This is a genomic window from Streptomyces sp. NPDC014006 (genome assembly GCF_043088925.1).
GTDB lineage: Bacteria > Actinomycetota > Actinomycetes > Streptomycetales > Streptomycetaceae > Streptomyces.
On record NZ_JBICAJ010000008.1, the window covers coordinates 223396 to 337059 of the forward strand.

Here is a 113664-nt window from a genome sequence, read left to right on the forward strand (position 1 = left end):
TCTCGTCGAGGAGCGCGTAGCTCTTCTCGGAGACGACCGGCTTGAGCAGCACGTCACGGGGGTCCGTGAAGGACTTGCTCAGCGGGGTCTCGACGGTGTTCTTGCCCTCGGCGGCGTGACGACGCGCCTTGGCGACGCGCGCGGCCTTGGCGGCCTTGGCCGCCTTCGAGGCGATAGCGGGGTGACGGATAGCCATCAGGCCTCGCTCCCTTCGGTGTCATTGGCCTTCGGGCCGGACACGAAGGACTCGAACGCGGACTGGGTGAAGACCACGTCGTCCGAGACGAGAACGTCGTACGTGTTCAGCTGGCCCGGCTCCAGGATGTGGACCTGGGGCAGGTTGCGGGCGGACAGCCACGCGGCCTCGTCGGAGCGCTCGGCGACCAGGAGCAGGTTCTTGCGCTCCGAGATCTTGCCGAACAGGCTCTTCGCGGCCTTCGTGGAGACCGCACCCTCGACCACGCCGGAGACGACGTGGATGCGGTTGTGACGCGCCCGGTCGGTGAGGGCGTGGCGCAGGGCCGCGGCCTTCATCTTCTTCGGGGTCCGCTGCGAGTAGTCACGCGGCACGGGACCGTGCACGACGCCACCACCGGCGAACTGCGGCGCGCGGGTCGAACCCTGGCGGGCGCGACCGGTGCCCTTCTGGCGGTACGGCTTCTTGCCACCGCCGCGGACCTCGCCACGCGTCTTGGTCTTGTGGGTGCCCTGGCGGGCAGCGGCCAGCTGCGCGACGACGACCTGGTGGATCAGCGGGATGCTGATCTTTTCCACGTCGAAGATCTCCGCGGGGAGCTCGACGGAACCGGCCTTGTCGCCCGCCGGCGAAAGGATGTCAACAGTGCTCATCGGTTACCTCAGGCCCCCTTGGCCGCGGTGCGGACCAGGACGAGGCCGCCGTTCGGACCGGGAACCGCGCCCTTGATGAGCAGCAGACCCTTCTCCGCGTCAACGGCGTGGACGGTCAGGTTCTGGGTGGTGACCCGCTCGTTGCCCATACGACCCGCCATGCGCAGGCCCTTGAACACACGGCCCGGGGTGGCGCAGCCACCGATGGAACCGGGCGAGCGGTGCTTGCGCTGGGTGCCGTGACCGGCGCCGAGGCCACCGAAGTTGTGGCGCTTCATGACACCGGCGAAGCCCTTGCCCTTGCTCTTGCCGGTGACGTCGACCTTCACGCCGGCCTCGAACACCTCAGCGGTGATCTCCTGGCCGAGGGTGTACTCGGAGGCGTCGGCCGTCCGGATCTCGACGAGGTGGCGACGGGGGGTGACGTCGGCCTTGGCGAAGTGACCCTTGAGGGGCTTGTTCACCTTGCGCGGGTCAATCTCGCCGAAGGCGATCTGGACCGACTCGTAGCCGTCGACGTCGTTGGTACGGACCTGGGTGACGACGTTGGGGCCGGCCTTGACGACGGTGACCGGAACAACACGGTTGTTCTCGTCCCACACCTGCGTCATGCCGAGCTTCTCGCCCAGGATGCCCTTGATCTGCTTAGCCATTCTCAGCCCACCAGCCTCAGAGCTTGATCTCGATGTCGACACCGGCCGGGAGGTCGAGTCGCATCAGAGAGTCAACGGTCTTGGGGGTCGGGTCGAGGATGTCGATCAGGCGCTTGTGCGTGCGCATCTCGAAGTGCTCGCGCGAGTCCTTGTACTTGTGCGGCGACTTGATGACGCAGTACACGTTCTTCTCAGTGGGCAGCGGCACCGGGCCCGCGACCGACGCACCAGTGCGCGTCACCGTCTCGACGATCTTCTTCGCCGAAGAGTCGATGACCTCGTGGTCGTAGGCCTTGAGCCGGATGCGGATCTTCTGTCCCGCCATGGCTACTCAGTAGTCCTGTCTCTCTACAGCTCTGGAACCTGGTGTCCCTTCGACTCTGTCCGACCCACGCGGTCGGGCGTGTCGCACTCCCGCTGACACAGATGTCCCTTGTTCGAACATCCCTTGCCTGGGGAAGAGGTTCACCGGGTGCCTGGCCAGTGCCGCACCACACTTCCCGGAAGATTCCCGTACGTCCGCCCCAGCGCTGCCCGAGGGCAGTTAGGGCGACGAGTACTGTGGGACTCGCTTCCGGTCCTCCCGGCGGGAGGCGCGCAGCATCAACACTCGACCGAGCAACTCCGACAGTCTGCCATATGGGGCAGGCCGGACGCCAATCGAGCGGAAGAGATTACCCCGGGGGTGACGCAGGTCAAACCCGGGGCGCCCGCCACCCTCAGTCCCGAGTGGCGTAGGTCACGAAATCCGCCCACGCGCTCTCCGTGAGCGCGAGCCGGGGACCGGCGGTGTGCTTGGAGTCACGCACGTGCACGGCGCCGGGAGCGTGGGCGACCTCGACGCAGGAGTTGCCGTCGGTACCACTGCTGTAGCTGCTCTTGAACCAAGCCAGCCCGGAGGCGTCACCGGCAGCGGTCTTGCGGATCATGTTTCTCCCAGCAGTTGCTCGATGAAGGCCAGTGACTCCCGAGGGGAGAGTGCCTGCGCCCGGATGGTGCCATATCGCAGCTCAAGGATGCGAAGCTGCTTCGGATCAGTGATCGGCCGCCCGTTGAATGCACCATCGGACCGGCCGACCGCCGTACCGTCCGGGAACTTCAGCAACTCGATCTTGCCGTCCAGACCGGGGTGGGCCTCGGTGTTCGTCGGCATGACCTGGAGGGTGACATTGCGCAACTGCCCCGCCTCCAGCAGATGTTCGAGCTGCCGTCGCCAGACCATTGTGCCCCCAACAGGTCGGCGTAGTGGGGTCTCTTCCATGACGAAGTGGACGGAGGGGGCCACGTCCCGCTCGAAGATCGACTGCCGGGCCAGGCGAGCGGCCACCATGCGCTCCACGTCGTCCGGCCGGTACGGCGGCTGCGCCGCCTCGAACAGAGCCCGCGCATGGTCGGATGTCTGCAACAGACCGTGGACGCTGTTGCACTCATACACCCCGATCTCCACCGCCTGCGCTTCCAGCTTCGCCAGCTCCCGCACCCGCTTCGGGTAGCGGACCTTCTTCACGTCCTCCCACGTCGCCGCGATGAGCCCGCCGGCGTTCAGCACCTGGTCGGCCGCGACCAGGTAGTCCTGGCGGGGAATCCGCTTCCCGGACTCGATCTTGTAGACCATGTCCTCGCTGTAGCCGATGAGCCTGCCGAACTCGGCGGCCCGCAGCCCGGCCGCCTCCCGGCGCAGTTTCAGCTGCCGCCCGACCGTGGCGATGACGGCCACGCCCCACTCGTCGTCCGGGTCCACTTCCCAACCCGGCTCGTCCGCCTCGCTCTTGAGCCGTACCGCCCCGCCGTCCACGGACATCCGCGCCCCTCCGCCGTCCCGTTGCCGCGCCGTACGTCGGCGCCCTACCCCTGGCAACGGTGCCGACAGCCAAGACAGCACCGGACAAGCGCCGGACAGTGACCGTACGCAACCGCACTGTCACTCTCCACGGTAGGCAGAAGCCGCCACGCTGAGTGACGTGAATCAGGACATCGCCGCCTCCGGCACCGAACTCGCCCACGCCGTCCCCCACTTCAGCGTGCTGCTGTCGTCCACCGCGCGTGGCGCCCGCCTGGCCCGGCTGCTCGCCGACACGCAACTGCGCCGCTGGGGGCTGCCGACCGAGCCCGCGAACCACCTCGTGGCCGAGCTGGCGGCCAACGCTGCCACCCACGGCCGCGTCCCCGGGCGCAACTTCCGGCTGACGCTGTACGTGGTCGGCGGCACCCTGCGCATCGAGGTGACGGACACGCGGGGTGAGCGTCTGCCGGAGGTGCGGCGCCTGGAGGAGAGTGCCGAGTCCGGGCGGGGGCTGCTCCTCGTCGAGGCGCTCGCGGACCGGTGGGGTGTGCGGGAGGAACGCTTCCCGCGCAAGACCGTCTGGGCGGAGATCGGGACGGGGAGCACCGCATCGCGACCGGTCACGTTCCGGTGAGCGGCGCCCCGGCCCAGCGCGTGGTCAATGCTTAAAGAACCCAGTGGAAAGTACCGGCCCAACCCGGCCCCACCCCGCCGACTACCCTGCGGATCCCCGTCACCCGCACGAGTGGTCTTCCTCAACCGGGCTGGATTTCCGCCCAGTTCGAAGGCATATGCTCGCCGCGACCACAACCGAAGACATGCGACGGCCCCCGGCCGGGACGGGCATCCCGATCGAGGGCCTGACCACCGAGGAAGAGAGAACCTTCCCGATGGGTACCGAGCACTTTAGCGCGCCGCCGTGCGCCCAGCCGCTGAATCAGCGCGGCATCACCCACATCAACACCCCGCACACCGCCTGCTTCACGGTCATCGGCAACCACCTCGCCCAGCACCGCGAGCTGTCGCTCACCGCGATCGGTATCGCCACCCACATCCAGTCGCTGCCCGCCGGCGCCCCCGTCGGCATCAAAACGCTCGCCGCCCGCTTCCCGGAGGGCGAGACCCGTATCGCCGCCGCCCTGCGCGAACTGGAGGCCCACGGCTACCTGGCGCGCATCCGCCAGAAGCTCCCGAACGGCCGGATCATCACGCACACGGTGTCGTACAACCAGCCCGCCACCGACGCGACGCCTCGCCCCGAGACACCGCCGCCGCCACCACCGCGGGCACCCGCTCCCCCGCCGCCTCCGGCACCGGCACCGGTCCCCGAGCCCGCGCCCGAGGCACCGGCGCGGCCCGGGTCACCTCCGCTCCCCGAGCCGCAGGGCCTTGACCTGGACCGTCACCGTGCGGCCACGGCCGTCCTGGCCACGCTCCACCACCGCGACCCCCGCCTGCTGCTCTCCGAACGCGCCGTCCACCGCCTCGCCCCGGCCGTCGCCGCCTGGCTCGAACGTGGCGTACGGCCCGAAGCCGTACGCCACGCCCTGACCGCCAACCTGCCACGCGAGCCTTTGCGCAACCCGGCGGCCCTGCTCGCCCACCGCCTGACCGAGCTGCTCCCTCCTCCCGCGCCTCCCGAACCGCCGGCCGCCGGGTACCGCCCCGCCGGACGCCTGCCCCTGCACAGCTGTGAGGGGTGCGAACGCGCGATTCGCACCCCTCACCCAGGCACCTACTGCCGCGACTGCCGGGAAGGCCACCCCGGCAGCCGGTCAGCGGCGTGATCACATCACTTCGTGAAGTACCCCGTGATGTCGGCGATCAGGTCGACCGAGCCCCACTGGTTGTAGAAGTCCACCTTGCCGTTCACGACCGGGACGATCACCAGGTTCGGAATCGTCAGGCCCGACGTGAAGTTCAGGTTCGACGCCGATGTACGGGCCGTACCGTCCGGGTAGACCGAGACGAAACTCGATGACGTCGGGTTCGTCGCCGTCACGTTCAGGACCACCGCCGTCACACCGGACGACGGCACCCCCTGGACGCCGGCCACCGGCAGCGACACCACACCCTGCGGACCCACCGGGGCCTTCGGGACACCGACGCCGTACCGCGTGTCCATCAGCCGCAGCGGGCCCAGGTTGATGTGAGAGGCGCCCTCGGTGCCGGAGGTGAAGTAGCCGGTGATGTCGGCGATCAGGTCGACCGAGCCCCACTGGTTGTAGAAGTCCACCTTGCCGTTGACCACCGGGACGATCACCAGGTTCGGGATCGTCTGGCGGGCGGTGAAGTTCAGGTTCGACGCCGACGTGCGCGCCGTACCGTCCGGGTAGACCGAGACGAAACTCGACGACGTCGGGTTCGTCGCCGTCACGTTCAGGACCACCGCCGTCACACCGGACGACGGCACCCCCTGAACGCCGGCCACCGGCAGCGACACCACACCCTGCGGACTCACCGGGGCCTTCGGGACACCGACGCCGTACCGCGTGTCCATCAGCCGCAGCGGGCCGTGGCTGACGTGGGTCGAGCCGCTGGTGTCCGTGGCGTAGTAGCCGGTGACGTCGGCGATCAGGTCGACCGAGCCCGCGTGGTTGTGGAACCGCACCTTGCCGTCGATCACCGGCACGGTCACCAGGTTCGGGATGGTCTTCCCGGCGGTGAAGTTGAGGTTCGACGCGGACGTGCGGTCGGTGCCGTTCGGGTAGACGGACACATAGCCGGCCGACGTGGGGTTGGTGGCCGTCACGTTCAGGACGACCGCGCCGACGCCGGTGGACGGCACCACGCTGTTGCCGGTGACGTCGAGCACCACCTCACCGCCGGGACCGACCTTGGCCTTCGGCACGCCCGTGCCGTACCGAGTGTCCATCAGGCGGGTCGGGGTGACCGGCTTGAAGGTCTTCGGGCCCGGCACGGTCACGGTGACCGGCGCCGAGGCCGTCACCTTGCCGGAGGTGTGGGTGGCGCGGACGGCCACCGTGTGGTCGCCGTAGCCGGTCAGGGTCAGCGACGCGCTGCGGACATGACCCCAGCTCCAGGTCGCGACCTGGCCGTCGACCAGTACCTCGAACTTGTAGATCAGGGCGTTCTGCGTGCTCGTGGACCAGTTGACCGTGGCCGGGCCGGGCGTCTGGTAGCCGCTGCCGGCCTTCGTGGCCTGGCCGCCCACCGAGCTGATCGCCAGGTCCTGGACCGTGCCGCTCGCGTAGCCGCGGATCGTGCCGAGCTGCCCGTAGAGCAGGCTGCCGGGGCACTCGGTGGCGTAGGCGTCACGGTGCCCGGAGACGGTGGCGAACGTGTAGTCCTGGCCCTGCGTGTACGACGTGCCGAAGTAGTTCTTCTGCGTGGCACCGGCGTTCAGCAGCGTCGTACCGGACGGGTCGACGCCGTACTGACCGAGCTTGTACGCGATGAGCCGCGAGGCGGAGACCAGGGACGCGTCCGAGGCGCTCGTCCGGTTGTGGTCGCCGAGGAAGGCCACGCTCGTCGACTGGGAGTTCCAGCCGTAGGTGTGGGCCCCGTACACCGGCTGGTCGATACCGCCCTTGCGGCCCTCGAAGAGGGTGCCGCACTTGTCGACCAGGAAGTTGTAGCCGATGTCCTTCCAGCCGCTCGTCTTCACGTGGTACGTGTAGATGGCCCGGATGATCGCGGCGGACTCGGAGCAGTCGTAGGGGTTGGCGTCCGCGGTGTGGTGCACGAACGCGGCCTTGATCGTGTTGCCGTTCGGCAGGTACTCCGGCGCTTCGGGGCTGATGCTCTCGTCCGCGCCCCACCCGGCCCGCGAGACGATCGTCGGCTGCGGGGCCGTGGAGGCCGGGCCGGGCGTCGTCGGAGGCGTGGTGTCCTGCGCGAAGGCCGCGGGCTCCGCGGCCAGATCACCCGAGGTCCCGCCCGCCGTGGCCGTGCCCGGGTCGACCAGGTCCAGCCGCAGACCGGCCGGGAGCTTGCCGTTGCGGGCGCCGTCGGTGACGCGGACCTCGGCGCCGTCGGAGGCGTCCATCCACACCGGCTCGGTGGAGCCGCGCGCGCCGGACCGGTTGCCGTCGAGCAGCGCCGGGTACGGCGTCAGGTTCTGCCACGCGGTCCACTCGCCGGTCTCGGCGTCGCGGGCGCGCGCCTGGATCGTGCCCTGGATCTTCGCCCGCGGGTCCGTCCAGGAGACGCCCATGAGGGCGAAACGGTCGGTGTCCCGCTTCGACAGGACCGCCTCGCCATGGCCCTGGTCGCGCAGCGCGAGCAGGTGGACGGCGGTCCGGACCGGGCCGTCCGCCTTCCCCCGCGCGCTGTAGACGCTCGGTCGGCGCCCCTGATCGTCCCCGTTCCCGAAGACCGCTCCGCTCGCGATGCTCTGGATACCCACGAGCGCGGCGATACCGAGGACGGCTCCGACGGCCGTGCGCCGCGCCCGGGCGACGGTGGTGCGACGTGCTCGACGTCCCGATCTCAAGTTGTTCCCACCCCAACGGGCCCTGCGGGGCCCTTTGATGAACATGCAACGAATAAGTGGCGGCATGCTACAGGGCGCATGAGAGCGCTTTCGACGCGGGCACACAAAAACGAGGGGCCCGTACGACCGAAGTCGTACGGGCCCCTCGCGGAGCTCGCAGCTGAGCTACCGGGTCACAGAACCCTCAAGCAAGCGGAGCTTACTTGTTGATCTTGGTGACCTGGCCGGCGCCGACGGTCCGGCCACCCTCACGGATGGCGAACTTCAGGCCCTCCTCCATGGCGACCGGCTGGATCAGCTCGACCTTCATGTCGGTGTTGTCGCCCGGCATGACCATCTCGGTGCCCTCGGGGAGGGTCACGACGCCGGTCACGTCCGTGGTACGGAAGTAGAACTGCGGGCGGTAGTTGTTGAAGAACGGGGTGTGACGGCCACCCTCGTCCTTCGACAGGATGTAGGCCGTGGCCTCGAACTCGGTGTGCGGGGTGACCGAGCCCGGCTTGATGATGACCTGGCCGCGCTCGACGTCCTCGCGCTTGATGCCACGAAGCAGCAGACCGACGTTCTCACCGGCCTGACCCTCGTCGAGCAGCTTGCGGAACATCTCGATACCGGTGACCGTGGTGGTGGTCTTCTCGGTCTTGATGCCGATGATGTCGACGGTCTCGTTGACCTTCAGGACACCACGCTCGATACGGCCGGTGACGACCGTACCGCGACCGGTGATCGTGAAGACGTCCTCGATCGGCATGAGGAACGGCTTGTCGACGTCGCGCTCCGGCTCCGGGATGGACTCGTCGACGGCCTTCATCAGGTCGAGGACGGTCTTGGTCCACTCGGGGTCGCCCTCGAGCGCCTTCAGCGCGGAGACCTTGACGACCGGCAGGTCGTCGCCCGGGAACTCGTACTCGGAGAGGAGCTCACGCACCTCGAGCTCGACGAGCTCCAGGATCTCCTCGTCGTCCACCATGTCGGCCTTGTTCAGGGCGACGACGATGTACGGCACACCGACCTGGCGGGCCAGGAGCACGTGCTCCTTGGTCTGCGGCATCGGACCGTCGGTCGCGGCGACCACGAGGATCGCGCCGTCCATCTGGGCGGCACCGGTGATCATGTTCTTGATGTAGTCCGCGTGACCCGGGCAGTCGACGTGGGCGTAGTGACGCGCCTCGGTCTGGTACTCGACGTGCGCGATGGAGATGGTGATACCGCGCTGACGCTCCTCGGGCGCCTTGTCGATGTTGTCGAACGCGGTGGCCTCGTTCAGGTCCGGGTACGCGTCGTGCAGCACCTTGGTAATGGCGGCCGTGAGGGTCGTCTTACCGTGGTCGATGTGACCGATGGTGCCGATGTTGACGTGCGGCTTAGTCCGCTCGAACTTCGCCTTCGCCACTGGGGTCCTCCTGGGAGTGGTTCTGGTACGCCTTACTTCATCGGCGCCAGGTGATCTTTGCTGTTAAGTCCCGGAACCCGGGGCAAACACCCACAATCGTGTGCGTTTGCCCCGCGAGGCTCCGGAGTCAAGCCTACGGCGTGTGAACGCGGTGCGTTACTCGCCCTTGGCCTTCGCGATGATCTCCTCGGCGACGTTCCGGGGAACCTCGGCGTAGGAGTCGAACTGCATCGAGTAGCTTGCGCGCCCCGACGTCTTGCTGCGGAGGTCGCCGACGTAGCCGAACATCTCCGACAGGGGCACGAGGCCCTTCACGACACGGGCACCCGCCCGCTCCTCCATGGCCTGGATCTGACCACGGCGGGAGTTGATGTCGCCGATGACCTCACCCATGTAGTCCTCGGGCGTGGTGACCTCGACGGCCATCATCGGCTCGAGCAGCACGGGGCTGGCCTTGCGCGCGGCCTCCTTGAAGGCCTGCGAACCGGCGATCTTGAACGCGAGCTCGGAGGAGTCGACCTCGTGGTAGGCACCGTCGTGGAGGATGACACGGACACCGGTCATCTCGTAGCCGGCGAGGATGCCGAACTGCATGGCCTCCTGCGCACCGGCGTCCACCGAAGGGATGTACTCCTTCGGGATACGGCCACCGGTCACCTTGTTCACGAACTCGTACGAGACGTCGCCGCCCTCGAGGGGCTCGATGCCGATCTGCACCTTCGCGAACTGACCGGTACCACCGGTCTGCTTCTTGTGGGTGTAGTCGACGCGCTCGACGGCCTTGCGGATCGTCTCGCGGTAGGCCACCTGCGGCTTGCCGACGTTGGCCTCGACCTTGAACTCGCGCTTCATGCGGTCGACGAGGACCTCGAGGTGAAGCTCGCCCATACCGCCGATGACGGTCTGGCCGGTCTCCTCGTTGGTGTGCACCTGGAAGGAGGGGTCCTCCTCCGCGAGACGCTGGATGGCGACACCCAGCTTCTCCTGGTCACCCTTGGACTTGGGCTCGATCGCGACCTCGATGACCGGCGCCGGGAAGTCCATGGACTCCAGGATCACCGGGTTCTTCTCGTCGCAGAGCGTCTCACCGGTGGTGGTCTGCTTCAGGCCCATGACGGCGACGATGTCGCCGGCGCCCACCGCATCGATCTCCTCACGCTTGTTGGCGTGCATGCGGTAGATCTTGCCGATGCGCTCCTTCTTGCCCTTGACGGAGTTCAGCACCGAGGTGCCGGACTCCAGGCGGCCCGAGTAGACCCGGACGAAGGTGAGCTTGCCCAGGTGCGGGTCGCTCATGATCTTGAACGCGAGCGCCGACAGCGGCTCGTCCTCGGACGGCTTGCGCTTGATGACCGTCTCGGCGTCCTTGACGTCGTGGCCCTCGATGGCCTCGATGTCGACCGGGGACGGCAGGTAGCGCACGACCGCGTCGAGCAGGGGCTGGACGCCCTTGTTCTTGAACGCGGTACCGCAGAACACCGGGGTGACGGTGGTGCCGGTGCCCTTGCCGGACGCGATGGTGATACGACGGATCGCGGCGTACAGCTGCTCCTCGGTGGGCTCCTGGCCCTCCAGGTACAGCTCCATGATCTCTTCGTCGTTCTCGGCCACGGCCTCGATCAGCTTGCCGCGGTACTCCTCGGCAGCCTCGGTGTGCGTGGCCGGGATGTCGACGACGTCGTACATCTCGCCCTTGGTGGCCTCGGCGGACCAGACGAGCGCCTTCATGCGGACCAGGTCCACGACGCCCTGGAAGTCGGCCTCGGCACCGATCGGGAGCTGCATGACGATCGGCTGCGCGCCCAGGCGGTCCGAGATCATGTCCACACAGCGGTGGAACTCGGCGCCCGTGCGGTCGAGCTTGTTGACGAAGCAGATACGCGGAACGCCGTAGCGGTCCGCCTGACGCCACACCGTCTCGGACTGCGGCTCAACGCCGGCGACACCGTCGAACACCGTCACGGCACCGTCGAGCACGCGCAGCGAGCGCTCCACCTCGACGGTGAAGTCGACGTGACCGGGGGTGTCGATGATGTTGATGGTGTGGTCGACGTCTTCCAGCGGCCAGTGGCAGGTGGTGGCAGCAGAGGTGATCGTGATGCCACGCTCCTGCTCCTGCTCCATCCAGTCCATGGTGGCAGCGCCGTCGTGGACCTCACCGATCTTGTAAGACACACCGGTGTAGAACAGGATCCGCTCGGTGGTGGTCGTCTTGCCCGCGTCGATGTGGGCCATGATCCCGATGTTGCGGACCTTGGCCAGGTCAAGTGAAGTGGTAGCCATAAGGCTTCAGTCTTCTCTCGGTCTCGATGTGGGTAGCGACTACCAGCGGTAGTGCGCGAAGGCCTTGTTGGACTCGGCCATCTTGTGCGTGTCCTCGCGCTTCTTCACAGCGGCACCGAGGCCGTTGGAGGCGTCGAGAAGCTCGTTGAGCAGACGCTCGGTCATGGTCTTCTCGCGACGGGCGCGGGAGTAACCGACCAGCCAGCGCAGCGCGAGCGTGTTGGCACGACCGGGCTTGACCTCGATCGGAACCTGGTACGTCGCACCACCGACACGGCGGGACTTGACCTCGAGGGTCGGCTTGATGTTCTCCAGCGCGCGCTTCAGCGTGATGATCGGGTCGTTGCCCGTCTTCTCACGCAGACCCTCCATGGCGCCGTAGACGATGCGCTCGGCGGTGGAGCGCTTGCCGTTCAGCAGCACCTTGTTGATCAGGGAGGTCACCAGAGGAGAACCGTAGACCGGGTCGATGATGACCGGGCGCTTCGGGGCGGGGCCCTTACGAGGCATTCTTACTTCTCCTTCTTGGCGCCGTAACGGCTGCGAGCCTGCTTGCGGTTCTTGACACCCTGGGTGTCGAGCGAGCCGCGGATGATCTTGTAGCGAACACCCGGCAGGTCCTTCACACGGCCGCCGCGCACGAGCACGATGGAGTGCTCCTGCAGGTTGTGTCCCTCACCCGGAATGTAGGCCGTGACCTCGATGCCGCTGGTCAGACGCACACGCGCGACCTTACGGAGGGCCGAGTTCGGCTTCTTCGGGGTGGTCGTGAACACACGCGTGCAGACGCCACGACGCTGAGGGGAACCCTCGAGTGCGGGCGTCTTGTTCTTCTCGACCTTGTCCTGCCGGCCCTTCCGGACCAGCTGCTGGATCGTAGGCACTACTTCTCCGGTTTCTGTGTGCCGAATGGTGAAGCTAACCTGGAACGTCGCCGACCCACGCGGTCGGGTGTGTCGAATCGTGCGGGCCCCTGCCGGAGTGGCAGAAAGAGACGCAGATCGCGGTGGCCGAAGATGGCTCCTATGCGGTTGAAGGCACGCAGGAGAGCCAAGGCACACCCCAGGCACAAGGTCTGAGCGTACCTACCTCAAACGCTACGGTCAAAACAAATGGGCCCCGCCCACAGCGACACGCGCCACATGTCAAGCCCGCCGAGCCCACGTGATCTACGAATCGGCGGCCGCTGTCCGCTTCGAACACTTTTCTCACGCCCTTGCGCCGGGGTCGTTGGCCGCAGAGTGGCCGGGGTCATCCGACCGCGAGGGACACGGCCGTCAGCAGGAGCAGTACGAGTGCCCAGCCGGCCGTGGCCAACCACCCGAGCACCAGACCCGTCAGGGCCAGCCCCTCCCCCAGCTCACCCGTCCGGCGGATCTCGGACCGTGCCGTGTGGCCCAGGACGATCGCCGGAATGCCGGTGAGCCCGAAGGTGGGCACACACAGCAGCCCGCACACGGCGGCCCCCACCGCCTTCCCGTTCGTCCGCGGCCGGGACACCGGCCCGAACGCCGGCGGTGCGAGGGCAGCGGGCACAGAGGGCGGTACGGGGCCCTGCGGCAGGTCGGCGACGAGGGAGGCCAGCTGCCCCACCGTACGGGCCGCATACGCCCGCGCGACCCGCTCCTCGAACTCCTCACGCTCCATGCGCCCCTCGCCGAATCCGGCCCGCAGCACATCGACGGCCCGCTCCCGGTCGGCGTGCGAGGCGAGCATCACGCCCCAGCCCTGCTGCCCGGGCTGCCAGGGCTGCCACGGATACGGCGACTGCGACACGAGCACCTCCCCGAAGCGCCGGCGTCCCTCCATGATGCGCCGAACCGGCGCGTGCGGCACCGGCACAACGCCGAAGGGCGGCCACCCGCACGGGGTGACCGCCCTTCAGTGGACGTACGCCTTACTGGTTGTACGGACCGTAGTCGTAGTCCTCCAGCGGAACCGCCTGGCCGGAGCCGGTGCCGAACGGCGAGTAGTCGATGTCGTCGTAGCCGACGGCCGAGTACATCGCGGCCTTGGCCTCCTCGGTCGGCTCGACCCGGATGTTGCGGTAGCGGGACAGACCCGTACCGGCCGGGATGAGCTTACCGATGATGACGTTCTCCTTGAGGCCGATGAGGCTGTCGGACTTGGCGTTGATCGCCGCATCCGTCAGGACTCGGGTCGTCTCCTGGAAGGAGGCGGCCGACAGCCAGGACTCCGTCGCCAGCGAGGCCTTGGTGATACCCATCAGCTGCGGACGACCGGAGGCCGGGTGACCGCCCTCCTGGACCACACGACGGTTCTCGGTCTCGAACTTCGAGCGCTCGACCAGCTCGCCGGGCAGGAGCTCGGCGTCGCCGGACTCGATGATCGTCACGCGGCGCAGCATCTGCCGGATGATGATCTCGATGTGCTTGTCGTGGATCGACACACCCTGCGAGTTGTACACCTTCTGGACCTCGCCGACCAGGTGGACCTGGACGGCACGCTGACCCAGGATGCGCAGCACGTCGTGCGGGTTGGTGGCACCCACGGTGAGCTTCTGGCCCACCTCGACGTGCTCGCCCTCGCTGACCAGGAGACGGGCACGCTTCGAGATCGGGTAGGCCGTCTCGTCGCTGCCGTCGTCCGGCGTGATGACGATCTTCTTGGTCTTCTCGGTCTCCTCGATCCGCACGCGGCCGGAGGCCTCGGAGATCGGGGCGACACCCTTCGGGGTACGGGCCTCGAAGAGCTCGACGACACGCGGCAGACCCTGGGTGATGTCGTCACCGGCCACACCACCGGTGTGGAAGGTACGCATCGTCAGCTGGGTACCGGGCTCACCGATGGACTGGGCGGCGATGATGCCGACCGCCTCACCGATGTCGACCAGCTTGCCGGTGGCCAGCGAACGGCCGTAGCACATGGCGCAGGTACCGACCGCGGACTCACAGGTCAGGACCGAACGGGTCTTGACCTCCTCGATGCCGCGGGAGACCAGCTCGTCGATCAGGACGTCACCGAGGTCGGTGCCGGCCGGGGCCAGGACCTGACCGTCGACCACGATGTCCTCGGCGAGGCAGCGCGCGTACACGCTGGTCTCGACGTCCTCCGCCTTGATGAGCGTGCCCTCGGCGTCACGCTCGGCGATCCGCAGCTTGAGACCACGCTCGGTGCCGCAGTCCTCCTCGCGGATGATGACGTCCTGGGAGACGTCGACCAGACGACGGGTGAGGTAACCCGAGTCGGCGGTACGCAGAGCGGTGTCCGCCAGACCCTTACGGGCACCGTGCGTGGAGATGAAGTACTCCAGCACGGACAGACCCTCACGGAAGGACGCCTTGATGGGACGCGGGATCGTCTCGTTCTTGGCGTTCGACACCAGACCACGCATACCGGCAATCTGACGCATCTGCATCATGTTGCCTCGTGCACCCGAGTTCACCATCATGAAGATCGGGTTGGTCTTCGGGAAGTTCTCGTTCATCGCCTCGGCGACCTCGTTGGTCGCGTTGGTCCAGATGCCGATCAGTTCCTGGGTGCGCTCGTCCTTGGTGATCAGACCACGCTCGTACTGGCGCTGGACCTTCTCGTCCGCGGCCTCCCAGCGGGCGACGATCTCCTTCTTCGCCTCGGGAACGACGACGTCGGAGATGGCCACGGTGACGCCGGAACGGGTCGCCCAGTAGAAGCCCGCCGCCTTCAGGTTGTCGAGCGTCGCCGCCACGATGACCTTCGGGTAGCGCTCGGCCAGGTCGTTGACGATCTGGGAGAGCTGCTTCTTGCCGACCTCGTAGTCGGCGAACGGGTAGTCCTCGGGCAGCAGCTCGTTGAAGAGCGCACGGCCCAGCGTGGTCTTCAGCGTGAAGCTGTCACCCTGCTGCCACTCCGGCTCGCCCTCCTCGCGCACCGGCGGCACCCAGCCACGCGGCGGGATGGTGCCCACCGGGAAGCGGATGTCGACCGGGGTCTGCAGGGACAGCTCACCGGCGTCGAACGCCATGATCGCCTCGGCGACGGACGCGAACGCGCGGCCCTCACCCTTGGGGTTGCGGCCCTCGGCGTCGGTGGTGAGGAAGAACAGACCGAGGACCATGTCCTGGGTCGGCATCGTCACCGGACGGCCGTCGGCCGGCTTGAGGATGTTGTTCGAGGACAGCATCAGGATGCGGGCCTCGGCCTGCGCCTCCGCGGACAGCGGCAGGTGCACGGCCATCTGGTCACCGTCGAAGTCCGCGTTGAACGCGGTGCAGACGAGCGGGTGGATCTGGATGGCCTTGCCCTCGACCAGCTGCGGCTCGAAGGCCTGGATGCCGAGGCGGTGCAGGGTGGGAGCACGGTTCAGCAGAACCGGGTGCTCGGCGATGACCTCTTCGAGGACGTCGTACACGACCGTGCGGCCGCGCTCCACCATGCGCTTGGCGCTCTTGATGTTCTGCGCGTGGTTCAGGTCGACCAGGCGCTTCATCACGAACGGCTTGAACAGCTCCAGCGCCATCGCCTTCGGCAGACCGCACTGGTGCAGCTTCAGCTGCGGACCGACGACGATCACGGAACGCGCCGAGTAGTCGACACGCTTACCGAGCAGGTTCTGACGGAAACGACCCTGCTTGCCCTTCAGCATGTCGCTGAGGGACTTCAGCGGGCGGTTACCCGGACCGGTCACCGGCCGGCCGCGACGACCGTTGTCGAAGAGGGCGTCAACAGCCTCCTGAAGCATGCGCTTCTCGTTGTTGACGATGATCTCCGGAGCGCCCAGGTCGAGCAGGCGCTTCAGACGGTTGTTGCGGTTGATGACACGGCGGTACAGGTCGTTCAGGTCGGAGGTCGCGAAGCGGCCACCGTCCAGCTGCACCATCGGACGCAGGTCCGGCGGGATGACCGGGACGCAGTCCAGGACCATGCCCTTGGGGCTGTTGGACGTCTGCAGGAACGCGGAGACGACCTTCAGACGCTTGAGCGCACGGGTCTTCTTCTGGCCCTTGCCGGTCCGGATGATCTCGCGGAGGCGCTCGGCCTCCTCCTCCAGGTCGAAGGACTCCAGGCGCTTCTGCAGCGCCGCGGCACCCATCGAGCCGTCGAAGTACGTGCCGAAGCGGTCACGCAGCTCGCGGTAGAGCAGCTCGTCGCCCTCGAGGTCCTGGACCTTGAGGTTCTTGAACCGGTTCCACACCTCGTCGAGGCGGTCGATCTCGCGCTGCGCACGGTCGCGCAGCTGCTTCATCTCGCGCTCGGCACCCTCGCGCACCTTGCGGCGCACGTCGGCCTTGGCGCCCTCGGCCTCCAGCTCGGCCAGGTCGGTCTCGAGCTTCTTGGCGCGGGCCTCGAGGTCGGCGTCGCGGCGCTGCTCGATCTGCTGGCGCTCGACGGAGACGTGGGCCTCCAGCGAGGGCAGGTCGCGCTGGCGGCGCTCCTCGTCGACGTACGTGATCATGTACGCCGCGAAGTAGATGACCTTCTCCAGGTCCTTCGGGGCGAGGTCCAGCAGGTAACCCAGGCGCGACGGGACGCCCTTGAAGTACCAGATGTGCGTGACGGGCGCGGCCAGCTCGATGTGGCCCATCCGCTCGCGGCGCACCTTGGCACGCGTCACCTCGACGCCGCAGCGCTCACAGATGATGCCCTTGAAGCGAACGCGCTTGTACTTGCCGCAGTAGCACTCCCAGTCCCGGGTCGGACCGAAGATCTTCTCGCAGAAGAGTCCGTCCTTTTCGGGCTTGAGGGTGCGGTAGTTGATGGTCTCGGGCTTCTTGACCTCGCCGTGGCTCCACTGACGGATGTCGTCAGCGGTGGCCAGACCGATCCGGAGCTCATCGAAGAAGTTGACGTCGAGCACTATGCGTCAATCCCTCTCAGGGTTGTAAGTCTGTGGTCTGAAACGGGGGCCTGGGGGTCGGCGGGGCCCTGTGGGTGGGGGCCCCGCCGGACTCCCGTCAGACCTCTTCGACGCTGCTCGGCTCGCGCCGGGACAGGTCGATACCGAGCTCCTCCGCAGCGCGGAAGACGTCCTCGTCGGTGTCGCGCATCTCGATGGACATGCCGTCCGAGGACAGCACCTCCACGTTGAGGCACAGGGACTGCATTTCCTTGATGAGCACCTTGAAGGACTCGGGAATGCCGGGCTCAGGGATGTTCTCGCCCTTGACGATGGCCTCGTAGACCTTCACGCGGCCGGTGACGTCGTCGGACTTGATGGTCAGCAGCTCCTGGAGGGCGTACGCGGCGCCGTAGGCCTCGAGGGCCCACACCTCCATCTCACCGAAGCGCTGGCCACCGAACTGGGCCTTACCACCCAGCGGCTGCTGGGTGATCATCGAGTACGGACCGGTCGACCGGGCGTGCAGCTTGTCGTCGACCAGGTGGTGCAGCTTGAGGATGTACATGTAGCCGACCGAGATCGGCTCCGGGAACGGCTCGCCGGAGCGGCCGTCGTACAGTCGCGCCTTGCCGGACGGGAGCACCATGCGCTCGCCGTCGCGGTTCGGGATGGTGTGCTGCAGCAGACCCGCCAGCTCGTCCTCACGGGCACCGTCGAACACCGGGGTGGCGACGTTGGTGCCGGGGGCGACCTTGTCGGCGCCGATCACCTGGAGGCGCTGCGCCCACTCGTCGGCGAGGCCGGAGACGTCCCAGCCGCGGCTGGCGAGCCAGCCGAGGTGGATCTCCAGGACCTGTCCCGGGTTCATTCGGGACGGCACACCCAGCGGGTTGAGGATGATGTCGACCGGGGTGCCGTCCTCCAGGAACGGCATGTCCTCGATCGGCAGGATCTTGGAGATGACACCCTTGTTGCCGTGACGGCCGGCGAGCTTGTCACCGTCGGTGATCTTGCGCTTCTGCGCGACGTAGACGCGGACCAGCTGGTTCACGCCCGGCGGCAGCTCGTCGCCCTCTTCGCGGTCGAAGACGCGGACGCCGATGACCTTGCCGATCTCGCCGTGCGGCACCTTCAGCGAGGTGTCGCGCACCTCGCGCGCCTTCTCACCGAAGATCGCGCGGAGCAGACGCTCCTCCGGGGTCAGCTCGGTCTCACCCTTGGGCGTGACCTTGCCGACGAGGATGTCGCCGGCGACGACCTCGGCACCGATACGGATGATGCCGCGCTCGTCGAGGTCGGCGAGGACCTCCTCGGAGACGTTCGGGATGTCCCGGGTGATCTCCTCGGGGCCGAGCTTGGTGTCACGGGCGTCGACCTCGTGCTCCTCGATGTGGATCGAGGAGAGGACGTCGTCCTGCACGAGGCGCTGCGACAGGATGATCGCGTCCTCGTAGTTGTGACCCTCCCACGGCATGAACGCCACGAGCAGGTTCTTGCCCAGCGCCATCTCGCCGTTCTGGGTGGCCGGGCCGTCGGCGAGCACCTGGCCCGTGATGACGCGGTCGCCCTCGTTGACGATGACCTTCTGGTTGACCGAGGTGCCCTGGTTGGAGCGGGCGAACTTGGCCAGGCGGTACGTGATGTACGTGCCGTCGTCGTTGGCGGTGGTGATGTAGTCCGCGGAGACCTCCTGGACCACACCGGCCTTCTCGGCCTTGACGACGTCGCCGGCGTCGACGGCGGAGCGGTACTCCATGCCGGTACCGACGAGCGGGGCCTCCGACTTAATCAGCGGAACGGCCTGGCGCATCATGTTCGCGCCCATGAGGGCACGGTTGGCGTCGTCGTGCTCGAGGAAGGGGATCATGGCCGTCGCGACCGACACCATCTGGCGCGGCGAGACGTCCATGTAGTCCACGTCCTCGGGGCCGACGTAGTCGACCTCGCCGCCCTTGCGGCGGACGAGCACGCGGGCCTCGGCGAAGCGCAGGTCGTCGTTGAGCGTGGCGTTGGCCTGCGCGATGACGAAGCGGTCCTCCTCGTCGGCGGTCAGGTAGTCCACCTCGTCGGTGACCTGGCCGTCGATGACCTTGCGGTACGGGGTCTCGACGAAACCGAACGCGTTGACCCGGCCGTAGGAGGCGAGCGAGCCGATCAGACCGATGTTCGGGCCTTCAGGCGTCTCGATCGGGCACATGCGGCCGTAGTGCGACGGGTGCACGTCACGGACCTCGAAGCCGGCCCGCTCACGGGAGAGACCACCCGGGCCAAGAGCCGACAGACGGCGCTTGTGGGTGAGACCCGACAGCGGGTTGTTCTGGTCCATGAACTGCGACAGCTGGCTGGTGCCGAAGAACTCCTTGATGGAGGCGACGACCGGCCGGATGTTGATCAGGGTCTGCGGCGTGATCGCCTCGACGTCCTGGGTGGTCATCCGCTCACGGACGACGCGCTCCATACGGGCCAGACCCGTGCGGACCTGGTTCTGGATGAGCTCGCCGACGCTGCGCAGACGACGGTTGCCGAAGTGGTCGATGTCGTCGGTCTCGACGACGACCGGCTGGCCGTTGTCACCGACCGTCTCGGTCTCGCCGGCGTGCAGCTTCACCAGGTACTTGATCGTCGCGATGATGTCCTCGACGGTCAGGATCCCGGCGTCCAGCGGGGCGTCCGCGCCCAGCTTCTTGTTGACCTTGTAGCGGCCGACCTTGGCCAGGTCGTAGCGCTTGGGGTTGAAGTAGAGGTTCTCGAGCAGCGTCTGCGCGGCCTCACGCGTGGGGGGCTCGCCCGGACGCAGCTTGCGGTAGATGTCGAGCAGCGCGTCGTCCTGGCCCTGGGTGTGGTCCTTCTCCAGGGTGGCGCGCATGGACTCGTACTCGCCGAACTCCTCGAGGATCTGCTCGGTGGTCCAGCCGAGGGCCTTGAGGAGGACGGTCACGGACTGCTTGCGCTTGCGGTCGATACGGACACCGACCATGTCGCGCTTGTCGATCTCCATCTCCAGCCAGGCACCCCGGGACGGGATGATCTTGGCGGAGAAGATGTCCTTGTCGGACGTCTTGTCGATGGAGGAGTCGAAGTAGACGCCGGGGGAACGCACCAGCTGGGACACCACGACACGCTCGGTGCCGTTGATGACGAAGGTGCCCTTGTTCGTCATGAGCGGGAAGTCGCCCATGAAGACGGTCTGGGACTTGATCTCGCCGGTCTCGTTGTTGGTGAACTCGGCGGTGACGAAGAGGGGGGCCGCGTACGTGAAGTCGCGGTCCTTGCACTCGTCGATGGAGTTCTTCGGCGGCTCGAAGCGGTGGTCGCGGAAGGTCAGCGACATCGACCCGCTGAAGTCCTCGATCGGGGAGATCTCCTCGAAGATCTCCTCCAGACCGGACTTGGTGGGGACATCCTGACCGTTCTCGAGGGCCTCCTCGACGCGAGCCTTCCACGCGTCGTTGCCGAGCAGCCAGTCGAAGCTCTCGGTTTGCAGCGCGAGAAGGTTCGGAACCTCGAGGGGCTCCTTGATCTTTGCAAAGGAGATGCGCAGCGGGGCGGTGCTGGCAGCGTTGTTCGTATTCGCGGTCGAGGCGTTGCGCGAGGCGGCCAAGAGGGGGTCCTTCCGAGGGCTCGGACTCACTACGCGCGTACCGTCCCCTCTCCCGCGCACAAAGACAGAGGTCCCAGGTCAGAGACGATCTGTCGGTCAGTGCTCGAGTGAGGGCAGACCCCTGGTGACGGGCAGGGGGCAGCTAACAGGCAGCGCAAAGGGTCAGTGTAGCCACTTGGCACACTGATGTCCAGTCCCGCATTTCGGAGACCTCACTCTTCCAAACGCCTGCGGCATACCTGCCTTCAACGCACGTTGATACTGCCCTCTTCGCCGTCGATCCATGCCTCGGATTGGATCCTTGTGACGACGCGTCCTGAGAATTGCGCGCTGCGTGCGGTTCGTCAAGGCCCCCCTTGCACGAACCGGGGCGACCGAGACACGGCGAAGATCACCTTACCCCTCACGAACACAGGTGCAAGGCAGCCCGGGCCGTCCCCCGGGGAACGCCGAAGGGCGACCACCCGGATGGATGATCGCCCTTCGGTGCGTTCGCGTTACAGCCCCAGGGAAGACGTTTTCACGACCTGGGCCCTGGAGGCCGTTCAGACGGTCGCGAAGGTCTTACTTGACCTCGACGGAGGCGCCGGCGCCCTCGAGGGCCTCCTTGGCCTTGTCGGCGGCGTCCTTGGCGACCTTCTCGAGAACGGGCTTCGGGGCGCCGTCCACGAGGTCCTTGGCCTCCTTCAGACCCAGGGAGGTCAGCTCACGCACGACCTTGATGACCTGGATCTTCTTGTCGCCGGCGCCGGTGAGGACGACGTCGAACTCGTCCTTCTCCTCGACGGCCTCGGCCGGGGCGCCGGGGGCACCCGGGGCGGCAACGGCGACGGCCGCGGCGGCGGTGACGTCGAACTTCTCCTCGAAGGCCTTCACGAACTCGGAGAGCTCGATGAGGGTCATCTCCTCGAACTGCGCGAGCAGGTCGTCCTGAGAGAGCTTCGCCATGATGGCGTCCTTCCACTAATTCGGCAGGTGCCGGATGTACGGGGTGAGGCGGGCGTACGTTGGCCCGCTGGCGACACGCGCCGCGCTCAGGCGGCGAGCGTCAGAAAGCGAGCCGAATTACTCGGCACCGCCCTGCTCTGCCTGCTTGGCGCGCAGCGCGTCCACGGTGCGGACGAGCTTCGACGGCAGCGCCTGGAAGAGCTGAGCAGCCTGGGACTGCTTGCCCTTGAAGGCACCGGCCAGCTTGGAGAGCAGAACCTCGCGGGACTCGAGGTCCGCAAGCTTCTTGATCTCGTCGGCGGAGAGGGCCTTGCCCTCGAGCACACCGCCCTTGATGACGAGATTCGGGTTGTCCTTGGCGAAGTCACGGAGACCCTTCGCCGACTCCACCGGGTCACCGGTGATGAAGGCGACGGCCGTCGGACCAGCGAACTGGTCGTCCAGCGTCGTGATCCCGGCCTCGTTGGCCGCAATCTTGGTCAGCGTGTTCTTCACCACGGCGTACTGGGCGTTCTCACCGAGCGAGCGGCGCAGCGTCTTGAGCTGCGCCACGGTGAGACCGCGGTACTCGGTCAGCACGGCGGCGTTCGAGTTGCGGAACTTGTCCGTCAGCTCGGCAACCGCGGCAGCCTTGTCGGGCCTCGCCATAGAGCCTCGGCCTCCTTCCGGGTGATTCGGACCGCGCGGACCCGAAGGAGGACTGGGGAAAACGAAACGCCCCGGCGCAGGCGCACGGGGCGGACTCGACCGGCAGCACACGCATGTGAACACACACATGCTCCGGGAGTTCTTCCACAGTCACCTGCGCGGGTCGCCCGCATTTTCAGCGGATCCTTCGGCCACCGGCCCCTTTGTTGGGGCACGGCAACGACCAGCGGTCTTTGGCTTCGTTAGGAGAGTACGGGAACGGGTCGCCTTCGAGCAAATCCGCCCGTACGGGTCAGCCCTCGGCGCCCTTCATCATCTCCTCGAGATCGGCGACGTCCTTCGCCGGCGGGGCGACGACGGTCACCGGCTTGTTGACGTCGAGGAAGGTGATGGTCATGTCCAGCGGGCCCTTGTCGGCGTCGCCGCGCATGCGGAACTGCCTGGTGTGCTGCTCACCGTCGATCCACAGGTCCATGGTGAACTTGTCGACGCCGAGCTTGTCGTACTGGTCGATGCTCTTCTCCCGCTTCTCGCGGGTGGCCTGGTCCTTGCCGTTCAGGGACGCCTTGAGGTCGGCGAGGGTGACCGTGCCGGCGTAGTGGGTGGTCCTCACTCCCTCGACGGTCTCGGTGCCGACCTTCTTCACGTCCTTGGAGCCGTCGAGGAAGGTGGAGTCGGCCGCCGGGTTCTTGCGGGCCTGTCCCGCCCCCATCTGGTCCCCACCCTGTCCGTCGTCGGCCCCGGACATGTCGAACTTGATCCAGCTCTTGCCGTCCATCTCCTTGGCGGCCTCGGCGCCCCCGCCCAGATACAGCGCCTTGCCGACGAGCCGGATCTCCATCTCGCCGGAATCGGTCCCGCCCTCGACCGTCATCTTCATGCTCATGGCGAGCGGCTTCACGCTCATCGCGGCCTCGCCGCGCACCTTGCCCTGCTCCGGAACGGTGCCGCTCATGCGATAGCGGAAGGAGGTGATGGCGTCGGCGTTCTCCGCGGCTTTCGCCACGGCGGCCGCCGGAGACATCTCCGGGGACTGCGCGTCGCCCTTTGCGCAGCCGACGGCCCCGGCGAGCAGCACCGCGGCCACAGAGGCAGCGGGTAAGACAGAGGACTTCTTCATGGCTTCCCCCCACGACAGACACAGCTGCCACACGGCAGCCCTGCGAGAGTAGCGGTAAGGGGCAGGTAGGACACCGGGTTTTCTCATGGCCCCGTGGTGCCCATGAGCTGAGCGAAGTCCTCGGTGTCGGCCGCCGGGGGCCGCTGTACGGCGACGTGGACGCCGTAGTCGCCGTAGGTGGCCGTCTGGGTCATCAGGCCGCTCGTCATCGCGGCCTTCTCGGTCTTCTTGACGATCAGGTCGTGGTCGTCGACCCACAGGTCGATGTGCTCGCTGCGCACGCCGGCGTCGGTGAGCTGCTTCTTCAGGGACTCCTCGGCGAGGGACGCGACGTCGACCGTGCCCGTGTAGTGCCGGGTGCGGCGGCCGGCGACGGTCTCCTCGCCGGCGGCGCGGGCGTCACCGGACGCCAGCAGCAGCTTCACGGGCGGCACGGGAGCGGTGTTGCGCAGCTGGTCGCGCAGATAGCTGCCGGAGTCGCCGGGCAGGCCGGCGAGGTCGTCGTAGTCGTAGCGGATCCAGTGCCGGCCGCCGATGCGACGGGCGAACTCGGCGCCCACGCGTGCGTAGTACGCGTCGGGCAGCAGACGCGCCTGCATGGTGGTGCTGCCGAGCGCCCGCAGCGGTTCGGCGAGGCTGCCGCCGGTGTAGGTGATGGTGAGCGTGCCGGTGGACTCGCCCGCCCAGTCCAGGGTGCCCTCGCTGCGGGTGGACAGCAGGCCGGCCATGACGGTGGTGGAGCTGATCCGGGCGGAACCGGCCCGGGTGGTGGCCTGCTCGACGGCGTGCAGCGCGGCCGCGATACGCGCGTCCAGGCTGGGCGACGCAGTGGGGCGCGGCCGGCTGTCCCCGCCGCCGCAGGCCGTCAAGGCGGTCAGTACGACCGTCAACAGGACCGGCAGGACCCCACGTCCGATGCTCCTCATCCGTTTTCCCCCTCGGCTCCCCCGCGATCTTCACGCTACCCGGCGGGGACTGCTTCGGGAACGGAACGGGCCCCGCCCCCTGCGAGCAGGGTGCGGGGCCCGGAACCGACTTCGGTGAGCGTCAGGCTCAGACCGCGGCCGGGTCCTCCTCGACGAGGAGGTTGCGGGTGCGGTTCGGGTCGACCGGAATGCCGGGGCCCATGGTGGTGCTGAGCGCGGCCTTCTTGATGTAGCGACCCTTGGCGGCGGACGGCTTCAGACGGAGGATCTCCTCCAGGGCCGCGCCGTAGTTCTCCACCAGCTTGGTGTCGTCGAAGGACGCCTTGCCGATGATGAAGTGCAGGTTCGCGTGCTTGTCGACACGGAACTCGATCTTGCCGCCCTTGATGTCGGTGACGGCCTTGGTCACGTCGGGGGTGACGGTGCCGGTCTTCGGGTTCGGCATCAGACCACGCGGACCGAGCACGCGGCCGAGGCGGCCGACCTTGCCCATGAGGTCCGGGGTGGCGACGACGGCGTCGAAGTCCAGACGGCCCTTCGCGACCTCGTCGATCAGTTCGTCGGAGCCGACGATGTCGGCGCCCGCGGCCTCCGCGGCCGCAGCACGGTCACCGGTCGCGAAGACCAGGACCCGGGCAGTCTTGCCGGTGCCGTGCGGCAGGTTCACGGTGCCACGGACCATCTGGTCGGCCTTGCGCGGGTCGACACCCAGACGGAAGGCGACCTCGACGGTCGAGTCGAACTTGGTCGTGGCGGTCTCCTTGGCGAGACGGACGGCCTCGAGCGGGGCGTACAGCTTCTCCCGGTCGACCTTGGCGTCCGCAGCCTTGAGAGCCTTGCTGCGCTTGCTCACGTGATGCTCCTGTATGTACTGAGGAGTTGTGGTCCGGGCCGAGCAGGCCCTGCCACTACTGCTGGAAGGTGGGGTCAGCCCTCGACCGTGACGCCCATGGAACGGGCGGTGCCGGCGATGATCTTCTCGGCGGCGTCCAGGTCGTTGGCGTTGAGGTCGGGCATCTTGGTGGTGGCGATCTCGCGGACCTGGTCACGCGTGATCTTCGCGACCTTGGTCTTGTGCGGCTCGCCGGAGCCCTTCTCAACGCCCGCGGCCTTGAGGATCATCTTCGCGGCCGGCGGGGTCTTGGTGATGAAGGTGAAGGAGCGGTCCTCGTAGACCGTGATCTCCACCGGGATGACCCAGCCACGCTGCGACTCGGTCGCGGCGTTGTAGGCCTTGCAGAACTCCATGATGTTCACGCCGTGCTGACCCAGCGCGGGGCCGACCGGCGGGGCCGGGTTGGCGGCACCGGCCTGGATCTGGAGCTTGATGAGCCCCGTGACCTTCTTCTTCTTGGGAGGCATGGCTCTCCGGGTCCTTTCACTTCGGGTCCATGCCCGCTTCCGGGGACCACCCGGACGCAGGCATACCGCACAACGATAACGGGTATAGATGCGCGGCTAAAAACCGTGCAGGTCAGGCGCTCGCTGAGCGTTCGCCTGACCTGCACGGAAGCGGTACGTCCAGAAAGAAACTAGTTCTTCTGGATCTGGTCGAAGGACAGCTCGACCGGCGTCTCGCGACCGAAGATCTCCACCAGACCCTTGACCTTCTTGGAGTCCGGGTTGATCTCGTTGATCGTGGCCTGCAGCGTGGCGAACGGGCCGTCGGTGACGGTGACCGAGTCGCCGACCTCGAAGTCCAGCACCTGGACCTCGACCTTGCGCTGCGGCGCCGGCTTGCCCTCGGCCTCGGCGGCCTCACGGGCGGCCTTGGCCTCCGCCTCGGGGGCGAGCATTTTCACGATCTCGTCCAGCGACAGCGGGTACGGGTCGTAGGCGTTGCCGACGAACCCGGTGACGCCCGGCGTGTTGCGGACGACGCCCCAGGACTCGTTCGTCAGGTCCATCCGGACGAGCACGTAACCGGGAAGCTTGTTCTGCTTGACGGTCTTGCGCTCGCCGTTCTTGATCTGGACGATCTCTTCCTCGGGCACCTCGGCCTGGTAGATGAAGTCCTCGACGTTCAGCGAGACGGCGCGCTGCTCCAGGTTGGCCTTCACGCGCTTCTCGTACCCGGCGTACGTGTGGATGACGTACCACTCGCCGGGCAGCGTGCGCAGCTCCTCGCGGAGCTTCTCGACCGGGTCGCGGTCGTCCTCGGGCTCGGGCTCGGGCTCCTCGGCCACGGCCTCGGCGACGTCGTCCTCATCGGCCTCGTCGCCGGCCTCGGCCTCGTCCTCCTCGTGGAGGGCGGCTTCCTCGGCGGGCTCGCCCGCTTCGAGGTCGGCAGCCTCGGCCTCGTCCAGGTCCTCGTCCGCGCCCTCGACGATGTCGAGCTCGTCGTCCACCGACTCTGCCGCAGTCTCGCTTGGCTCAACGGCGTCGTTCAGGTTCTGGTCAGACACGGTGGCTGCTTCTTCCTGGATACATAGGGGTGGAACACGCGAAAAGGGGCGCCGGATACCTCGGCGCCCTTCGCTTCTGGCTCAGCCGAAGACGTACTTGGCCGCGTGGTTGAGCCCATAGTCAATCACGGTCACCAGGCCGATCATGATGGCGACGAAGAAGATCACCACAGTCGTGTACGACGTCAGCTGGTTGCGCGTGGGCCAGACGACCTTGCGCAGCTCGGCGATGATCTGCCGATAGAAGGTGGCCAGGCGCCTCAGCGGACCCTTCTTGGCCCGCTTGCCGCCCTTGCGGGCCTTCTTCCGACTCTCCTGCGCCTCGTCCTGGGCGTCAGGCGTGTCGATGGAGCCCACGGCGTCCGCCATTAGTCCTCACCTGATCCCGGGTCGTGGCCGTGCCGCGCCCGGTCTGAGCCGCACGGCGGTGCATTGCTGTACGTACATGCGCACACATCCTGGCGAAGGTGTGTGTAGCAGGGCCGGAGGGACTTGAACCCCCAACCGCCGGTTTTGGAGACCGGTGCTCTACCAATTGAGCTACGACCCTTTGGTGTGTCCCCAACGTACCGCATCCGCCCGGATGCTTGGTGTGCACCGGTTGCGGTCGCGGCTGCTGAAGGCCAACGAGGTGAGAGTGTACGTGGTCCGGAGCGCACAGTCGAACGGAAAGCGCCCCCTGGGGGCGGTTGGTTCTGATGTTCGTGGCCGGACGCGGATCGGCCGCGCCGTTCGTTCCGTCAGGCGTTCGGTCGGTGCCCACTGGGTGAAACCGGCGTGCCCGCCAGGTTTCCGGTCTGAAAGCATGGGCCGTATGAGCGCTGCAATCCCTCCCACCGAGCGCCGGGTCTCGGCCCGCATCGGCGCGATCTCCGAGTCCGCCACCCTCGCCGTGGACGCCAAGGCCAAGGCACTGAAGGCCGCCGGGCGCCCGGTGATCGGCTTCGGCGCCGGTGAGCCTGACTTCCCGACTCCGGACTACATCGTCGAGGCGGCCGTCGAGGCCTGCAAGAACCCGAAGTACCACCGCTACACGCCGGCCGGCGGCCTGCCCGAGCTGAAGGCCGCCATCGCCGCGAAGACGCTGCGCGACTCCGGCTACGAGGTCGACGCGTCCCAGGTCCTCGTGACCAACGGCGGCAAGCAGGCGATCTACGAGGCGTTCGCCGCGATCCTCGACCCGGGCGACGAGGTCATCGTCCCGGCGCCGTACTGGACGACCTACCCGGAGTCGATCCGGCTGGCCGGCGGTGTCCCCGTCTTCGTGACCGCCGACGAGACCACCGGCTACCGCGTCTCCGTCGAGCAGCTGGAGGCCGCCCGCACCGAGAAGACGAAGGTCGTCCTCTTCGTCTCGCCGTCCAACCCGACCGGCGCGGTCTACTCCGAGCACGAGACCGAGGCCATCGGCCGCTGGGCCCACGAGCACGGCCTGTGGGTGCTCACCGACGAGATCTACGAGCACCTGGTCTACGGCGGCGCCTCCGCCGTGTCGCTGCCCGCGGTCCTGCCGGAGCTGCGCGACAAGTGCATCGTCGTCAACGGTGTCGCCAAGACGTACGCCATGACCGGCTGGCGCGTGGGCTGGATCATCGGCCCCAAGGACGTCGTGAAGGCCGCGACCAACCTGCAGTCGCACGCCACCTCCAACGTCTCCAACGTCGCCCAGGTGGCCGCGCTGGCCGCCGTCTCCGGTGACCTCGAGGCCGTGGCGAAGATGCGCGAGGCCTTCGACCGGCGCCGGAAGACCATCGTGCGGATGCTCAACGAGATCGACGGCGTGTTCTGCCCGGAGCCCGAGGGCGCCTTCTACGCCTACCCCTCGGTCAAGCCGCTGCTGGGCAAGGAGATCCGCGGCAGGCGTCCGCAGGACACCGTCGAGCTGGCCGCGCTGATCCTGGAGGAGGCCGAGGTCGCGGTCGTCCCGGGTGAGGCGTTCGGCACGCCGGGCTATCTGCGGCTGTCGTACGCGCTCGGCGACGAGGACCTCGTCGAGGGCGTGAGCCGGATTCAGAAGCTGCTGGCGGAGGCGAGGGACTGACGTCCCCGCCGAGCCGGACACGGGCCGTCCCCTCGGGGGGCGGCCCGTTTCTTCGTGCCGGCAAGACCTCGATCGGGGAAAGTGCTACCGGGACGCCCGGAGCGTGCGGCAGGATCCTGGAATGGAGCGCGTACGTGATCTGTCTGCACTGCCCAAGGCCCATCTGCACCTGCACTTCACCGGCTCGATGCGGCCCAGCACCCTCCTGGAACTCGCCGACAAGCACGGCGTCCGGCTGCCGGACGCTTTGACCGACGCGCTGGGCAGCGGGGAGTCGCCGCGGCTGCGGGCGACGGACGAGCGGGGCTGGTTCCGCTTCCAGCGGCTCTACGACGCCGCGCGCTCGTGCCTCCAGCAGCCGGAAGACATCCAGCGGCTGGTGCGGGAGGCCGCGGAGGAGGACCTGAAGGACGGCTCCCGGTGGCTGGAGATCCAGGTCGACCCCACGTCGTACGCCCCACGGCTGGGCGGACTGATCCCGGCGCTGGAGATCATCCTGGACGCCGTGGAGACCACCAGCCGGGAGACCGGGCTCGGGATGCGGGTGGTGGTCGCGGCCAACCGCATGAAGCACCCGCTGGACGCACGCACCCTGGCCCGCCTGGCCGTGCGGTACGCCGACCGGGGCGTCATCGGCTTCGGGCTCTCCAACGACGAGCGCCGGGGCATGGCGCGCGACTTCGACCGGGCCTTCGCCATCGCGCGCGAGGGCGGTCTGCTGTCCGCGCCGCACGGCGGTGAGCTGACCGGCCCGTTCTCGGTCCGGGACTGCCTGGACGACCTGCACGCCGACCGGCTCGGGCACGGGGTGCGGGCCGCGGAGGACCCTTGGCTGCTGCGGCGGCTCGCCGAACAGGGCGTGACCTGCGAGGTCTGCCCGGCGTCCAATGTCGCCCTGGGGGTGTACGAGAAGCCCGAGGACGTACCGCTGCGCACGCTGTTCGAGGCGGGCGTGCCGATGGCGCTGGGCGCGGACGACCCGCTGCTGTTCGGCTCGCGGCTCGCCGCGCAGTACGAGATCGCACGCCGGCACCACGAGTTCACGGACGAGGAGCTGGCGGAGCTGGCCCGGCAGTCGCTGCGCGCGACGGCGGCGCCGGACGGGGTCAAGCGGGAGCTGCTGTCCGAGGTGGACGACTGGCTGGAGGGCTGAGCCCGTCGGTTCACTGGCTCATGGAGCCGATCACCATCGGGAACGACTGCTTGTCGAACAGACTGCCCGCCAGGCTCTGCGGGACGATCTTGCCGTTGACCTTCAGCGTGGGCGTGCCGGTCGCGCCGGACGTGGCGAAGGCCTTCTCGGAGGCGATGACGAACGAACGGTGCTTCATGCCCTTCACCGCCGCGTCGAACTCGGCGCCGCGCAGGCCCCGCACCTGGGAAGCCGTCCGCAGCAGGAAGGTGTCGGTGTAGCCGTCGATGCTCTCGTCCGGCTGGTGGGCGAAGAGGGCGTCGTGGAGCTCGACGAACCTGCCCGCGTCCAGCGCGGCCCGCAGGGCGTTGGCGGCCTTCTTCGAGCCCTGGCCGCCGAGCTTGTCGTCCAGGAAGGACGCGAGGGTGTACTCGGCCCTGACCTGGCCTGAGCGGACCATCTCGCGCAGCGCCTCGCCGCCGCCCTGGGTCTCGAACCGCTCGCAGACCGGGCAGCGCATGTCCTCGTAGACGTGCACGACCGTCTTCGCGCTCGGCGAGCCGACACGGACGGTGGTGCCGTCGGGGGCGAGGGACTCGGGGAGATCTGCGTCCGTGGCGTACGTCTGTGCCGGGGCGGCGTGCGCCGGCTGCCCGCCGGCCGGTTTGGCGTCGCCGCCGTCGTCCGTGCCGCCGCCGCATCCCATGGCGGCTGCGGCCAGCAGTACGGCGACCGCCGCCGTCGCGGTCGCGGGCGCGGCGGTACGGGTGCGGCGGGTGCCTCCGCGGGTGCCTCGCATGGGTCGTTCCCCTCGTGTCTCCTGGCGGGGTACGACCCTATGTGATCTTCCGCTACAGGCTGACGCCCACCGTCACCGGTTCGTTGACGAGGGTGATGCCGAAGGCCTCGTGGACGCCGGCGACGACCTCGCGGGCGAGGGCGAGGAGGTCCTCGGTGGTCGCCTCGCCACGGTTGGTCAGGGCGAGGGTGTGCTTGGTGGAGATGCGGGCGGGGCCGGTGCCGTAGCCCTTGGTGAAACCGGCCTTGTCGATCAGCCAGGCGGCGGAGGTCTTGGTGTGGCCGTCGCCGGCCGGGTAGGCGGGCGGTTCGGTGTCGGCGCCGAGGCGGTCGTGGACGCGGGCGCGGAAGGCCGCGAAGGCGGTGTCCGGGAGGATCGGGTTGGTGAAGAAGGAACCGGCGGACCAGGTGTCGTGGTCGTCGGGGTCCAGCACCATGCCCTTGCCGGCGCGCAGCTTCAGGACCGTGTCGCGGGCGTCCGCGAGCGGGACGCGGTCACCGGGTTCCACGCCGAGGGCGCGGGCGGTCTCGGCGTAGCGGATCGGGGCGGAGAGGCCGCCGGCGTCCTCCAGTTCGAAGCGGACGCGGAGGACGACGTATCGGTCCGGGTCCTGCTTGAAGCGGCTGTGGCGGTAGGAGAAGGCGCAGTCGGCGTTGGCGAGGGTGACCGTGCGGTGGGTGTGACGGTCGTAGGCGATCACTTCGGTGATCGTGGCGGAGACGTCCTGGCCGTACGCGCCGACGTTCTGGATCGGGGTGGCGCCGGCCGAGCCGGGGATGCCGGCGAGGCACTCGATGCCGGCGAGCCCGGCCTCCACGGTGCGGGCGACGGCGTCGGTCCAGATCTCGCCGGCGGCGAGCTCCAGGGTGGTGCCGGCCAGCTCGACACCGCGGGTGGCGATGCGGAGGGCGGTGCCGGGGAAGCCCTTGTCGCCGATGAGCAGGTTGGAGCCGCCGCCGATGATCAGCAGGGGGGTGCCGGTCGCGTCCGCCTCGCGGACGGCTTCGATCACCTCGGCGTCACTGTTCGCCGTGAGCAGCCGGGCGGCGGGGCCGCCGAGCCTGAGGGTGGTGAGGGGGGCGAGGGGGGCGTCGTGTTGTTCCAGCACGCGGGCAAGCCTATGCCTGCGGCGGCGGGGTGGGGGGCGGGTGGGGGGCTTGGGGCGGATGTGGTGCGGGTCTCGTCGTGGTTGCCTGCGGCGGCCTGTGTGGCGTTCGTTGTGGCTGGTCGCGGGTGCCTGCGGCGCCTGGGCCGGTTTTTGTCTGCGGCGTTCGTTGTGGCTGGTCGCGCAGTTCCCCGCGCCCCTTTTGTGCCTGCGGCGGCCCGTTGCGGTCGCGTCGTGGCGTGCGTCGCGCCTGCGGTGCGTTATGGGTCGGGGCCGGGGTGGGGGGTGTCCGTCCTCGGTCCGGCCGCCCGTTTCCGACGGGGGCACCCTTGCCCGGTGCCGGCCGCTGAGGGCGGACACCCCCACCCCGTCCCCTTCCTGCCGTACGCGGGTGCCGGACGTCGTCGACTTGGGGGGGCGCCGGCACGCGGGAGCAGCTGCCAGCCGGCACGGGTGGGCGCGGGCGGCACCCGTCAGCGCCCACCCGCGCCGCGCACCCCACCCCCGGCCGCTCGCCGTGGCCGACGTCAGCGCGTCGACGTTTCCAAGGTGCGGGGCTTGCCCAGGGCCGTCGGCTCCGGCGTGGCGTGGCGCCGGCGAGGGATCATCAGCGTTGCCGCACCCGCCAGTGCAACGACCCCCGCCCCGGTGAACACCGCCGGCCGCAACCCGTCGACGAAGGCCTGCGCCGACTCGTAACCCCCCTGCGCCGAGAAGATCGACGACATCACCGCGACCCCAAGCGCGCCCCCGACCTCCCGCAGCGCGTTGTTCGCCCCGGAGGCGATCCCCTGCTCGGCTGCCCGGACGCTGGACATCACCAGATGTGAGGCCGGGGCGAAGAAGAGCGCCATGCCGATGCCGCTGAGGATCAGCCCCGGCAGCTGGGCGGCGTACGACGCGTGGGCCGTGGACGCGGAGGCCAGGTAGCCGAGCCCCGCGGCCTGGAGGAAGAGGCCCACCGCGACGACCGGCCGGCCGCCGATCCGGTCGGCCAGGATGCCGGCGACCGGCGCGACGAGCATCGGCATGCCGGTCCACGGCAGCATCCGCAGCCCCGCCTCGGTCGGCGAGTAACCGAGCACGCCCTGCATGTACTGGCTGAGCAGGAAGATCGACCCGAACATGCCCAGGAACATCAGCATGCTCGCCGCGTTGATCCCCGAGAACGCCCGCGAACGGAACAGCCGCATCGGCAGCATCGGATTCTTCGCCCGCGTGCCGTGCAGCACGAAACCGGCCAGCAGCGCGCCGCCCGCGATCAGACCGAGGAGGACGAGGGTGCTGGTCCAGCCGTCGGCGGGCCCGCGGACCAGGCCGTAGACGATCCCGAACAGGCCGCCGCTGGCGAGCAACGTGCCGGGGAAGTCGAGCGGTGCCCCCGTGCCGTAGGACTCGGTGAGCCGCAGGCGGGCGAGGGGCAGCAGGGCGATGCCGAGGGGGACGTTCAGCCAGAAGATCCAGTGCCAGGAGATGTGCTCGGTCAGGCTGCCGCCGATCAGCGGCCCGGACGCGACGGCGAGGCCGTTCACCGCGCCCCAGATCCCGTATGCCATGCCGCGCTTGGCGGCGGGTACGGCGGCCGTGAGCAGGGTCAGGGTGAGCGGCATCATGATCGCCGCGCCCACGCCCTGGACCGCCCGGGCGGCGATCAGCGCGCCGATGCCGGGAGCCATGGCCGCGGCCGCGGAGGCGACGGTGAAGACGGTGATGCCCATCTGGAAGAGCTTGCGGCGCCCGAAGCGGTCGCCGAGGGCCGCGCCGAACATCAGCAGGACGGCGAAGGTGAGTGTGTAGGCGCTGACCGTCCATTCGAGGTCGCCCAGCCCGCCGCCGAGGTCGTCGCGGATCGAGGGCAGCGCGGTGGTGACGACGAGGTTGTCGAGGGCCGCCATGAATCCGGCGACGCTGGTGATGACCAGGGCCCAGACGGTGCCCCGGGTGGTGGGTTGTGACATCTCTCCCCCAGAGAGTTCGTTAGTTAGTGATTACTAAATTTGACCGGCAAGGGAAGCCGGCCTCCTTGGCCGCTTCCGTCAGCACGCCGTCCGGCCGCCGGGCAGCGCCAGCCCCGCCCACACGCGATGACCGGCAGGGAAACCCATCGCCACGAGGCAGTTGATGAGCATGCCGTTCGCCATGAAGGCCGTGGTCTCGCCGGCGTCCGCACCCAGAGGCAGGTGCACGGTGTCCCACAGCCGCGTCCAGCCCTGCCGTACGGCCTCACCGAACTCGTGATCGCCGTCGGCCTCGGCGGCGGCGACCGCGAGGTACATCTGCATCTGCATCTGCATCCGCTCGGGATGATCGGCGATGACCTGCCGGTAGGCCCGGCCCATGGCGGCCACGGCCTCTTCGCCCTCCAGACCCTCGGCCGCCTCCTCGAAGGTCCGGATGGTGTCCTCGACACAGCGCTCGGCCGCGGCGAGAAAGATCGCCCGCTTGCCGGGGAACAACCGGAAGAGATACGGCTGTGACACCCCGACCCGCTTGGCGATCGCCTCCGTCGAGGTGCCGTGATACCCGCCCCGGGCGAACTCGGCGGTCGCCGCCCGGATGACGCTCTCCCGACGCTCTTCTGCGCTCATCCTGACCATGGGACGTAAGTTAGTGCTCAATCACTAACCAAGTCAAGGACCCGGTACGAATGCACCCTCGTGCAGCACCGGCACCGTGGCCCTGGTGTCACAGACGCACGTAAGGGGCGCTCCGCTGTGGAGAGCGCCCCTTACGTGAGTGGTGCGAAGGGCGTGGCTCAGGCCAGGCGGACCATGGCGCGAGACATGCCGAGGACCTTCTGGCCTGAGCTGGTCGCCGTGAGGTCCACGCGCACGGTCTGGTCGTCGAGCTTGGCGGCGACCTTGGCGCTGACCTCGATCGTGGCGCCCTGCTCGTCGTTGGGCACGACGACCGGCTTGGTGAAGCGGACGCCGTACTCGACGACCGCGCCCGGGTCCCCGACCCAGTCGGTGACCACCCGGATCGCCTCGGCCATGGTGAACATGCCGTGTGCGATGACGTCCGGGAGGCCGACCTCCTTGGCGAACTTCTCGTTCCAGTGGATCGGGTTGAAGTCCCCGGAAGCGCCCGCGTACTGCACGAGCGTGGCACGGGTCACGGGGAAGGTCTGGGCCGGCAGCTCGGTGCCGACCTCGACGTCGTCGTAAGCGATCTTCGCCGCCATGGCTCTCGTCACACCTCCTCGGCCCCGCGGGCCACGAGCTTGGTCCAGGCGGTCACGACGTGCTCCCCGGCCTCGTCGTGGACCTCGCCGCGGACGTCCAGGATGTCGTTGCCGGCCATCGACTTGATCGCGTCGATGGTCGAGGTGACCGTGAGCCGGTCACCGGCCCGCACCGGGCGCCGGTAGGCGAACTTCTGGTCCCCGTGCACCACCCGGCTGTAGTCCAGGCCGAGCTGCGGGTCGGCGACGACCTGCCCGGCGGCCTTGAAGGTGATGGCGAACACAAAGGTCGGCGGAGCGATCACATCCGGATGACCGAGCGCCTTGGCGGCCTCCGGGTCGGTGTACGCCGGATTGGTGTCCCCCACCGCCTCCGCGAACTCCCGGATCTTCTCCCGGCCCACCTCATAGGGCTCGGTGGGCGGGTAGGTCCGCCCCACGAAGGACTGGTCGAGCGCCATGGCCCGGCACCTCCTGGTGTGAATCACTCCTGGTGTGAACAACGAACGTTCGCCGCAGTGACGAAACGACGCGAGGCCGCCCCCCAATGTCTCGGGGGCGGCCTCGTGTACGAGCCTGATTTATCGCGTTTCGCGGTGCGCGGTGTGCGCGTTGCAACGCGGGCAGTGCTTCTTCATCTCAAGACGGTCCGGGTTGTTACGCCGGTTCTTCTTGGTGATGTAGTTCCGCTCCTTGCACTCCACGCAGGCCAGCGTGATCTTCGGGCGGACGTCGGTGGCAGCCACAGGAGTGCTCCTTGACGAACGGGTGACTAGAAATTAATGCACATGAAGAGTAGCCGATCGACGGACCGACCCACCAATCGGCTACTTGGAGTAGCGGTGACCGGACTTGAACCGGTGACACAGCGATTATGAGCCGCTTGCTCTACCGACTGAGCTACACCGCTGCGGTGCGATCGATTCCCGCCTCGCGACGAGAACCTCTCTCACCAGAGCCCCAAAACGGAATCGAACCGTTGACCTTCTCCTTACCATGGAGACGCTCTGCCGACTGAGCTATTGGGGCGAGCGAGGAAGACATTACACGGTCGCCCGCCGTTCGCCCAAATCCGATTCCTCCGGCCCCCTCACGGGTCCCAGCAGCCCCTCCCGAGCGCGGACCACAGTCGGTACGACTATTGCGCTCCTCCCTGACGTGCGCGGGCCGCCGCCCTAGGCTCGACTCACTCTGTGTGATCTTGCGCCGCCGCGCGCGGTCCGACGAGCCCCTGGAGCGCGATGCCCGACAGCCAGCCGACGCAGTCGACCCCGTCCTCGGGACCTGCCGAGCAGAGCCTGCTGCTGTGCGAAGCACGGCTCACCGACGGGCGGCAGGTCGACGTACGACTGTGCGGCGGACGCATCGAGGCCGTCGGCACCGCCGGGAGCCTCGCGGCGGAGACCCGGCGCCGGGGCACGCGCGTGGACCTGCGCGGCTACCTGCTGCTGCCGGCACCGGCCGAGCCGCACATCCACGCCGACACCGCGATGTCGGCCGACGACGACGGCCCGGCCTCGTCCGACCCCGAGGACGTCCAACGGCGCGCCACCGAGGCCGCGCTCCTCCAGCTCGGCCACGGCGCGACCGCGCTGCGCGCCCACGTTCGCGTGGGCGACGTGCAGGGCCTCGGCGCGCTGGGCGCGGTCCTCCAGGCGCGCCGGGCGCTGAGCGGGCTCACCGAGCTGACCACCGTGGCCGTACCGCGCGTGCTGACGGGCCGGGCCGGGGCCGACGGGCTCGCGATGCTCCGCGACGCGATGAAGATGGGCGCCTCGGTCGTCGGCGGCTGCCCCGACATCGACCCGGACCCCACGGGCTACGTGGAGGCCGTCCTGGAGGTCGCCTCCGAGCACGGCTGCCCGGTCGACCTGCACACCGACGCCGCCGACCCGGCACGCCTGGCCCGGCTCGCGGCCATGGCCGGCGGCCTGCGCCCCGGCGTCACCCTCGGCCCGTGCGGCGGCCTGGACCGGCTGCCCGCCGAGGCGGCCGCCCGCACCGCGGACCAGCTCGCCGCGGCCGGCGTCACCGTCGTCTGCCTGCCCCAGGGCGGCTGCCCGGGCGCCCAGGGGCGCGACACGGCGCCCGTACGTCTCCTGCGCGCTGCCGGCGTCCATGTGGCGGCCGGCAGCGGCGCACTGCGGGACGTCTCCAACCCGGTCGGCCGGGGCGACCCGCTGGAGGCCGCCTACCTGCTGGCCTCCCGCCACGGCCTGCGCCCCGAGGATGCCTACGACGCGGTCAGCGCCGCCTCCCGTTCGGTGCTCGGCCTGCCCGGGGTACGCGTGGAGGCCGGCTTCCCGGCCGAACTCCTGGCCGTACGCGCAGACCGCCTCGCCGCGGCCCTGTCCCTGGCCTACAGCCGCATCGTGATCCACCGGGGCCGGGTGGTGTCGCGCACCAGCGCGGTCAGGGAGTTCTGCGACTCCACGGCAGCGGACCTGGACCTGCCCCGCCAGGGCCGCACGGAGCTGTCCTGACACCCGCCGTGCCGGACGCGGCCACCGACGTGCCCGACGCCGCGGGCACCCGTCACCCACCAGGCGTACGGTCGAAGACATGCGCATTGTCATCGCTGGTGGTCATGGTCAGATCGCGCTGCGGCTGGAGCGGCTGCTCGCCGCGCGCGGGTACGAGGCCGCGGGGCTGATCCGCAAGGCCGAACAGGGCGACGATCTGCGGGAGGCGGGCGCCGAACCGGTCCTGCTGGACCTGGAGTCGGCGTCCGTGGAGCAGGTCGCGGACGCGCTGCGGGGCGCGGACGCGGCGGTGTTCGCCGCCGGCGCCGGCCCGGGCAGCGGAGCGGACCGCAAGGACACGGTGGACAAGGGCGCGGCGGTGCTCTTCGCGGACGCCGCGGTCCGGGCGGGCGTGCGACGGTTCGTGGTGGTGTCGTCGATGGGCGCGGACGCCCGGCACCAGGGGGACGACGTGTTCGACGTCTACCTGCGCGCCAAGGGCGAGGCGGACGACCACGTGCGCGGCCTGGACGCCCTGGACTGGACGATCCTGCGCCCCGGTTCGCTGACGAACGACGCCGGCACCGGCCTGGTGCGCCTGGAGGCACACACCGGCCGCGGCCCGGTCCCCCGCGACGACGTGGCCGCCGTACTGGCGGAGTTGGTGGACACCCCGGCGACGGCGGGCCTGACCCTGGAACTGGTGAGCGGGTCGGCACCGGTGTCGGTGGCGGTCAAGTCGGTGGCGGGCAACTGAGGGACCGACAGCCGTCGTCGGAACGACGGCAGCCGGTCAGAACAACGGCAGCTGGCCCGGGAACTCCGGGACGGCGTATCCGTCCAAGGTCGGCTGCGCCGCGCCCAGTTGCGCCGGTCTGCGCGAGCCCGGGCACGAGACGAGCGCGCCGCTCTCCCGCGTGCCGGGCGGGTCGTGCCGGGCGTAGCGTCCCGCCACGACGGCGATCTCGCGACGGCACTCCGGGCAGTGTCTGCGACGGCTGGACATGCGACCAGTGTGCCGGGGACCACTGACAACGACGTTCCGCGCGGCGCGCCCGGCTCGGCGCGCAAAATCCCCGCCGTCTCCTTAGCCTTCGTACGTGGCACACAATTTCGGCGAGCTCGTGGAGAAACAACGCGCGGCCAACGAGGCGCACACGCGCGTGCTCGAGCTGCGCGAGGCCTACGGCCCGCCCACGGCGGCCCCGTGGACGCAGGAGCAGACCTCGACGTACGAGACGGCCTGGCGCGCCTGGCGGGACCTCGCGCGCGACGTGCAGGCATCGGTGTCCGAGTTCGCCAAGGACGAGGGACGGATGCGCAACGAGGTCGAGGCGGAGGTGAAGAAGGCGTCGACCGAACCCACGGACGGCGGCTGAGCGCCACGCCAGGAGAAGGCGGCCCGCCCACGCGGCTCGCCCTCCCGAAGCTGACCTGGACGCCCCACCCGAGTCGCCGAAACGGCGAGACCCCCCTCGCTCTGCTTTTCAGCAGAGCGAGGGGGGTCTCCCTCAGCGTGGCGGCGCCAGGATTCGAACCTGGGAAGGCTGAGCCGGCAGATTTACAGTCTGCTCCCTTTGGCCGCTCGGGCACACCGCCGGGTGATGCTGCCTTCGAGCCGCCTTTCGGCGCTGCTCCCCGGCAACGACGTAAACAATACCCGATGCACAGGGGTGCTTCGCCACCCGATTGATGACCACCCGCGCAGGGCGGGGTGACTAGGCTGGTCGGGATGCGGCCCGGGATCCACGCCGGGCTCGGCGGCAGCCCCGCGGACGCCGACACGCACCCTTTCGCACCCCGATACAAGGAGCCACAGGACATGGCCGACTCCAGTTTCGACATCGTCTCGAAGGTCGAGCGGCAGGAGGTCGACAACGCCCTCAACCAGGCCGCCAAGGAGATCTCGCAGCGCTACGACTTCAAGGGCGTGGGTGCCTCGATCTCGTGGTCCGGTGACAAGATCCTCATGGAGGCGAACTCCGAGGACCGGGTGAACGCTGTCCTCGACGTCTTCCAGTCCAAGCTGATCAAGCGCGGCATCTCGCTGAAGGCCCTGGAGGCGGGCGAGCCGCAGCTGTCCGGCAAGGAGTACAAGATCTTCGCGGAGATCCAGGAGGGCATCTCGCAGGACAACGCCAAGAAGGTGGCGAAGATCATCCGCGACGAGGGCCCGAAGGGCGTCAAAGCGCAGGTCCAGGGGGACGAGCTGCGGGTCAGCTCCAAGAGCCGTGACGACCTGCAGACGGTCATCGCGCTGCTGAAGGGCAAGGACTTCGACTTCGCGCTGCAGTTCGTGAACTACCGGTAGGTCCGCCGACGGCATGACAAAGGGTGGGCTTTCTCGCGGCCCACCCTTCGCGCTGCCCGCCCTTCGCGCCGACGACGGGCGTCAGTCGCGCGAGTTGCCGAACAGGATGCGGTAGGCGATCAGCAGGACCAGCGAACCTCCGACGGCCGCCGCCCAGGTGGCGCCGTCGTAGAAGTCCTTGGCGATCGGGTGGTCCAGCCAGCGGGCCGAGATCCAGCCGCCGATGAAGGCGCCCGCGACACCGATGAGGGTGGTGCCGACGAAGCCACCCGGGTCGCGACCCGGCAGCAGGAACTTGGCGACGGCTCCGGCCAGCAGGCCGAGGATGATCCAGCTGATGATTCCCATGCCGTGATCCTGCCCTTCCGCGCTGCGCCGGCCCTGTCCGGGTCCTGTGATCTTCGTCCTGACGGGCCTCGTGCGCGTGTTCGTGCGTAGTTGATGAACAGGACGTCACGCGGACGTCCGATGGTTGCGGCGATCAGTAGGGTGCGGGCCATGACACAGCCTGGACCATCCCTCGGCGGTGAACTGCGGCGCACCCTCGGCGTCGGGGACGCCGTGGTCGTCGGGCTCGGCTCGATGATCGGGGCGGGCATCTTCGCCGCCCTCAATCCCGCCGCGCGTGCCGCCGGATCCGGCCTGCTGCTCGGTCTCGCCCTCGCCGCGGTCGTCGCCTACTGCAACGCCCTGTCCTCGGCCCGGCTGGCGGCCCGCTATCCGGCCTCGGGCGGCACGTACGTGTACGGCAAAAAGCGGCTGGGCGCGTTCTGGGGTTACCTCGCGGGCTGGTCGTTCGTGGTCGGCAAGACGGCGTCATGCGCGGCGATGGCGCTGACCGTGGGCACATATGTGTGGCCCGGGCAGGCGCACGCCGTGGCGGTCGCGGCCGTCGTGGCGCTGACCGCCGTGAACTACGGCGGTGTGCAGAAGTCGGCGTGGCTGACCCGGGTGATCGTGGTGGTCGTCCTGGCCGTGCTGGCGTGTGTCGCCGTCGCCTGTCTGGGGTCGAAGGCCGCGGACGCGGGGCGGCTGGACGTCGGCGCCTCGGACGGGGCGGGCGGCGTGCTGCAGGCGGCCGGGCTGCTGTTCTTCGCCTTCGCCGGGTACGCGAGGATCGCCACCCTGGGTGAGGAGGTACGCGATCCGGCGCGCACCATTCCGCGGGCGATCCCGCTGGCGCTGGGCATCGCCCTGGCCGTCTACGCGTGCGTGGCGGTCGCCGTCCTGGCCGTACTGGGCGCGGACCGGCTGGGTGAGGCGGCCGCGCCGCTGGCCGACGCGGTGCGGGCGGCGGGCGTGCCGGGGCTGGCACCTGTGGTGCGGGCGGGGGCGGCCGTGGCGGCGCTGGGTTCGCTGCTCGCGCTGATCCTGGGTGTGTCGCGGACGACGCTGGCGATGGCCCGGGACCGCCATCTGCCGGGCGTGCTGGCGGCCGTCCATCCGCGCTTCCAGGTGCCGCACCGGGCGGAGCTGGCCGTGGGAGCGGTGGTGGCGGTGCTGGCCGCCACGGTCGACGTACGCGGCGCGATCGGCTTCTCGTCGTTCGGCGTCCTCGCGTACTACGCGGTCGCCAACGCCTCGGCCTGGACGCTGACATCGGCGTGGCACACGCGCGTGGTGCCTGCCGTGGGTCTCGCGGGCTGCGCGACCCTGGCCTTCGCCCTGCCGGGCCTGTCCGTGGCCATCGGCGCGGGCGTCCTGGCGGTGGGTGCGGGGGCGTACGCGGTGCGGCGCCGGTCGCGCTGCGCGTGATCCGCGTACGGCCGGCCGTACCCGGCCCTCGTCAGCGCGCGGCGAACGGCTCGTCCGTGCGGACGATGTCCCGGCCCAGCGGGAACAGGGAGACCGGGATCAGCTTGAAGTTGGCGACGCCGAACGGGATGCCGATGATCGTGACGCACAGGGCGATGCCCGTGACGATGTGTCCGATGGCCAGCCACCAGCCCGCGAGGATCAGCCACAGGACGTTGCCGACGCAGGAGGGCGCGCCCGCGTCACCGCGCTCGACGGTGGTGTATCCGAAGGGCCACAGCGCGTAGACGCCGATGCGGAAGGCCGCGATCCCGAACGGGATGCCGATGATCGTGATGCAGAGCAGCACGCCGGCGACGAGATAGGCGAGGAACAGCCAGAAGCCGCTCAGGACCAGCCAGATGACGTTCAGAATGGTTCTCACAGCGGGCGACCTGCCATCTTCTCGAGCCGGGCGATACGGTCCGCCATCGGCGGGTGGGTGGAGAACATCTTTGACAGTCCCTGACCTGCGCGGAAGGGATTCGCGATCATCATGTGACTCGCCGTCTCGAGGCGTGGCTCGGGCGGCAGCGGCAGTTGCTGGGTCCCCATCTCCAGTTTGCGCAGCGCGCTGGCGAGGGCAAGCGGGTCGCCGGTGAGGCGGGCGCCGGACGCGTCCGCCTCGTACTCCCGGGAGCGGCTGATGGCGAGCTGGATGAGGCCGGCGGCTATCGGGCCCAGGATCATGATCAGCAGCATGCCGAGCAGGCCGGGGCCCTCGTCGTCGTCCGAACGGCCGATGGGGATGAGCCAGGCGAAGTTCACCAGGAACACGATCACCGAGGCGAGCGCGCCGGCCACCGACGAGATCAGGATGTCGCGGTTGTAGACATGGCTGAGCTCGTGGCCGATGACGCCGCGCAGCTCTCTGTCGTCGAGCAGACGCAGGATGCCCTCCGTGCAGCACACGGCGGCGTTGCGCGGGTTGCGGCCGGTCGCGAAGGCGTTGGGCGCCTCCGTGGGCGAGATGTACAGGCGCGGCATGGGCTGGCGGGCCTGCGTGGACAGGTCGCGGACCATGCGGTACAGCCCCGGCGCCTCGAACTCGCTGACCGGGCGGGCCCGCATCGCGCGCAGGGCCAGCTTGTCGCTGTTCCAGTACGCGTACGCGTTGGTGCCCAGTGCCACCACAACGGCCACGATCAGGCCCGTACGGCCGAAGAAGCTGCCGATGCCGATGATGAGTGCGGACAGCCCCCCGAGGAGTACTGCCGTCCTGAGCCCGTTGTGCCGGCGGTGCACGGTACACCCTCCAAGTGGTGCGGCAGGGGAACCCTTTGCCTTGCTGATCTGCGGTATCCACTGAGGTCGTGGTGTCACGTCCAGTGGACCCTCCCGCAGTGGTCAACGCCAGGCGAGGGCCGCCAGTTCCCCGGTGATCGCGCGGGTCCCTGCGCCGCTCGGGTGAGGGACCCCCGCGGCACCGTCAGAAGAGCGCCGTGTCCGCGAAGTGCAGGACCAGCTGCGGTGCGCCGGAGAGCGCCACGGCGACGACCGCGGTGAGGGCGAGCGCCGCGGTGAGCGGGGCCGGAAGGCGGTGCCGGGCGGGCTCGCCCTCGGGGGCGCGGAACAGCAGGGCCGTCCACTGCAGGTAGTAGAACAGCGCGATCACCACGTTGACGGCCATGATCACCGCGAGCCAGCCGAGGCCGGCGTCGACGGCCGCGGAGAAGACGGTGACCTTGGCGAACAGGCCGATGATGCCCGGCGGGAGGCCGGCCAGGCACAGCAGGAAGAAGGCCAGCAGCAGGGCGGTGAACGGATTGGTGGCGTACAGCCCGCGGTAGTCCGCGACGCGGTTCGACGCGCGCGTACGGCCCACGAGGGCGGCCACCGCGAAGGCACCGAGGTTCACCGCGCCGTACATGAGGGCGTAGGCGACCGTGGAGCCGATCGAGTGCGCGGGGTCGTCCGTGTAGGCCGCCGCGGCGATCGGCACCAGCAGGTAGCCGGCCTGGCCGACGGAGGACCAGGCGAGCAGTCGTACGGCGCTGTACGCGCGCGTGGCCTGCTGGCGCAGGGCGCCGACGTTGCCGACGGTCATGGTGAGGGCGGCCAGCACGGCCAGCGCCGGGCCCCAGGCGTCGGCGTACGACGGGAGGGCGACGACGGTGACGAGGATCAGGCCGGAGAAGCCGACGGCCTTGCCGACGACCGACAGATAGGCGGCGATCGGCAGGGGCGCGCCGACGTAGGTGTCGGGCACCCAGAAGTGGAAGGGGACGGCCGCGGTCTTGAACGCGAAGCCGACGAGGGTGAGGACGACGCCGGTCTGGGCGAGGGTGTGCAGCTGGCCGTCGACGTGCTGGATGCGGTCGGCGATCTGGGTGAGGTAGAGGGTGCCGGTCGTGGCGTACAGGAAGCTGACGCCCATGAGGCTGACGGCGGTGGCCGTGACCGAGGACAGGAAGAACTTCAGGGCCGCCTCGGAGGACCGCTTGTCGCCGTGGCGCAGGCCGACGAGCGCGAAGGCGGGCAGGGAGGCGACCTCCAGGGCGACGATGAGGGTCGCGAGGTCACGGGAGGCGGGCAGCAGGGCGGCGCCCGCGGCGGAGGACAGCAGCAGGAACCAGTACTCGCCCTCGGGCATGTCCTTGCGGGCGTCTTTCAGGGCGGTGACCGACAGCAGCGCGGCCAGCAGGGCGCCGCCGAGGACGAGCAGCTGGATGACGAGGGTGAAGCGGTCCGCCGTGTAGCTGCACGCGTCCTGCCGGGTGGGCAGGCAGAACGTGGACCGGTCACCGTCGAGGATCGGCAGCAGCAGGAGCGCGGAGGCGGCCAGTCCGGCCACGGAGATCCAGCCGAGGACGGCCTTCTTCGCGTCCGGCACGAACAGGTCGGCGACGAGGACGGCCAGCCCGACGACGGCCGTGAGGGTGGGCGGCGCGATCGCGAGCCAGTCGACGGACTGGACGACGGACTCCGCCAGGGGCTGGGCGAGCGGCTGGGCCGGGGAGCTCATCGGGTGCCTCCTGCGAGGAGCTGCTGCACGGCCGGGTCGGTCAGTCCGAGCAGGGCCTTGGGCCACAGGCCCGCGACCACGGTGAGGACGACGAGCGGGGTCCAGGCCGCGAACTCGTACGACGTGACGTCGGCGAGCTTCGGGGTGTCCTGCGGTACGGCGCCCATGCAGACGCGGCGGACCACGACGAGCATGTACGCGGCCGTCAGCAGGGTGCCGAACGCGCCGATCGCCATGAAGGTGAGGAAAGCAGGCCGGCTGAGGTCGGCGGCGGGCTTGAACGCGCCGAACAGCGAGAGCATCTCGCCCCAGAACCCGGCCAGGCCCGGCAGTCCGAGCGAGGCGACCGCGCCGAAGGCGAGCAGGCCGCCGAGGCGGGGGGCCTTGCCGTAGAGCGCGGCGCCGGTTCCCCCGGCCAGGGTGTCCAGGTCGGTGGTGCCGGTGCGGTCCTTCAACGCGCCGACCAGGAAGAACAGCAGGCCGGTGATGAGGCCGTGGGCGATGTTGGCGAACAGGGCGCCGTTGACGCCGGTCGGGGTCATGGTGGCGATGCCGAGCAGGACGAAGCCCATGTGGCCGACGGAGGAGTAGGCGATCAGCCGCTTGAGGTCGCCCTTCGCACCCTGCTTGGCGAGGGCCAGGCACGCGAGGGATCCGTAGATGATCCCGACGACGGCGAAGGCGGCGAGGTAGGGCGCGAAGGTGCGCATGCCGTCCGGGGCGATCGGCAGCAGAATCCGGACGAACCCGTACGTACCCATCTTCAGCAGGACACCGGCCAGCAGGACCGAACCGACGGTCGGCGCGGCGGTGTGCGCGTCGGGCAGCCAGCTGTGCAGCGGCCACATCGGCGTCTTCACGGCGAGCCCGATCCCGATCGCCAATACGGCGATGACCTGCACGGACGTGGTCAGCGACCGGCCGTTGTCAGTGGCGAGTGCCACCATGTCGAAGGTGCCCGCTCGCAGGCCGATCAGGAGCAGGCCGAGCAGCATGACCACCGAGCCGAGCAGCGTGTACAGGATGAACTTCCACGCCGCAGTGGCCCGGCCCTCGCCGCCCCAGCGGGCGATGAGGAAGTACATGGGGATCAGGACCATCTCGAAGGCGAGGAAGAACAGGATCAGGTCGAGGACGGCGAAGGTGGCGAGGGTGCCGGACTCCAGGACCAGGATCAGGGCGACGAAGGCCTTCGGGGACGGGCCCGCGGGCAGCTTGAAGTAGGAGTACAGCGCACTGAGGAAGGTCAGCAGCGCGGTCAGGACCAGCAGGGGGAGCGAAATGCCGTCGATGCCGAGGTGGATGCGCACGTCGAGTGCGGGGATCCAGCTGATGTCTGTGCCGGCCTGCATCTTCGACGGATGGTCGTGGTCGAAGCCGAGCGCCAGGACGATCGCGGCGACGAGGACCACGCCGGTCACGGTCACACCGTGGCGGAGCACGGCCTGCTCCGGGGACTTCCCCTTCAGCCCGGGCGGGGCCGGCAGGAGAGCGGCGACGGCGCCGAGGAGCGGGCCGACCACGACGAATGCCAGAAGGAACTGCATCACGGACTCGTTGATATCGATCACGCCTGCTCACGCTCCCGTGGCGACGAGGACGGCGGCGACCGCGAGGACGACGGTGCCGGCGAGCAGCGCGCTCACATAGGTCTGCACATTGCCGGTCTGGGCGCGCCGCACGGCGGCCCCGAGCCAGCGGGGTAGGGCTCCCGCGCCGCGCACGTAGGTGTCGACGACCTCCCGGTCGAGGAACCTGACGAGGCTCGCCCCGGCCTGCACCGGACGCACGAACAGCGCGTGGTACACGGCGTCGAGGTGGAAGCCGCCGGCCGCGTGCCGGTGCAGCGGGCCGAGCAGCAGGCGTCCGGGGTCGGCCGGGTCGGGGGCGTGGGCGATGTCCCCGTAGGCCGGCGTGTGGGTGGCGATGGCCTCGGCCTCGACGAGACCGGCGTCGCCCTCGGGGTGGGCGGCGACCGCGCCGAGGGGGACGCGGGCGGCGCGTGCGGTGGTGTGGCGCCAGGCGGCGTAGGTGAGGAGGCCGCCGACCAGGGCCACGCCGGTGCCGAGGACGGAGGTGGTCAGGGCCGGGGCCAGGGAGAGTCCGTCGAACCAGTCGGGCAGCAGCCGGTAGGCGAGCCCGCCGAGCGCGAGGGAGGGCACGGCGAGCACCCACAGCACGACGGTCATGGTCAGCGGCTGGCGGCCGTGGTCCGGGGCCTCGGTGCCGTGGCCCCGGAAGGCCAGCAGCCACAGCCGCGTCGCGTACGCGGCGGTGAGCAGGGCGGTGACCAGACCGGCGACGAGGACGATCCAGCCGGCGGCGCCGGGGGCGTGCTCGGTGTGGCCGGTGACGACGTGCTCGGCGGCGCCGAGGACCGTCTCCTTGGAGAAGAAGCCGCTGAACGGCGGGATCGCGGCGAGCGCGAGGAGCGCCACGGTCATCGTCCAGTAGGCGTCGGGGACGCGGTCGCGCAGGTGGCCCATGCGGGACATGGCGGCCAGCGAGTTGGTGCCGGCGGCGTGGATGACCGCACCGGCGGCGAGGAACAGCAGCGCCTTGAAGGCGCCGTGCGACAGGAGGTGGAAGACGGCGGCACCGCGGTCGCCGACGGCGAGGGCGCCGGTCATGTAACCGAGCTGGCCGATCGTCGAGTAGGCGAGGACGCGCTTGATGTCGTCCTGGGCGAGCGCGGCGAGACCGGAGCCGGCCATCGTCACGGCGGCCATGACGGCGAGGACGACCATCGCGGCCTGGGATGCCTCGAAGACCGGGAGGAGCCGGGCGATGAAGTAGACACCGGCGGCGACCATCGTCGCGGCGTGGATCAGCGCGGAGACGGGCGTGGGGCCCGCCATCGCGTCGGGGAGCCAGGTGTGCAGCGGGAACTGCGCCGACTTGCCCGCCACGCCGGCCAGGAGCAGCAGGGCGATCAGCGTGGGGTGGTCCAGGCCGCCGTGCGCGACCGCGCCGAGGATCCTGGTGATCCGGAAGGAGCCGGTGTCACCGGCGAGGACGAACAGGCCGATCAGGAAGGGGACGTCGCCGAGCTTGGTGACCAGGAAGGCCTTGATCGAGGCGGCGCGCGCCTCGGGGGTCTCCCAGTAGTGGCCGACCAGGAAGTAGGAGCAGATGCCCATGACCTCCCAGCCGACCAGCAGCACGATCAGGTCGCCGGAGTAGACGACCAGCAGCATCGCGGAGGTGAACAACGAGACCAGGGCGGCGTACGACGCGTAGCGCGGGTCGTCGCGCAGGTAGCCCGTGGAGTAGATCTGCACGCAGGTCGCGACGACCCCGACGAGGACGGCGACCAGCGCGGCGAAGCCGTCGATGTGCAGCGCGAGCTCGATCGGCACCGAGCCGGTCGGGGACAGCTCGGTGGCGGCGTCGATCGCGGCGCCCCCGCCCTGGTCCGCGGCGACCGCGACGGCCAGCGCCAGAGCGGCGAGGGTTGGCAGGATCGCGAACGGGCGGACGAACCCGGGTGCGGTGCGGCCGAGCAGCAGGCCGGCGGCGGCGCCGAGGAACGGCAGGAGGGGGACGAGGACGGCGAGGGTGGTCGTGGTCACGCGGTGGCCTCAGCCTTCTCGGTCGCGTCGGCCGTGAGGGCGTCGCCGCGGGTGGCGTCGGGCTCGGGGCCCTCGGCGGTGTCGCGGAGCCGGTCGATGTCGGAGGTGCCGCGGTTGCGGTGGACGGCCAGGACGATCGCCAGGCCGATGCCGATCTCGGCGGCGGCGATGGCGATGGTGAACAGGGTCAGGGCCTGCCCGGAGTGCAGGGTCTCCTCGGCGGCCTTGGACAGCCACACGTCGAAGGCGACCAGGTTGAGGTTGACGGCGTTGAGCATCAGCTCGACCGACATCAGCACCAGGATCGCGTTGCGGCGTGCGAGGACGCCGTACAGGCCGGTGCAGAAGAGGAGAGCGGACAGGACGGCGGGATAGGCGAGGTGCATCAGGCGCCTTCCTTCCCGGCGGCCGTGGCGCGGGAGGCATCGAAGCCGGCCTCCGCCGCCGCGTCCGCCACCGCCTCGGCCTTCGCCTTCGCCTTGCGGGACAGGACGATCGCACCGACGAGCGCGGCGAGGAGGAGGACGGAGAGGGCTTCGAAGGGCAGCACCCAGTTCTGGAACAGGCTCGCGCCGGTGACCTCCGTGGAACCGGCGGCGGGGCCGTCCAGGTCGATCCAGGTGGTGCGGAAGGCGTCGACGACCACCCAGACCAGGGCGGCGGCGGCAGCCACGGCCACGGTCAGGGCGGCCCACCGGTTGCCGGAGTCGGCGTCCGGGGAGCGGCCGATGGGGGCCCTGGTGAGCATCAGACCGAAAAGGAGGAGGACGACGACGGAACCGACGTAGATCAGGACCTGCACCCAGGCGATGAACTCGGCCGTCAGCAGCAAGTACTCGACGGCGAGGCCGCCGAGGGTGACGACGAGCCACAGCGCGGCGTGCACCAGCTGTCGGGTGGTGACGGTGACGAGAGCGGCGCCGAAGGTGAACAGGCCGACCAGCACGAAGGCGATCTCCACGCCGGTCGGGGAGAGGAAACCGTGGGAAGCGGCGACCGCCTCGGCGGCGAGGATCACGACTCTCCCTCCTGCGTCTGCTGTGCGGCGGCCAGCTTCTCGGCGCTCTTGCGGGCGGCCGACAACTCCTTCGGCTCCTCGGCGCCCGGGTCCAGGGCGGGCGGGGCCGGGACGGTCCACATCCACTCGCGCAGCTTGTCGCGCTCGTGGGTGAGGTCGCGGATGTCGGTCTCGGCGTACTCGAACTCCGGGGACCAGAACAGCGCGTCGAAAGGACACACCTCGATGCAGATACCGCAGTACATGCACACGGAGAAGTCGATCGCGAACCGGTCGAGGACATTGCGGCTGCGCTCGCGGCCGCCGGGGGTGGCCGGGGGGACCGTCTCCTTGTGGGAGTCGATGTAGATGCACCAGTCGGGGCACTCACGGGCGCAGAGCATGCAGACCGTGCAGTTCTCCTCGAACAGGCCGATCACGCCGCGGGTGCGCGGCGGCAGCTCGGGCTGGGCGTCCGGGTACTGCTCGGTGACGTGCTTCTTCGTCATCGTGCGCAGGGTGACGGCCAGGCCCTTGGCCAGGCCGCTGCCGGGAATCGCCATAGCTACTGGATCACCACCTTGACGATGCCGGTGAGGGCGATCTGGGCGAGGGAGAGGGGGACGAGGAGGGTCCAGGAGAACTTCTGGAGCTGGTCCTCGCGCAGCCGCGGATAGGTGACGCGCAGCCAGATCACGATGAAGGCGAGAACCGCGGTCTTCAGCAGGGTCCACACCCAGCCCAGGCCGTCGGCGCCCCAGGGGCCGTGCCAGCCGCCGAGGAAGAGGACGGTGGTCAGGCCGCACAGGACGATGATCCCGGCGTACTCGGCGAGCAGGAACAGGGCGAAGCGCAGGCCGGTGTACTCGGTGTACGCGCCGAAGATGATCTCCGAGTCGGCGATGGGCATGTCGAACGGGGGCCGCTGGAGCTCGGCGAGACCGGCGACGAAGAAGACGATCGCGCCGACGATCTGCCAGGGCAGCCACCACCACTCGAAGGCGTCGAGGATGCCGGGGATGGACACCGTGCCGGCCGCCATCGCCACGGAGGCGGCGGTGAGCAGCATCGGCAGTTCGTAGGCCAGGAGCTGGGCGGCGGTGCGCAGGCCGCCGAGGAGGGAGAACTTGTTCGCGCTGGCCCAGCCGGCCATGAGGGAGCCGAGCACGCCGACGCCCATCACGGCGAGGACGAAGAAGACACCGGCGTCCAGCGCCTGCCCGACCGCGCCCTCGCCCGGGCCGATCGGAATGGCGAGCAGCACGAGCAGATACGGCAGCAGGGCGACGGCCGGCGCGAGCTGGAAGATACGGCGGTCGGCGCCCGCGGGGACGACGTCCTCCTTCTGCGCGAACTTCACGCCGTCGGCGATCAGCTGCGCCCAGCCGTGGAAGCCGCCGGCGTACATCGGGCCGAGGCGGCCCTGCATGTGGGCCATGACCTTGTGTTCGGTCTGACCCACGATGAGGGGGAAGGTGAGGAAGACGACGAAGACGACCACGAGTCGCAGGGCGACGTCGAGAGCGCCGTTCACTGCGGGCCTCCTGCGGGGTCGTGGGGATCTTCGGTGTCGCGGGCGTCTCGGGCGTCTTGAGTGCCTTGAGTGCCTTGGGCGCCTTGGGATTCGTCGGCGCCGCCGGTTTTACCGGCTTCGGTGGCGGGGTCGGCTCCGTCGCCGGCGCCGGGGGCGGCTTTGCCGGCCGGGTCCACGTCGTCGCCGGCCGGCTCGGGCGCCGGTTCGGGCTCGGGCGCCGGCTTGGGCTGGGTCTTTGGTTCGGGCTCCGGCTCCTGCTCCGGCTCGCGCTGCGTCTCCGCTTCGTCGAAGGCCGGGCGGGCGTGGTGCCACGGGGCGTCCGAGCTCCGGCGGCCGGGCCGGGCGGGGCTTTCGGGTGCCGTGGGCTCTGCCGCCGTGGGCTCCGGCGGCGTGGGCTGCTCGGCCTCGGTCTGCTGGGAGGCCGAGCCCTGCGAGGCGCTGCGTGCCCGGCGCGGACGGGCCGGTGCCGGGCCGGGCTCATGCGCCACCGAGGCCTCGGCGGCCGGGCCCTCCGCCGCCGCGCGGGAGGCGTCGCCCTCGGCCGCGTCCTGCTTGCGCGTCGCCGCGTCGGCGGGCCCGACCGCGTTGTCGCCGTTCTGCTCCGCCGGACGTGGCCCGGCCTGGCTCGCCGAGCCCTCGCTCGCGCTGCGCGTCCGGCGCGGGCGGGCAGGCGCTGCGGAGGCGGCCTCCGGGACGTCGGTCCCCGCCGTCTCCGGAGTACCTGCCGCGGCCTGGCTCGCTGAGCCCTCGGACGCCGTGCGCATGCGGCGCGCCGGCCGCTCCCCCGCCGCGGCCGCGGCACGGTCGGCACCGGCGGCACCCGCAGCGCGCCCCGCACCGGCCGCACCCGCACCCGCGGCACGCCCCGTTCGGGCCGGGCGGGCCGGCGCCGGGGGGAGCTGACCCTTGAGCGGGCCCCACTCGTTGGGGTCGGGGACGCCCGGCGGCAGCATCTGGCGGCGCTTGGGGCCGCCGTGCTCGGACTCCCCCGGCTCCTTGGCGCCGGGCCAGGCCTTGGCGACCCGGGCGGCCAGGACGAAGTCCTTGCGCAGCGGGTGGCCCTCGAAGGTGTCGGGGAGCAGCAGGTGATCGAGGTTCGGGTGGTCCTCGAAGCCGACGCCGAACATCTCGTGCGTCTCGCGTTCGTGCCAGGCCGCGCCCGCGTACACCGCGACGGCCGTCGGCAGCACCGGGGCGTCGTGGGGCACGGTCGTGCGCACCAGCAGGCGCCGCACCGGGCCCAGCGCCGCCACGTGCGCGGCGATGCGGAAGCCGACCCCGGGCTCGTCGACCGCGCTCAGCCAGTCGAAGTAGGTGCAGCCCAGCCGGTCACGGGCCGTCGTCAGCGCCGCGAGCCAGGACTCCGGCGGGACGTCGACGGTCAGAACGTCGTACGACTCCTCGGCCGTCGCCGCCGTACCGAAGAGCTCCTCGGCGTCGGCGGGCAGCCAGCCGACCGTGCCGGCGCTCATCGGTCCTCCCCCTGCGCGGACTGCGGCGGCCGCACCAGGCCGCTCTGCAGGGCCGCCGGCGACGGGCGGGAGGCGCCGTGGCCGTAGCGCTCGCCGAGGGACTCGCGGGCGATCTTCTCCTGGAGCTTGAGGATGCCCTGGAGCAGCGCCTCGGGCCGCGGCGGGCAGCCGGGGACGTACACGTCGACGGGGATGATCTGGTCGACGCCCTTGGTGACGGAGTAGGAGTCCCAGTACGGTCCGCCGCAGTTGGAGCAGGCGCCGAAGGAGATGACGTACTTCGGCTCGGGCATCTGCTCGTACAGGCGCTTGACTGCCGGGGCCATCTTGTCCGTGACGGTGCCGGAGACGACCATCAGGTCGGCCTGGCGGGGGCCCGGCGCGAACGGGATGACGCCGAGCCGGATGAAGTCGTGGCGGGACATCGACGCGGCGATGAACTCGATCGCGCAGCAGGCCAGGCCGAAGTTGAAGACCCACAGGGAGTAGCGGCGGCCCCAGTTCAGGACCACCTTCATCGGCTCGGGGGCCAGGCGGGCGAGCGCGCCCAGCCTCTTCGGCTCGGGAAGCAGCACGGGCTCCGGGACAGCAGGCTCCGGGACAGCCGGGTTCACGTCCATGCCAGGACGCCCTTCTTGTACGCGTACAGCAGACCCACGGCGAGGAAGCCGAGGAAGATGAACATCTCCACCAGCGTGGCCGCGCCGTAGCCGGGCGCGGCGAAGACCGTCGCCCACGGGAAGAGGAAGATCGAGTCGACGGCGAAGATGACGTACAGGAACGCGTAGACGTAGTAGCGGACCTGGGTGTGCGCCCAGCCCTCGCCGACGGGGTCCACGCCGCACTCGTACGTCAGGAGTTTCTCGGGCGTGGGCACGACGGGCCGCAGCAGGCGGCCCGCCCCGAAGGCGACGGCGACGAAGAGCACGCCGACCACGGCGAGCAGTCCCACGACCGAATAGGAGTGGAAGTAGTCCGCCGCGACGACGACGGTCATTTCCCGCACGTCCGTCTCCTCGCTCCCTGGCTTCGTGTTTCGCGTTTCTCGGCTTTCGACGACCGTCGCAGTGGTCGACAGTGTTCGACGATCTGTACGCACGGGAGTCTAGGCCCTGATAAAGAGGCGGTAAGCAGCCCGTCACGTCTTGAGACGCGCGGCCCGCGGGGAGGGTGGGGTTTTCCCCACCGGAGCGAGGCCGGGCGACCTCATGGCGCCGCAGGGCGGCGCGCGGCACGCTGACCCATATGACCGCAACCGACCCCGCTCGCCGACCGGCCGACCCCGGCCGCCCGCCGGCCGACGACGACCGTCCGCCGCCGGCCCGCCTCGCCTATGACGCGCGCACCTGGAAAGAGATCGCCCATCTCCTGGCGAACCTCCCGCTGACGCTGATCGGCTTCGTCTATGTCATGACCGTGCTGCTGGTGAGCGGCACGCTGACGATCACCGTGATCGGCTTCCCGCTGCTGGCGCTGGCCCTGATGGGCGCGCGGCTGATGGGACGGTTCGAACGGGCCCGGGCGCGGGCGCTGCTGGGGGTGCGGGTTGAGGAGCCGAGCCGGCTGCCGCTGCACCGTGCGGACGGTTCCTTCGGCCGGATGTGGATGGTGCTGAAGGACTCGGTGGCCTGGCGGACGGCGCTGTACGACCTGGTCCGGCTGCCGTGGGGCATCGTCACGTTCACGGTGACGTTCACCTCGCTGTTCGTGCTGTGGCCGGTGCTGCCGTTCCTGGCGCGCGGGATGAGCAACGTGGACCGGGCGCTGGTGCGCGGGCTGCTGTCGCCCTCGGACGAGCTGGAGCGCCGTATCGCGGAGCTGGAGTCGGACCGCGGGGTGGTCGTGGACACGGCGGCGGCCGATCTGCGGCGCATCGAGCGCGATCTGCACGACGGGGCGCAGGCCCGGCTGGTCAACCTGGCCATGGGGCTCGGCCTGGCGAAGGAGAAACTGCTGGAGGGCCAGGCCGACGAGCACGTGGCCGCGATGGTCGACGAGGCGCACGGCGAGGTGAAGCTGGCGCTGCAGGAACTGCGGGACCTGGCGCGCGGCATCCATCCGGCGGTGCTGACCGACCGCGGGCTGGACGCGGCCCTGTCGTCCGTGGCGTCCCGGTGCACGGTGCCGGTGAAGGTGACCGCCGAGCTGCCGTCGCGGCCTGCCGCCGCGATCGAGGGCATCGCCTACTTCACGGTGTCCGAGCTGCTGCAGAACATCAGCAAGCACAGCGGGGCGAGGTCCGCGACGGTGGAGGTGTGGCGGTCCGACGACCGGCTGCTGATCCAGGTGTGGGACGACGGCCGCGGCGGCGCGTCGCCGGACCGCGGCAGTGGGATGCGGGGCCTGGCGGAGCGGCTGGACGCCGTGGACGGCCTGTTCGTCGTCGACTCCCCGCCCGGCGGCCCGACGACGGTCACGGCGGAGCTGCCCTGGCGCGACCGCACGGAAGGTGACGGCCGCTCCTGAGGCGCACGCGCCGGTGAGGCGGGAGAACGCCCGCTCCCGAGGTGGGGAAAACCCCCGGCCAAGACGCCGACGGCCTCCATGGTCCGCCGACCTGCGGCGCAGCAGGCTGGAGGCAGGTGACAGGGCGTGCAGCCGGACGGCGGCCGCGAGCAGGAACGGACGGACAGCGATGGCCATGGAGTACCAAGAGCGCTACCGGGCGGGGTACGACGACGGCACCCGGAGGCACCGGATGCCCGCGGCGCTGCGGGCGCCGTTCGAGAGGCGCAGCCGGCGTGAGCTGGGGTATGTGCTGCTGGGCCTGCCGATCGGGATCGTGCTGTTCGTCTTCGCGGTCACGATGGTCTCCCTCGGGGCCGGCCTGCTGGTGACGTTCCTCGGCGTCCCGGTGCTGGCGGCGGCGCTCGCCGGCTGCCGGGGATTCGGCGCGCTGGAGCGGGCGCGGGCGCGCGGGCTGCTCGGTGTGGAGGTGGCCGACCCGGAGCCGCTGCGGCCCCGCAAGGACGGCCTGATGGGCTGGATGGGCGCGATCCTCAAGAGCGGCGCGTCCTGGCGGCACCTGCTGTACGCCGTGCTGCAGTTCCCCTGGGCGGTGTTCTCCTTCTGCGTGGCGCTGGCGTTCTGGGCGTACGGCTGGGCGATGCTGACGTACCCGCTGTGGTTCTGGGTCTTCCCGATGTACGCCGGGCAGGGCGGCCTGCAGCTGTACGGCGACGAGCACCACCGCGTCTACCTCGACAACCCCTTCGAGATCACCGTGACGGTGCTGGTGGGGGCGCTGTTCACGATGGCCACGCCGTGGATCGTGCGGGCGCTGACCACGGTGGACCGGCTGCTGGTGCACGGGCTGCTCGGCCCGTCGCGGCTGGGGGCGCGGGTGGTGGAGCTGGAGTCGGACCGCGGGGTGGTCGTGGACACGGCGGCGGCCGATCTGCGGCGCATCGAGCGCGATCTGCACGACGGGGCGCAGGCCCGGCTGGTCAACCTGGCCATGGATCTGGGGCTGGCGAAGGAGAAGCTGCGGGAGGACCCGCGGGCGGCGGCGCGGATGGTGGACGAGGCACACGGCGAGGTGAAGACGGCGCTGCAGGAACTGCGGGACCTGGCGCGCGGCATCCATCCGGCGGTGCTGACCGACCGCGGGCTGGACGCGGCCCTGTCCGCCGTGGCCTCCCGGTCCGCGGTGCCGGTGCGGGTGGAGGTGGACCTGCCGTCACGGCCGGCCCTCGCGATCGAGGGCATCGCCTACTTCACGGTCTGCGAGCTGCTGCAGAACATCGGCAAGCACAGCGGGGCGAGGTCCGCCACGGTCGACGTGTGGCGGGCGGAGGACCGGCTGATGCTCCAGGTCACGGACGACGGGGCCGGCGGCGCGGCCCCCGCCCCCGGCTCCGGTCTCACCGGCCTGGCCGAACGTCTCGACGCGGTCGACGGCATCCTCGTCGTCGTCTCCCCGCCCGGCGGCCCGACCCGCATCACAGCGGAACTCCCCTGGCGAACCCACTGAGCCCCCGCCGACCGCCAGGCCACCCCCGGCCGGGCCGGTCCCGTACCCCTGAGCCCCGCCCGCGGGCACCCCGCCCCTTCGCGGCACTCGCCTCCCCGGCCGGAATCCGACACCCGTCCCCCCTCCGCGCCCTGCCGCGTCCGCGGTTCGCCCCCGTTGGTGGAATGCTGGGCCCTGTTGTCGCGCAGTGTGGGGGGAACAGCGTCGTGGAGGTCAGGGTGCGGGTGGTCATCGCCGAGGACTCGGTGCTGCTGCGGGAGGGGCTGACGCGGCTGCTCACCGACCGCGGGCACGACGTCGTCGCCGGTGTGGGGGACGCCGAGGCGCTGGTGAAGACCATCGCCGAGCTGGACGCGGAGGGCGCGCTGCCCGACGTCGTCGTCGCGGACGTACGGATGCCGCCCACCCACACCGACGAGGGCGTACGGGCCGCCGTACAGCTGCGCAAGGCGCATCCCGGGCTCGGGGTGCTGGTGCTGTCGCAGTACGTCGAGGAGCGGTACGCCACCGAGCTGCTGGCCGGTTCGAGCCGCGGCGTCGGCTATCTGCTCAAGGACCGCGTGGCCGAGGTGCGCGAGTTCGTGGACGCGGTGGTGCGCGTCGCCGACGGCGGTACGGCCCTCGATCCCGAGGTCGTCGCCCAGTTGCTGGGCCGCTCCCGCAAGCAGGACGTCCTCGCCGGGCTCACTCCGAGGGAGCGGGAGGTCCTCGGGCTGATGGCCGAGGGGCGTACGAATTCGGCCATCGCCAAGCAGCTGGTCGTCAGTGACGGCGCGGTGGAGAAGCACGTCAGCAACATCTTCCTGAAGCTCGGCCTGTCCCCGAGCCAGGGCGACCACCGCCGGGTGCTCGCCGTGCTGACGTATCTGAACTCCTGAGTGCCCCCGGGACAGCGCCACGGGTGGGGGAACCCGGACCTGTGACGCGCACGGCCGGCGGCAGCGGCAGCAGGGCGGTCGGGTGACCACCATGCGAAAAGTCAAGGGAAGGCGACCCTTACAGACGTAGGGTTGATCCTGGGAAGGCCCGTGGGAGGGCCGCTCCCGACAGCCGCCTCGAGGGAGGTCCAGTTCAGTGACCAGTCAGGTCAGCAGCCCAGCGGAGCAGGCCGACAACACCGTCGTAGGAGAGCAGCGCAGACCGGCCGGGGGGAAGGACGTCCGCCGGCTGGACCGGGTGATCATCCGGTTCGCGGGGGACTCGGGTGACGGCATGCAGCTCACGGGTGACCGGTTCACCTCGGAGACCGCGTCCTTCGGCAACGACCTCTCCACCCTGCCGAACTTCCCGGCCGAGATCCGCGCGCCCGCCGGCACCCTGCCGGGTGTCTCCAGCTTCCAGCTGCACTTCGCCGACCACGACATCCTCACCCCGGGCGACGCGCCGAACGTTCTGGTGGCGATGAACCCGGCCGCCCTGAAGGCGAACATCGGCGACATGCCGCGCGGCGCGGAGATCATCGTCAACACCGACGAGTTCACCAAGCGGGCCATGCAGAAGGTCGGCTACGACTCCAACCCGCTGGAAGACGGCTCGCTGGACGGCTACAGCCTGCACCCGGTGCCGCTGACCGCCCTCACGGTGGAGGCGCTGAAGGACTTCGACCTCTCCCGCAAGGAGGCCGAGCGCAGCAAGAACATGTTCGCGCTGGGGCTGTTGTCGTGGATGTACCACCGCCCGACCGAGGGCACCGAGGCGTTCCTGCGCACGAAGTTCGCGAAGAAGCCTCAGATCGCCGAGGCCAACATCACCGCCTACCGGGCGGGCTGGAACTTCGGTGAGACGACCGAGGACTTCGCGGTCTCCTACGAGGTCGCGCCGGCGGCGAAGGCGTTCCCGCCCGGGCTGTACCGCAACATCTCCGGCAACCTGGCCCTCGCCTACGGCCTGATCACCGCCTCCCGCCAGGCCGACCTGCCGCTGTTCCTGGGTTCGTACCCGATCACACCGGCCTCGGACATCCTGCACGAGCTGAGCCGGCACAAGAACTTCGGCGTGCGCACCTTCCAGGCCGAGGACGAGATCGCCGGCATCGGTGCCGCACTGGGCGCGGCGTTCGGCGGCTCGCTGGCGGTCACGACGACCTCCGGGCCGGGTGTGGCGCTGAAGTCGGAGACGATCGGTCTGGCGGTCTCGCTGGAGCTGCCGCTGCTGATCGTGGACATCCAGCGCGGCGGCCCCTCCACCGGTCTGCCGACCAAGACGGAGCAGGCGGACCTGCTGCAGGCGATGTACGGCCGCAACGGCGAGGCCCCGGTGCCGGTCGTCGCGCCGAGGACGCCGGCGGACTGCTTCGACGCCGCGCTGGAGGCCGCGCGGATCGCGCTGCTCTACCGCACGCCGGTGTTCCTCCTCTCGGACGGCTATCTGGCCAACGGCAGCGAGCCGTGGCGCATCCCCGAGGTGGACGACCTGCCGGACCTGCGGGTGCAGTTCGCGCAGGGCCCGAACCACACCCTGGACAACGGCACCGAGGTCTTCTGGCCCTACAAGCGCGACCCGCACACCCTGGCCCGGCCGTGGTCGGTGCCGGGCACGCCGGGTCTCGAGCACCGCATCGGCGGCATCGAGAAGCAGGACGGCACCGGCAACATCTCCTACGACCCGGCCAACCACGACTTCATGGTCCGCATCCGGCAGGCCAAGGTCGACGGCATCGAGGTGCCGGAGCTGGAGGTCGACGACCCGCAGCAGGCGCGCACGCTGGTGCTGGGCTGGGGCTCCACCTACGGACCGATCACGGCGGCGGTACGGCGGCTGCGGGCGGCCGGGGAGCCGATCGCTCAGGCGCACCTGCGCCACCTCAACCCCTTCCCGCGCAACCTCGGTGAGGTCCTGAAGGCTTACGACAAGGTGGTGGTCCCCGAGATGAACCTCGGCCAGCTCGCCACCCTGATCCGGGCGAAGTACCTCGTCGACGCCCGTTCCCACACCCAGGTCAACGGCATGCCGTTCAAGGCGGAGAGGCTCGCCGCGGCTCTGAAGGAGGCCATCCATGACTGACGCCGACACGCTGCTTCAGCTGGTCCCCAAGGCCGAGGCCAAGCAGTCGATGAAGGACTTCAAGTCGGACCAGGAGGTGCGCTGGTGCCCGGGCTGCGGCGACTACGCGATCCTGGCCGCGGTGCAGGGCTTCATGCCCGAGCTGGGCCTGGCCCGCGAGAACATCGTCTTCGTCTCCGGCATCGGCTGCTCCTCCCGCTTCCCGTACTACATGAACACCTACGGGATGCACTCCATCCACGGCCGCGCCCCGGCCATCGCCACCGGCCTGGCGACCTCGCGCCGGGACCTGTCGGTGTGGGTGGTGACCGGCGACGGTGACGCCCTGTCCATCGGCGGCAACCACCTCATCCACGCCCTGCGCCGTAACGTCAACCTCAAGATCCTGCTGTTCAACAACCGGATCTACGGCCTGACCAAGGGTCAGTACAGCCCGACCTCCGAACTCGGCAAGATCACCAAGTCGACGCCGATGGGCTCCCTGGACGCCCCCTTCAACCCGGTGTCGCTGGCGCTCGGCGCGGAGGCCACCTTCGTCGCCCGCACGATCGACTCCGACCGCAAGCACCTCACGGAGGTCCTGCGGCAGGCGGCCGCCCACCCCGGCACCGCGCTGATCGAGATCTACCAGAACTGCAACATCTTCAACGACGGCGCCTTCGACGCCCTCAAGGACCAGCAGCAGGCCGCCGAGGCCCTGATCCGTCTGGAGCACGGGCAGCCCATCCGCTTCGGCACCGACGGCGGCCGCGGGGTCGTGCGGGACGCACGCACCGGGGATCTGCGGGTGGTCGATGTGACGCCGGAGAACGAGGCCGACGTCCTCGTCCACGACGCCCACGCCGCCTCCCCGACCACGGCCTTCGCGCTGTCCCGGCTCGCTGACCCGGACACCCTGCACCACACTCCGATCGGCGTGTTGCGCTCCGTGGACCGCCCGGTCTACGACACCCTCATGGCCGACCAGCTCGACACCGCGGTCGAACAGCGCGGCAAGGGCGACCTCGCCGCGCTCCTGGCCGGCGGCGACACGTGGACGGTCGTCGGCTGACGACGCCTTCCCTCACGAGGCCCGGGACGAGGACACGTCCCGGGCCTCGTCGTATGCCGTGCGGGCCCGTTCCACGTCGGGCATGCGCCGCTCGGTCCACAGGGTCAGTGCGCGGATCTGTTCGGCGGCCTCGCGGCCCACTTCGGTCAGGGAGTAGTCGACGCGGGGCGGGATGACCGGCTTGGCGTCGCGGTGGACCAGGCCGTCGCGCTCCAGGGTCTGCAGGGTCTGGGTGAGCATCTTCTCGCTGACGGCCCGGCCGACGCGGCTCACCTCGCGGCGCAGCTCGCTGAACCGGTAGGAGCGCTCCAGCAGCGCGATCAGGACGAGCACGCCCCAGCGGCTGGTGACGTGCTCCAGGACGAGCCGGTAGGGGCACATCGCCTCGGCGTCGGAGCCCACTGCACTTACTGCCATGTCAGTACCTTACTTCAAAGTGGGTACTTTCCATAAGTTAGCGCCATCCGTAGGGTGGGTGTCAGACAACGGAGAACGGACACACCCCCCGAGGAGATCGCAGACCATGAGCATCGTCGTCACCGGAGCCACCGGAAAGCTCGGCCGTCACGTCGTTGAGCAGTTGCTGGAGAAGGTCCCCGCCGACCAGGTCACCGCCGTCGTGCGCACCCCGGAGAAGGCCGCCGACCTCGCCGAGCGCGGCGTGCGCCTCGCGGTCGCCGACTACAACGCCCCCGAGACCTTCGTGGGCCTCTTCAAGGCCGGCGACAGGGTGCTGCTGGTCTCCGGCAACGAGTTCGACAAGGGCCGCACGGGCCAGCACCAGGTCGTCATCGACGCCGCGAAGGCCGCGGGCGTCGCCCTCCTCGCCTACACCAGCGCACCCGGCAGCCTCACCGCCGCGCTCGCCGACGACCACCGGGCCACCGAGGAGGCACTGCTCGCCTCCGGCCTGCCCTACGTGCTGCTGCGCAACGGCTGGTACCACGAGAACTACACGGAGAACCTGGCCCCGGTCCTGGAGCACCGCGCCGTCGTCGCGGCGGCCGGCCAAGGCCGCGTGTCCTCGGCCTCGCGCGCCGACTACGCGGCCGCCGCCGTCGCCGTGCTGACCGGCGAGGGGCACGAGAACCGGACGTACGAGCTGGGCGGCGACATCGCGTGGAGCTTCGACGAGTACGCGGCCGAGCTGAGCCGGCAGACAGGCGAGGAGATCGCCTACAACCCGGTCACCCCGGAGGCGCTCACCGGCATCCTGACCGGTGCCGGGCTGCCCGAGCCGCTCGCCGCGGTCTTCGCCGGCGTGGACGTCTCCATCGAGAAGGGCGAGCTGGAGGTCACCTCCGGCGACCTGTCCCGCCTGGCCGGCCGCCCGACCACACCGCTCGCCGAGGCGATCGCCGCCGCACTGAAGGGCTGAGCGGCTTGCTGGAGGGCCGCGCGTCTCACCCGCCCGCACTGTCATGACCGTATGGCGATACGGGCATGACAGCCGGGCGGCGCGGCGCTACCTTCGTGGAGGCATGTGGTGAGGCGAAGGAGGAGCCCGTGGGCGGGACGTCGAAGAGTGAGCAGCGCGTAGGCCTGCTGAACGGCTTCGCGGCGTATGGGATGTGGGGGCTGTTCCCGCTCTTCTTCCCCCTGCTGGAGCCCGCGGGCGCCGGCGAGGTGCTCGCCCACCGGATGATGTGGTCCTTCGTCGTCGTCGCCGCGGTGCTGCTCGTCATGCGGCGGTGGCGCTGGGCCGGTGAGCTGCTGCGGCAGCCGCGCCGACTGGGCCTCGTCGCGGTCGCCGCGGGCGTCATCAGCATCAACTGGGGCGTCTACATCTGGGCCGTGAACAGCGGCCATGTCGTCGAGGCCTCGCTCGGCTACTTCATCAACCCGCTCGTCACCATCGCCATGGGCGTGCTGCTGCTGGGTGAGCGTTTGCGGCCCGCGCAGTGGGCCGCCGTCGGCGTCGGCCTGGCCGCCGTGGTCGTCCTGACCGTCGGTTACGGCCGCCCGCCGTGGATCTCCCTGATCCTCGCCTTCTCCTTCGCCACCTACGGCCTGATGAAGAAGAAGGTGAACCTCGGCGGCGTGGAGTCGCTGGCCGCCGAGACCGCGATCCAGTTCCTGCCCGCGCTCGGCTATCTGCTGTGGCTGACCGCGCAGGGACACTCGACGTTCACCACCGAGGGCCCCGGGCACACCGCGCTGCTCGCCTCCACCGGCGTGGTCACCGCGATCCCGCTGGTCTGCTTCGGCGCGGCCGCGATCCGCGTGCCGCTGTCCACGCTGGGGCTGCTGCAGTACCTCGCCCCGGTCTTCCAGTTCCTGTGCGGGGTCCTCTACTTCCACGAGGCCATGCCGCCCGAGCGCTGGGCCGGCTTCGCGCTCGTCTGGCTGGCCCTGATCCTCCTCACCGTCGACAGCCTCCGCACGGCCCGCCGCGCGGCCCGCCTGCGGACGACCCTCGCGGCCACGGTGACCGCGCCCGCGGCGGCCGGGATTCCGGCGATCGAGTCGCCGACGGCCGCGACACCGGCGGCGCCTCACGTGGAGGCGTAGACCGGGACACGGGTCCCGGCGACGGGCGTGGGCGCCCAGGCGTGCTCACTGCGCCGCGCGGTGGGTCCGGGCCCGGTGGGCGCGGACCTTCTCGCGGTTGCCGCAGTGTTCCATCGCGCACCAGCGGCGGCGGCCCGGGCGGGAGGTGTCGACGAAGAGCAGGTAGCAGTCGTGGGCGCCGCACTCGCGGACGCGGTCCGCGTACGGACCGCTGAACAGGTCGATCGCGTCACGGGCGACCGTGGACAGCAGCTGGGTGGCGGTCGCGCCCGGCACCCACGCACGCGTGCCCTCCGGGGCAAGTCGGGACACCAGCGACGGCTGCGCGGCCGCCTCGTTGAGCGTCGCGACCAGGTCCGGGCGCAGCGGGCGTCCGTGCGCACGGTCGGCGGTGAGCAGGAAGAGCGCGTCACGGACGTCGCGGACCCGGGCCAGTTCCGCATCCGTGACCCGCAGGCCGAGCCCCTGCGGAAGTCGGCCGAGTCGGCTGCGGGCGGCCCAGGCGGCCAGGTCGGCAGGCGTGTGCAGCACCTCGTACCGGGCGAAGGCACCGGGCCCGCCGGTCGTCAGCAGCTCCAGGCACAGCGCGCCGGGGTCGAAGCGGTAGGGCCGGCCGTCATGGGCGTACCGGGTCAGACCGGGGAAGGAGTCGGCCGGCTCCGGCGATTCCGTTGCGCGCTCGCTCATGTAACCATTATTACTGGTTACATGACCACGACGGCACCGGCTCCGGTGCACTTCAAGATCGTCATTGACGCCGCCGATCCGCACACCCAGGCCGACTTCTGGGCCGCCGCGCTGCACTACGAGGTGGAGGACAACGCCGCGCTCATCGAGCAGCTGCTCGCCGCCGGCGCGCTGCCGGGCGCGGCCACCGTGGAGTTCCACGGCCGCCCCGCCTTCCGGGACCTGGTCGCCGTACGACATCCGCAGGACCCGTACGACCCGCACAGCGGCACCGGGCTGGGGCGGCGGCTGCTGTTCCAGCGGGTGCCGGAGCCGAAGACCGTGAAGAACCGGCTCCACCTCGATCTACACCCGGGCGATGGCCGGCGCGCGGGCGAGGTGGAGCGGCTGAAGGGGCTCGGGGCGAGCGTGCTGCGGGAGGTGAAGGAGCCGAGCGGGCAGTGGGTGGTGATGGCGGACCCGGAGGGCAACGAGTTCTGCGTGCACTGAGCGTGGGGCTTTCGCGCGGGTCCGGTGAACGATCCGATATGCGAACAGCGCTGTCCGGCTTGCGCTCTTGACGGAACGTCAGGCTCAGCTTCACCATCGGGCACCCCATTCCTCAAGGAATTCGGAGCCCCCCACATGAACCTCTCCGTTTCCGCGCGGGCGACGGCCGCTGCCGTCGTCGCCGGCGCCGCCCTGATCGCCACCGGATCCATAGCCGGGGCGGCGCCCGCCCCCACCGCGGCCGCCGCCGCTCCCGACATCCCCGTCGCGGGCGTCAAGGCCCACCTCGCCCAGCTGCAGTCCATCGCCACCGCCAACGGCGGCAACCGGGCGCACGGCAGCGCCGGCTACAGGGCCTCCCTCGACTATGTGAAGGCCAAGCTGGACGCGGCCGGGTTCACCACCGCCGTCCAGCAGTTCACCTCCTCCGGCCGCACCGGCTACAACCTGATCGCCGACTGGCCCGGCGGCGACACGGGCCGGGTCCTCATGACCGGCGCCCACCTCGACAGCGTGACCGCCGGGCCCGGCATCGACGACAACGGCTCGGGCTCCGCGGCGATTCTGGAGACCGCGCTCGCCGTCGCCCGGACCGGCTACCACCCCGCCAAGCACCTGCGCTTCGCGTGGTGGGGCGCGGAGGAGCTGGGCATGGTCGGCTCCCGGTACTACGTGGGCAGACTGTCCCCGACCGACCGCGCCCGCATCACCGGCTACCTGAACTTCGACATGATCGGCTCACCGAACCCCGGGTACTTCGTCTACGACGACGACCCGGCCCTCGAGAAGACCTTCAAGGACTACTACGCCGGACTCGGCATCCCCACCGAGCCCGAGACCGAGGGCGACGGCCGCTCCGACCACGCGCCCTTCAAGAACGCCGGCGTGCCGGTGGGCGGGCTGTTCAGCGGCGCCGACTACATCAAGACCTCAGCCCAGGCCGCCAAGTGGGGCGGGACGGCGGGGCAGGCATTCGACCGCTGCTACCACTCGTCGTGCGACACGACCGCCAACATCAACGACACGGCACTGGACCACAACAGCGACGCCATCGCGTACGCGTTGTGGACGCTGTCGTCGTGACGCTGTCGTGAGGCTCTCCTGATCGTCCGTCAGCCGCCGTCGGCGGCGCGGGCGGCGAGGCGGTCCATGCGGGCACGGGCCGACCGGAGCTGCTCGGCGTCTTCGGCGGCGGGGCCGTTCCCGGCGGCGAGCCCGTCCCACAGGTCGATCAGCTCACCGCCCAGGCTGAGGCCCTGGCGCGGGTCGCGTACCGCCCGCCACGCGGTGGCCGCGCTCTGCACATTGCCGTAGGCGGCCTCCGGGTCCTGCTGCCTGCGCCGCGCACGAGCCAGGCCGAGGGAGAGGTGACAGGCGCGGGCCGGTTCGCCGGACAGGTAGGCGATGTAGGCGGACAGTTCGCCGAGCCACATCACGTCGGGGTGGTCCGGGCCCAGCCGGTCCGCCTGCGACGCCGCGTGATCAGCCAGGTGGGCAGCCTCTTCTATCCGTCCGCCGCGCACCGCTTCGCTGATGCGGGCCAGCGGTTCGGTGAAGTACGACAGGCCGCCCGGCGACGCACTGCCGGTGTCGTCGGCGAGCACGGCCTCGGCGACGGCGTCGAACCCGCTGGGCGCGGGGGGCGGGGCGTCGGCGTCGGCGTCGGCGTCGAAGCCGCTGGGCGCGGCGGGCGGGGCGTCGGCCGCGTGGGGCGCCCGCACCGGCGCAGACGCGATCGGCTGTCCCCGGTTCGGCGCCGGCTGTCCCCCGTTCGGCGCCGGCTGCCTGCTTCCCGGCGCCGGCTGCTCCCTTCCCGGTTCCGGTGCAGGTCGCTGTGTCGCCGGCACCGGCTCGGCCGTCAGAAGGCTCGATCCGTCCAGGTTCACCTGGAGGGGGATGACGCGGCCGACGCGCTCGTCGTGGATCGTCACCCGCACGGGGTACCCCGCGGCCAGGGCCATACGGTGCAGGCGCGCCAGAACCGTGCGCTGGATCTCCTCGCCCTCCACCGCTGCGACCGGCACGCCGCCGATGAAGGCTCCACCGCCTCCAGGCCCCGCGGGCAGCACCAGGACCTCGATCGGTGCAGCCACGGACCCGTCGGCCGGCAGCTCCGCGGACGCGCGCCCATCCCTTCGCCCCCGGCTGAACCGCGACATGTCGCTCCCTCACTCGCTGGGCCGGTCGGGTCGGCCGGCTGCTCCCTGTCGTCGAGTGTCCCGCCCTTTGCCAGGCCCCGCGTCACCGCGGCGTCACAGCCTCGTCGCAGAAGCCGGGCCGGAGCCCTCACCTGCGGGAAACCGGTGCCGGCGGGGCACCGACGGTTCAATGACCGGCCCGCCCGGCACGGCGCCCGGGACGCCGTCCTCACCGACTCGCCCCGCACGGACGACAGCGCGCGCGTGAGCCGGTGTCACCACCGAGCCTAGCCTGGCCGCCACCGCCGAAGGCACGCGCGCGCCCGGAGATCGGCTCCGCGCCCCGGGCGGGCCGAAAACCGTGTACGCCTGTGACTGGGATGCGTGTACGCCTGTGAACGTGATGAAGGAGTCTGCGATGCGATGGACGGTCCACGGGGAACGCTCGCTGTACGACACCCCCTGGGTGCGCCTGCGCTCCATGGACGTCGAACAGCCCGACGGCACGCGGGTCGACTACCACGTGGTCCGGCTGCGCGACGTGGCGGTGACGGCCGCCGTGGACGCCCAGCAACGTGTGCTGATGATGTGGCGGCACCGCTTCGTCACCGACAGCTGGGCCTGGGAGCTGCCTATGGGCCTGGTCGAGGACGGCGAGGAACCCGCGCAGGCCGCCGCGCGGGAACTGGAGGAGGAGACCGGCTGGCGACCGGGTTCGCTGCGGGAACTGGTGTACGCCGAACCCGCGGCCGGCATCACCGACGCCCGCCACTTCCTCTTCCGCGCGGACGACCCCCGCCGCATCGGCGCCCCTTCGGAACGCAACGAGTCCGACCGCCTGGAGTGGATCCCGCTCGCCCGGATCCCCGGAATGATCACCCGCCGGGAGATCGTCAGCAGCGCCACGCTCGTCGGCGTCATGGCCCTGCTGCTGGACCCCGGCCCTGGGGCGGGCTGAAACGGCCCGGGGCCTCGGCGTACAGCTCACGTGCACGCTGCGAGGTGACGCTCCCCGACCCACATGAACGCGCCGGCATCGATATCCGGGAAGGCTCCGTAGCGCCGAACGCCGGTGGCACCGGCGGCAGAAGGAGATGTCGTGCACGCCGGGAAGATCCTGCCGCCTCGCCGGGTTCTATGTATGTGCATAGAGATTCGCGCCGACACCAGGAGCCCCGATGACGACCCGACGTTTCCTGTTCGTGCTGGGCAGCAGCCGCGACGACGGCAACACCGAACTGCTCGCCCGCAAGGCCGCCGAGCAGCTCCCCGAGGGTGTGGAGCAGGAGTGGATCAGCCTCGCGGAGCACCCGCTGCCCGACTTCAGCGACCTGCGCCACGACAGTGACCACGTCCGCCCCACCGGGGACAACACCGCACTGCTGCTGGATGCCACCCTCGCCGCGACCGACCTGGTGATCGCCTCACCGCTGTACTGGTACTCGGTCTCCGCCCACACCAAGCGCTACCTGGACCACTGGTCGGGCTGGCTGCGCACCCCCGGCCTGGACTTCAAGTCCCGGATGGCGGGGCGCACCCTGTGGGGCGTGACCGCCCTCGCGCACCCGGAGGAAGAGGTCGCCGCCCCGCTCATCGGCACGCTCAACAACTCCGCCGCCTACCTGGGGATGCGGTTCGGTGGCGTCCTCCTCGGCAACGGCAGCCGCCCCGGCGACATCCTGGCCGACCACGCGGCGCTGACCCGCGCCAAGACCTTCTTCGCGAGTGAGGCACCGCTCGCCCGCTTCCCGTACGAGCGCATGAGCCGCTAGACCGTGATGTCCTTCGCCGTGAAGCGGGCCCAGGCCGCCGAACCGAACACGGCCGCGTACAGGCCCTGGAGACCGAGGTTCTTCACCAGGTCGTCCCAGTAGAGCGGTTCGCGCATCAGGTCGGCGAAGGACAGCCAGTAGTGCGAGAACAGATACGGCTGTATCGCGTGCAGTTGCGGGAACTGGTCCAGGATCTGCACGGTGATCAGCAGCCCCACGGTCGTCGCCATCGCCGCGATGCCGCTGTTGGTGAGCGTGGAGACGAACAGTCCGAGCGCCGCCACCCCGATCAGGGACGCGGCGACGACCAGCGCGATGAGCAGGGCCCGGGCCAGCCCCTCCGCGAAACTGATCCGGGTGCCGGAAATGGTCGTCAGATCGCCGAGCGGGAAGAGCAGGGCCCCGACCAGCAGCGCCGACGCCGCGACGACGAGGGTGGCGAGCAGACAGAACGCCATCGTCGTCGCGTACTTGGCGAGCAGCAGCCGCGTGCGGCCCGCCGGCGCGACCAGGAGGTAGCGCAGGGTGCCCGCGCTCGCCTCGCCGGCGATGGCGTCGCCCGCGATCACTCCGACCGCCATCGGCAGGAAGAACGGCAGCGTCGCGGCCAGCGCGGTGAAGACGAGGAACAGGCCGTTGTTGGTGACCTGCGAGATGAACGCCGGTCCCCCACCGCCCTGGGAACCCGACGACGAACCGTCCCCCGTCTCGATCCGCACGGCGATCCCGACCAGGACGGGCACCGCGGCCAGCACTCCCAGCAGCGCGAGCGTGCGCCAGCGCCGCAGGGTGACCAGCAGTTCGCTGCGGAAGAGTCCCAGGGTCCACAGCGGCCGCACCGCCCGGACCGCCCCGGCGGCGGGCGCGGGAGCGAGGTCGGGGGCCGTAGTGGTTGTGGTGCCGGTGGTGGTTGTGGTCGCGGTCGTCCCGGCGGTCCTGGCGTTGTCATCCTGCGACATCGAAGCCCTCCCCGGTCAGCGCCACGAACGCGTCCTCCAGCGAAGCTCGTTCCACCCCGAAGCCCCGCACCCGTATCCCCGCCGCGACCAACGCCGCGTTGATGTCGGCCGGCTCCCGCTCCGGCGGCTCACCCGTCACCCGGTCCTCCGCCACGACGACGTCCCCGACCCCCTGTTCCTTCAGCACCCGGGCGGCGTCGGAGACGTCCGGCGTGGTCACCACCAGCCGCCCGCGCGCCCGCGCCGCCAGGTCGGAGACCGCGCCCTGGACGATGAGACGCCCGCGCGCCATCACCGCGGCGTGCGTGCACACCTGCTCGATCTCGTCGAGGAGGTGCGAGGAGAGGAAGACGGTTGTGCCGTCAGACGCCAGCTCCCGCACCAGCGCCCGGATCTCGCGCATGCCCTGCGGATCGAGCCCGTTGGTCGGCTCGTCCAGCACGAGCAGGCGGCGGGGCTGGAGCAGCGCGGCGGCGAGCCCCAGCCGCTGCCTCATCCCCAGCGAGTACGCCCTTGCCTTCTTTCCGGCGGCGGCCGTCAGCCCGACCCGCTCCAGCGCCGTGGCGACCCGCGTGCGCCGGGTGCGCGGGTCGGCGGTCGGGTCGGCGGCGTCGTAGCGGAGCAGGTTGTCCCGGCCGGAGAGGAAGCCGTACAGCGCGGGCCCTTCGATCAGCGCGCCGACCTGCGGCAGTACCGAGCGGACGGCCCGGGGCATCGGCTGCCCGAGCACGCGCGCGGCGCCGGAGGTGGGCTCGATGAGGCCCATCAGCATGCGGATGGTGGTGGTCTTGCCCGATCCGTTCGGACCGAGGAAGCCGAAGACGCTGCCCGCCGGGACGGTCAGGTCCAGGCCGTCGACGGCGAGCTGCCCGCCGCGGTAGCGCTTGGTGAGGGCGCGGGTGTGGATGACGTACTCGTCGTCCGGCTCCTGCTCACCCCGTGCGGCGGGCGCGTCGTCCATCGGCTCCCCGATCGTTTCCCGTGGGTCGTTGGTGTCCCGCCGGCCTACCTGCCCGCGTCGGCGGCCTTGACGAGGGCGTCCTTGGTGACCGCGCCGACGTAGACCTTGCCGTCGTCGGTGATCAGGGCGTTCACCAGGCGGGTGGAGAACACCGTGCCCTTGCCGAACTTGCCGGAGACCTTGTCACCGAGCGAGTCCAGGAAGCCGCCGAGGTCGCCGCCCACCTCGCTGCCGGAGGGCACGCCGCCCTCGGCGCCGGTGCTGAAGACCGCTATCGCGTTCCAGCCCTCACCGAGGACCTTGGCGCCGTCGAGACCCTTGCCCGGCTCCCCGCCCGGTGTGGGCAGGAGGTGCTGCGGGAGGCCGCCCGTCAGCGGGCCCTCGCCCTTGTGGAGGTCTCCCTTCGGGTGCTCACGGTCGCCGCCCTCGGTGACCTTGGCGCCCTTGGGCGGGGCGAAGTCGAAGGTGGAGGCGGCCGGTCGGGCGAAGCCGACCTGCGTGAAGCCGGCGTCGACCACGGCGGCGCCGCCGCTCTTCGGGGTCAGGGTGAACTTCAGCGGCACGCCGGTCTTGGCGTCCACGGCGATGGTGATGCCGCCGACGGTGCTGCCGGACTGCTTGGGCTTGATCAGCAGCTTGTAGGCGTCGCGGCCGGCGACCTGGGCGGTGCCGTCCACCGTGACGGCGGTGGTGGAGTCGACGGCCTTGAGGGCCTGCTCGGCAAACTCCTTGGGCGTGCCGGAGAAGTCGTCCGCGCCCCGGGCGCCCTTGCGGTGGTCCTTCCCGGTGTCGTCCGAGGTGGCGTGGTACACCTCGTTGGACTTGCTGTCGTAGCCCCAGATGTCCTTGCCGTTGTGGATGAGGCTGTACTCGGCGGCGTCCTCCAGCACCGACACCTTCTGCCGGTCCGGCCCGTCGGCCGCGACCCGCAACGTGTGCGTGCCGGTGGCCAGTTCGGTGACCTTGGCGGACGGGTCGGCGGCCGAGCCGTCACCCGCGCCGCCCGTTTTCCCGCCGAGACCGCCCGCGAGCCCGCCGAAGTCGGGCAGCCCCAGGTCGGTGGTGATCCGCACGGTGCCGGACATCTGCTGGACGTCCGACGCCGCGATCTTCTCGATGAGCTGCTGCGCGGTGATCTTCGGCAGATCCGGGTCGCCGGAGCTGGCGAGCGCGGGAACGATCCCGATCGTCGCGGCGGCCACGCCCACGACGGTCGCGGGCACGACGTACCGCGCGGCCCTGCGACGCCCCCCGCCCGGCGAGCCGGCCGGCTCCTGCACGGCCGTCGCCCTGTCATCGCTTCCATACGGTGCCATGTGTGCGCTACCTCCGTCGTCGGCGGCGGCTGTCCGTCCCGTGACCCGCGGCGTGTACTCCCGGCGGGCCCCACCCCAAGCCGCCATTCTCACCCGAATCGGTGAGGAGTGGTGTCTTCCGTGCTTTCCATGAGACCAAATCGGCCGCCGGGAAGCGTCACTCCGTGGACGCAACTGCATGTACTTCTGGGGTATGACGTGGCGAGGGATCAGGTCCCCCTACCCGTAGGGGAGGTGGGGACCTGGGGAGCTACGGGGGCGGGGGTTCGGGCTCCACCCAGGGGTGGGGGCCGTCGCCCGCAGAAGAGGGAACGGTCCGGACGGATTCCGTCAGCCGGCCCGGTGCGGCCGTCAGCCGGCCCGGTGCTGCCGTCAGCCCGCCCGGTGCACCACCGCGTCGCACAGCTCCATCAGCGCCGCCTTGGCGTCGCACTCCCGCAGCGGCGCCAGCGCCGCCCGCGCCTCTTCGGCGTACCGGACCGTGTCACGCCGCGCCTGCTCCAGCGCGGGGTGCGCACGCAGCGCGGTCAGCGCCTCCGCGTGTCGCGCGTCGTCGCTCAGATCGGAGTCCAGCAGCTCGCACAGCGCCCGGTCCTCCGGCAGCCCCAGCCGCTCGGCCCGCTCCCGCAGCCGCAGCACCGGCAGCGTCGGGATACCCTCGCGAAGATCCGTTCCCGGCGTCTTGCCGGACTCGTGCGAGTCGGAGGCGATGTCGAGCACGTCGTCGGCCAGCTGGAAGGCGACGCCCAGCCGCTCCCCGTACTGGGTCAGCACGTCCACGACCGTCTCGTCGGCGCCGGACATCATCGCGCCGAACCTGCACGACACCGCCACCAGCGAGCCCGTCTTGCCGCCGAGCACCTCGAGGTAGTGGTCGACCGGGTCGCGCCCGTCCTGCGGCCCCGCGGTCTCCAGGATCTGCCCGGTGACCAGCCGCTCGAACGCCAGTGCCTGCACCCGCACCGCCTCGGGCCCGAGGTCGGCGAGGATCTGCGAGGCGCGCGCGAAGAGAAAGTCGCCGGTCAGTACGGCGACCGAGTTACCCCACCGGGTGTTCGCGCTGGGCACGCCACGCCGTACGGCGGCCTCGTCCATGACGTCGTCGTGGTACAGCGTCGCCAGGTGGGTCAGCTCGACCACGACCGCCGACGGGACGACCCCCGGCGCATACGGGTCGCCGAACTGCGCCGCCAGCATCACGAGGAGCGGCCGGAACCGCTTCCCACCCGCCCGCACCAGGTGCTGCGCGGCCTCCGTGATGAAGGGAACCTCGCTCTTGGTGGCCTCGAGCAGCCCTTCCTCGACAGCCGCCAATCCGGCCTGGACATCGGCCTCGAGAGCCTGGTCCCGCACGCTAAGCCCGAACGGCCCGACGACGGTCACGAGGGGTCTCCTGTCTGCTGGTGCCGGTAGGCGATTACACGGTTTGTCGATAGGTCGCTGCCATCACTCAAGTCAGCGTATCCGGTCACGTTTCGATCACCGATAGCGCCCACGGTTACAGGCCAGGCGGTATCGGATCACGCCCGATATGTTTATCGATCAAATCTGATCAGCTGAAAAGTACCGATATCAACCATGCTCGCGTCGCGAAGACCACCCCCACCCTCCGCGAGCCACCCCGCCCCACCGCGTCACAACACGACCCGACTGCCCGCTTTGCCGTAATTAATCAGCCGATTCACCTTAGTCGTCTTGGCGGCAAATGTGTTGCAGCTGTGACACCAGTGAATTGGGTCACGCGCGCCCCTCACCGGCCCTCGGTGCGTCTACCCCGCATTTCGCCTGTCCCCACAAGCGAGTTGACCCTTGGCGATCGCAAAGGATCAAGCACCCCAAACAGCCCGACCAAGGTCAACCAGGGCGATAGGTGAAACCAGTACTTGTTCCCGGCATGTGCTCTCGCATAACTTCCCGGCCTGTCGGATGGACGCCTAATCCTGCCGCCGTCCGGCATCCACCATCGGACCAACTCATCCGTGTACGGCAGGAGCGGGGGACCCAGGTAAGTCGCCGAACCGGACGTCGTCGCCCCGACGACGCCCCGGACCGGCTCGGGGTGAAGCCGTGCCGCATCCGCGGCCGGCCGGGCATCTCCAGCCCGAACCCGACAGCTCACCTCGTAGGCGCCGGAGAGGAAGTTCGCCATGCCTGCTGCCGATCAGCACCGCCGCACCCGCACGTCCCGCCTCGTCCGCACCCTCGCCGTCGCCGGCGCCGGTGCCGCCGCCCTCGCGCTGCCGCTCTTCGGCGCGACCAGCGCCTCCGCGGCCACCCCGGCCACCAGCGCCACCGTGATCACGGCCGCCAACTCGGTCTACCCGAACAACCTCGACGGCTGGATCCGCCAGTCGCTGGACATCATGTCCAAGCACGGCATCCCGGGCACCTACGACGGGATCTACCGCAACATCATTCGCGAGTCCTCCGGCAACCCCGCCGCCATCAACCTGTGGGACTCCAACGCGGCCGCCGGTACCCCGTCCAAGGGCCTGCTCCAGGTGATCGACCCGACGTTCCTCGCCTACCACGTGTCCGGCACCTCCATGGACCCGTACGACCCGATCGCCAACATCACCGCGGCCTGCAACTACGCGGCCGCCCGCTACGGCTCGATCGACAACGTGTTCAGCGCGTACTGAGCCACTGCCTCACCCGAAGAGTCGTTCGAGGACGACGGCGATGCCGTCGTCCTCGTTCGACAAGGTGACCTCGTCGGCCACGGCCTTCAGCTCCGGATGGGCGTTGGCCATGGCCACCCCGCGGGCGGCCCAGGCGAACATCGGGATGTCGTTGGGCATGTCCCCGAACGCCAGCGCCCGCCCGGCGCTCAGCCCGAGATGGTCGGCCGCCCGTGCGAGCCCCGTCGCCTTGGTGACACCGCACGGCTGCAGCTCCACGGTCCCCGGCCCCGACATGGTGACCGTCGCCAGCGAACCGACCACCGCGCGCGCCGTCGCCGCCAGCTCGTCGTCGGACAGCTCCGGATGGCGCAGCAGCACCTTGCTGATCGGCTCGCCCCACAGATCGTCGCGCCGCCCGACCCGCACCGCCGGCAGCGTCGGGTGCGGCATCCGGTAGCCGGGCTCGATCAGCGTCAGCCCGTCCACGCCGTCCTGGTCGACGGCGGCGTACACCTCCCCCACCTCGGCCTCGATCTTGCCGAGCGCGGTCTCGGCCAGCTCCCGGTCGAGGGTCACCGACCACAGCAGACGGCCGGCCCCCGCGTCGTACACCTGCGCGCCCTGGCCGCACACCGCAAGCCCCGTGCAGCCGAGGTCCTCCAGCAGCGGCCGCACCCGGGGCGCCGGGCGGCCCGTCACCACCAAGTGCAGGGCACCGGCGTCCGCCACCCGCGCGAGCGCGGCCCGGGACCGGTCGGAGAGCGTGTCGTCGCCGCGCAGCAGCGTTCCGTCCAGGTCAGTGGCGATGAGGGCATATGCGAGGGGTGCGGCCATGATCAGAGAATACGGACCCCGCAGGTCACCCGTTCACCGCCCGATCCGGCGCCTCCGGAGCGAAGGCACGCTGTCGTCGTACACCGCGGGAACGCGGCCGCCGGACCGGGGACGCCGCGTTCCGCGCACAGCTCGTGCAGCCCGTGCTTGCTCGCCGGCCGGGATCAGCACGGTCGGCCGCCCGATCCGGCGCCCGATCCGCAGCAGCCCTTCGACCAGGTGCCCCGCTCCCTCCGCGCCCGTCGTCGGCCACACGAACGCGCGCCGCAGACAACGGGAGGCGGCGGCCGGGGTGCAGGAGTCCTCGGTGATCGCGTATTTGGGCACGCCCAGACGCCCCAGACCGCGGACCGCCCCGACACCGCCGTGGTGCAGCGGGTGGTGACCGAACTTCACGATCGAGGCCGGTACTTCACGGCCGGCCCGGAACGGCAGGCTTGCGGCACTGCCGGCCACGGTCCCCCACGTGTCCCCCGGCGGAACGGATGCCCTCCGTCCGTGTTCCCCACAAAGGATGCTGAGCCGGAATCGGCACCCCCGACAAGGACATGGCGGACACTGCGGACTCTTTAGACACTGCCCAAGACAGCCGACTCAGCCGTAACGTGTGCCGCGACCACCTGGATCGCACGGCCCTGGTGCCGTGTCCGACGTGCACGAAAGCGAGGCGGCACCGCATGCCCCCCTTCGACGTCTCCGAGGGCGACCCCTTCGGTGCGCACAACCTTCCGTACGGCGTCTTCTCGCCCGCCGGTTCTCCGGCCGAGCGGCGGGTCGGTGTCCGGCTCGGCGACCACGTGCTCGACGCGGGCGCGGCGGCGATGGCGCTCGGCTCCCCCTATGCCGCGCTGCTCGCCCAGCCCTCGCTGAACCCGCTCCTCGCCGCCGGCCGCACCGCCTGGTCCGACGTGCGGCGTGCGCTGACGGCGTGGGTCACCGTGCCCTCGCACCGCGAGACCGTCGAACCGTTCTTCCACCCGCTGTCCTCGGTGACCCTGCACCTGCCCTTCGAGGTCGCGGACTACGTCGACTTCTACGCCTCCGAGAACCACGCCCGGAACGTCGGCCAGATCTTCCGCCCCGACGCCGCCGACTCCCTCACCCCCAACTGGAAGCACCTGCCGATCGGTTACCACGGCCGCTCCGGCACCGTCGTGGTCTCCGGCACCGACATCGTGCGTCCCTCGGGCCAGCGCAAGGCCCCGGCCGATGCGGCGCCCGTCTTCGGCCCGTCCGTCCGCCTCGACATCGAGGCCGAGGTCGGTTTCGTCGTCGGCGCTCCCTCCTCGCTCGGCGAGCCGGTCGCCCTCGGTGACTTCCGCGACCACGTCTTCGGGCTGTGCCTGCTCAACGACTGGTCGGCCCGCGACATCCAGGCCTGGGAGTACGTCCCCCTCGGCCCCTTCCTCGGCAAGTCCTTCGCCACCTCGATCTCCGCGTGGATCACCCCGCTGGAGGCCCTGGACGAGGCCCGGGTCGCGCCCCCGGAGCGCACCCATCCGCTGCTGCCCTACCTCGACGACTCCACCGACGAACCCGGTGGCTACGACCTGCGGATCTCCGTCGCCATCAACGGCCACGTCGTCTCCGAACCCCCCTTCTCCACCATGTACTGGACGGCCGCGCAGCAGCTGGCGCACATGACGGTCAACGGCGCGTCCCTGCGCACCGGCGACCTCTACGGCTCGGGCACGGTCAGCGGCCCCGAGCCGGGCCAGCGCGGCTCCCTGCTGGAGCTGACCTGGAACGGCCAGGAGCCCCTGGAACTCCCCGACGGCAAGCGGACCTTCCTGGAGGACGGCGACGTGGTGACCCTGTCCGCCTGGGCGCCCGGCCCGGACGGCGTCCGGGTGGGCCTCGGCGAGGTGACAGGGCGGATCGTCACGCGCTGACACCCACCCCCGCGGGGCCTTCGTTACGGGGCTGACGCACCGCCCCGGGGCCGTCATACTGGCGACGGACGCACTCACCGAGCCGCCGAGTGATCGCGTCCGTCGCCCGCACGACCATCCCCGCCCTGTCCGACCAGGATCCGGAGCCCGTGGCATGACCGTCTGCCTGCTCCTGCTGAGCGTCGTCACTCTGACGGCCGCCGTGCCGGTCCCGCGCGCGCTGACCCGGGCCGCCTGGCCCGAACGGGAACCGGTCGTCGCCCTCTGGGTGTGGCAGTGCCTCGTCGCGACGGTCCTGCTGTGCTGTCTGACGGCCCTGACGCTCAGCACCGCCGCCGTCTTCCACACCGTGCGCACCCAGCTCTTCGCGCCCGCGCCGCCCGGCGTGACCGAGGCGTACGACCTGTCTTCGGCCCCGCCCTGGGCGGTCGCACTCACCCTGCTGCTGGCCTGCGGTGCCGCCTGGACCACCGCCATGCTCGCCCGCGAGCTGGTCGAGGCCCGCCGGCGCCACGGCGTGACCCGCGCCCACCTGAGCGAACGCGCCCCCGAGCTGCCGGCCGGCCTGGGCGCGGCGCGCGGCCCGCTGCTCGTGCTGGAGGACGAGTACCCCGACGCCTGGTGGATGCCGGGCCATCCGCCCCAGTTGGTCGTCACCACGGGCGCCCTGCACCGCCTCACCGCCCACCAGCTCGACGCGATCCTCACCCATGAGCGCGGCCACGCCCGCGCCCACCACGACTGGCTGCTGCACCTGTCCACCGCCCTGGCCACCGGTTTCCCCCGCATCCCGCTCTTCGCCCACTTCTGCGACCAGACCCACCGCCTGGTCGAACTGGCCGCCGACGACACCGCCTCCCGCCGCTGCGGCCACCTCACCACCGCCCTGGCCCTGATCGAGCTGAACCAGCACCGTGGCGTGCTCTCCTGCGCCTCCAGTCACCGCCTGCTCGGCGAGCGGGTCGACCGCCTGCTGGAGCCACCGCCGCGGCTGGACCGCAGCCGCCGGGCCCTGACGACCACCGTCGCCGCGCTGGTCCCCCTGCTGCCGCTGCTGATCGCCTTCGCGCCCGGTCTGACGGCACTCGCCTGACGCGCGCCCACTCCCACTGTCGGACGGCACGGCCACCGGACCGACGTGCGCTGACCGACGGAGTGGCGTCGGCCTGACGGTGCGCCGGCCGACGGCACCGCACCGGACCGACGCAGCGGCCGCCGCCCTCCCCGGTGGCAGATCTTCCCCGATGCCTGCCGAAAGCCCGAGGTCAGCGCCATATTCGACGGATCGTCAGGTGGCGCAACATTTCAGCAACCCTCCTTTTCCTACCTCCTCGGTATGGTTCCAGCCATGCCAGCCACCGACCGTATCCGGGACCACGCCGGCCAGGGCGCGACCACCGTCGCCGCCCACCGTGCGCGCCGCCGGCTGCGCGCGGACCGAGCCCGGCAGCTCGCCGACCTCCTCCGACGCCAGCTCCTCACCGGCGGCTTCGAGACCGGCACGCTCCCCCATGAATCCCTCCTCGCCACCGACTACCGCACCTCCCGCAACACCGTCCGGCAGGCTCTCGACCTGCTGCGTTCCGAGGGCCTCGTCGACCGCCTGCCCGGCGTCGGCACGGTCGTCGTCGCCCGTAAGTACCCCCACGGGCTCGACCGCCTGATGGGTCTGGCCGAGACCCTGCACGAACACGGCCGTGTCACCAACGAGGTCCGCACCATGGGCCCCGCCCCCGCACCGGGCCCCGTGGCCGACCGGCTGCACGTCCCGCCCGGCGCCGACGTCCTCTACATCGAACGGCTGCGCCGCCTGAACGGCCTGCCGCTCTCCCTCGACCTGACCTACATCCCGCTCGACATCGGCACCGCCCTGCTCGGCGCCGACCTGGAGAACACCGACGTCTTCCGTCTCCTGGAGGCCATCACCGGCCGGCGTCTCGGCCACGCCGAGATCACCCTGGAGTCGGTGAACGCGGACGCCCACTCCGCCGCCGTGCTGGAGGCACCGCGCGGAGCGGCCGTCCTGATGCTGGAACGCCTCACGCACCTGTGTGACGGGCGCCCGGTGGATCTGGAGTTCATCCGCTTCCGCGGCGACCGCATCTCCATGAGCGGCCTGCTGCACCGCTCCGCCTGACCTCTCACCGTCCTCATCCCGCCCCGCCCCCTTCCGGTCCGTCCCGCCGGCCCTTCACCTCTTCATCGTTCGACAGGGCCCGACCGGTTCACGGCGGCGGCGACTTCTCGCGCGGACCTCCCCGCGGACCTTTTCCGGATCTCTGGAGACAGCCATGCCCTTGGTGCCCCAGCGGGCCGACGTGCCCGTGACCATCGACGAGTCGAAGTGCATCGACGGCTGCACCCTCTGCGTGGACATGTGCCCGCTGGACTCCCTCGCCATCGACACCTCCAGCGGCAAGGCGTACATGCACGTCGACGAGTGCTGGTACTGCGGCCCGTGCGCGGCCCGCTGTCCCACCGGAGCCGTCACGGTCAACATGCCCTACCTGCTCCGGTGAGAGGTCACCCCCAGCCATGAAACCCAAAGCCCTTGCCGCCACCGTGCTGTTCCTCGCGCCGCTCACCGCCTGCGGCGGCACCGCCTCCGCCGGCGGTGACAGCGCCACGGTCACCGTGACCGTCGGCTACCAGTCCAAGACCCTCAACACCGTCACCGCCGGCACCCTGCTGCGCTCCCTCGGCTCCTTCGAGAAGCAGCTGAACGCCCTGCACGACGGCCACACCTACAAGGTCGTCTGGCAGGACTACGCCACGGGCGCGCCCATCACGGCCCAGATGACCGCAGGCAAGATCGACATCGGCTCGATGGGTGACTTCCCGCTGCTCATCAACGCCGCCCGAGGCAAGCAGCTCGATCGCCCCACCCACCTGGTCTCCGTCACCGGCTACAACCTCCGCGGCGGCCTCAACACCATCGTCACCGCGCCCGACTCGAAGCTCGCTTCCGTGACCGACCTGAAGGGCAAGAGGGTCTCCACGTCCGTCGGCTCCGCGGCCGACGGCACCCTCGTGCGGGCCCTGCAGCGCGCCGGCATCGACCCCGACAAGGGCATCGAGAAGCTCAACCAGCAGCCGGCCGTCGGCGCCTCCGCCCTGGCCGCGGGCAGCGCGGACGCGTTGTCGCAGTTCGTCGCCTGGCCGGGTCTGCTCGCCCACCAGGGCAAGGCGAAGGCCCTCTACGACGGCGCCCAGCTGAACCTGCCCACCTTCCACGGCGTCACCGCCCGCGAGGACTTCGCCAAGAAGCACCCGGCCGTACTGGAGGCCTTCCTCAAGGCCCAGGCCGAGGCCACCGACTACCTCAGCGCCCATCCCGTGGCCGCCGCCGAGAAGGTCGCCGACGCCACCGGCCTGCCCGCCGAGGTCGTCTACCTCTACAACGGCGCCCACGGCATCGCCACCTTCGACCCGGCCGTCAAACCGCAGCTCGTCTCCGCACTCAAGCAGGACGTGGCCATCCTGAAGGCCGCGAAACTGACCGGCGACATCGACGTGGACGCGTTCGTCGACGACCGCTACGTGAAGCAGGCCCTCGGCGCCTCCTACACCCGGCGCCTGACCGCCACACCCACCCCGGCCGCCGCCGAAATCTGGCCCAAGGGCGCTGACCAGACGCTCCAGCTGCCCTCCCCCACGGCGCTGCTCAGCCACGTGAAGCGGCACCGCGACACCGTCCGCGCCACCTACGTCGCCGACGCCACCACCGGCACCCTGTGGTTCGCCGACCAGGCGATCTGGGTGGCCGACGGGAAGAAGCTGCTGCCGTTCGTCGCCCCCTCGACCGCGCGGGCCTACGTCGACGGCCACGGCGGCGCACGGGTCATCACGTACGCCGACGCCCTGGAGCGGGCCTCATGACCCGGTACGCGCTGCGCGTCCTCTCCCTAGCCACCGCCCTCGGCGTGTGGCAGCTGCTGACCAGCCTGGACGTCGACCTGTGGCTGCGCTTCTCGCAGTTCCCCACGGTCACCGACGTCGCCCACGCCTTCGCCAGGCGGCTGTCCGGCCCCGACTACTGGACGGACCTCACCGACAGCCTGACGCGTATCACCTCCGGCTTCCTCCTCGCGGCCGTCCTGGGTGTCGCCGCCGGCGTGCTCGTGGCCCGCTCGCGGCTCGCCGAGGACCTGCTCGGCACGCTGCTGGAAGTGGTCCGCCCCATCCCCGCCATCGCCCTCGTCCCCGTCGCGATCCTTCTCTTCCCCTCCAACGAACAAGGCATCGTCTTCATCACCTGCACCGCCGCCTTCTTCCCCGTCCTGGTCTCCACCCGGCACGCGGTACGCGCCCTGACCCCCGTGTGGGAGGAGGCGGTGCGCACCATGGGCGGCAACCGGTGGCGTGTGCTCGGCTCGGTCGTGCTGCCGGGTGCCCTGCCCGGCATCTTCGGCGGACTGTCGGTCGGCATCGGCGTGTCGTGGATCTGTGTGATCTCCGCCGAGATGATCTCCGGCCAGTACGGCGTCGGGTACCGCACCTGGCAGGACTACACCGTCCTCGACTATCCCGGCGTGTTCGTCGGCATGGTCACGATCGGCGTGCTCGGCTGGATCACCTCCACCGCCGTGGAACTCCTCGGCCGCCGCCTGACCCGCTGGCTGCCCCGCACATCCCATGCCGCCACGGGACGCGTCCGCCCCGCCGGGTCCGCCGCGTCGAAGGCGCCGGAAGGCGCCGCCGTGGCCGCGGCGTCGGCCGCGCCGAGCAAGGAGGCACGTGATGAGCACCTCGTCTGAAACCCGCACGCCCGCCCCGCCCGTGACCCGTCCGGTGCAGGCCGCGCACGGCACCCGGCTCACCCTGCGCGGCGTCACACTCGGCCGCCCGGACGCTCCCGCCGTCGGCGGCGTCGACGTGGACATCGCACCCGGCGAGATCCTCACCGTCGTCGGCCCCTCCGGCTGCGGCAAGTCGACGCTGCTGCGCACCCTCGCCGGGCTGCTGCCCCCGCTCGCCGGAACCCTCGAGCAGGACGGCCGGCCACTGACCGGGCCGACGGCGGAACGCTCCCTGGTCTTCCAGGAGGACGCGCTGCTGCCCTGGCGCACCCTGCGCGGCAACGTGGAACTCCCGCTCGCCATCGCCGGCGTCCCCCGCCGCGCACGCAGAGCGCAGGCCGAGGACTGGCTGGCCCGTGTCCATCTCGCCGAAGAGGCCGGGCAGTTGCCCCACCGGGTCTCGGGCGGGCAGCGCCAGCGCGCCCAGCTGGCCCGCGCCCTGGCCGGCCGGCCCCGCGCCGTGCTGATGGACGAGCCGTTCGGCGCGCTGGACGCCCAGACCCGGGCCGGCATGCAGGACCTGCTGGTGGAGGTGCTGCACGGCACGGCCGCCACCGTCGTCTTCGTCACCCACGACGTCGACGAGGCGCTGTTCCTCGGCGACCGGGTGGCGCTGATCGGCTCCGGCGAACTGACCGCCGTACGCGATGTGCCGCGCCCCCGTGACCGGACGGCACGCGACGACCCCGCGCGCGTGGCGCTGCGCCGCGACATCCTCTCCTCGCTCGGTACGTGAAAGGCACCCCGGTGACCGTCGTGAACACCACTGTGGACACTCCTCTGGCGATCCCCGCCCTCAGTGATGCCGAGGAGCTGACCTGCGACGTCCTCGTCATCGGCGGCGGCACCGCCGGGACGATGGCCGCGCTGACCGCCGCCGAGCGCGGCGCGGACGTGCTGCTGCTGGAGAAGGCCCACGTCCGCCACTCGGGCGCGCTCGCCATGGGCATGGACGGCGTCAACAACGCGGTCGTCCCAGGCCGCGCCGAACCCGACGACTACGTCGCCGAGATCACCCGCGCCAACGACGGCATCGTCGACCAGTCCACGGTCCGCCAGACGGCGACGCGCGGCTTCGCGATGGTGCAACGGCTTGAGTCGTACGGCGTGAAGTTCGAGAAGGACGAGCACGGTGAGTACGCCGTCCGCCAGGTGCACCGCTCCGGCTCCTATGTGCTGCCCATGCCGGAGGGCAAGGACGTCAAGAAGGTCCTCTACCGGCAGTTGCGGCGGCGGGAGATGCGGGAGCGGATCCGCATCGAGAACCGTGTGATGCCGGTACGGGTCCTCACGGCGCAGGGGAGGGCCGTGGGAGCGGTCGGCTTCAACACCCGCACCGGCGCGTTCGTCACCGTCCGCGCGGGCGCGGTGATCCTGGCCACCGGTGCCTGCGGCCGCCTCGGCCTGCCCGCCTCGGGCTACCTGTACGGCACCTACGAGAACCCCACCAACGCGGGCGACGGCTACGCCATGGCCTACCACGCGGGCGCCGAACTCACCGGCATCGAGTGCTTCCAGATCAACCCGCTGATCAAGGACTACAACGGCCCGGCCTGCGCCTATGTCGCCAACCCCTTCGGCGGCTACCAGGTCAACCGGCACGGCGAGCGCTTCGTCGACTCCGACTACTGGTCGGGGCAGATGATGGCGGAGTTCGCCGCCGAGGTGGCCTCCGACCGGGGCCCGGTCTATCTCAAGCTCAGCCATCTGCCGGAGGAGTCGGTCGCGGCGCTGGAGTCGATCCTGCACTCCACCGAACGCCCCACCCGCGGCACCTTCCACGCCGGACGCGGCCACGACTACCGCACCCACGACATCGAGATGCACATCTCCGAGATCGGCCTGTGCGGCGGCCACTCCGCCTCCGGTGTCCGCGTCGACGACCACGCCCGCACCACCGTGCCCCGCCTGTACGCGGCCGGCGACCTGGCGTGCGTGCCGCACAACTACATGATCGGCGCCTTCGTCTTCGGCGACCTCGCCGGCGCGGACGCCGCCCGGTACACGGTCTACGAGGGCGAGCTGCCGGAGGACCAGCTGCGCGAGGTGCACGAGCTGATCTACCGCCCGCTGCGCAACCCGGACGGCCCGCCGCAGCAGCAGGTCGAGTACAAGCTGCGCCGCTTCGTGAACGACTACGTCGCCCCGCCGAAGTCGGGCGCCCGGCTCTCGCTGGCCCTGGAGGCGTTCGAGCGGATGCGCACCGACATCGCCGCGATGGGGGCGCGCACGGCGCACGAGCTGATGCGGTGCGCGGAGGTCACCTTCATCCGCGACTGCGCGGAGATGGCCGCGCGCGCCTCCCTGGCCCGCACGGAGTCCCGCTGGGGTCTCTACCACGAGCGCCTGGACCATCCCGCGCGCGACGACGCCTCCTGGTTCCACCACCTCGATCTGCACAAGTCCCCCTCTGGTGCGATGGAGTTCACGGCCCGTCCCGTGGCTCCCTATCTGGTCCCCGTGGAGGGGTACGCGCCGGTCGGCGGTTCCCCTCGTGCCCTCGGCGAGGTGCGCCCGCAGGGCGTGGCCACGGCCGGGTCGCGGGACGCGGCACCCCTGGCGGCCACGGGCGTCGCTTCCGAGCGCCCCGTGCCGGAAGCGTCCGCCGAACCCCCGCAGCTCTCGGGCGCCCTCCCCCGCACCGGGCCGTCCGCCGAGCGTCTCCTGGAGCTGGTCGCCCTCGCCGAGGAACATCCCGAACTCGCCGCTCTGCGGCCTTACTTGGCCGATCCGGCGGCCGCCGTCCGGCGCGAGGCGGTCGCCGTCCTGACCGAGACACTGCCCGCCGGGACCGGGCCCGCCCTCGCCGCCGCGCTGCGCGACCCGGCCGCCGAGGTGCGGTCCGCGGCCGCCGCATCGCTGCGTGAGCTGGTCGAGACCCTGCCGCCCGAGCCCGCCCTGCGCGACGGCCTCGCCGCCGCCCTGGACGAACCGGACCCCGTCGTCCGAGCCGCCGCCCTCGACATCCTGCGGGCCCTGAGCCTCGGTGACGCCGGCGTGTTCGCCGGCTCCCTGGCAGACACCGACATCGCCGTGCGCATCGCGGCCGTACGGGCCCTCGTCTCCGTCGACGCCGCCGGCGAACTGGCCCGCGCCGCCACCACCGACCCCTCCCGCGAGGTCCGGGTCACGCTCGCCAAGGCGCTGGCCACGGTGGCGTCGACCCCCCGCGCGGCCGACGCCCCGGACCCCGCGTCACCCGGTGCCGTTCACGCCGCGCTCGCCGGGCTCACCGAGGACTCCGACGGGCTGGTGCGCGGTGCGGCGTACGAAGCGCTGGGCATCGCCGGCTGTCCCGGCCCGCTGGCCACACGGGCCGTCGCCGCTCTGACCGATGCCGTCTGGCAGGTCCGCGCCGGTGCCGCCACCGCCCTGTCGGCCGCGGACGCCCCCTTGGCCGTCCGCGCGCTCGCCAAGGCGGTCGCCGATCCGAACGCCGACGTGCGCAAGGCCGCCGTCCTCGCCCTCACCCGGCACGGCGACGCCGAGGGCGCCCGAGCGGCCCTCGCCACGGCCACCGCGGACACCGACGCGGACGTCAGGGCGTACGCGACACGGGGGCTGTGACGAGCCGGGGGTCCAGGGCGCGCGGCGGTCCTCGTCGGACGGCGACCGCCGCGCGCCGCAGGCTCTATATCCAGTCCTCCGGCTCCGGTTCGACGTCGGGCCAGTCGTCCTCCGGCTCCGCCGCGCCGGGCCCGGCCTCCCGCGGTGCTGCCGCGCCGGGCGGCCCGCCCAGACCGGCCAGGACCTCGATCACGCCCTCCCCGTACGTCTCCAGCTTCTTCAGGCCCACCCCGCCGACCGTTCCGAGCTCCTGCGCCGACGTCGGCCACACCGTGACGATCTCGCGCAGCGTCGCGTCGTGGAAGATGACGTACGCCGGGACACCCTGCTCGCGGGCCTGCTCGGCGCGCCAGGCACGCAGGGCCTCGAAGGCGGGCTGGAGCGACTCGGGCAGCTCGGCGGCGGCGGTCTTCGGCCGGCCGCCACGGCCGGAGGAGCCCGAGGAGCCCGACGCCGACCGGGAGGCCGCCGGCTTCTTCGGCTCCTTGCGCAGCGGCACGTCCCGCTCGCGCCGCAACACCGATCCGCTGGCCTCGGTCAGCACCAGCGTGCCGTATTCCCCCTCGACGGCGAGCAGTCCCTGGGCGAGCATCTGGCGCACCACACCGCGCCATTCGCCCTCGCCGAGTTCCTGGCCGATGCCGAACACCGACAGCTGGTCGTGGTCGAACTGGATGACCTTGCCGGTGCGCTTGCCCAGCAGGATGTCCACGATCTGACCGGTGCCGAACTTCTGCCCGCGCTCGCGCTGCAGGCGCACCACCGTCGACAGCACCTTCTGCGCGGCGACCGTGCCGTCCCAGGTCTCCGGCGGGGTGAGGCAGGTGTCGCAGTTGCCGCATCCCGCCGCGTCCGGCTCCTGACCGAAGTAGGCGAGGAGCTGGCCGCGCCTGCACTGGGCCGTCTCGCACAGGGCGAGCATGGCGTCCAGGTGGGACTGGGCCCGCCGCCGGAAGGCCTCGTCGCCCTCACCGGACTGGATGAGCTTGCGCTGCTGTATGACGTCGTTGAGGCCGTAGGCCATCCAGGCCGTGGAAGGCAGTCCGTCGCGGCCGGCCCTCCCGGTCTCCTGGTAGTAGCCCTCGACCGACTTCGGCAGGTCCAGGTGGGCGACGAAGCGCACGTCCGGCTTGTCGATGCCCATGCCGAAGGCGATCGTCGCCACCACGATCAGACCGTCCTCCCGCAGGAAGCGCGACTGGTGCGCGGCGCGCGTGCCGGCGTCCAGGCCCGCGTGGTACGGCACCGCCTGGATGCCGTTGCGGGTGAGGAACTCCGCCGTCTTGTCCACGGAGTTGCGCGACAGGCAGTAGACGATGCCGGCATCGCCCGCGTGCTCCTCCCGCAGGAAGCTCAGCAGCTGCTTCTTCGGGTCCGACTTCGACACGATCCGGTACTGGATGTTGGGCCGGTCGAAGCTGGCAACGAAGTGCCGGGCCCGCGGCATGTTCAGCCGCTCGGTGATCTCCCGGTGCGTCGCATGGGTCGCCGTCGCGGTGAGCGCGATGCGTGGCACGTCCGGCCAGCGCTCACCGAGCAGGGACAGGGTGAGGTAGTCGGGCCGGAAGTCGTGGCCCCACTGCGAGACACAGTGCGCCTCGTCGATGGCGAAGACGGAGATCTTCCCCCGGGAGAGCAGGTCCAGGGTGGCGTCGACCCGCAGCCGCTCCGGGGCCAGGTACAGCAGGTCCAGCTCGCCCGCCAGGAACTCGGCCTCCACTACGCGCCGCTCGTCGAAGTCCTGCGTGGAGTTGATGAACCCGGCGCGCACACCGAGCGCCCGCAGCGCGTCCACCTGGTCCTGCATGAGCGCGATGAGCGGCGATACGACGATCCCCGTACCCGGTCTGACCAGGGCCGGGATCTGGTAGCACAGCGACTTGCCGCCGCCGGTCGGCATGAGGACGACCGCGTCGCCGCCGGCCACCACATGCTCGACGATCGCTTCCTGCTCGCCGCGGAAGGCCTCGTATCCGAAGACCCGGTGCAGTGTGGCGAGCGCTTCGCTCTCGTCCACGCCCGGCGCCTCGGTCATCTCTGCCATCTCGCTGATCACGCCCGTCCCGGCCATCGTCCCGTCCCCCGTGCGTCGTCCTTCGACCACTGCCTCCACGATAGGGGCCCGCGGTGACAGCCCCCGAGTTATCCACAGGCGCGTGGTGTGATCATCCGACCTCGCCATCGCACTCGTCTGCCGGTGTCGTACCTCAGCCCAATGGCCCGCCCGGCGTGGCGAGCCCCCGATGTGCGGGACATGCTGCTCGGGCGGGGCCGGGGGGACCCGCAGCCGTCGTGTCCGTCCGTCGCCGGAGGAGATGTCCCGCATGCGCCCCCGTCTCGCCAAGACCGTCCTCGCCCTGACCGCGTCCCTCTCCCTGCCTCTCGCCGCCGCGCCCGCCCACGCCGGCTCCGCGTCACCCCACCCTGCCGGGCAGGAGCAGCCCGCCCATGCCGGCCCCACGACCCCGGACCCGGTCCTGCTGGGGCAGCTCGCCCGCACGTACGAGGCGACCGCGAAGTACGGCTACCTGCCGAACGCGCTCGCCGACGGCTACCAGGCGCACATGTGCCTGGCCCGCGACCAGGGCGGGATGGGCTACCACTACTTCAATGAGTCCCGCTTCGGCTCGCTGGACCCGGCCAAGCCGGCCGGTCTTCTCTACGAGGACGACGGCAACGGCGGGCGCCGGCTCGTCGGGGTGGAGTGGGTCGTCCCGACCGCCGACGCCCAGGGCAAGCGGCCGCAGATCTTCGGCCAGGACTTCCAGGGCCCCATGGCCGGTCACTACCCCGGCATGCCGCGCCACTACGACCTGCACGCCTGGCTGTACAAGCCGAACCGCAACGGCCTGTTCGCCCAGTGGAACCCCGACGTGACCTGCCCGTCCTCCGACATGCCGAAGGCCTGACGCCCGCGCCCTTCACCGTCGCACGCGCCCTGCGCCGTCCAGGTCCGCACGCATGGGGCCCCGGTTCCTTGGTGAAGGAACCGGGGCCCCACAGCCGTACGGGACGAACGGCTCAGCGCACGAACACGCCCGCCTGGCTCGCCAGGTCCAGGAAGTACTGCGGCGCCACACCGAGCACCAGCGTGACCGCGACGCCGACACCGATCGCCGTCATCGTCAGCGGCGACGGCACGGCGACCGTCGGCCCCTCCGGACGCGGCTCGCTGAAGAACATCAGCACGATCACGCGGATGTAGAAGAACGCCGCGATGGCCGACGAGATCACACCGATCACGACCAGCGGGGCCGCGCCACCCTCGGCGGCCGCCTTGAAGACGGCGAACTTCCCGGCGAAGCCGGAGGTGAGCGGGATGCCCGCGAAGGCCAGCAGGAACACCGCGAACACGGCCGCCACCAGCGGCGAGCGCCGGCCGAGCCCCGCCCACTTCGACAGGTGCGTCGCCTCACCGCCCGCGTCGCGCACCAGCGTGACCACGGCGAACGCGCCGATCGTCACGAAGGAGTACGCGGCCAGGTAGAACAGCACCGACGAGACACCGTCGGGCGTGGTCGCGATGACACCCGCGAGGATGAATCCCGCGTGCGCGATCGACGAGTACGCCAGCAGTCGCTTGATGTCGGTCTGCGTGATGGCGACGATCGCGCCGCCCAGCATGGTGACGATCGCGACGCCCCACATGACCGGCCGCCAGTCCCAGCGCATCCCCGGCAGGACGACGTACAGGATGCGCAGCAGCGCGCCGAAGGCCGCCACCTTGGTCGCCGCGGCCATGAAGCCGGTCACCGGGGTCGGAGCGCCCTGGTAGACGTCCGGCGTCCACATGTGGAAGGGCACCGCGCCGACCTTGAACAGCAGGCCCATCACGATCATCGCGGTGCCGAGCAGCAGCAGCGCGTCGTTGCCCATGGTGCCCGCCAGGGCCGGGTCGACGTTGCTGATCGTGCCGTCGACGACCTGGGCGATCGTGCCGTACGAGACCGAGCCCGCGTAGCCGTACAGCAGGGCGATGCCGAACAGGGTGAACGCGGAGGCGAACGCGCCGAGCAGGAAGTACTTGACCGCGGCCTCCTGCGACATGAGCCGCTTGCGGCGGGCCAGGGCGCACAGCAGGTACAGCGGGAGCGAGAAGACTTCCAGCGCGACGAACAGGGTCAGCAGATCGTTGGCCGACGGGAAGACCAGCATGCCGGCGACCGCGAACAGCAGCAGCGGGAAGACTTCGGTGGTGGTGAAACCGGCCTTCACGGCCGCCTTCTCGCTCTCGCCGCCCGGCACCGACGCGGCCTGCGCGGCGAAGGAGTCCACGGGCCGGCCGTGCGCCGCCGGGTCCAGGCGCCGCTCGGCGAAGGTGAACAGGCCGACCAGGGCGGCCAGCACGATCGTGCCCTGCAGGAAGAGCGAAGGCCCGTCGACGGCGATGGCGCCCATCGCGGCGATGTGCGCCTTGGTGGTGCCGTAACCGTCCGCCGCGAGCGCGACGATGGCGGCGAAGGCGGCGGCGAGCGCGACGACGGACACGAACAGCTGGGCGTGGTAGCGCGCCCTGCGCGGCACGAACGCCTCGATGAGGACTCCCACGATCGCCGCGCCGATGACGATCAGGGTGGGCGACAATTGCCCGTATTCGATCTTCGGCGCGTCGATCTTGGAGATCGGGTCGGCCGCGGTTGTCCACAGGCTGTGGACGGCTGCTGTACTCACTTGGCCGCCTCCACCTCGGGCCGGGGGTCCTTCTTGTGTACGTCGGACAAGGTCTGCTTGACCGCCGGGTTGACGATGTCCGTGACGGGCTTCGGATAGACGCCCAGGAAGATCAGCAGGACGACCAGCGGGGCGACGACCACCAGCTCACGCACCCGCAGATCGGGCATCGCGGAGACCTCCGGCTTCACCGGGCCGGTCATCGTGCGCTGGTACAGCACCAGCGTGTACAGCGCGGCCAGCACGATGCCGAAGGTGGCGATGATGCCGATGGCCGGGTAGCGGGAGAACGCGCCGACCAGGACGAGGAACTCGCTGACGAACGGCGCCAGGCCCGGCAGCGACAGGGTCGCCAGACCGCCGATCAGGAAGGTGCCGGCGAGCACCGGGGCGACCTTCTGCACACCGCCGTAGTCCGCGATGAGCCGCGAACCGCGCCGGGAGATGAGGAAGCCGGCGACCAGCATCAGCGCGGCCGTCGAGATGCCGTGGTTGACCATGTACAGCGTCGCGCCGGACTGGCCCTGGCTGGTCATCGCGAAGATGCCGAGGATGATGAAGCCGAAGTGCGAGATCGACGCGTAGGCGATCAGACGCTTGATGTCGCGCTGGCCGACGGCGAGCAGCGCGCCGTAGATGATGCTGATCAAGGCCAGGACGAGGATCACCGGCGTCGCCCACTTCGACGCCTCCGGGAAGAGCTGGAGGCAGAAGCGCAGCATCGCGAAGGTGCCGACCTTGTCGACGACCGCCGTGATCAGGACGGCGACCGGCGCGGTGGACTCCTGCATGGCGTTGGGCAGCCAGGTGTGCAGCGGCCACAGCGGCGCCTTCACCGCGAAGGCGAAGAAGAAGCCGAGGAACAGCCAGCGTTCGGTGTTCGTCGCCATGTGCAGCGAGCCGTTGGCGCGGGCCTGGGCGATCTCGGCGAGGGAGAAGTTCCCGGCGACCACATACAGGCCGATCACCGCGGCCAGCATGATCAGACCGCCGACCAGGTTGTAGAGCAGGAACTTCACCGCCGCGTACGACCGCTGCGTGGACGCCGCCTCCTCGCCGTGCTCATGGGCACGGTCCCCGAAGCCGCCGATGAGGAAGTACATCGGGATCAGCATGGCTTCGAAGAAGATGTAGAAGAGGAAGACGTCGGTGGCCTCGAAGGAGAGGATCACCATCGCCTCGACGGCCAGGATCAGCGCGAAGAAGCCCTGCGTGGGCCGCCAGCGCCGGCTGCCGGTCTCCAGCGGGTCGGCGTCGTGCCAGCCCGCCAGGACAATGAACGGGATCAGCAGCGCGGTCAGCGCGACCAGCGCCACCGCGATGCCGTCCACGCCCAGTTCGTAGCGCACCCCGAAGTCCTTGATCCAGGCGTGCGACTCGGTGAGCTGGTAGCGGCCGCCGTCGGGGTCGAAGCGGACCAGGACGACGACGGCCAGGACGAGCGTGGCGAGCGAGAACAGCAGCGCCAGCCATTTGGCGGCGGTGCGCCGCGCGGCCGGCACGGCGGCCGTGGCGACCGCCCCGATGGCCGGGAGCGCCGCCGTCGCTGTCAGCAGAGGAAAGGACATCGGTATCAGACCGCCCTCATCAGCAGGGTCGCGGCAATGAGCAGTGCCGCACCGCCGAACATCGAGACCGCGTACGACCGCGCGAAGCCGTTCTGCAGTCGCCGCAGCCGTCCGGACAGGCCGCCGACCGAGGCCGCCGTGCCGTTGACGACACCGTCGACCAGGGTGTGGTCGACGTACACCAGGGAGCGCGTGAGGTGCTCGCCGCCGCGGACCAGGACGACGTGGTTGAAGTCGTCCTGCAGCAGATCGCGGCGGGCGGCCCGGGTGAGCAGCGAGCCGCGCGGGGCGACGGCCGGGACCGGCCTCCGGCCGTACTGCGCCCAGGCGATGGCCACGCCGATGACGAGGCACACCATGGTCGCGCCGGTGACGGTCGCCGCGCTGAGCGGCGAGTCGCCCTCACTGTGCCCGGTGACGGGCTCCAGCCAGTTCAGGAAGCGGTCGCCGATGCTGAAGAACGCACCGCCGAAGACCGATCCGACGGCCAGCACGATCATCGGGATCGTCATGACCTTCGGCGACTCGTGCGGGTGCGGTTCGCTGTGGGCGCCGCGGGTCTCGGCGGCCGGCTCCACGCTGGGCTCGGCCGGGGACGGCGTCGGCGCGTTGCGCCAGCGCTCCTCGCCGAAGAACGTCATCAGCATCACGCGCGTCATGTAGAAGGCGGTGATGGCCGCGCCCAGCAGGGCGGCGCCGCCGAGGATCCAGCCCTCGGTGCCGCCCTTGGCGAACGCCGCCTCGATGATCTTGTCCTTGGAGAAGAAGCCGGACAGGCCGGGGAAGCCGATGATCGCGAGGTAGCCGAGGCCGAAGGTGATGAACGTGACCGGCATGTACTTGCGCAGGCCGCCGTAGCGGCGCATGTCGACCTCGTCGTTCATGCCGTGCATGACCGAACCGGCGCCGAGGAAGAGGCCGGCCTTGAAGAAGCCGTGCGTCACCAGGTGCATGATCGCGAAGACGTAGCCGATCGGGCCGAGGCCCGCGGCCAGCACCATGTAGCCGATCTGCGACATGGTCGAGCCGGCCAGCGCCTTCTTGATGTCGTCCTTGGCGCAACCGACGATCGCACCGAACAGCAGCGTGACCGCGCCGACCACGGTGACGACGAGCTGCGCGTCGGGCGCCGCGTTGAAGATCGCCGCGGAGCGCACGATGAGATAGACGCCTGCGGTCACCATCGTCGCCGCGTGGATGAGGGCCGAGACCGGGGTCGGGCCCTCCATGGCGTCGCCGAGCCAGGACTGCAGCGGCACCTGGGCGGACTTGCCGCAGGCGGCGAGCAGCAGCATCAGGGCGATCGCGGTGAGCTTGCCCTCGGTGGCGCCGCCGACCAGTCCGGGCTGCTCGTGGGTGCCGAGGACGGGACCGAAGGCGAAGGTGCCGAAGGTGGTGAACATCAGCATGATGGCGATCGACAGGCCCATGTCGCCGACACGGTTGACCAGGAACGCCTTCTTCGCCGCGGTGGCCGCGCTGGGCTTGTGCTGCCAGAAGCCGATGAGCAGGTAGGAGGCGAGACCGACGCCCTCCCAGCCGACGTACAGCAGCAGGTAGTTGTCGGCCAGGACGAGCAGCAGCATCGCCGCGAGGAACAGGTTGAGGTAGCCGAAGAAGCGGCGGCGGCGCTCGTCGTGCTCCATGTACCCGACCGAGTACAGGTGGATCAGCGAGCCGACACCGGTGATCAGCAGGACGAACGTCATCGACAGCTGGTCCAGGCGGAAGGCCACGTCCGCCTGGAAGCCCTCGACGGGCACCCAGCTGAACAGGTGCTGGGTCAGGGTGCGGTGTGCGGCGTCCTTGCCCAGCAGGTCGGAGAAGAGGACGAGACCGAACACGAAGGACGCGGCCGACAGAGCCACGCCGATCCAGTGGCCGACGCGGTCCAGGCGCCGGCCACCGACCAGCAGGACGGCCGCTCCGAGCAGGGGCGCCGCGATGAGCAGCGCAATCAGGTTCTCCACGATTCTTCCGACCCCTTACAGCTTCATCAGGCTGGCGTCGTCGACCGAGGCCGAGTGGCGGGAACGGAACAGCGACACGATGATCGCGAGCCCGACCACGACCTCCGCCGCCGCGACGACCATCGTGAAGAACGCGATGATCTGGCCGTCGAGGTTGCCGTGCAGCCGGGAGAAGGCGACGAACGCGAGGTTGCAGGCGTTCAGCATCAGCTCGATGCACATGAAGACCACGATGGCGTTGCGCCGGATCAGCACGCCGGTGGCGCCGATCGTGAACAGCAGGGCCGCCAGATACAGGTAGTTGACCGGGTTCACTGCGACGCCTCCTCGGTCCGCTTGAAGGTCGCCGGTGTGATCGCGCCACGCTCCAGGCGCTCCTGCGCGCGCTGCTCCAGCGCCTTGAGGTCGTTGAGCGCCTCGGTCGACACGTCACGGATCTGGCCGCGCTCGCGCAGCGTCTTGCTGACGGTGAGCTCGGACGGTGTGCCGTCGGGGAGCAGGCCCGCGATGTCCACCGCGTTGTGCCGGGCGTACACGCCGGGCGCCGGCAGCGGCGGGATGTGCGCGCCTTCGCGGATGCGCTGTTCGGACATCTCCCGCTGGGTCTTGGCGCGCTCGGTGCGCTCGCGGTGGGTGAGCACCATGGCTCCGACGGTGGCCGTGATCAGCAGAGCGCCGGTGATTTCGAAGGCGAAGACGTACTTGGTGAAGATGAGGGACGCGAGCCCCTCCACATTGCCGTTCGCGTTCGCCTGGCCGGTGCCGTTGAACTCCTTCAGGGAGGCGTTGCCGATCCCGGCGAACAGCAGGATGCCGAAGCCGAGGCCGCACAGCAGGGCCAGCCAGCGCTGGCCCTTGATGGTCTCCTTCAGGGAGTCCGCCGCGGTGACACCGACCAGCATCACCACGAACAGGAACAGCATCATGATCGCGCCGGTGTAGACGACGATCTGCACGATGCCGAGGAAGTAGGCGCCGTTGGCGAGGTAGAACACCGCCAGGACGATCATGGTCCCGGCGAGGCAGAGGGCACTGTGCACGGCCTTCTTCATGAAGACGGTGCACAGGGCGCCGATCACCGCGACGGTGCCGAGGACCCAGAACTGGAAGGCCTCTCCGGTGGAGGTGGAGTAGGCGGCGAGCTGCGCGGTCATCGCCCGATCACCTTCTCCGACGCCGGTTCCTCCTCGCCGAAGGTGGACGCGGCCTCCTGCGGGACCTCCCCCTTGGAGACGGCGACCTGCCGGACCGTGCCGGGGGCGGCCTCGGTGACCAGGCCCTGGTAATAGTGCTGCTCGTCCATCCCCGGGTAGATCGCGTGCGGGACGTCGACCATGCCCTCTTCGAGGCCGGCGAGCAACTGCTCCTTGGTGTAGATGAGGTTGGCGCGGCTGGAGTCGGCCAGCTCGAACTCGTTGGTCATCGTCAGCGCGCGCGTGGGGCACGCCTCGATGCACAGCCCGCACAGGATGCAGCGGGCGTAGTTGATCTGGTAGACGCGGCCGTACCGCTCGCCCGGCGAGTAGCGCTCCTCGTCGGTGTTGTCGGCGCCCTCCACATAGATGGCGTCGGCGGGGCAGGCCCAGGCGCACAGCTCGCAGCCGACGCACTTCTCCAGGCCGTCCGGATGGCGGTTGAGCTGGTGCCGTCCGTGGAACCGCGGAGCCGTGGTCTTCTTCTGCTCCGGGTACTGCTCGGTCAGCCGCTTCTTGAACATGGCCTTGAAGGTCACGCCGAAGCCGGCCACCGGGTTGAGGAAACCGGGCTCGGTCTCCTTGGGCTCCTCAGCCATCGGACGCCTCCTTTCCATCCAGAGATCCGTCACTGTGAGTATCGGACCCACCACTGACAATCAGCTCCCGCTCGCGGCGCGAGCGGCGCCGGGGCACCGGCGGAAGCTCCTGTCCGGGCAGCGGTGGTACGGGGAATCCGCCGGCCATCGGGTCGAACCCGGCCGGCTGGGCGGCGGGCGTCCCGTCCTTCTTCGTCTTCTCGCGGAACATGTCGACGACGAACGACAGCAGCAGCAGCGCGAGGACGGCGCCGCCGACATAGAGGGCGATGTCGGCGAAGTCGTAGTTCTCGTTGCGCAGCGCCCGGACGGTCGCGACCAGCATCAGCCAGACCACCGACACCGGGATGAGGACCTTCCAGCCGAGCTTCATCAGCTGGTCGTAGCGGACGCGGGGCAGTGTGCCGCGCAGCCAGATGAAGAAGAACAGCAGCAGCTGGACCTTGATCACGAACCAGAGCAGCGGCCACCAGCCGTGGTTCGCGCCCTCCCAGAAGGTGGAGATGGGCCAGGGGGCGCGCCAGCCGCCGAGGAAGAGGGTGGTCGACACCGCCGACACCGTCACCATGTTCACGTACTCGGCGAGCATGAACATCGCGAACTTGATCGACGAGTACTCGGTGTTGAAGCCGCCCACCAGGTCGCCCTCGGACTCCGGCATGTCGAAGGGGGCGCGGTTGGTCTCGCCGACCATCGTGACGATGTAGAGGATGAAGGAGACCGGCAGCAGCAGGATGTACCAGCGGTCGTGCTGCTGCTCGACGATCGTCGACGTCGACATCGAGCCGGAGTACAGGAACACCGAGGCGAACGCGGCGCCCATGGCGATCTCGTAGGAGATCATCTGCGCGCAGGAGCGCAGACCGCCGAGCAGCGGGTACGTCGAGCCGGAGCTCCAGCCCGCGAGCACGATGCCGTAGATGCCGACCGAGGCGACCGCGAGAATGTAGAGCATCGCGATCGGCAGGTCGGTGAGCTGCATCGTGGTGCGGTGGCCGAAGATCGAGATCTCGTTGCCGGCCGGGCCGAAGGGGATCACCGCGATCGCCATGAACGCCGGGATGGCGGCGACGATCGGCGCGAGGACGTAGACCACCTTGTCCGCGCGCTTGACGATGACGTCTTCCTTGAGCATCAGCTTGATGCCGTCGGCGAGCGACTGGAGCATGCCCCAGGGGCCGTGCCGGTTGGGGCCGATGCGCAGCTGCATCCACGCGACGACCTTGCGCTCCCAGACGATGGAGAACAGCACGGTCACCATCAGGAAGGCGAAGCAGAACACCGCCTTGACGACGACCAGCCACCACGGGTCGCGGCCGAACATCGAGAGGTCTTCAGCGGCGAGGTACGGGCTCATGCCTCCACCTCCTTCGGGGCGTCGGCGACGGGGGCCGCCGGGCCGATGCGGACGAGCGAGCCGGGCAGCGCCCCGGTGTCGGAGGCGACGCCTCCGCCGACGGAGTTCAGCGGGAGCCAGACGACACGGTCGGGCATCTCGGTGACCTCGAGCGGAAGTTCGGTGGTGCCCGCCGGGCCGGTCACGGCGAGGAGGTCGCCCTCCTTGACGCCCGCCTCGGCGGCCGTGGCGGCCGACACGCGCGCGTGGGCGGCGTGCCGCGTCCCGGCGAGCGCCTCGTCGCCCTCCTGCAGCACGCCCTGGTCCAGCAGCAGCCGGTGCCCGGCGAGCACCGCCTCACCGGCCGCGGGCCGCGGGAGCGGCCCGGCCGTCTCCAGCGGATCGGTGGCGCGCGGCCCGGCCCAGGCACCCAGCCGGTCGATCTCCGCGCGGGTGGTGCGCAGATCGGGCAGGCCCAGGTGGACGTCCATGGCGTCGGCGAGCATCTGCAGCACGCGCGCGTCGGTCGGCTCGATACGGCGGGTCATGTGGTCGGGCTTGAGAGCGGCCTCGAAGAAGCGGACCCGGCCTTCCCAGTTGAGGAAGGTGCCCGGCTTCTCGGCGACCGCCGCGACCGGCAGGACGACATCGGCGCGCTCGGTGATCTCACTGGGCCGCAGCTCCAGCGACACCAGGAAGCCGACCTCCTCCAGAGCGGTACGCGCGCGTGCCGGGTCGGGCAGGTCGGCGACCTCCACACCGGCCACCAGCAGCGCCTGGAGTTCACCGCCGGCGGCGGCCTCCACGATCTGCCCGGCGTCACGGCCGTAGCGGTGCGGGAGTTCGGCGACGCCCCAGACGGCGGCGACCTCCTCACGCGCGCGTGGATCGGTGGCCGGGCGGCCGCCCGGCAGCAGCGACGGCAGCGCACCGACCTCGATCGCGCCGCGCTCCCCGGCCCGCCGCGGGATCCACACCAGATCGGCGCCGGTCGCGGACGCGGCCCGTACGGCGGCGGTGAGACCGCCGGCCACCGCGGCCAGCCGCTCGCCGACGACGATCACCGCGCCCTCGGTGCGCAACGCCTCGGCGGCCCGGGCCCCGTCGTCCTCCAGGCCGGCGCCGCTCGCGAGGGCGTCCAGCCATTCGGTCTCGGTGCCGGGAGCGGCCGGCAGCAGCGTGCCGCCCGCCTTGGTCAGACCGCGGGTCGCGTGCGTGGCCAGTGCGAACACCTTCTGCCCGTGCCCCCGCCAGGCCTTGCGCAGCCGGAGGAAGACACCGGGCGCCTCCTCCTCGGACTCGAAGCCGACCAGCAGGACCGCCGGCGCCTTCTCCAGGGAGGTGTACGTCACGCCCGTACCGTCGAGGTCACGGCCCCGGCCGGCGACCCGGGCGGCGAGGAAGTCGGCCTCCTCACTGCTGTGCACGCGCGTGCGGAAGTCGATGTCGTTGGTGTCGAGCGCCACGCGCGCGAACTTGCTGTAGGCGTAGGCGTCCTCGACGGTGAGCCGGCCACCGGTCAGCACACCGGTGCGGCCACGCGAGGCGAGCAGCCCCTGCGCGGCGATCTGCAGCGCCTCCGGCCAGGACGCCGGCTCCAGCTCACCCTCCGCGTTGCGCACCAGCGGCGTGGTGAGACGGTCCTTCTGCTGGGCGTAACGGAAGGCGAAGCGCCCCTTGTCGCAGATCCACTCCTCGTTGACCTCGGGGTCGAAGCCGGCCAGCCGCCGCATGACCTTGCCGCGCCGGTGGTCGGTGCGCGTCGCGCAGCCACCGGAGCAGTGCTCGCACACCGACGGCGAGGAGATCAGGTCGAAGGGACGGGAGCGGAACCGGTACGCCGCCGAGGTGAGCGCGCCGACCGGGCAGATCTGGATGGTGTTGCCGGAGAAGTACGACTCGAACGGGTCGCCCTCACCGGTGCCGACCTGCTGCAGCGCGCCCCGCTCGATCAGCTCGATCATCGGGTCGCCGGCGATCTGGTTGGAGAAGCGGGTGCAGCGCGCGCACAGCACGCACCGCTCGCGGTCCAGCAGCACCTGCGTCGAGATCGGCACCGGCTTCTCGTAGGTGCGCTTCCTGCCCTCGAAGCGGGACTCGGCGTTGCCGTGCGACATCGCCTGGTTCTGCAGCGGGCACTCGCCGCCCTTGTCGCAGACCGGGCAGTCCAGCGGGTGGTTGATGAGCAGCAGCTCCATCACACCCTTCTGGGCCTTCTCGGCGACCGGGGAGCTGAGCTGCGTCTTGACGACCATGCCGTCGGTGCAGGTGATCGTGCAGGACGCCATCGGCTTGCGCTGGCCCTCGACCTCGACGATGCACTGCCGGCAGGCGCCGGCCGGGTCGAGCAGGGGGTGGTCGCAGAACCGGGGGATCTCGATGCCGAGCTGCTCCGCGGCCCGGATGACCAGGGTGCCCTTGGGCACGCTGATCTCGACGCCGTCGATGGTCAGCGTCACCAGGTCCTCGGGCGGGACCGCCGCCTCTCCCCCGCCCGCCGGGGCGTTGGTGGTCACGGTCATGCGTTCACCTCCGTGCGGTCGGCCCAGGCCGTCGACTTGGCCGGGTCGAAGGGGCAGCCGCGGCCCGTGATGTGCTGCTCGTACTCCTCGCGGAAGTACTTCAGCGAGGAGAAGATCGGCGAGGCGGCACCGTCGCCGAGGGCGCAGAACGACTTGCCGTTGATGTTGTCGGCGATGTCGGCGAGCTTGTCGAGGTCGCTCATCGCGCCCTTGCCGGCCTCGATGTCCCGCAGCAACTGCACCAGCCAGTAGGTGCCTTCACGGCAGGGCGTGCACTTGCCGCACGACTCGTGGGCGTAGAACTCCGTCCAGCGGGTCACCGCGCGCACCACGCAGGTCGTCTCGTCGAAGCACTGCAGGGCCTTCGTGCCGAGCATGGAACCGGCGGCGCCCACTCCTTCGTAGTCGAGCGGGACGTCGAGGTGCTCGTCGGTGAACATCGGCGTCGAGGAGCCGCCCGGGGTCCAGAACTTCAGCCGGTGCCCGGGGCGCATGCCGCCGCTCATGTCGAGCAGCTGGCGCAGTGTGATCCCGAGCGGCGCCTCGTACTGGCCGGGGCTGGCGACATGACCGGAGAGGGAGTACAGCGTGAAGCCAGGGGACTTCTCGCTTCCCATCGACCGGAACCAGTCCTTGCCCCGATTCAGGATCGCGGGAACCGACGCGATCGACTCGACGTTGTTCACAACAGTCGGGCAGGCATACAGGCCCGCCACAGCAGGGAAGGGGGGACGGAGCCGCGGTTGACCCCGGCGGCCTTCGAGCGAGTCCAGCAGCGCGGTCTCCTCACCGCAGATGTACGCCCCGGCGCCGGCGTGCACGGTGAGGTTCAGATCGAGCCCGCTGCCCAGGATGTTCTCGCCGAGGTAGCCGGCCTCGTAGGCCTCGCGCACGGCCTCGTGCAACCGCCGCAATACGGGGACGACTTCACCACGCAGGTAGATGAAGGCATGCGACGACCTGATGGCATAGCACGCGATCACGATGCCCTCGATGAGGCTGTGCGGGTTCGCGAAGAGGAGCGGGATGTCCTTGCACGTCCCGGGCTCCGACTCGTCGGCGTTGACAACCAGATAGTGCGGTTTTCCATCACCCTGCGGGATGAACTGCCACTTCATCCCCGTCGGGAATCCCGCGCCGCCGCGCCCGCGCAGACCGGAGTCCTTGACGTACGCGATCAGGTCGTCCGGCGACATGGCGAGCGCCTTGCGGAGCCCCTCGTACCCTTCGTGCCGTCGGTAGACGTCCAGGGACCAGGACCGGTCCTCGTCCCAGAAGGACGACAGCACGGGCGCGAGCAGCTCCTCGGGGCTGTTCTCCTTCAGTTCGGGTGCCAAGGTCATCACTCCCCCTCCTCGGCTGCGGGCCCCGCCGGGTGGGAGGGGTCGGAGGCCGATGTGTCCTGCGGCGCGTCATGGGAGCTGAGGTGCTCGGCCGGCGACGGCTCGTGCACCCTGTCCTGCTCCTGATGAGGACCGCCGCGCGGATGGACCACGCGCGCGGGTCCGGCCTCTCCCTTGGCCAGGCGGAGGCCCACCAGCGACGCCGGTCCCGCACTGCCGCCCGCCTCGACGGCCCCTGGCCGCTCGTCGGGGAAGCCGGCCAGAATCCGCGCGGTCTCCTTGAAGGTGCACAGCGGCGCACCGCGCGTGGGCGTGACCGGGCGACCCGCGCGCAGGTCGTCGACGAGACGGCGGGCGCTGTCGGGCGTCTGGTTGTCGAAGAACTCCCAGTTGACCATCACGACGGGCGCGAAGTCGCAGGCCGCGTTGCACTCGATGTGCTCCAGGGTGACCTTGCCGTCGTCGGTGGTCTCGCCGTTGCCGACGCCGAGGTGCTCCTGGAGCTGCTCGAAGATCGCGTCTCCGCCCATCACCGCGCAGAGCGTGTTGGTGCACACACCGACCTGGTAGTCGCCGCTCGGCCGGCGCCGGTACATGGTGTAGAAGGTGGCGACGGCGGTGACCTCGGCCGTGGTCAGGCCGAGCACGTCCGCGCAGAACCGCATCCCGGTGCGCGTGACGTGGCCCTCCTCCGACTGCACCAGGTGCAGCAGCGGAAGGAGCGCCGAGCGGGAGTCGGGGTAGCGGGCGATGATCTCGCGCGCGTCCGCCTCCAGCCGGGCTCGGACCTCGTCCGGGTAGTCGGGCGCGGGCAGCTCGGGCATCCCCAGGCTGACGCCTCGCTCCGAAGAAGAGGTGGTCACCGGTCGACGCCTCCCATCACGGGGTCGATGGACGCGACGGCGACGATGACGTCGGCGACCTGGCCGCCTTCGCACATCGCCGCCATGGCCTGCAGGTTGGTGAACGACGGGTCGCGGAAGTGGACCCGGTAGGGGCGGGTGCCGCCGTCGGACACGGCGTGCACGCCGAGTTCGCCCTTGGGGGACTCGACCGCCGCGTATGTCTGTCCCGGCGGTACCCGGAAGCCCTCCGTGACCAGCTTGAAGTGGTGGATCAGGGCCTCCATGGAGGTGCCCATGATCTTCTTGATGTGGTCGAGGGAGTTGCCCAGTCCGTCCGGTCCCAGGGCGAGCTGGGCGGGCCAGGCGATCTTCTTGTCGGCGACCATGACCGGACCGGGCTGGAGCCGGTCCAGGCACTGCTCGACGATGCCCAGCGACTGGCGCATCTCCTCCAGCCGGATCAGGAAGCGGCCGTAGGCGTCGCAGCTGTCGGCGGTCGGGACGTCGAAGTCGTACGTCTCGTAGTCGCAGTAGGGCTGTGTCTTGCGCAGGTCGTGCGGCAGGCCCGTGGCGCGCAGGATGGGTCCCGTCGCGCCGAGGGCCATGCAGCCGGCCAGGTCGAGGTAGCCGATGTCCTGCATGCGGGCCTTGAAGATGGGGTTCCCGGTGGCGAGCTTGTCGTACTCGGGAAGGTTCTTCTTCATCTTCTTCACGAACTCGCGGATGTGGTCCACCGCGCCGGGCGGCAGGTCCTGGGCGAGTCCGCCGGGGCGGATGTACGCGTGGTTCATCCTCAGGCCCGTGATGAGCTCGTAGATGTCGAGGATCATCTCGCGGTCACGGAACCCGTAGATCATGATCGTGGTCGCGCCGAGCTCCATACCGCCGGTGGCGATGCACACCAGGTGGGAGGAGAGCCGGTTCAGCTCCATCAGGAGCACACGGATGATCTTGGCCCGCTCGGTGATCTGGTCCTCGATACCGAGGAGCTTCTCCACGGCGAGGCAGTAGGCGGTCTCGTTGAAGAAGGACGTCAGGTAGTCCATGCGCGTCACGAACGTGGTGCCCTGCGTCCATGTCCGGTACTCGAGGTTCTTCTCGATGCCGGTGTGGAGATAGCCGATGCCGCAGCGGGCCTCGGTGACCGTCTCGCCCTCGATCTCCAGGATCAGGCGCAGCACGCCGTGGGTGGAGGGGTGCTGGGGGCCCATGTTGACGACGATGCGCTCGTCGTCGGCCTTGGCGGCGGACTGGACGACCTCGTCCCAGTCGCCACCGGTCACCGTGTAGACGGTGCCCTCGGTGGTCTCGCGGGCCGAGGCGGCCGACGCGGCGTGTGACTGCGTGTTGCTCACGAGTACGACCTCCGCTGGTCCGGAGCCGGGATCTGGGCGCCCTTGTACTCGACGGGGATGCCGCCGAGGGGGTAGTCCTTGCGCTGCGGATGGCCCTGCCAGTCGTCCGGCATCATGATCCGCGTCAGCGCCGGGTGACCGTCGAAGACGATCCCGAAGAAGTCGTACGTCTCGCGCTCGTGCCAGTCGTTCGTCGGATAGACGGAGACCAGCGACGGGATGTGCCGGTCGCTGTCGGGGCAGCTGACCTCGAGCCGGACGAGCCGGTTGTGGGTGATCGAGCGCAGGTGGTAGACGGCGTGCAGCTCGCGGCCCTTGTCGTTCGGGTAGTGCACGCCGCTGACGCCGGTGCACAGCTCGAAGCGCAGCGCCGGGTCGTCGCGCAGGGTGCGGGCGACGCGGAGCAGGTGCTCGCGCTCGATGTGGAACGTCAGCTCGTCCCGGTCGACGACCGTCTTCTCGATGGCGTTCTCGGGCAGCAGGCCCTGTTCCTCGAGCGCGCCCTCGAGTTCGTCGGCGACCTCGTCGAACCAGCCGCCGTACGGCCTGCTCGCCGGTCCCGGGAGGCGGACCGAGCGGACCAGGCCGCCGTAGCCGGAGGTGTCGCCGCCGTTGTTGGCGCCGAACATGCCGCGCTGGACGCGGATCTCCTCGCCGCCCTCACCGCGCTGGCCGGGGAGGTTGGAGGCGGACAGGTCCTTCTCGGGGTTCACCCCGTTCGACCCGTTGGCCCCGTTGGATCCGTTGACGCCGTTCGAACCATTCGATCCGTTCGCGCCGTTGGCACCCTTGGCGCCGTTCGCACCGTTGGCTCCGGTGCCGTTCGCGTCGCTCACCGCAGCAGCCCCTTCATCTCGATCGTGGGCAGGGCCTTGAGCGCCGCTTCCTCCGCCTCCCGGGCCGCCTCCTCGGCGTTCACGCCGAGCTTGGAGGACTGGATCTTCTGGTGGAGCTTGAGGATCGCGTCCATCAGCATCTCGGGCCGCGGCGGGCAGCCGGGCAGGTAGATGTCGACGGGGACGATGTGGTCGACGCCCTGGACGATCGCGTAGTTGTTGAACATGCCGCCCGAGGAGGCGCACACGCCCATGGAGATCACCCACTTGGGGTTCGGCATCTGGTCGTAGACCTGCCGCAGGACCGGCGCCATCTTCTGGCTGACCCGGCCGGCGACGATCATCAGGTCCGCCTGGCGAGGCGAGCCGCGGAAGACCTCCATACCGAAGCGGGCCAGGTCGTAACGGCCGGCGCCGGTGGTCATCATCTCGATGGCGCAGCAGGCGAGGCCGAAGGTCGCGGGGAAGACGGACGCCTTGCGCACCCAGCCCGCGGCCTGTTCGACGGTGGTCAGCAGGAAGCCGCTCGGAAGCTTTTCTTCGAGTCCCATGTCCTAAGGCCCCTCAGTCCCATTCCAGGCCGCCGCGCCGCCAGACATAGGCGTAGGCGACGAAGACGGTGAGCACGAAGAGCAGCATCTCCACGAGCCCGAAAATCCCCAGGGCGTCGAAGGTGACGGCCCAGGGGTAGAGGAAGACGATCTCGATGTCGAAGACGATGAAGAGCATCGCCGTCAGGTAGTACTTGATGGGGAAGCGCCCGCCGCCGGCCGGCGTGGGGGTCGGCTCGATACCGCACTCGTAGGCCTCGAGCTTGGCGCGGTTGTACCGCTTCGGACCGATCAGCGTGGCCATGACCACGGAGAAGATCGCAAAGCCTGCCCCGAGGGCTCCCAGTACGAGGATGGGCGCATACGCGTTCACCGCTCCTCGCTCCTCTCAGTCGGCACTGACTGCTGGCGGTTGCGGTCGGCCTCACGGCCGCCTCATCGGCCCCACGAACCCCGCCCGCCCCGGCGAAGATCGGGAACATGTGAAGCAGGTCACAAGCCCAACCGCGTGCATCTTATGCCCGCCGGTCTGTGATCTGCGACACGGGGTATTGCACAAGCTTTGTGATCTCCACCACCTGACGAAGGATCATGAAGTCGGATGAGCAGTGATCTTCATACAGGAAGCGTCCGAGCGATCACCAGAGGTGACATTTCCGCTCGTCGGGGCAGGTCAGAGGGGGCGTCTCCATATCAAGAGTCTTCGAGACGAGGCAAATTCGCCCTGGACCCGATCTCTTGCTAGAGCCCGCGTTCACACATCAGAGGGACCCGCGGCACGAGCCGTGGACGCGTGCACGCGTTCACGAAGTCGCACCGTCGAGATCGCGCCGTGATCAGGATGTGATCATGATGCGCGGACGCGGGCCGACCGGAGGCCGTTCCGTGACCTCCGCCACACCCTTGAGGGGCGCCCGATAACCGGGCTTGGCCAACGAGTCCAACCAGTGGTAGGCGGAGGGCAATTCGGGCGTAATAACGAAAGTACGTGATCAAAGCCGTGTTGAGCTGAGTCCACAATGTCCGTTACGGCGTCAATAAAGAACGACACGCCCGGGATTCAGGGCCTTGGCTGAGCAACTGTGGCGCAGCACACGTTTCTTGAAGGTATGAAGGAGCCCCTGATACCGGTTGTACCCATGTCCCACACCGCTCACATACGCAGCCACCGGAAACCCCGCCGCAGCGCGTCGAAAATCGCGATGCGGGCCGGAGTTGCCGGTGGCGTCCTCAGCACCCTGGCAGTCGCCGGTGCGTCGGCCTCCTCGGCGAACGCCGCGGAGCCCGTGACGCAGACCCTTGAACTGCCCACCCTGACGGCGGACATATCCGCCCAGGTCGCCCAGTCCGCGGAGGCCACGCAGCTCGCCGCCGCGAACTACGAGCTGCGGGCCGAGCGTGACGCGGCTGCGGCGAAGGCCGCCCAGCAGGCCGAGAAGAACCTCGCCGAGGCCAAGAAGAAGGCCGCGGAGGCCAAGAAGAAGGCCCAGGAGGAGGAGGCCCGCAAGGCCGCCGCCGAGCAGGCCGCCCAGCGCGCCTCGCGCAGCTCCGAGCGCCCCACGCTCTCCGCCTCCGTGAGCGCCGACGTCTCCACCAGCTCGTCCTCGGCGACCGGTTCGGCCGCTGCCGTCGTCGACTTCGTCAAGGCGCAGGTCGGCAAGGCCTACGTCTCCGGCGCCACCGGCCCGTCCGCCTACGACTGCTCCGGCCTGGTGCAGACCGCCTTCAAGCAGGTCGGCATCGACCTGCCGCGCGTCTCGCAGGACCAGTCCACCGCCGGCACCCAGGTCTCCCTGAGCAACCTTCAGCCGGGCGACATCCTCTACTGGGGCGGCGCGGGCAGCGCCTACCACGTGGCCGTGTACGTCGGTGACGGCATGTTCGTCGGCGCGCAGAACCCGTCCTCGGGCGTCGTCGAGCGGGACCTGTCGTACGACCCGCCGAGCGGTGCGGTGCGCGTCCTCTGACACACGCACACGTACAACCGTAAAACGGACGAAGGGCCGCGGCCGCGCGAGGGCAGCGGCCCTTCGCCGCACCCCGCGCGGGGCCTCGGTGGCCCGCGTACGCAAAGGCCGGCACCCCCGAGGGGAGCGCCGGCCGTCGGTGTCCGTGCGGGAGGCGGCTACGCCTTCGGTGCCACCTTGCTCAGACCGTTGATGATGCGGTCCATCGCGTCACCGCCCGTCGGGTCGGTGAGGTTGGCGAGCAGCTTGAGGGTGAACTTCATCAGCACCGGGTGGGTCAGACCGCGCTGGGCGGCGATCTGCATGACCTTCGGATTGCCGATGAGCTTCACGAAGGCGCGGCCGAGCGTGTAGTAGCCGCCGTAGGTGTCCTTCAGGATGCGCGGGTACCGGTGCAGGGCGAGTTCGCGCTGGCCGGGCGTGGCACGCGCGTGTGCCTGGACGATGACGTCGGCGGCGAGCTGCCCGGACTCCATCGCGTAGGCGATGCCCTCGCCGTTGAAGGGGTTCACCAGGCCGCCGGCGTCGCCGACGAGCAGCAGGCCCTTGGTGTAGTGCGGCTGGCGGTTGAAGGCCATGGGCAGAGCGGCGCCGCGGATCGGGCCGGTCATGTTGTCCGGGGTGTAGCCCCAGTCCTCCGGCATGGAGGCGCACCAGGCCTTGAGCACCTCGCGCCAGTCCAGCTCCTTGAAGGAGTCGGAGGTGTTGAGCACGCCCAGGCCGACGTTGGAGGTGCCGTCGCCCATGCCGAAGATCCAGCCGTAGCCGGGCAGCAGCCGGTCCTGGGGGCCGCGGCGGTCCCACAGTTCCAGCCAGGACTCCAGGTAGTCGTCGTCGTGGCGGGGGCTTTCGAAGTACGTGCGGACCGCGACGCCCATGGGACGGTCCTCGCGGCGGTGCAGGCCCATCGCCAGGGACAGCCGGGTGGAGTTGCCGTCGGCGGCGACGACGAGCGGCGCGTGGAAGGTGACCTCGCGCTTCTCCTCGCCGAGCTTGGCGGTGACGCCGGTGATGCGGCCGGTGCGGTCGTCGACGACCGGACCTGAGACGTTGCAGCGCTCGAAGAGGCGGGCGCCCGCCTTCTGGGCCTGGCGGGCCAGCTGCTCGTCGAAGTCGTCGCGCTTGCGGACCAGGCCGTAGTCGGGGAAGGAGGCGAGATCCGGCCAGTCCAGCTGCAACCGCACCCCGCCGCCGATGATGCGCAGGCCCTTGTTGCGCAGCCAGCCGGCTTCCTCGGAGACGTCGATGCCCATCGCGACGAGCTGCTTCACGGCGCGCGGGGTGAGGCCGTCACCGCACACCTTCTCCCGTGGGAAGGCGGTCTTCTCCAGCAGCAGCACGTCGAGGCCGGCCCGCGCGAGGTGGTACGCGGTCGTGGAGCCGGCCGGGCCCGCGCCCACGACGATCACATCGGCGGTGTTCTCGGAGAGCGGCTCGGTCACGACACTCACGGCGGGATCTCCCCAAGTTCGAAATCTGTGTGCCGACCGGCACGGGACATGGGCAGTCTATTCAGCGGCATGGATCAAACGGCTGAAGGGCTGCCCCGTGAACCGAACTCTCCCCGTGGTACGGCTGCGTGTCCCCACCGACGAGGACGCGGTGGCCTGGCACCGGGTCTTCGCACACCCGGACGTCATGGAGTTCCACGGCGGCAGACCGGCTGAGCTGTCCGTCTACGAGGAGCTCACCGCCCGCCAGCGCAGACACGACGCCGAACGCGGCTTCTGCCTGTGGACCATGGTCGACGACCAGGACCGGGTCATCGGATTCACCGGCGCTCAGCCGTGGCCGCACGCGTGGGGACCGGCCGGCGAGATCGAGATCGGCTGGCGGCTGGGCCGGGACCACTGGGGCAAGGGGTACGTCACCGCGGCCGCGCTCATGACCCTGGAGCGGGTGCGCGCGGCGGGCGTGAACGACGTCGTCGCCCTGGTCGACGCGCGCAACGCCCGCTCGATCGCGGTCACGCAGCGGCTGGGGATGAGGTTGGCGGAGACGTTCGTGACGCCTGAGTCGGCGCGGAAGGGGCACTGCTACCGACTCGCGCTGTAACCCTGAGTAACAGTCCACTACTGACGGCGACACAATGCTTCCGGTGGGCACCTCCGGGCGGTTACCCTGCCAGTACCGCTGGGGGTGACATCTGTGCCCATAACACCCAGAACACCGGAAGTCCGTGTGCCCAGGCTCGTCGGCCTGATGGCCATCGACGCCCGCGAGAGAGCCGCCGCGCACGGCGTGCTGCTCGCCGCTCCCGACCGGCCCGACTTCCGCCGGACCGTCGTCGACTACGTCGTACGGCAGTACCCGCCGCCCGGCGCGGAGGTGCCGCGCGGGGCCGCGGTCACCGTGTGGTTCGACCTGGGCGAGGGCGAGGGGGGCGGCGGAGCGGGCGTGCACGAGCCGCGCCTGCCGCACACGCCGTACGGCGGCCTGCAGCGGGAGCTGGACGAGCCGGGGGATCCGTACGCGGTGATCGGGGGCTGACGGGCAGCCCCTTCACCACCCGTGACCCCCGCGGAGGCCCCACCCCTGAAACACCGGGAGCCCTCAGCTCTCCTTGAACCCCCGGTGCAGCGCCACCACGCCACCGGTCAGATTGCGCCAGGCCACCTTCGTCCAGCCGGCCTTGCGCAGGTGCTCGGCGAGGGCGGGCTGGTCGGGCCAGGCACGGATGGACTCCGCGAGGTAGACGTACGCGTCCGGGTTGGAGGACACCGCGCGGGCGACCGGCGGCAACGCCCGCATCAGGTACTCGGTGTAGACGGTCCGGAACGGCGCCCACGTCGGGTGCGAGAACTCGCAGATGACGATCCGGCCGCCGGGCCGGGTCACCCGGTGCATCTCACGCAGCGCCGTGCCGTAGTCCTGCACGTTGCGCAGCCCGAAGGAGATCGTCACCGCGTCGAAGGTGTCGTCCTTGAAGGGCAGCTTCGTCGCGTCCCCGGCGGTGAAGGGCAGCCAGGAGCGCTTGCGCTTGCCGACCTGGAGCATGCCGAGGGAGAAGTCGCAGGGGACGACATAGGCCCCGGTCCGCGCGAACGGCAGCGAGGAGGTCGCCGTGCCGGCGGCCAGGTCCAGCACCTTCTGCGCGGGCCGGGCGTCGACCGCCTTGGCCACCTCCTTGCGCCAGCGGCGGTCCTGCCCCAGGGACAGCACGTCGTTGGTCAGGTCGTACCGGTCCGCCACGTCGTCGAACATCGAAGCGACTTCGTGCGGCTGCTTGTCCAGGGATGCGCGGGTCACCGGACCATTGTGGCAGGGGGCCCCACGGCCGGGAGCGTCGGCTTGTGGCGCGCCGCCACGTCCTCCACCCACCCGCACCCTGGGGATACTCAGCGGCGCCGGTACAGCAGGCGGCCCGCGAGGACGGTCGCCACACACGTCCCGGCACCGCGTTCCGCCAGTTCCGCCTCGTCGCGTACGTCGAAGACGGCGAACCGGGCGGCCGAGCCGGCGTCCCGCTCGGGCGCGAACTCCACGGGCGCCCCGCAGGCGTACGGGTCGAGGGACGCGCGCCCCTGCGGCCTGCCGATGCGGCCCACCACGCCGAGCCCGGTGCGCCGCACCGCGTCCTGCACGGCACGGTTGCGCACCGGCTCGCAGGCCACCGCGACCGTGCCGTGCGCCAGCATGCGCTGCACTCCGCGCCGGGCGCTCGCCCCCCAGCGGGCGTCGTCCAGGGCGAGCATCGCCAGGGCGTCACCGGTCAGCGGCTCGGTGCCGAGCTCGTCGGCCTCGCGCGGGTCCGGGTGGTAGGCCTCCTCCAGCAGCTCGTTGCCGTACAGGTTGACCAGACCGGGGGTGAGGATGCCCGGCCACTCGCGCACGCGCGCCCGCGGATGCGCGGCGCGGACCTCCTCCAGGGGCCCGGCGGCGGTGATCCACTCGCCCTGCACGGCCAGCGCGCGGCCCCGGGAGTCGGCGTGAAGCGTCAGCACCGCGGCGTCAGTTGGGCGCGAGCAGCTTCAGCTCCGGGTGAGCCGTGCCGCCCTCGATCGCGGTGGAGGAGATGTGGGAGACCACGCGGTCGTCGACGGGGTCGTTCGCCGGGTCGTCGTGCACGACCAGGTGCTCGTACGTCGTCGAGCGCTGCGCCGGGACGCGGTCCGCCTTGCGGATCAGGTCGATGATCTCCATGCGGTTGGAGCGGTGCTTGGCGCCGGCGGAGGACACGACGTTCTCCTCCAGCATGATCGAGCCGAGGTCGTCCGCGCCGTAGTGCAGGGAGAGCTGGCCGACCTCCTTGCCGGTGGTGAGCCAGGAGCCCTGGATGTGGGCGACGTTGTCGAGGAAGAGGCGGGCGATCGCGATCATCCGCAGGTACTCGAAGAGCGTCGCCTGGGTGCGGCCCTTCAGATGGTTGTTCTCCGGCTGGTAGGTGTACGGGATGAACGCGCGGAAGCCGCCCGTGCGGTCCTGTACGTCACGGATCATCCGCAGGTGCTCGATGCGCTCGGCGTTGGTCTCGCCGGTGCCCATCAGCATGGTGGACGTCGACTCCACGCCCAGCCGGTGCGCGGTCTCCATGATCTCCAGCCAGCGCTCGCCGGACTCCTTCAGCGGCGCGATCGCCTTGCGCGGCCGCTCCGGCAGCAGCTCGGCGCCGGCGCCCGCGAAGGAGTCGAGGCCCGCCTGGTGGATACGGGTGATGGCCTCCTCGACCGACACACCGCTGATCCGGGCCATGTGCTCGACCTCGGACGCGCCCAGCGAGTGGATCACCAGCTGCGGGAACGCGTCCTTGATGGCCTTGAAGTGCGTCTCGTAGTACTCGACGCCGAAGTCCGGGTGGTGGCCGCCCTGGAACATGATCTGCGTGCCGCCCAGCTCCACGGTCTCCGCGCAGCGGCGCAGGATGTCGTCGAGGTCGCGGGTCCAGCCCTTGGCCGTGTCCTTGGGGGCGGCGTAGAAGGCGCAGAACTTGCACGCCGTGACGCACACGTTCGTGTAGTTGATGTTCCGCTCGATGATGTACGTCGCGATGTGCTCGGTGCCCGCGTACCGGCGGCGGCGCACGGCGTCGGCGGCGGCGCCGAGCGCGTGCAGCGGGGCGTCGCGGTAGAGGTCGAGCGCCTCCTCGGGCGTGATCCGTCCGCCCGCGGCGGCACGGTCGAGGACGGACTGGAGGTCGGCCTTCTCGGTCACCGGAGCGTCCCTTTCGTAAGGGGTGTAACGGACCGAACCAGCGTACGCCAGGGGCCTGACGCCGCTGACCTCAGGCCGTCCGCGATCCGTCGGGGATCGACGTCACGCCGTGTACGCCCCCACCAGTACCCCCGCGAACGCCCCCGCGAGCAGGAACGGCCCGAACGCGATGGCCGTACGCCGCCCGGCGCCCCGCGCGACGACCAGGAAACCGCCGTACAGCGCGCCGAACAGGAACCCGGCGAAGGTGCCGAGCAGCAGCGTCGGCCAGCCGTACCAGCCGAGGGCGGCGCCCGCGCCGAGCGCCAGCTTCACATCGCCGAAAGCCATGCCGGCCGGGTTGATCAGGAACAGCAGGAAGTAGCCGCCGCCCAGCGCCAGGGCGCCGAGCAGGGCCGTCGTCCAGTGCCCGGCGTGCTCGGGCAGCAGCGCGGCCAGGCCCAGCAGGACGGCGGCGGCGCCGGCCAGCGGCAGGGTGAGCGGGTCGGGCAGCCGCTGCACCCGCAGGTCGACCACGGCGAGCAGGACACCGACGGGCGCGAGCAGCAGCCAGATGCCCAGCTCGGGCCGGGTACCGGTGGCGGCGGCCAGGGCGGCGCACAGTACGGCGGTGACGACGGCCGGCCCCCAGGCGTGCCGGCCGTACGACGCCGTCGCGGGCGGACACGCGCGGCAGCGGGCCGGGCCGAGCCAGCCGCGGACCGGGTGCCCGTGCGGACAGGCGCGCCGCCAGCCCTCCTGCTCCTCGTCCTCCTGGGCGGAGGGCACACAGAAGCGGTAGGCCGCCCGCGGGAGCAGGGCGCCCGCCGCCGCGCCCCACAGCGCGGCGGCCAGGACGATCAGATCGCCCGGGTCGCTCATCCGACGGCCGCGGCGCCCTCGCGCCACGTCGGCAGCAGCTCGTCGAGGAGGGCCTCGGTGCGCGGCGGCAGACCACGGGCCCCGCTGCGGGCGACGAGGTCGGCGGCGAGCACCGCGAGCCGCTCCGGGTCGCCGGTGGCGTGGGTGGCGCGCAGCAGCTCGTGCCACAGGCGCTCGTCGTCGGGGGCAGTCTTCAGCGCGGCGTTCAGCGCCTCGATGGCCCGCTCGGCGCGGTCCTTCTCCAGGTGGAACTCCGACAGCGCGAGCCCGATGTCGGCGACCAGCAGCGGCAGCTGGGCGTCCACGATCTCGTGGGTGAGCCAGCGGTAGCGGCCGGCGGGCCGGTCGGCGAGCAGCGGACCGCGCACCAGGACGAGCGCGTCGGTGAGCAGGCGCCCGCGCACGGCGCGGCTGTCGACGCCCCGCCCCTGCGTGGCCTCGTGGTACAGGGAGCGCAGCACGTCCAGGTCGGAGACGACCGACTTGGCGAGGACGAGCCGGCCGGTGGCGTCGGTGGTCAGCCGCGGTGTGCCGTCCGGGTCGGCGCCGAGCCAGACACGCAGCCGCTCCAGCAGCGCCTCGCGCACGTCGTCGGTGACGCCACGCGGCCACAGCGCGGAGGCCAGCACGCGCGGGTGCACGCCCTCGCGGTGCAACAGCAGCAGGGCGAGCGCCTCGTGCAGCAGCGCGCTGCGCTCGTCGTCGGGCGCCTGAAGACCGATGATCTCGTACGACCCGACGAGACGGGCGTAGACCGCGGGGCGGCCCTGCTCGCTGATGTCGACGAGGAACGGCGGGGTGGTCGTCGGTCCGTCCGGGCCGCCGTGCTCGGGGTCGGCCTTGACGAACAGCTCGACGACGGCCTGCCGCAGGGCGGCGGGCAGCATCTGCGCGTCCAGTTCCAGGCCGAGCAGCGGGGCGCGCAGCTTGCCGTCGCCGGAGATCTCCATCTCCCAGGCGGCGCCGGGCAGTTCGCCGCTCTCACTGCCGACGAGGTAGCCGATGCCGAGGCGGCTGGCGTCGGCGGCGAGCTCGGCGAGCCGGCGGGCGTCCTCGGCCGAGGGCTGCGCGGCGAGCAGAACGAGATGCGGCGCCCAGCGGGCGTGCTGCGCGGGGCCGGTACGGCCGGTCAGCACCGAGTCGTGCCCGGCGGCGCCCAGGGCGCCGCGCCGCTGCCGGGTCTCGGCCTCCATGGTCTCCAGCAGGGCCTCGATGCCGTCGAGGTGACGCAGCCGGTTGGGGGCGAGCGCGGTGAGGTCCTCCCCGAAGCCGACGAGAGTGATGGTCATGCGGTCCGACCAGCCGTTGGTGGCCAATTCGGCGGCGACGGAGGCGAAGACGGCGTCCCGGTCGGCCTCACGGCCGCTCAGCGAGACGATGCCGGGCACGGCCTCCAGGTTGAGCAGGAGACGGGAGTCGTCCATGGTGCCGAGGCTGACCAGGCCCGGGTACGGCGCGGCGGTGTCACTGTCGCCGTAGGAGCGGGCGTCGCTGCCCGCCAGGACCCAGAAGGTCTGGTCCTGCCCGAGCTGCCACGGCGCGGGCGGCTTGCCGGAGGGCTGGGCGAGCTGCAGGTGCAGTTCGCCGCCGGTCAGCCAGGCCGCGTAGACGACCGGCAGCGGCCGCGACTCGGCGGCGAGGGCGGCGGCGAGGCCGCGCAGCGAACGGTCGAGGAGGCGTACGCCCTCGGGGTCGGCGCCGACGAGCAGCGCGTCCTGCGCGTCCAGCGCGTCACCGGTCGGCGTGGCCGGCTCCATGCCGCGCCCGCGCACTGTGCTGATCGCCGACTGCCACAGCGCCTGCCGGCGGCGCCGGCCGAGGGCGCCGAGCAGACCGGCGGCGAGGAGGGGTGCGCCGAGGAGGGCCTGGCCGAGCCGGAAGGAGGAGTCGTCGGCGGCCTGCTGCCGCTGGTCGTGCCGGGGAGTCTGCTGGTGCTGGTCGGGCGCGGGGCGCTGCTCGGGCACCAAGACGTGGCCGCCGCCACCGTGGGCGCCGCCTTGCGCGCCGCCGCCCTGGGCGTGGTCGCCGCCCTGGGCGTGGTCGCCGCCCTGGGCGTGGTCGCCGCCCTGGGCGTGATGGCCGCTCTTGGCGTAGTCGTGGATCTGGTG

Annotated in this window: 105 protein-coding genes, 4 tRNA genes, 1 pseudogene and 1 riboswitch (2 of these 111 cut by a window edge); of the genes and pseudogenes, 33 read left to right on the forward strand and 77 right to left on the reverse strand. The window is 70.5% G+C overall.

Annotated elements, in window-relative coordinates:
* From rplW to ACF1GV_RS26920, 6 genes are all read right to left on the reverse strand, one after another.
* On the reverse strand, positions 1-196 hold the beginning of the coding sequence (rplW, locus tag ACF1GV_RS26895) for a 50S ribosomal protein L23 (protein WP_391685437.1). It extends 224 nt beyond the left edge of the window; the window shows 196 of its 420 coding nt (coding positions 1-196); its start codon is at positions 194-196; its stop codon lies off the left edge, out of view.
* Positions 196-849: a 50S ribosomal protein L4 gene (rplD, locus tag ACF1GV_RS26900; protein WP_391685439.1), complete on the reverse strand. Its 654-nt coding sequence runs from the start codon at positions 847-849 to the stop codon at positions 196-198. Before rplD ends, rplW begins: the two co-directional genes overlap by 1 nt.
* A gap of 8 nt (positions 850-857) precedes the next feature.
* On the reverse strand, positions 858-1502 hold the full coding sequence (gene rplC / locus ACF1GV_RS26905; RefSeq protein ID WP_103781446.1) for a 50S ribosomal protein L3: 645 nt from the start codon (positions 1500-1502) through the stop codon (positions 858-860).
* 16 nt (positions 1503-1518) lie between these two features.
* The gene (gene rpsJ, locus ACF1GV_RS26910; protein ID WP_003948644.1) at positions 1519-1827 is read right to left on the reverse strand and encodes a 30S ribosomal protein S10; all 309 of its coding nucleotides are present in this window, start codon (positions 1825-1827) and stop codon (positions 1519-1521) included.
* Positions 1828-2221: 394 nt separating this feature from the next.
* Complete coding sequence (locus ACF1GV_RS26915) at positions 2222-2431, reverse strand: DUF397 domain-containing protein (protein ID WP_391685441.1); 210 nt, start codon at positions 2429-2431, stop codon at positions 2222-2224.
* Entirely contained in the window at positions 2428-3303 is an 876-nt protein-coding gene (locus ACF1GV_RS26920; protein ID WP_391685443.1) for a helix-turn-helix domain-containing protein, read from the reverse strand. The genes ACF1GV_RS26915 and ACF1GV_RS26920 overlap by 4 nt, the downstream gene beginning before the upstream one ends.
* A 151-nt stretch (positions 3304-3454) precedes the next feature.
* On the opposite strand from ACF1GV_RS26920, the gene ACF1GV_RS26925 reads away from it, so the two are divergent.
* Together ACF1GV_RS26925 and ACF1GV_RS26930 are read left to right on the forward strand one after the other, a co-directional pair.
* Positions 3455-3919 carry an ATP-binding protein gene (locus tag ACF1GV_RS26925; RefSeq protein WP_391685768.1) on the forward strand — a complete coding sequence of 155 codons (465 nt, stop codon included), beginning with the start codon at positions 3455-3457 and terminating at the stop codon, positions 3917-3919.
* A gap of 256 nt (positions 3920-4175) precedes the next feature.
* Positions 4176-5072, forward strand: a complete 897-nt coding sequence (locus ACF1GV_RS26930; protein WP_391685770.1) for a helix-turn-helix domain-containing protein — start codon at positions 4176-4178, stop codon at positions 5070-5072.
* Between the two features lie 5 nt (positions 5073-5077).
* Here ACF1GV_RS26930 and ACF1GV_RS26935 read toward each other — a convergent pair whose 3' ends face one another.
* The 17 genes from ACF1GV_RS26935 to ACF1GV_RS27015 form a co-directional block, all read right to left on the reverse strand.
* A complete protein-coding gene (locus ACF1GV_RS26935) occupies positions 5078-7654 on the reverse strand; it encodes a peptidoglycan recognition protein (RefSeq protein WP_391685445.1) in 2577 nt (858 codons plus the stop codon).
* A gap of 286 nt (positions 7655-7940) precedes the next feature.
* On the reverse strand, positions 7941-9134 hold the full coding sequence (gene tuf, locus ACF1GV_RS26940) for an elongation factor Tu (protein ID WP_363265727.1): 1194 nt from the start codon (positions 9132-9134) through the stop codon (positions 7941-7943).
* A gap of 156 nt (positions 9135-9290) precedes the next feature.
* Positions 9291-11417: an elongation factor G gene (gene fusA / locus ACF1GV_RS26945; RefSeq protein ID WP_391685447.1), complete on the reverse strand. Its 2127-nt coding sequence runs from the start codon at positions 11415-11417 to the stop codon at positions 9291-9293.
* A gap of 39 nt (positions 11418-11456) precedes the next feature.
* Complete coding sequence (rpsG, locus tag ACF1GV_RS26950; protein ID WP_003992340.1) at positions 11457-11927, reverse strand: 30S ribosomal protein S7; 471 nt, start codon at positions 11925-11927, stop codon at positions 11457-11459.
* Positions 11928-11929: 2 nt separating this feature from the next.
* On the reverse strand, positions 11930-12301 hold the full coding sequence (rpsL, locus tag ACF1GV_RS26955) for a 30S ribosomal protein S12 (RefSeq protein WP_003948652.1): 372 nt from the start codon (positions 12299-12301) through the stop codon (positions 11930-11932).
* A 367-nt stretch (positions 12302-12668) separates the two neighbouring features.
* Positions 12669-13193, reverse strand: a complete 525-nt coding sequence (locus tag ACF1GV_RS26960) for a DUF1707 and DUF4190 domain-containing protein (protein WP_391685449.1) — start codon at positions 13191-13193, stop codon at positions 12669-12671.
* Positions 13194-13314: 121 nt separating this feature from the next.
* Positions 13315-17214 (reverse strand): DNA-directed RNA polymerase subunit beta', encoded by a 3900-nt coding sequence (locus ACF1GV_RS26965; protein ID WP_391685451.1) that lies wholly within the window; start codon positions 17212-17214, stop codon positions 13315-13317.
* A 97-nt stretch (positions 17215-17311) separates the two neighbouring features.
* Positions 17312-20797 carry a DNA-directed RNA polymerase subunit beta gene (gene rpoB, locus ACF1GV_RS26970; protein WP_363265723.1) on the reverse strand — a complete coding sequence of 1162 codons (3486 nt, stop codon included), beginning with the start codon at positions 20795-20797 and terminating at the stop codon, positions 17312-17314.
* Positions 20798-21361: 564 nt separating this feature from the next.
* Entirely contained in the window at positions 21362-21745 is a 384-nt protein-coding gene (gene rplL / locus ACF1GV_RS26975) for a 50S ribosomal protein L7/L12 (protein ID WP_363265722.1), read from the reverse strand.
* Positions 21746-21862: 117 nt separating this feature from the next.
* The gene (rplJ, locus tag ACF1GV_RS26980) at positions 21863-22393 is read right to left on the reverse strand and encodes a 50S ribosomal protein L10 (protein WP_363265721.1); all 531 of its coding nucleotides are present in this window, start codon (positions 22391-22393) and stop codon (positions 21863-21865) included.
* 292 nt (positions 22394-22685) lie between these two features.
* Positions 22686-23513, reverse strand: a complete 828-nt coding sequence (locus ACF1GV_RS26985) for a DUF1396 domain-containing protein (protein WP_391685454.1) — start codon at positions 23511-23513, stop codon at positions 22686-22688.
* Between the two features lie 83 nt (positions 23514-23596).
* Positions 23597-24439 (reverse strand): hypothetical protein, encoded by an 843-nt coding sequence (locus tag ACF1GV_RS26990; protein WP_391685456.1) that lies wholly within the window; start codon positions 24437-24439, stop codon positions 23597-23599.
* Between the two features lie 127 nt (positions 24440-24566).
* On the reverse strand, positions 24567-25292 hold the full coding sequence (rplA, locus tag ACF1GV_RS26995; protein WP_363265718.1) for a 50S ribosomal protein L1: 726 nt from the start codon (positions 25290-25292) through the stop codon (positions 24567-24569).
* A 74-nt stretch (positions 25293-25366) separates the two neighbouring features.
* Positions 25367-25801, reverse strand: coding sequence for a 50S ribosomal protein L11 (gene rplK / locus ACF1GV_RS27000; protein ID WP_006130605.1), 435 nt, complete (start codon positions 25799-25801; stop codon positions 25367-25369).
* A 170-nt stretch (positions 25802-25971) separates the two neighbouring features.
* Complete coding sequence (gene nusG / locus ACF1GV_RS27005; RefSeq protein WP_391685458.1) at positions 25972-26844, reverse strand: transcription termination/antitermination protein NusG; 873 nt, start codon at positions 26842-26844, stop codon at positions 25972-25974.
* 81 nt (positions 26845-26925) lie between these two features.
* A complete protein-coding gene (gene secE, locus ACF1GV_RS27010; RefSeq protein ID WP_391685460.1) occupies positions 26926-27213 on the reverse strand; it encodes a preprotein translocase subunit SecE in 288 nt (95 codons plus the stop codon).
* 108 nt (positions 27214-27321) lie between these two features.
* Positions 27322-27394: transfer RNA gene (locus tag ACF1GV_RS27015), tRNA-Trp, on the reverse strand.
* Between the two features lie 264 nt (positions 27395-27658).
* Here ACF1GV_RS27015 and ACF1GV_RS27020 point away from each other — a divergent pair.
* Together ACF1GV_RS27020 and ACF1GV_RS27025 are read left to right on the forward strand one after the other, a co-directional pair.
* Positions 27659-28885: a pyridoxal phosphate-dependent aminotransferase gene (locus ACF1GV_RS27020; protein ID WP_391685462.1), complete on the forward strand. Its 1227-nt coding sequence runs from the start codon at positions 27659-27661 to the stop codon at positions 28883-28885.
* A gap of 121 nt (positions 28886-29006) precedes the next feature.
* Positions 29007-30038, forward strand: coding sequence for an adenosine deaminase (locus tag ACF1GV_RS27025; protein ID WP_391685463.1), 1032 nt, complete (start codon positions 29007-29009; stop codon positions 30036-30038).
* A 10-nt stretch (positions 30039-30048) separates the two neighbouring features.
* On the opposite strand, the gene ACF1GV_RS27030 is transcribed toward ACF1GV_RS27025, so the two are convergent.
* The 9 genes from ACF1GV_RS27030 to ACF1GV_RS27070 all read right to left on the reverse strand — a co-directional run bounded on the left by ACF1GV_RS27030 (position 30049) and on the right by ACF1GV_RS27070 (position 36134).
* Positions 30049-30816 (reverse strand): DsbA family protein, encoded by a 768-nt coding sequence (locus ACF1GV_RS27030; RefSeq protein ID WP_391685465.1) that lies wholly within the window; start codon positions 30814-30816, stop codon positions 30049-30051.
* 52 nt (positions 30817-30868) lie between these two features.
* Complete coding sequence (locus ACF1GV_RS27035) at positions 30869-31924, reverse strand: UDP-N-acetylmuramate dehydrogenase (RefSeq protein WP_391685467.1); 1056 nt, start codon at positions 31922-31924, stop codon at positions 30869-30871.
* 524 nt (positions 31925-32448) lie between these two features.
* On the reverse strand, positions 32449-33879 hold the full coding sequence (locus ACF1GV_RS27040) for a DHA2 family efflux MFS transporter permease subunit (RefSeq protein WP_391685469.1): 1431 nt from the start codon (positions 33877-33879) through the stop codon (positions 32449-32451).
* 78 nt (positions 33880-33957) lie between these two features.
* Complete coding sequence (locus tag ACF1GV_RS27045; RefSeq protein WP_391685471.1) at positions 33958-34518, reverse strand: TetR/AcrR family transcriptional regulator; 561 nt, start codon at positions 34516-34518, stop codon at positions 33958-33960.
* A 158-nt stretch (positions 34519-34676) separates the two neighbouring features.
* Entirely contained in the window at positions 34677-35105 is a 429-nt protein-coding gene (locus ACF1GV_RS27050; protein ID WP_391685772.1) for a MaoC family dehydratase, read from the reverse strand.
* An 8-nt stretch (positions 35106-35113) separates the two neighbouring features.
* Positions 35114-35566 carry a MaoC family dehydratase N-terminal domain-containing protein gene (locus ACF1GV_RS27055; protein WP_391685473.1) on the reverse strand — a complete coding sequence of 151 codons (453 nt, stop codon included), beginning with the start codon at positions 35564-35566 and terminating at the stop codon, positions 35114-35116.
* Between the two features lie 120 nt (positions 35567-35686).
* Entirely contained in the window at positions 35687-35851 is a 165-nt protein-coding gene (rpmG, locus tag ACF1GV_RS27060; RefSeq protein WP_003948671.1) for a 50S ribosomal protein L33, read from the reverse strand.
* A 91-nt stretch (positions 35852-35942) separates the two neighbouring features.
* Positions 35943-36015: transfer RNA gene (locus ACF1GV_RS27065), tRNA-Met, on the reverse strand.
* A 46-nt stretch (positions 36016-36061) separates the two neighbouring features.
* Positions 36062-36134 (reverse strand) — tRNA-Thr (locus ACF1GV_RS27070).
* 212 nt (positions 36135-36346) lie between these two features.
* Between ACF1GV_RS27070 and ACF1GV_RS27075 the strand changes: the two genes are divergently transcribed.
* Together ACF1GV_RS27075 and ACF1GV_RS27080 are read left to right on the forward strand one after the other, a co-directional pair.
* The gene (locus ACF1GV_RS27075) at positions 36347-37588 is read left to right on the forward strand and encodes an amidohydrolase family protein (protein WP_391685475.1); all 1242 of its coding nucleotides are present in this window, start codon (positions 36347-36349) and stop codon (positions 37586-37588) included.
* 79 nt (positions 37589-37667) lie between these two features.
* On the forward strand, positions 37668-38324 hold the full coding sequence (locus tag ACF1GV_RS27080; RefSeq protein ID WP_391685477.1) for an SDR family oxidoreductase: 657 nt from the start codon (positions 37668-37670) through the stop codon (positions 38322-38324).
* A 36-nt stretch (positions 38325-38360) separates the two neighbouring features.
* Here the strand turns inward: ACF1GV_RS27080 and ACF1GV_RS27085 are convergent, their stop codons facing one another.
* Complete coding sequence (locus ACF1GV_RS27085) at positions 38361-38573, reverse strand: hypothetical protein (RefSeq protein ID WP_363267919.1); 213 nt, start codon at positions 38571-38573, stop codon at positions 38361-38363.
* A 94-nt stretch (positions 38574-38667) separates the two neighbouring features.
* On the opposite strand from ACF1GV_RS27085, the gene ACF1GV_RS27090 reads away from it, so the two are divergent.
* A complete protein-coding gene (locus tag ACF1GV_RS27090) occupies positions 38668-38946 on the forward strand; it encodes a hypothetical protein (RefSeq protein WP_363267920.1) in 279 nt (92 codons plus the stop codon).
* A gap of 138 nt (positions 38947-39084) precedes the next feature.
* Here the strand turns inward: ACF1GV_RS27090 and ACF1GV_RS27095 are convergent.
* Positions 39085-39166 (reverse strand) — tRNA-Tyr (locus tag ACF1GV_RS27095).
* Positions 39167-39389: 223 nt separating this feature from the next.
* Between ACF1GV_RS27095 and ACF1GV_RS27100 the strand changes: the two genes are divergently transcribed.
* Entirely contained in the window at positions 39390-39878 is a 489-nt protein-coding gene (locus tag ACF1GV_RS27100) for a YajQ family cyclic di-GMP-binding protein (RefSeq protein WP_361630649.1), read from the forward strand.
* 81 nt (positions 39879-39959) lie between these two features.
* On the opposite strand, the gene ACF1GV_RS27105 is transcribed toward ACF1GV_RS27100, so the two are convergent.
* Positions 39960-40226 carry a GlsB/YeaQ/YmgE family stress response membrane protein gene (locus tag ACF1GV_RS27105; protein WP_391685480.1) on the reverse strand — a complete coding sequence of 89 codons (267 nt, stop codon included), beginning with the start codon at positions 40224-40226 and terminating at the stop codon, positions 39960-39962.
* Positions 40227-40376: 150 nt separating this feature from the next.
* Here ACF1GV_RS27105 and ACF1GV_RS27110 point away from each other — a divergent pair, with 150 nt between their 5' ends.
* A complete protein-coding gene (locus ACF1GV_RS27110) occupies positions 40377-41633 on the forward strand; it encodes an APC family permease (RefSeq protein WP_391685482.1) in 1257 nt (418 codons plus the stop codon).
* 31 nt (positions 41634-41664) lie between these two features.
* On the opposite strand, the gene ACF1GV_RS27115 is transcribed toward ACF1GV_RS27110, so the two are convergent.
* The 12 genes from ACF1GV_RS27115 to ACF1GV_RS27170 all read right to left on the reverse strand — a co-directional run bounded on the left by ACF1GV_RS27115 (position 41665) and on the right by ACF1GV_RS27170 (position 53209).
* Entirely contained in the window at positions 41665-42057 is a 393-nt protein-coding gene (locus tag ACF1GV_RS27115) for a YccF domain-containing protein (RefSeq protein ID WP_363267924.1), read from the reverse strand.
* On the reverse strand, positions 42054-42917 hold the full coding sequence (htpX, locus tag ACF1GV_RS27120; RefSeq protein WP_391685484.1) for a zinc metalloprotease HtpX: 864 nt from the start codon (positions 42915-42917) through the stop codon (positions 42054-42056). Before htpX ends, ACF1GV_RS27115 begins: the two co-directional genes overlap by 4 nt.
* A gap of 184 nt (positions 42918-43101) precedes the next feature.
* The gene (locus ACF1GV_RS27125) at positions 43102-44637 is read right to left on the reverse strand and encodes an NADH-quinone oxidoreductase subunit N (RefSeq protein WP_391685486.1); all 1536 of its coding nucleotides are present in this window, start codon (positions 44635-44637) and stop codon (positions 43102-43104) included.
* Positions 44634-46208: a NuoM family protein gene (locus ACF1GV_RS27130; RefSeq protein ID WP_391685488.1), complete on the reverse strand. Its 1575-nt coding sequence runs from the start codon at positions 46206-46208 to the stop codon at positions 44634-44636. Before ACF1GV_RS27130 ends, ACF1GV_RS27125 begins: the two co-directional genes overlap by 4 nt.
* A 6-nt stretch (positions 46209-46214) precedes the next feature.
* Positions 46215-48209, reverse strand: coding sequence for an NADH-quinone oxidoreductase subunit L (locus ACF1GV_RS27135; protein WP_391685490.1), 1995 nt, complete (start codon positions 48207-48209; stop codon positions 46215-46217).
* Positions 48206-48595, reverse strand: coding sequence for an NADH-quinone oxidoreductase subunit NuoK (gene nuoK / locus ACF1GV_RS27140; protein WP_391685492.1), 390 nt, complete (start codon positions 48593-48595; stop codon positions 48206-48208). The genes ACF1GV_RS27135 and nuoK (ACF1GV_RS27140) overlap by 4 nt, the downstream gene beginning before the upstream one ends.
* The gene (locus tag ACF1GV_RS27145) at positions 48595-49227 is read right to left on the reverse strand and encodes an NADH-quinone oxidoreductase subunit J (protein WP_391685494.1); all 633 of its coding nucleotides are present in this window, start codon (positions 49225-49227) and stop codon (positions 48595-48597) included. The genes nuoK (ACF1GV_RS27140) and ACF1GV_RS27145 overlap by 1 nt, the downstream gene beginning before the upstream one ends.
* Positions 49224-49769: a NuoI/complex I 23 kDa subunit family protein gene (locus tag ACF1GV_RS27150; protein WP_391685496.1), complete on the reverse strand. Its 546-nt coding sequence runs from the start codon at positions 49767-49769 to the stop codon at positions 49224-49226. The genes ACF1GV_RS27145 and ACF1GV_RS27150 overlap by 4 nt, the downstream gene beginning before the upstream one ends.
* A 2-nt stretch (positions 49770-49771) precedes the next feature.
* Entirely contained in the window at positions 49772-50740 is a 969-nt protein-coding gene (locus tag ACF1GV_RS27155; RefSeq protein ID WP_391685498.1) for an NADH-quinone oxidoreductase subunit H, read from the reverse strand.
* Positions 50737-52212 (reverse strand): NADH-quinone oxidoreductase subunit C, encoded by a 1476-nt coding sequence (locus ACF1GV_RS27160; protein WP_391685499.1) that lies wholly within the window; start codon positions 52210-52212, stop codon positions 50737-50739. Before ACF1GV_RS27160 ends, ACF1GV_RS27155 begins: the two co-directional genes overlap by 4 nt.
* Positions 52209-52832, reverse strand: coding sequence for an NADH-quinone oxidoreductase subunit B (locus tag ACF1GV_RS27165; protein ID WP_391685501.1), 624 nt, complete (start codon positions 52830-52832; stop codon positions 52209-52211). The genes ACF1GV_RS27160 and ACF1GV_RS27165 overlap by 4 nt, the downstream gene beginning before the upstream one ends.
* Positions 52823-53209 (reverse strand): NADH-quinone oxidoreductase subunit A, encoded by a 387-nt coding sequence (locus tag ACF1GV_RS27170; protein WP_361630935.1) that lies wholly within the window; start codon positions 53207-53209, stop codon positions 52823-52825. The genes ACF1GV_RS27165 and ACF1GV_RS27170 overlap by 10 nt, the downstream gene beginning before the upstream one ends.
* Positions 53210-53457: 248 nt before the next feature.
* Between ACF1GV_RS27170 and ACF1GV_RS27175 the strand changes: the two genes are divergently transcribed.
* The 5 genes from ACF1GV_RS27175 (at position 53458) to ACF1GV_RS27195 (ending at position 60239) form a co-directional block, all read left to right on the forward strand.
* Positions 53458-54678 (forward strand): sensor histidine kinase, encoded by a 1221-nt coding sequence (locus ACF1GV_RS27175; protein ID WP_391685503.1) that lies wholly within the window; start codon positions 53458-53460, stop codon positions 54676-54678.
* A 169-nt stretch (positions 54679-54847) separates the two neighbouring features.
* The gene (locus ACF1GV_RS27180) at positions 54848-56185 is read left to right on the forward strand and encodes a sensor histidine kinase (RefSeq protein ID WP_391685505.1); all 1338 of its coding nucleotides are present in this window, start codon (positions 54848-54850) and stop codon (positions 56183-56185) included.
* Between the two features lie 164 nt (positions 56186-56349).
* Complete coding sequence (locus ACF1GV_RS27185; protein ID WP_391685507.1) at positions 56350-57063, forward strand: LuxR C-terminal-related transcriptional regulator; 714 nt, start codon at positions 56350-56352, stop codon at positions 57061-57063.
* A 196-nt stretch (positions 57064-57259) separates the two neighbouring features.
* Positions 57260-59188 carry a 2-oxoacid:acceptor oxidoreductase subunit alpha gene (locus ACF1GV_RS27190; protein ID WP_391685508.1) on the forward strand — a complete coding sequence of 643 codons (1929 nt, stop codon included), beginning with the start codon at positions 57260-57262 and terminating at the stop codon, positions 59186-59188.
* Positions 59181-60239, forward strand: a complete 1059-nt coding sequence (locus ACF1GV_RS27195; protein WP_391685509.1) for a 2-oxoacid:ferredoxin oxidoreductase subunit beta — start codon at positions 59181-59183, stop codon at positions 60237-60239. The genes ACF1GV_RS27190 and ACF1GV_RS27195 overlap by 8 nt, the downstream gene beginning before the upstream one ends.
* Before the next feature lie 12 nt (positions 60240-60251).
* Here the strand turns inward: ACF1GV_RS27195 and ACF1GV_RS27200 are convergent, their stop codons facing one another.
* Entirely contained in the window at positions 60252-60656 is a 405-nt protein-coding gene (locus tag ACF1GV_RS27200) for a winged helix-turn-helix transcriptional regulator (protein ID WP_391685511.1), read from the reverse strand.
* Positions 60657-60762: 106 nt separating this feature from the next.
* Here ACF1GV_RS27200 and ACF1GV_RS27205 point away from each other — a divergent pair, with 106 nt between their 5' ends.
* Together ACF1GV_RS27205 and rarD are read left to right on the forward strand one after the other, a co-directional pair.
* Positions 60763-61617: an SDR family oxidoreductase gene (locus tag ACF1GV_RS27205; RefSeq protein ID WP_391685512.1), complete on the forward strand. Its 855-nt coding sequence runs from the start codon at positions 60763-60765 to the stop codon at positions 61615-61617.
* Between the two features lie 128 nt (positions 61618-61745).
* Positions 61746-62750, forward strand: a complete 1005-nt coding sequence (gene rarD / locus ACF1GV_RS27210; protein WP_391685513.1) for an EamA family transporter RarD — start codon at positions 61746-61748, stop codon at positions 62748-62750.
* Positions 62751-62795: 45 nt separating this feature from the next.
* On the opposite strand, the gene ACF1GV_RS27215 is transcribed toward rarD, so the two are convergent.
* Entirely contained in the window at positions 62796-63437 is a 642-nt protein-coding gene (locus ACF1GV_RS27215) for a CGNR zinc finger domain-containing protein (RefSeq protein WP_391685514.1), read from the reverse strand.
* A 21-nt stretch (positions 63438-63458) separates the two neighbouring features.
* Here ACF1GV_RS27215 and ACF1GV_RS27220 point away from each other — a divergent pair, with 21 nt between their 5' ends.
* The gene (locus tag ACF1GV_RS27220) at positions 63459-63926 is read left to right on the forward strand and encodes a VOC family protein (protein ID WP_391685516.1); all 468 of its coding nucleotides are present in this window, start codon (positions 63459-63461) and stop codon (positions 63924-63926) included.
* A gap of 135 nt (positions 63927-64061) precedes the next feature.
* On the forward strand, positions 64062-65009 hold the full coding sequence (locus ACF1GV_RS27225) for a M28 family metallopeptidase (RefSeq protein ID WP_391685518.1): 948 nt from the start codon (positions 64062-64064) through the stop codon (positions 65007-65009).
* A 29-nt stretch (positions 65010-65038) separates the two neighbouring features.
* Here ACF1GV_RS27225 and ACF1GV_RS27230 read toward each other — a convergent pair whose 3' ends face one another.
* Positions 65039-66019: a hypothetical protein gene (locus ACF1GV_RS27230; protein ID WP_391685520.1), complete on the reverse strand. Its 981-nt coding sequence runs from the start codon at positions 66017-66019 to the stop codon at positions 65039-65041.
* Between the two features lie 463 nt (positions 66020-66482).
* On the opposite strand from ACF1GV_RS27230, the gene ACF1GV_RS27235 reads away from it, so the two are divergent.
* Together ACF1GV_RS27235 and ACF1GV_RS27240 are read left to right on the forward strand one after the other, a co-directional pair.
* Entirely contained in the window at positions 66483-67022 is a 540-nt protein-coding gene (locus tag ACF1GV_RS27235; protein WP_391685522.1) for an NUDIX hydrolase, read from the forward strand.
* A 220-nt stretch (positions 67023-67242) separates the two neighbouring features.
* A complete protein-coding gene (locus tag ACF1GV_RS27240; protein ID WP_391685524.1) occupies positions 67243-67836 on the forward strand; it encodes a flavodoxin family protein in 594 nt (197 codons plus the stop codon).
* Here the strand turns inward: ACF1GV_RS27240 and ACF1GV_RS27245 are convergent.
* From ACF1GV_RS27245 to ACF1GV_RS27260, 4 genes are all read right to left on the reverse strand, one after another.
* On the reverse strand, positions 67833-68795 hold the full coding sequence (locus ACF1GV_RS27245) for an ABC transporter permease (protein ID WP_391685526.1): 963 nt from the start codon (positions 68793-68795) through the stop codon (positions 67833-67835). The two genes, ACF1GV_RS27240 and ACF1GV_RS27245, sit on opposite strands and share 4 nt — an antisense overlap.
* Positions 68782-69756 (reverse strand): ABC transporter ATP-binding protein, encoded by a 975-nt coding sequence (locus ACF1GV_RS27250; protein ID WP_391685528.1) that lies wholly within the window; start codon positions 69754-69756, stop codon positions 68782-68784. The genes ACF1GV_RS27245 and ACF1GV_RS27250 overlap by 14 nt, the downstream gene beginning before the upstream one ends.
* Positions 69757-69800: 44 nt before the next feature.
* Positions 69801-71072 (reverse strand): outer membrane lipoprotein carrier protein LolA, encoded by a 1272-nt coding sequence (locus ACF1GV_RS27255; protein ID WP_391685530.1) that lies wholly within the window; start codon positions 71070-71072, stop codon positions 69801-69803.
* 372 nt (positions 71073-71444) lie between these two features.
* Positions 71445-72455: a polyprenyl synthetase family protein gene (locus tag ACF1GV_RS27260; protein ID WP_391685532.1), complete on the reverse strand. Its 1011-nt coding sequence runs from the start codon at positions 72453-72455 to the stop codon at positions 71445-71447.
* Positions 72456-73031: 576 nt separating this feature from the next.
* Positions 73032-73214: riboswitch (cyclic di-AMP (ydaO/yuaA leader) on the forward strand.
* Between the two features lie 5 nt (positions 73215-73219).
* Here ACF1GV_RS27260 and ACF1GV_RS27265 point away from each other — a divergent pair.
* A complete protein-coding gene (locus ACF1GV_RS27265) occupies positions 73220-73714 on the forward strand; it encodes a transglycosylase SLT domain-containing protein (RefSeq protein WP_391685534.1) in 495 nt (164 codons plus the stop codon).
* A gap of 9 nt (positions 73715-73723) precedes the next feature.
* On the opposite strand, the gene ACF1GV_RS27270 is transcribed toward ACF1GV_RS27265, so the two are convergent.
* The gene (locus tag ACF1GV_RS27270) at positions 73724-74530 is read right to left on the reverse strand and encodes an HAD family hydrolase (protein WP_391685535.1); all 807 of its coding nucleotides are present in this window, start codon (positions 74528-74530) and stop codon (positions 73724-73726) included.
* Positions 74531-74613: 83 nt separating this feature from the next.
* Positions 74614-74965, reverse strand: a pseudogene (locus tag ACF1GV_RS27275) (ATP-grasp domain-containing protein); the annotation flags it as partial.
* A gap of 242 nt (positions 74966-75207) precedes the next feature.
* Here ACF1GV_RS27275 and fahA point away from each other — a divergent pair.
* The 8 genes from fahA (at position 75208) to ACF1GV_RS27315 (ending at position 84788) form a co-directional block, all read left to right on the forward strand.
* The gene (gene fahA / locus ACF1GV_RS27280; protein ID WP_391685537.1) at positions 75208-76422 is read left to right on the forward strand and encodes a fumarylacetoacetase; all 1215 of its coding nucleotides are present in this window, start codon (positions 75208-75210) and stop codon (positions 76420-76422) included.
* A gap of 154 nt (positions 76423-76576) precedes the next feature.
* Positions 76577-77515 (forward strand): M56 family metallopeptidase, encoded by a 939-nt coding sequence (locus ACF1GV_RS27285; RefSeq protein WP_391685539.1) that lies wholly within the window; start codon positions 76577-76579, stop codon positions 77513-77515.
* 255 nt (positions 77516-77770) lie between these two features.
* Positions 77771-78559, forward strand: coding sequence for a GntR family transcriptional regulator (locus ACF1GV_RS27290; protein WP_391685541.1), 789 nt, complete (start codon positions 77771-77773; stop codon positions 78557-78559).
* Positions 78560-78713: 154 nt separating this feature from the next.
* Complete coding sequence (locus ACF1GV_RS27295) at positions 78714-78941, forward strand: ferredoxin family protein (RefSeq protein ID WP_053852588.1); 228 nt, start codon at positions 78714-78716, stop codon at positions 78939-78941.
* Between the two features lie 16 nt (positions 78942-78957).
* A complete protein-coding gene (locus ACF1GV_RS27300; protein ID WP_391685544.1) occupies positions 78958-80301 on the forward strand; it encodes an ABC transporter substrate-binding protein in 1344 nt (447 codons plus the stop codon).
* Entirely contained in the window at positions 80298-81179 is an 882-nt protein-coding gene (locus tag ACF1GV_RS27305; RefSeq protein WP_391685546.1) for an ABC transporter permease, read from the forward strand. The genes ACF1GV_RS27300 and ACF1GV_RS27305 overlap by 4 nt, the downstream gene beginning before the upstream one ends.
* Positions 81163-81957, forward strand: coding sequence for an ABC transporter ATP-binding protein (locus ACF1GV_RS27310; RefSeq protein WP_391685548.1), 795 nt, complete (start codon positions 81163-81165; stop codon positions 81955-81957). The genes ACF1GV_RS27305 and ACF1GV_RS27310 overlap by 17 nt, the downstream gene beginning before the upstream one ends.
* Before the next feature lie 20 nt (positions 81958-81977).
* A complete protein-coding gene (locus tag ACF1GV_RS27315; protein ID WP_391685550.1) occupies positions 81978-84788 on the forward strand; it encodes a fumarate reductase/succinate dehydrogenase flavoprotein subunit in 2811 nt (936 codons plus the stop codon).
* A 64-nt stretch (positions 84789-84852) separates the two neighbouring features.
* Here the strand turns inward: ACF1GV_RS27315 and recQ are convergent, their stop codons facing one another.
* Positions 84853-86859, reverse strand: coding sequence for a DNA helicase RecQ (gene recQ / locus ACF1GV_RS27320; protein ID WP_391685774.1), 2007 nt, complete (start codon positions 86857-86859; stop codon positions 84853-84855).
* 253 nt (positions 86860-87112) lie between these two features.
* Here recQ and ACF1GV_RS27325 point away from each other — a divergent pair, with 253 nt between their 5' ends.
* Positions 87113-87697, forward strand: coding sequence for a hypothetical protein (locus ACF1GV_RS27325; protein WP_391685552.1), 585 nt, complete (start codon positions 87113-87115; stop codon positions 87695-87697).
* A gap of 112 nt (positions 87698-87809) precedes the next feature.
* Here the strand turns inward: ACF1GV_RS27325 and nuoN are convergent, their stop codons facing one another.
* The 14 genes from nuoN to ACF1GV_RS27395 all read right to left on the reverse strand — a co-directional run bounded on the left by nuoN (position 87810) and on the right by ACF1GV_RS27395 (position 103950).
* Complete coding sequence (gene nuoN / locus ACF1GV_RS27330) at positions 87810-89459, reverse strand: NADH-quinone oxidoreductase subunit NuoN (RefSeq protein WP_391685554.1); 1650 nt, start codon at positions 89457-89459, stop codon at positions 87810-87812.
* Positions 89456-91027, reverse strand: coding sequence for an NADH-quinone oxidoreductase subunit M (locus ACF1GV_RS27335; protein WP_391685556.1), 1572 nt, complete (start codon positions 91025-91027; stop codon positions 89456-89458). Before ACF1GV_RS27335 ends, nuoN begins: the two co-directional genes overlap by 4 nt.
* A 5-nt stretch (positions 91028-91032) precedes the next feature.
* On the reverse strand, positions 91033-92997 hold the full coding sequence (gene nuoL / locus ACF1GV_RS27340) for an NADH-quinone oxidoreductase subunit L (RefSeq protein WP_391685558.1): 1965 nt from the start codon (positions 92995-92997) through the stop codon (positions 91033-91035).
* A 15-nt stretch (positions 92998-93012) separates the two neighbouring features.
* Positions 93013-93312: an NADH-quinone oxidoreductase subunit NuoK gene (nuoK, locus tag ACF1GV_RS27345; RefSeq protein ID WP_121405432.1), complete on the reverse strand. Its 300-nt coding sequence runs from the start codon at positions 93310-93312 to the stop codon at positions 93013-93015.
* Positions 93309-94151, reverse strand: coding sequence for an NADH-quinone oxidoreductase subunit J (locus ACF1GV_RS27350; protein WP_391685561.1), 843 nt, complete (start codon positions 94149-94151; stop codon positions 93309-93311). Before ACF1GV_RS27350 ends, nuoK (ACF1GV_RS27345) begins: the two co-directional genes overlap by 4 nt.
* Entirely contained in the window at positions 94148-94789 is a 642-nt protein-coding gene (gene nuoI / locus ACF1GV_RS27355; RefSeq protein WP_391685562.1) for an NADH-quinone oxidoreductase subunit NuoI, read from the reverse strand. Before nuoI ends, ACF1GV_RS27350 begins: the two co-directional genes overlap by 4 nt.
* Positions 94782-96146: an NADH-quinone oxidoreductase subunit NuoH gene (gene nuoH / locus ACF1GV_RS27360; protein ID WP_391685564.1), complete on the reverse strand. Its 1365-nt coding sequence runs from the start codon at positions 96144-96146 to the stop codon at positions 94782-94784. The genes nuoI and nuoH overlap by 8 nt, the downstream gene beginning before the upstream one ends.
* On the reverse strand, positions 96143-98647 hold the full coding sequence (locus ACF1GV_RS27365; protein WP_391685566.1) for an NADH-quinone oxidoreductase subunit G: 2505 nt from the start codon (positions 98645-98647) through the stop codon (positions 96143-96145). Before ACF1GV_RS27365 ends, nuoH begins: the two co-directional genes overlap by 4 nt.
* The gene (gene nuoF, locus ACF1GV_RS27370) at positions 98644-99990 is read right to left on the reverse strand and encodes an NADH-quinone oxidoreductase subunit NuoF (protein WP_391685568.1); all 1347 of its coding nucleotides are present in this window, start codon (positions 99988-99990) and stop codon (positions 98644-98646) included. The genes ACF1GV_RS27365 and nuoF overlap by 4 nt, the downstream gene beginning before the upstream one ends.
* Positions 99990-100853, reverse strand: coding sequence for an NADH-quinone oxidoreductase subunit NuoE (gene nuoE / locus ACF1GV_RS27375; protein ID WP_391685570.1), 864 nt, complete (start codon positions 100851-100853; stop codon positions 99990-99992). The genes nuoF and nuoE overlap by 1 nt, the downstream gene beginning before the upstream one ends.
* Complete coding sequence (locus tag ACF1GV_RS27380) at positions 100850-102190, reverse strand: NADH-quinone oxidoreductase subunit D (protein ID WP_391685572.1); 1341 nt, start codon at positions 102188-102190, stop codon at positions 100850-100852. The genes nuoE and ACF1GV_RS27380 overlap by 4 nt, the downstream gene beginning before the upstream one ends.
* Complete coding sequence (locus tag ACF1GV_RS27385) at positions 102187-102903, reverse strand: NADH-quinone oxidoreductase subunit C (protein ID WP_391685776.1); 717 nt, start codon at positions 102901-102903, stop codon at positions 102187-102189. Before ACF1GV_RS27385 ends, ACF1GV_RS27380 begins: the two co-directional genes overlap by 4 nt.
* Before the next feature lie 119 nt (positions 102904-103022).
* Positions 103023-103577, reverse strand: a complete 555-nt coding sequence (locus ACF1GV_RS27390; RefSeq protein WP_007383964.1) for an NADH-quinone oxidoreductase subunit B family protein — start codon at positions 103575-103577, stop codon at positions 103023-103025.
* Positions 103578-103590: 13 nt separating this feature from the next.
* Positions 103591-103950, reverse strand: a complete 360-nt coding sequence (locus ACF1GV_RS27395) for an NADH-quinone oxidoreductase subunit A (protein ID WP_003992243.1) — start codon at positions 103948-103950, stop codon at positions 103591-103593.
* A gap of 766 nt (positions 103951-104716) precedes the next feature.
* Between ACF1GV_RS27395 and ACF1GV_RS27400 the strand changes: the two genes are divergently transcribed.
* Entirely contained in the window at positions 104717-105544 is an 828-nt protein-coding gene (locus ACF1GV_RS27400) for a C40 family peptidase (RefSeq protein WP_391685574.1), read from the forward strand.
* 158 nt (positions 105545-105702) lie between these two features.
* Here ACF1GV_RS27400 and ACF1GV_RS27405 read toward each other — a convergent pair whose 3' ends face one another.
* Positions 105703-106995 (reverse strand): geranylgeranyl reductase family protein, encoded by a 1293-nt coding sequence (locus tag ACF1GV_RS27405; RefSeq protein ID WP_391685576.1) that lies wholly within the window; start codon positions 106993-106995, stop codon positions 105703-105705.
* A 97-nt stretch (positions 106996-107092) separates the two neighbouring features.
* On the opposite strand from ACF1GV_RS27405, the gene ACF1GV_RS27410 reads away from it, so the two are divergent.
* Positions 107093-107599, forward strand: a complete 507-nt coding sequence (locus tag ACF1GV_RS27410; protein WP_391685578.1) for a GNAT family N-acetyltransferase — start codon at positions 107093-107095, stop codon at positions 107597-107599.
* Between the two features lie 93 nt (positions 107600-107692).
* Positions 107693-108034 carry a PASTA domain-containing protein gene (locus ACF1GV_RS27415; protein WP_391685580.1) on the forward strand — a complete coding sequence of 114 codons (342 nt, stop codon included), beginning with the start codon at positions 107693-107695 and terminating at the stop codon, positions 108032-108034.
* 63 nt (positions 108035-108097) lie between these two features.
* Here the strand turns inward: ACF1GV_RS27415 and ACF1GV_RS27420 are convergent, their stop codons facing one another.
* The 5 genes from ACF1GV_RS27420 to ACF1GV_RS27440 form a co-directional block, all read right to left on the reverse strand.
* A complete protein-coding gene (locus ACF1GV_RS27420) occupies positions 108098-108793 on the reverse strand; it encodes a demethylmenaquinone methyltransferase (RefSeq protein ID WP_391685582.1) in 696 nt (231 codons plus the stop codon).
* Between the two features lie 89 nt (positions 108794-108882).
* Positions 108883-109488: a hypothetical protein gene (locus ACF1GV_RS27425; protein WP_391685584.1), complete on the reverse strand. Its 606-nt coding sequence runs from the start codon at positions 109486-109488 to the stop codon at positions 108883-108885.
* 7 nt (positions 109489-109495) lie between these two features.
* Positions 109496-110695, reverse strand: coding sequence for a cyclic dehypoxanthinyl futalosine synthase (mqnC, locus tag ACF1GV_RS27430; RefSeq protein WP_391685586.1), 1200 nt, complete (start codon positions 110693-110695; stop codon positions 109496-109498).
* Positions 110696-110797: 102 nt separating this feature from the next.
* Complete coding sequence (locus ACF1GV_RS27435) at positions 110798-111556, reverse strand: prepilin peptidase (protein ID WP_391685588.1); 759 nt, start codon at positions 111554-111556, stop codon at positions 110798-110800.
* On the reverse strand, positions 111553-113664 hold the 3' portion of the coding sequence (locus ACF1GV_RS27440; RefSeq protein WP_391685590.1) for a BTAD domain-containing putative transcriptional regulator. The gene runs 885 nt beyond the window's last position; 2112 of the gene's 2997 nt are visible here — the last part of the coding sequence; its start codon lies off the right edge, out of view; it ends in the stop codon at positions 111553-111555. The genes ACF1GV_RS27435 and ACF1GV_RS27440 overlap by 4 nt, the downstream gene beginning before the upstream one ends.

Coding starts and splice junctions, on each gene's coding strand:
- rplD (WP_391685439.1), bottom strand. CDS start 849: ATGAGCACTGTTGACATCCTTTCGCCGGCGGGCGACAAGGCCGGTTCC.
- rplC (WP_103781446.1), bottom strand. CDS start 1,502: ATGGCTAAGCAGATCAAGGGCATCCTGGGCGAGAAGCTCGGCATGACG.
- rpsJ (WP_003948644.1), bottom strand. CDS start 1,827: ATGGCGGGACAGAAGATCCGCATCCGGCTCAAGGCCTACGACCACGAG.
- ACF1GV_RS26915 (WP_391685441.1), bottom strand. CDS start 2,431: ATGATCCGCAAGACCGCTGCCGGTGACGCCTCCGGGCTGGCTTGGTTC.
- ACF1GV_RS26920 (WP_391685443.1), bottom strand. CDS start 3,303: ATGTCCGTGGACGGCGGGGCGGTACGGCTCAAGAGCGAGGCGGACGAG.
- ACF1GV_RS26930 (WP_391685770.1), top strand. CDS start 4,176: ATGGGTACCGAGCACTTTAGCGCGCCGCCGTGCGCCCAGCCGCTGAAT.
- fusA (WP_391685447.1), bottom strand. CDS start 11,417: ATGGCTACCACTTCACTTGACCTGGCCAAGGTCCGCAACATCGGGATC.
- rpsG (WP_003992340.1), bottom strand. CDS start 11,927: ATGCCTCGTAAGGGCCCCGCCCCGAAGCGCCCGGTCATCATCGACCCG.
- rplL (WP_363265722.1), bottom strand. CDS start 21,745: ATGGCGAAGCTCTCTCAGGACGACCTGCTCGCGCAGTTCGAGGAGATG.
- rplJ (WP_363265721.1), bottom strand. CDS start 22,393: ATGGCGAGGCCCGACAAGGCTGCCGCGGTTGCCGAGCTGACGGACAAG.
- ACF1GV_RS26985 (WP_391685454.1), bottom strand. CDS start 23,513: ATGAAGAAGTCCTCTGTCTTACCCGCTGCCTCTGTGGCCGCGGTGCTG.
- ACF1GV_RS26990 (WP_391685456.1), bottom strand. CDS start 24,439: ATGAGGAGCATCGGACGTGGGGTCCTGCCGGTCCTGTTGACGGTCGTA.
- rplK (WP_006130605.1), bottom strand. CDS start 25,801: ATGCCTCCCAAGAAGAAGAAGGTCACGGGGCTCATCAAGCTCCAGATC.
- secE (WP_391685460.1), bottom strand. CDS start 27,213: ATGGCGGACGCCGTGGGCTCCATCGACACGCCTGACGCCCAGGACGAG.
- ACF1GV_RS27020 (WP_391685462.1), top strand. CDS start 27,659: ATGAGCGCTGCAATCCCTCCCACCGAGCGCCGGGTCTCGGCCCGCATC.
- ACF1GV_RS27025 (WP_391685463.1), top strand. CDS start 29,007: ATGGAGCGCGTACGTGATCTGTCTGCACTGCCCAAGGCCCATCTGCAC.
- ACF1GV_RS27030 (WP_391685465.1), bottom strand. CDS start 30,816: ATGCGAGGCACCCGCGGAGGCACCCGCCGCACCCGTACCGCCGCGCCC.
- ACF1GV_RS27040 (WP_391685469.1), bottom strand. CDS start 33,879: ATGTCACAACCCACCACCCGGGGCACCGTCTGGGCCCTGGTCATCACC.
- ACF1GV_RS27045 (WP_391685471.1), bottom strand. CDS start 34,518: ATGGTCAGGATGAGCGCAGAAGAGCGTCGGGAGAGCGTCATCCGGGCG.
- ACF1GV_RS27050 (WP_391685772.1), bottom strand. CDS start 35,105: ATGGCGGCGAAGATCGCTTACGACGACGTCGAGGTCGGCACCGAGCTG.
- ACF1GV_RS27055 (WP_391685473.1), bottom strand. CDS start 35,566: ATGGCGCTCGACCAGTCCTTCGTGGGGCGGACCTACCCGCCCACCGAG.
- ACF1GV_RS27075 (WP_391685475.1), top strand. CDS start 36,347: ATGCCCGACAGCCAGCCGACGCAGTCGACCCCGTCCTCGGGACCTGCC.
- ACF1GV_RS27080 (WP_391685477.1), top strand. CDS start 37,668: ATGCGCATTGTCATCGCTGGTGGTCATGGTCAGATCGCGCTGCGGCTG.
- ACF1GV_RS27085 (WP_363267919.1), bottom strand. CDS start 38,573: ATGTCCAGCCGTCGCAGACACTGCCCGGAGTGCCGTCGCGAGATCGCC.
- ACF1GV_RS27100 (WP_361630649.1), top strand. CDS start 39,390: ATGGCCGACTCCAGTTTCGACATCGTCTCGAAGGTCGAGCGGCAGGAG.
- ACF1GV_RS27105 (WP_391685480.1), bottom strand. CDS start 40,226: ATGGGAATCATCAGCTGGATCATCCTCGGCCTGCTGGCCGGAGCCGTC.
- ACF1GV_RS27110 (WP_391685482.1), top strand. CDS start 40,377: ATGACACAGCCTGGACCATCCCTCGGCGGTGAACTGCGGCGCACCCTC.
- ACF1GV_RS27125 (WP_391685486.1), bottom strand. CDS start 44,637: ATGAGCTCCCCGGCCCAGCCGCTCGCCCAGCCCCTGGCGGAGTCCGTC.
- nuoK (WP_391685492.1), bottom strand. CDS start 48,595: ATGCACCTCGCCTATCCCGCCGTCCTGTCCGCTCTCCTCTTCTGCACC.
- ACF1GV_RS27150 (WP_391685496.1), bottom strand. CDS start 49,769: ATGGCGATTCCCGGCAGCGGCCTGGCCAAGGGCCTGGCCGTCACCCTG.
- ACF1GV_RS27160 (WP_391685499.1), bottom strand. CDS start 52,212: ATGAGCGCCGGCACGGTCGGCTGGCTGCCCGCCGACGCCGAGGAGCTC.
- ACF1GV_RS27165 (WP_391685501.1), bottom strand. CDS start 52,832: ATGGACGTGAACCCGGCTGTCCCGGAGCCTGCTGTCCCGGAGCCCGTG.
- ACF1GV_RS27170 (WP_361630935.1), bottom strand. CDS start 53,209: ATGACCGTCGTCGTCGCGGCGGACTACTTCCACTCCTATTCGGTCGTG.
- ACF1GV_RS27175 (WP_391685503.1), top strand. CDS start 53,458: ATGACCGCAACCGACCCCGCTCGCCGACCGGCCGACCCCGGCCGCCCG.
- ACF1GV_RS27180 (WP_391685505.1), top strand. CDS start 54,848: ATGGCCATGGAGTACCAAGAGCGCTACCGGGCGGGGTACGACGACGGC.
- ACF1GV_RS27185 (WP_391685507.1), top strand. CDS start 56,350: ATGCTGGGCCCTGTTGTCGCGCAGTGTGGGGGGAACAGCGTCGTGGAG.
- ACF1GV_RS27195 (WP_391685509.1), top strand. CDS start 59,181: ATGACTGACGCCGACACGCTGCTTCAGCTGGTCCCCAAGGCCGAGGCC.
- ACF1GV_RS27200 (WP_391685511.1), bottom strand. CDS start 60,656: ATGGCAGTAAGTGCAGTGGGCTCCGACGCCGAGGCGATGTGCCCCTAC.
- ACF1GV_RS27205 (WP_391685512.1), top strand. CDS start 60,763: ATGAGCATCGTCGTCACCGGAGCCACCGGAAAGCTCGGCCGTCACGTC.
- ACF1GV_RS27215 (WP_391685514.1), bottom strand. CDS start 63,437: ATGAGCGAGCGCGCAACGGAATCGCCGGAGCCGGCCGACTCCTTCCCC.
- ACF1GV_RS27220 (WP_391685516.1), top strand. CDS start 63,459: ATGACCACGACGGCACCGGCTCCGGTGCACTTCAAGATCGTCATTGAC.
- ACF1GV_RS27225 (WP_391685518.1), top strand. CDS start 64,062: ATGAACCTCTCCGTTTCCGCGCGGGCGACGGCCGCTGCCGTCGTCGCC.
- ACF1GV_RS27235 (WP_391685522.1), top strand. CDS start 66,483: ATGCGATGGACGGTCCACGGGGAACGCTCGCTGTACGACACCCCCTGG.
- ACF1GV_RS27240 (WP_391685524.1), top strand. CDS start 67,243: ATGACGACCCGACGTTTCCTGTTCGTGCTGGGCAGCAGCCGCGACGAC.
- ACF1GV_RS27245 (WP_391685526.1), bottom strand. CDS start 68,795: ATGTCGCAGGATGACAACGCCAGGACCGCCGGGACGACCGCGACCACA.
- ACF1GV_RS27250 (WP_391685528.1), bottom strand. CDS start 69,756: ATGGACGACGCGCCCGCCGCACGGGGTGAGCAGGAGCCGGACGACGAG.
- ACF1GV_RS27255 (WP_391685530.1), bottom strand. CDS start 71,072: ATGGCACCGTATGGAAGCGATGACAGGGCGACGGCCGTGCAGGAGCCG.
- ACF1GV_RS27265 (WP_391685534.1), top strand. CDS start 73,220: ATGCCTGCTGCCGATCAGCACCGCCGCACCCGCACGTCCCGCCTCGTC.
- ACF1GV_RS27270 (WP_391685535.1), bottom strand. CDS start 74,530: ATGGCCGCACCCCTCGCATATGCCCTCATCGCCACTGACCTGGACGGA.
- fahA (WP_391685537.1), top strand. CDS start 75,208: ATGCCCCCCTTCGACGTCTCCGAGGGCGACCCCTTCGGTGCGCACAAC.
- ACF1GV_RS27285 (WP_391685539.1), top strand. CDS start 76,577: ATGACCGTCTGCCTGCTCCTGCTGAGCGTCGTCACTCTGACGGCCGCC.
- ACF1GV_RS27290 (WP_391685541.1), top strand. CDS start 77,771: ATGCCAGCCACCGACCGTATCCGGGACCACGCCGGCCAGGGCGCGACC.
- ACF1GV_RS27295 (WP_053852588.1), top strand. CDS start 78,714: ATGCCCTTGGTGCCCCAGCGGGCCGACGTGCCCGTGACCATCGACGAG.
- ACF1GV_RS27300 (WP_391685544.1), top strand. CDS start 78,958: ATGAAACCCAAAGCCCTTGCCGCCACCGTGCTGTTCCTCGCGCCGCTC.
- ACF1GV_RS27305 (WP_391685546.1), top strand. CDS start 80,298: ATGACCCGGTACGCGCTGCGCGTCCTCTCCCTAGCCACCGCCCTCGGC.
- ACF1GV_RS27310 (WP_391685548.1), top strand. CDS start 81,163: ATGAGCACCTCGTCTGAAACCCGCACGCCCGCCCCGCCCGTGACCCGT.
- recQ (WP_391685774.1), bottom strand. CDS start 86,859: ATGGCCGGGACGGGCGTGATCAGCGAGATGGCAGAGATGACCGAGGCG.
- ACF1GV_RS27325 (WP_391685552.1), top strand. CDS start 87,113: ATGCGCCCCCGTCTCGCCAAGACCGTCCTCGCCCTGACCGCGTCCCTC.
- ACF1GV_RS27335 (WP_391685556.1), bottom strand. CDS start 91,027: ATGTCCTTTCCTCTGCTGACAGCGACGGCGGCGCTCCCGGCCATCGGG.
- ACF1GV_RS27350 (WP_391685561.1), bottom strand. CDS start 94,151: ATGACCGCGCAGCTCGCCGCCTACTCCACCTCCACCGGAGAGGCCTTC.
- nuoI (WP_391685562.1), bottom strand. CDS start 94,789: ATGGCTGAGGAGCCCAAGGAGACCGAGCCCGGTTTCCTCAACCCGGTG.
- nuoH (WP_391685564.1), bottom strand. CDS start 96,146: ATGAGCCCGTACCTCGCCGCTGAAGACCTCTCGATGTTCGGCCGCGAC.
- ACF1GV_RS27365 (WP_391685566.1), bottom strand. CDS start 98,647: ATGACCGTGACCACCAACGCCCCGGCGGGCGGGGGAGAGGCGGCGGTC.
- nuoF (WP_391685568.1), bottom strand. CDS start 99,990: ATGACCTTGGCACCCGAACTGAAGGAGAACAGCCCCGAGGAGCTGCTC.
- ACF1GV_RS27390 (WP_007383964.1), bottom strand. CDS start 103,577: ATGGGACTCGAAGAAAAGCTTCCGAGCGGCTTCCTGCTGACCACCGTC.
- ACF1GV_RS27400 (WP_391685574.1), top strand. CDS start 104,717: ATGTCCCACACCGCTCACATACGCAGCCACCGGAAACCCCGCCGCAGC.
- ACF1GV_RS27435 (WP_391685588.1), bottom strand. CDS start 111,556: ATGAGCGACCCGGGCGATCTGATCGTCCTGGCCGCCGCGCTGTGGGGC.